This window comes from Streptomyces sp. NPDC090077, assembly GCF_044747545.1.
Lineage (GTDB): Bacteria > Actinomycetota > Actinomycetes > Streptomycetales > Streptomycetaceae > Streptomyces.
In genome coordinates this window covers 1-115,343 of record NZ_JBIVEG010000002.1, presented here as the reverse complement: position 1 = coordinate 115,343, position 115,343 = coordinate 1, and the positions used below count along the sequence as shown (strand labels likewise).

Sequence of the window (115,343 nt, the reverse complement as noted above, 5' to 3'; positions counted from 1 at the left end):
CCTCTTCTTCGACACCGCCGCCACGGCCTACCTGCCGGACCTCCTCGGCCGCGACCCCGCACTCCTGGAGCGCGCCAACTCCCGCCTGCGCGGCACCCAGGCCGCCGCCTCCGGCTTCGCCGGCCCGCCCGCCGGCAGCGCCCTGCTCGCGCTCGGCCGGGCGGTCCCGCTGCTTGCCGACGCGGTCTCCTTCCTGGTCAGCGCCCTGCTCGTACGCTCCCTGCCCGCCGCGGCGCCCCGGCCCGCACCGCAGGCCCGCGAGTCCCTGCTGCGCCAGGCGCGGGCCGGCGCCGCGTACGTGTTCCGGGACCGGCTGCTGCTCGGGCTCGCGCTGCGGCCGGCGGTCGGGAACATCGCCTTCGTGGCGGTGGAGACCGTACTCGCCCTCTTCGCGCACGACCGCCTCGGCATCGGCGCCTTCGGCTTCGGCCTGCTCCTCACGGCGGAGGCCGCCGGCGGGCTGCTGGGCGCGGGCTTCGCCTCCTTCCTCGGCCGCCGCCTCGGCACCGGCACCGCGCTGACCTGCACGGCCGCAGTGGAGGGGCTCGCCATCCTCGGCCTCGCCGCCGCCCCGAACGCGTACGCCGCCGGTCTCGCGCTCGCCGTCTGCGGCGCGGGCATGGGCGCCACGATGGTGCTCGCCCCCTCCCTTCGGCAGTCGATCGTCCCCGCCCACCTGATGGGCCGGGTCGCCTCCACCTCCCGCATGCTCGCCATGTGCGCAGCCCCGTTCGGCGCCTTCCTCGGCGGCTGGCTGGCCACCGCCCACGGCGTGCGCACCCCGCTGTACGCCGCCGCCGGCCTCCTCCTCACCATGACGGCGGTCACCGCGACCATGACCGGCAACCGCCGTGTGGAAGCCGCCCTCCGCGCCGCGGCCGCCACCCCCGCCGAGGCTCCGGAACACCCGGACTCCGGGGCCCCCGTCCGGGAACACGCCGCGTAAGGGCCCGCAGAAGCCTTTCCCCGGTACGACTGATCCACCCTCCCGGGTGGATCACCCTTCGACGACGGTCCGGCGGGTGTGCCCCGCGTCTATAAAGAGGGGGTTTCGCCCCTTCCTGATCGTCTGACTGATGGGTCGTCATCCGATGCTGAACGCCGCTCTGCGTCTCGCCGCCGCCACCGCCTTCCTGCTGTCCGCCGCCGTCGCCCCGTCCGCCGCGGCCGCACCCGCGGCGGACGGGGACACGAACGCCCCGTGCGGTCCGGTCGTGGAGTACCGGGCCTGGGACTGGTGGCGCACCACGACGAACTCGCAGATCGCCCGTCCGGTGGCGGCCACCGCGGTCAAGGAGCGCTGGCAGTGGCGCGAGGACGTCAACACCCTGTGGCGCGGCGACACGAGGGAGAACGTCGACGAGATCTTCCGGACCGGCTTCACCCCGCGCGGGGACCAGCTCATCCCGCTGGCCGAGTACATCGTCAAGGGCGGCGGCCAGCTCAGCGCGCACCTCAGCACCAGCTGCGACCAGAGCGTCGCCAAGCGGTTCGCGACGTACGGGGCGGAGCAGACCGGCTGGGTCTACGAGATCTACGCGCCGGGCGGCATCGACGTGAACGCGACGGCCGCGGTGAACAACTACCAGTCGCCGTACCTGTGGAACAAGGAGATCGACTTCCCCGGGGGCGTGCGGGGCAACTTCATCAAGGGCGCCTGCAAGTACCGCCTGACGGGCACCGACCCGGTCACCAACGAGAAGACCTGGCAGCAGCTCGGCTGCAAGGACAACACCGACTTCGCCCCCTACAAGGCGGACCCCGCCGCGTACAAGCTCGCCCACTGACACGGCCCGCCGCGAGCGGCGGAGCCCGCCCCGCCCCCGGAGCGCTACTTGGCGAAGCGCCAGGTGACGTCGATCTTGCCCTTGTCGAGGGGGGCGAGGGCCTTGAAGGTGCCGGGGGTGAGGTCGAGGCCGTGGCGGCCCGCGCCCGGGGCCTCGTCGAGGACGGTGGCCGTGACGGACTTGCCCTTGTACGTGATGACGACCTTCCGTCCGCAGCTGGCCGACGGGTACCCGTTCCCGAACATGGTGGGGTCGAGGGCGACGGCGTGGTCGGTGTCCTTGATCACCTTGCCGCAGGCGCCCAGGCCCGGGGAGTAGTGGGTCGCCGAGCCCTTGTAGGTCTCGCCCGGCTTGCCCGGCTGCGGAGAGGCCGTCGTGGTCTTGCCCGGCTTCGGGGTCGGGGGCGGGGTGGTGGTCCTGCCCGGCTGCGGGCTGCCCGAAGGGGCGTGCGACGTGCCGGGCTTGGGCGGCGGGGCCGTGGTCCTGCCGGGGTTGGGCGGCGGGGCCGTCGTCCCGCCGGGCGCCGGGGCGGCGGTCGTTCCGCCCGCCTGCGGAGCCAGGACGGCGGCCTGGGCGGAGGCGGCGGCGGTCTCCGACGCGGAGGCGGTGGCGCCGGTGATCACGGCACCGGTGCCGGCGGCGAGTACGGCAACTGCGGCGGCCGCTGTGGCGATTCTGGCTTTCATCGCTCTCTCTGTTCCTCGGGATGGCGCGTTCCGGGGCGGGTCCGCGCAAGGTCCTTGCCGGCCGCCGCCGGAGTCGGCCGGCGGTCACGGCCGACCCAGGATCACGAACACCGCTAACACGCCGCTAATGTCCGGCGGCGCTCCCGCGCGGCAGTTGTTTCCTCTTGGGAAAGAAGGTGGTAGTTTCCTGATGGGAAAGAACCCGTCCTCCATACGATCACGGATGCCGCACATGACTGCCTACGACGCCCAGACCGCCCTCGACGCCATACGGAACGGCCGGCAGCAGGCGCTCGCCGAGTACCTGCGCCACGCCTACTCCCGTCCCTACCTGGTCGTCGCGGCGCTGGGACTGTTCGCCGTGTTCGCCTCCTTCGATCTGCCGAACCCCCTGAACGTCGCCGCGGTCCTGGCGGGCAACGCCCTGGCCATGGGCGGGTCGTACGTGCACCAGCGCCGGGCCACGGTCCGCCGCAGGACCACGGGGCGGGAGGTCCTCGGGTACGCGGTGGCGAGCGTCGTGACCCTCGTGTTCTTCTGGGCGGTGGCGATCGCCGCGTACTTCGCCGGCCTGCCGGCCCGGCACACGGTCGCCGCCGCCGTCACCGCGCTGGCGGTCGTGGCCGCGTCGTACGCGTTCCGTCCGGCCTTCGTCGCCATGCTCCGCAGGGAGGGCGAGGGCTGATGGACCCCGACTTCGACGAGTTCCTGCACGTCCCGGCGCGGCTCTCGATCGTCGCGCTGCTGGCCCCGGCCGACTGGGTGGAGTTCGGCTTCGTCCGGGACGCCGTGGGCACCAGCGACTCGGCCCTGTCCAAGCAGGTCACCGCGCTGGCGGACGCCGGGTACGTCGAGGTCCGCAGGACGCGCAGCCGCACCGGCCGGCACGCGCACCTGCGCCTCACCCCGCACGGGCGGCAGGCGTTCCGGCGGCACGCCTCGGCGCTGGAACGGATCGTGGCGGCGGCGCGGAACCCCCCGGCGTAGCCGACCGCGGGTCAGCCCTTGCGGGAGATCTGGAGGAGCCAGGGGCTGGGGTTGGTGAGGGTGACGAGTTCCTTGTGCGTCGTGTCGCCGGGCAGGGGGACGATCAGCCACAGGCCGGGCGGGAAGAACCGGCCCTTCGTGTAGGCGAGTCCGCCGTAGACGGAGCGGAGGAAGGCGGGGACCGAGTCGCGCGGGACGTCGCGGAACTCGACGTGGTCCACCGTGATGTCCGCGTCGTCCTCGGGGTAGAGGCGGACGCTGACCGTGGGTGTGCCTTCGAGGTCGACGAGCGCCTCGTGCGGCAGGGAGCCGTCGGGGTCGAGGGTGGCGCCGATGTCCGCGGCCGTACGGCGTGAGGTCCGGTCCGCGCCGATGTCATCGGCGACGGTCATCGTCAGGCGGTGGTCCTGCGCGATCTCGCGTATCGCGCGGACGGCCGACTCGGTCGTCGGGAGGTGAGCGGGTTTCATGGGGGGATCATTCCTCATCGGAGCGGACGCCGGGGCCATCGGCTTCGGGTGAGCCCGCCCCGGCCGCCTCCCCGGCCGCCTCCCCGCCCGCCTGTACTCCCGCCGCCCGTAGGCCCGTTGCCTTGACGGGCGTCCGGGGCCCGGCCCACGATGGCGGCCCGTACACCGGAGGGGGCACCGTGGCCGAGATGCCGGAGCGTCGTCTGCTCGACCTGCACGCGGTGCGCGGGCTCTTCCCCAGGGGGACCTCGCGCGACGCCCTGGAGAAGGCGCTGCGTCCGCACCGGGTCACGGGCAAGGGCGGCTTCCAGGGCACCGAGGACGTGGACAAGTACCCGGCCGACGTGGTGCACGAGCTGGCCGCGCAGGTCCGGGCGGGCACCGCGGTCATCCCGCCGCTGACCCGTGCCGAGCGCCGCGAGCTCCGGGTCCGGGAAGGGCTCACCCTCCTGCGCCTCCTGCTGATGTGCGCCGTCCTGTTGGCCCTCGTGCTCCTCCTGGCCGTGGTCGTCCCGGACTGACGCGGGCGGCGGCCGGGCCCGGTGCCACCGCCGCCGGGCCGCCGGTCCGCGTCTGGCGACGGCGTGCAAACCTGGGCCGGTGAATGAAGCCCTCTCCGCCGCCCTCCAGCGCGCCTCCCGCCACCAGCACCGCTTCGAAGCCCGCTTCGCCGCCTACTTCGACTCCCTGACCGACCCCGCGGGCGGCACGTTCGAGATCCCGCCCCACGGAGCCTTCCCCGCCCGTGCGCTCGACCTCGTGCGCGACATGTCGCTGCGCGGCGGCAAACGGCTCCGCGTGGTCCTCCTGCACGAGGCGGCCTCGCTGGTGACCGAGGAGGACGTACCGGGTCTGGACGACGCGGCCATCAGCATCGAACTGCTGCAGACCCACGGCCTGATCCACGACGACATCATCGACGACGCGCCCGTCCGCCGCGGGGCCCCGTCCACCTACTACGCCTACCGCCGGACGTTCCCCGACCGGCCCGACACCGCCCTCGCCATGGCCCTCCTCGCCGGTGACCTCGCGGCCTTCCTGTCCCTGCGGGTGCTGCTCACCGGCGGCCTGCCCGCCGACCGCGCGCTGGCCCTGGCCGCCGTGCACGCCGACACGGCGGCCGCGACCGTCACCGGGCAGATGATCGACCTGGAACGCGACTTCCACCCCGACCCCGGCACCGAGTTCCTGCACGCGGTCACCGAGTTCAAGTCCACCCGCTACTCGGTGCTCGCCCCGCTGCGCATGGGCCTGCTCGCCGCCGGCACCGACCACGCCCCGTACGACGCCGAACTGCGGCGCTACGCGACCGCACTGGGGATCGCCAACCAGATCCACGACGACTGGCTCGACCTGTTCGGCGATCCGGCCGCCCTCGGCAAGCCGACCGGTTCCGACATCCGCTCGGGCCGCCGCAGCTACGCCGTCACCGCCCTCCGGTCCGTCTGCGACGACGCCGAGCGCACGCTGCTGGACGGGGCCTCGGGAGACCCGGGCTGCGACGAGGAGACCCTCGACCGCATACGGAGCATCGCGCGGGCGCACGGGGTCGACCGCCGGCTCCGCGACGACGCCCACGAACACGCCCGCCGGGCCGGGGCCCAGGCCGCCACCTGGCGGGAGCGCTGGCGCCCGGAGGCCGTGGCGTTCTTCGAGCACATGCCGGTCTGGAGCGTCACCCGGGACCGGTGACCCTCGGCGTCAGAGCCCAACGTCCCTGAGGCGCAGGGCCGTTCGGCCCTGTGCCCGGGGCGCCGGGGTTCGTACGCTCGGCGCATGGAAACGATCAAGAAGGTCCGGTTAGCCCCCGTCGTCTGCCTGGCCCTGGCCGGGGTGCTCGCCCCCGCGCCCACGGCCGCCTCGGCCGCCGCACCGGCGGGTACGTCGCTGGCGCCCGCCGGCCACCGCTTCGACGCCGTGGCCGGACAGCCCGTCACGTTCGACGCCGGGCCGATATCCGTCACCTGCGCCCGCTCCTCCTCCACGGGCAACACGCTCCCCGCCGGGTCCGCCGCCACCAACCCCTCGGGGCCGGTCTCGCTGCGGATCGAGCCGCCGGTCTTCCAGGACTGCACCACCGACGCGCCGGGCCTGCGGGTGTCGGTGGAGACCAACGAGGACCACGGACCCTGGGAACTGCGGCTCCAGTACGCCGCCTCGGGCACCACCGGGCGCCTGACGATGCCGGCCGGCGGCTTCGTCCTGCGGACCAGCGGGCTGCTGTCCTGCACCGCCACGGCCGCCCCAGGCGCCGCCGCCTCGCTCCCGGCCCGCTGGGACCCCGAGGCCCCCGCCCTGGGGCTGACCGCCGCACCCGTGCCGATCAGGCTGGAGGGCGGGTTCTTCTGCCCGAGCTCCATCGCGTCGGCCGCCATCTCGGCGGCGTACACGGTGCGCGACACCACCGACCCCGCCCGTCGGATCACGGCCGGCCCGGCCGGCTGAGCAGGGCCTCTCCCCGCGCCCGGACGCCCCGCGCCCGAACCACGAGGCGATCCTGCCGGGACACCAGGGCCACATCGCCGCACTCACCGGAACGCTCACACGTCGCGGCGCCTCACGACGAGCACCGCGAGTGCCACCGCGATCAGCGGCCAGAGCGCGTACACGGTCCAGGAGCCGGGGACCGTGGCGCCCTGGTCGGACGCGGCCTGTCGAACACCGAGATCGCCGAGCACCTCTTCATCACGGTGGCCACCGCCAAGTCGCACGTGTCACGGCTGCTCGCCAAACTGGGCGCCCGGGACCGCGTCCAGCTCGTCATCACCGCCTACGAGACGGGGCTCGTCACCCCGCCCCGCTGATGGGGACGGCGGACCGGCCGTCAAGGCGGTCCAGGTCCAGCTCAACCGGTACGGCGGTGGCTGACCGTCGACGGCGTCGTCGGCCCGGCCACCGGGCAGCCCCTGCTGACCGGTTCCGGGTCGGGTTCGGGCGGCCGCGACGGCGGCACCCTCCTGACGCACGCGCCGACGAGCAGCCTGTTCCGTGACGCCGGCGGCATCGGCTGGAGCTCGTCCGGCAACCGCTCCGACGGCAACAACTCCTCCCGCACCTCCTTCGACGGACTGCGCCGCGGCTCCGCGGAAGGCGCCGTGGCCCTGCGCGCGGCAAGTAACTGCGCGCTCACCGTCACCGGCGGCACGGAGCCCGGCCACGCCGCCGGGACGTACAGCCACGGCAACGGCAACGGTTACGAGCTCGACTTCAGCCCGTCCTCGTGCCTGAGCTCCTACATCACCGCGACCTTCGCCTCCGCCGGGCCGCGGGGCGACGGCGCCGCCCTCTACAAGGCCCCGAACGGCAACGTCTTCGCCCGTGAGGCCAGCCCACTGGACGTGACGTTCAGTGGGCTGAGCCCCCGCGACGACACTGCCGGGGTGCCGGGACCGAGGTCCCGGCACCCCGTTGGCGGTTCGTTGGCGGACTGTTCGACGCCGCTGAGAAGCTCCCCCGACACGGCCGGACGGGCCGAGATCGGGGGACACGGGATGAACACGGACACGCCGTCGAACAGTTCGCCGCCGAGGCCGTCAGGGAGCCGGCCTGCGGAGGACGCCCCTGCCCCGTCGAGGCCGCCGCAGCACCCACCTGCCAGCGGAGGCACGAGCGCACCGCCTGCGCCGAGGCCGACCCCGGACCAGCGGTCAAGGACGGCGCACACGTGCGGAAGGCTCCACCCGCCCGACGGCTCGACTGCGCCAGCTCCATGCCGCGTGCCCGATGAGGGTCAGGGCGGCGACGCATGCCGCGGCGCGAGTCACGTTCCAGGTGACAGCGAAGACCGCCCCTTCCGAGGCCGCCTCTACGTTCAATCGCTGGGTTGCCTCGAAAAAGGCAATGAACGGAACGAGTAGACGGAACAGAAGGCCACCGACTCCTGGCGTTCGCGCGACGTTTCCCATGAGCCCTAGAGGTGCACCAAATACGAAAGCCGCTATTCCCCAGATGAAAATCTGCCCTCCGTTGGAGGATTCGGATTCCATCTGCATTTCGGCCGGAATGGAGGTGGCCTGTTCCATTCCGGCCGGAATGGTAGGATTCATCTCCTTGAAGACGTAATACGTAACGACACCGATGGCTAATCCAAACGCTGCCAGCAGTGCCGATTCGATCTTGGATCGGCGACAATACCCCACCAGGAACGCGTAGCAAGCCCACGGCCAACCGCTGGAAAAGACAATACTCGCGGCGACGCAGGCTGGATTATGCCATTTTCCGACAACGGGACCCGCCAAGCCGAGTAGCAAACCCGTGACGAGGGCCACGGTCACCGGAACAATGCGAGCACGTGCAAAGCCTGTGATTGTTCTTCTCCCGTTCAGTGGGTAAGTCCGAGTTGGAGGCAGCGCTGCTCTCCGGGGCTGCACGGGCGGCCGTACAGCCCCGGAGCGGGCTACCAACTTACCGCACTTTAAACGGAGTTACTGTTCAGCGCGGGCGATCAGGAACTAATCGACGCTGTAGTAGCTGGAGCAGGTGTAGGCGAGACCCGCAGTGAGGTTCGCGTTGGAGGTGCCGCCGGCCGGCGCCCAGGCGCGACGCGTGTCGCCCGCGAGCTTCACCGTGGACGAATGCCCCTTCGATCCGTGAAGATAGTTCGAGTAGCAGTACTTGTTGACTACTCCAGGGCTGACCTCCCTCGCGGACCATCCGTAACACCACGTGCCGCCGCTGGACGGGCTGATGCATGCCTGCGACTGCGGGCCGAAAGAGGCAGTAGCCGCATCCATCCTGAACGTCACCACACCCCATTCGGAGGGATTGCCCAGCTCTGCAGGCGGCTGGGTGCCGTCCCCACGGTGGTGGACGGTGACACTTGCTCCGAAGGAGCTGGCGGTTGCGGGCGCATCCGCAGCGGCTGGCGTTGTGAGGCTTAAGGCTGCAAGGGCCGCGCTCGTGATGGCGAAAGCGGCAGATCTACCAACAGTCTTCATGATTCCCCTCCCCTGATTCCCCGTGTTGGGAACGAGGGAGATCCTCCATGGGTCGGCACCTGCCTACAATCGAAAATCGAGTTTACTGGCTCGAATTCAGCATGCCCCATTTGGGGTTATTGTGGCGATATTTGTGGATTTTTCATTAGTTGTTTTGGTTGGATTAAAGCGGAATTTCGCTACTTTTTGGCTGAGGTCGCCTTTTCGCTCGGTGATGATCGATGGCCGATACCAGTAGCCCAATCGGCGTGTCGCGTGGGTGGAGACCTGGGGCGCCCTCGACCCTTACGGCGGGCAAACGTGGCGACGCGGCCATGAGCCGCCAGGCCGCCTTTCCGGCACGGAACGCGTGGTCCACCGGCCCGTCGAGGCCGACACCAGGTCAAGCGGGCACGTGTTCCAGCTCTTCGGAGTCCGTGCACTCGATCTGTTCTGCGGGTCCCGGCCGTCGGAGCTGCCTATCGAGTACTTCGTCGCCAACGACGAGACCAGTGCGGTGGCCGTGGACCCGGGCGCACGGGCGCCGGTCGCCTCGCGCGTGCCCGTCGGTGACGTGGTCCACCTGGATCGAAGGCAATCCCGTGACGACGGTGCCGAGCAACTCCGTGCTGCGCTCCGGGATCGAGTCGGCCGATCCACGAGCCTGCTCCTCACCGGCCGCCGCACCGCGTCGCGCAACGGCGCGTCAGAGGAAGTTGTTGGGCCAGATCATGGTGCGCCACATGTGGGCCACGGGGGAGCCGTCGAAGCCCAGGCCCTGGGCGGGCTGGCGGAAGTGGCGGCCGACCACGTCCTCGAACTCGTCGAACTCGACCTGGACGTCGGGGTCGAAGGTGTACAGGTCGTTGATGGTCACCATGCGGGCCGACATGTACCAGCGGTGCCGCCGCGCCTCCAGGTAGGCCGCCCGGGTGTGGGACGGCGGCCGGTACTCCGCTCCGAAGAAGTCGCTGTACGCCTCGGGATAGCCGTAGCCCACGCTCTCGTCGGGGAAGTAGCGCAGGATCTCGTGCTGCCGCACGGCCCAGGCGACCTCGGCGTCCACGTACGGCTCCACCAGCTGGGCGCCCCAGTGCCCGTGATGGCTGCGCAGCAGGCCTGCGACCGAGATGTCGTGGAGCAGGCAGGCCAGCACCACCTTGTCGTCCGCCCCCTGCTGCCGCGCCTTCCGGGCGCTCTGCAGCATGTGGCGGGTGGTGAACGGGTCGAGGGCCAGGCGGAGCCGGAAGAAGTCGGCCAGGGTGGGCCGCTCGGGCATGGCGGGCAGGGTGTGGTTGTCACCCATCATGAACACCTGGCCCGGCTCCCGGTCGGACAGCCACCCGTCGCCGGAGCGGTGGACGGCCGTACCCAGGGTCGCGGCGGCCGGCGGGCAGATGACGCGGACACGCTCGTGCTGACCGTGAGACACGGACTTCCTTCCTGATGGGGCGCCATCACGCAGCGGGCGCCGGGGATTCGATCTCATCAGCGAGATCAACGGGCCGGGCTCCGCGTTCACCCGAACGGCGGAGCGCACGGCGAAAGATCCCCCGGAACAGTGAGCCAGGCGCACAACGGCTCGAACTTTTCGAACTTCTCGAACTCGTTGAGCCCCCTGTGACCTGTGTCACGACACCGGGCCTTGGAGTCGGGCGATCTCGGTGCGTTAGGTTCAAAGGGAACGAACCCGCCGGCCCGACCAGCCGGCGGGGATCGTCCACGACACCACGCGCAGGGGGAGACAGTGTCCGCGACGGCCACGCACGCACGAGGAGACCGGTCGGCGCGAATACGGGAGGTCGACGCCCTGCGCGGCTTCGCGCTGCTCGGCATCCTGCTGGTCAACGCACTGATGATGGCGGGACCGTACGGCCTGGGAGCCGTGCACCACCCCGACGCCTCCGTCCTCGACCGGACCGTCGAGGGCGTCGTCCAGACCTTCTTCGTCAGCAAGTTCTACCTGATGTTCTCGTTCCTCTTCGGCTACAGCTTCACCCTCCAGCTGGCCTCCGCCGAAGCGGACGGCGCGCGTCCCGTCCCCCGGCTGCTCCGCCGCTCCCTCGGGCTGCTCGCCCTGGGGGTCCTGCACGCCGTACTCCTGTACGTCGGCGACATCCTCATGACGTACGCGGTGCTCGGCCTGATCCTGATCGCCGCACGCAACTGCTCACCCCGAGCGGCACGGCGCGCCGCCTGGACCGTGTACGCCTGCTTCGGCTCCTTCCTGCTCCTCATCGGGCTGGGGTCCCTGCTCGTCCCGGACGCCGAGACGGCCGCCCTGGACGCCGAGCTCGCGGAGGGCCTCACCGGACTGACCGCCGGCTACCGCGGCGACGCCGCCTCCGTCATACGGGCCAACCTGGACCAGCTGCCCGACCAGCTCCTCGCCTCGCTGCTGATGGGCGGCTTCGTGGTGACGGCCTTCCTGGCCGGGCTGCACTGCGGCAAGCGGCGCCTCCTCGCCGACACCGGGGCCCACCGCGCCCGCCTGCGCCGCATCTGCCTGCTCGGCGCCGTCGTGGGACTGCCCGGCAGCCTCTTCATGGCCCTGGCCGCGAGCGGCCCGCTCGGCGCCCGGTGGACGGCCTTCGGCCAGGTGGTGGGAACGGCCACGGCCCCCGCGCTGACGGCCGCGTACGTCTGCGGGATGCTCCTGCTCCTGCAGAGCGGCCCCGGCGCGCGCCTCACCCCGCTCCTCGCCCCCGCCGGCCGGATGGCCCTGACCAACTACCTGACCCAGTCCCTGGTCATGGCCCTCGTCTTCACCGGCTACGGCCTCGCCCTGTACGACCGCCTCGGCCCGGCCTCCGTCGTCCTCGGCGCCCTCGCCCTGTACGCCGGACAACTCGCCCTCAGCCGCCACCTGATGGCCCGCCACCGCTACGGCCCGGTGGAATGGCTCCTGCGCGCCCTCACCCACGCCCGCCTCCCCCACCGCCGCACCCGCGCGACGTCCCCGAACTGACACCCGCGCGGCCGCCACCGCCGCCCGGGCCGCGGATAAATCGGCGGACTGCCTGCGGACCGCCGACTAGCCTCGCGGGGCCGTTCTTCGCGCATCCAGGAGGAGACCACCATGGCCGAGCCGTTCCCGTCCGTCGAACCGTACGCGCACGGCCTCCTGGACGTCGGCGACGGTCAGCGGATCTACTGGGAGACCAGCGGCAACCCCGACGGGAAGCCGGCCCTGTGCGTGCACGGCGGTCCCGGCAGCGGCGGGCGGCGCGGCAGCCGCCGGATGTTCGACCCCGAGGTCTACCGGATCGTCCTGTTCGACCAGCGCGGCTGCGGGGAGAGCCGCCCGCACGCCTCCGACCCGGCCGTCGGCCTCGACCACAACACCACCGCGCACCTGATCGCCGACATGGAGCGGCTGCGCGAGCACCTGGGCATCGAGCGCTGGCTGCTCTTCGGCGGCTCCTGGGGCTCGACGCTGATCCTCGCCTACGCCGAGACCCACCCGGAGCGGGTCTCCGAGGTCGTCATCGCCGGCGTCACCATGACCAGGCCCGAGGAGACCGACTGGCTCTACCGCGGCGCCGGGCGCCTGCTGCCCGGCCCGTGGGAGGCGTTCCGTGACGCCCTGCCGGAAGCGGACCGGGCCGGCGGTCTCGTGGCCGGCTACGGCCGGCTCGTGAACAGCCCGGACGAGGCCGTCCGGGCCAAAGCGGCGCGGGACTGGTGTGCCTGGGAGGACGCCGTCATCGCCCACGAGGCACTCGGCACCCCCGGTGCGTACGGCGAGAAGCCCGACGACGCGCTGATGGCCTTCGTCCGGATCTGCACGCACTACTTCGCGAACGACGCCTGGCTCGAAGACGGGCGGCTCCTGCGCGACGCGGCGCGCCTGGCCGGGATCCCGGCGGTGCTGATCCACGGCCGGCTCGACCTGGCGAGCCCGCTGAAGACCGCCTGGGAGCTGGCCGGGGCGTGGCCGGACGCGGAGCTGAAGGTGATCGACGACTCGGGCCACACGGGCAGCACCGCGATGCGGGACGCGATCCTGGAGGCCACCGGACGCTTCGGCCGGAACGGGCGCTGACCGGCCGGGGCGCGCCCCGGCCCCGTGGTCCCGGGGTGACGGGCCCTCACCCGGGAGTATGGCGGGCATGACCACCGAACACCCTGCCGAGCGGGACGGTCCCGGCCACGCCTGGTTCGCCGCGTTCTCGGACCGGGCGGCGAACGTGACCAGCTCGCCGCTGTTCTACCTCCTGTGCGTGCTCCTGGTCCTGGGCACGGTCGTGCTGCACTTCCTGCACGTGCCGCTGGCCTGGCTGATCTTCGCGGGGGACGCCATGACCTCGGTCAGCCTCCTGCTGCTCGCGCTGCTGAAGAACGCCGACCGGCGCGACGCGCACGCCGTGCAGCAGAAGCTGGACGCGATCGCCGCGGCACTGCTGGAACAGCGCGACGGCACGAGCCGGGAAGCGGCCGAGGCGCTGCGGCGCGCCATCGGTACGCCCGGGGAGCGGTGACGGCTCCGGGCCGGCTCAGCGCCGTCGGACCAGGACGGCCAGGACGAGTACGGAGACGGCGGCCGCGGCGGCCCAGGGACTCGGGCCGCCGTCCCACGTGGCGACGGCCACCGCGACGGTGAGAACCGCGTTGAAGCCCGCGATGCCGAGGGCCGGTCCTGTCGTGAGCCTGTCTTCCATTCGCCCCTCCTGCCATGGCCGTTCACCGGATGCAGTCGGAAATGATCATATGGGGGGAGGCGGGCGCCCTTCAACCGGGGTCGGCCGCCCGTACGTGGGTTTGAGTCGCCTCGGGGGTTGACGTACAGTTCATGAATTCTTCAATTCATTCGCCGGTACGCAGCTCAGGCATCTGATCGAGAATCATGGGAGAGCCCCGGACCGCGTTCCGCCCCGGTCGCCACCATGGCGAAATCGAACTCTTTACCGCAGCCCGCGCGACTGGAAAGCTGTGAGCCGTAAGTCCGGGGCCTATAACGCCCATAACGGCGGGCCTCCGGCCGGCTGCACCACCCCCGGAACACTGATCGCAATCGAGGGCCGGCAAGCGTCGGACCCATGAACAGTGCTGGTCAACGCGTTACAGGAAGGTCGAAAGGCAAGGTTCGCCACCCGCCGCACCCCACTGCGGCCCCGGAAATGGATGCCTCCAGGACCCGGGTTCCGCGGCGAATCCCTTTGGCCCCTCCAGTTTCAGTGCCGAACGGCCGGGCGGTGTAATGGCGCCGCGCGCACTTTCCCCGCACTTCTTTATGCGCCGGTTGACGTCATCAGAGCTCCGATAAACACCGTGCGCCCGCCGCACCGACTGACGCGGAACCGGCCCGGGCTGTACGTTTCTCCTTACCGAAGGCATATTCCAACCCGCGGTCCCCACCGACCGGGAGGGACGGGAACGATGAGCCACGCAACCGAAGTCGACCTCGAGGAACTCCTCCGCCTGGCCCTGGACTCCACGGGCGCCGACGGGCGGTGGAACACCGACACCGACGAGATGTGGTGCCGCCTCACGCCCCGCCCCGCGACCGTACAGGCACAGGCACAGGCACAGGCACAGGCGCTGGCCCGCGAGCAGCGCGAGCAGGGCTGGAAGCTGCACGTGTCGGCGACCTCCGCCTCCGCGCCGGCGGTCCTCGCCAAGGCCCTGGGCGTACTCCTGCGGGACGAGTCGGCGTTCAAGTTCGCCCGGTCCTTGGACCAGGTGGGCGCGCTCAACTCCCGTGCCACGCCCCGCGGAAGCTCCGGCAAGTTCATCACCGTCTACCCCCGCACCGACGCCGACGCGGCCCGCATCGCCCTGGAACTGCACCACGCCACGGCGGGACTGTCCGGCCCCCGGATCCTCTCCGACCAGCCGTACGCCGCGAACAGCCTGGTGCACTACCGCTACGGGGCCTTCGTCGGCCGGCGGCTGCTCTCCGCGGACGGGCTGCTGGTCTGGTACATCACCGACCCCGACGGCAACCCCGTCGAGGACGTGCGCACCGGCCAGTACGCGCCCCCGCCCTGGGCCGTCAGCCCCTTCCCCGCCTCCGTACCCCTCCCGCCGAAACCGCGCACGGAGCCTGCGGGACCCGTCCTGCTCGGCGGCCGCTTCTCGGTCCGGGAGGCCATCCGCCACACCAACAAGGGCGGCGTCTACCGCGGCACCGACGCCACCACCGGCGCACCCGTGGTCATCAAGGAGGCCCGCCCGCACGTGGAGGCCGACACGTCCGGCCGCGACGTACGCGACTGGCTGCGCGCCGAGGCGCGGACCCTGGAGGAACTGCGCGGCACCGGGCTGGCCCCCGAACCCCTCGCCCTGTTCGAGCATGCCGGGCACCTGTTCCTCGCCCAGGAGGAGATACCCGGCGTCCCCCTGCTCAACTGGGTGGCCGAGCACTTCCGCGACGCCGGCGCCGAACGCTACCGGGCCGACGCCCTCGCCCAGGCCCGCCGCCTGGTCGACCTGATAGCCGCCGCCCACGCACACGGCTGCGTCCTGCGGGACTTCACCCCCGGCAACATCATGGTCCGCCCGGACGGCGAGCTGCGCCTCATCGACCTGGAACTCGCCGTCCTGGAAGACTCCGACGCCCTCCCGACGACGGTGGGTACCCCCGGGTTCAGCGCGCCCGAACGCCTGACCGCCGCGGCGGTCTCCCCGACGGCCGACTACTACAGCCTCGGCGCCACCGTGTGCTTCGTCCTCGCCGGCAAGGTGCCCCACCTGCTGCCCGAGGAGCCGGCGGGCCGCCCGCCGGACGACCGGCTCGCCGAGTGGCTCACCGCCGCCGGGGCCGCGCTCCCCCTGCCGGACGGCCTGCCCGAGATGATCCTCGGGCTGATGAAGGAGGACCCGGCCGAGCGCTGGGACCCGGCCCGGGCCCGCGCGGTGCTGCACCCCGAGGCCGGACCGCCCGGCCGGCGCCCCGCGCCCCCGAGGCCCGAGGTCCCGGACGCGGTGGCCGGCATCGTCGGCCACCTCGTCGACTCGATGACCCCGAAGGACGCCCCGCGGCTGTGGCCGGTGTCCACCAAGGCGGGGGAGACCGACCCCTGTACGGTGCAGCAGGGCGCGGCCGGCGTACTGGCGGTCCTCACCCGGTACTTCGAACTCACCGGCGATCCGCGCCTGCCGGAGGTCCTGTCCACCGCCGGCCGCTGGATCGCCGACCGCACGGACCCCGGCTCCACCACCCGCCCCGGCCTGCACTTCGGCGGCCGCGGGACCGCCTGGGCCCTGTACGACGCCGCCCGTGCCGTCGACGACCGGGCGCTCGCGGACCACGCCGTCGCCCTGGCCCTGGCGGAGCAGGAGCCGACGCCCCACCACGACATCACCCACGGCCGGGCGGGCAGCGGACTGGCCGCCGCCCACCTGTGGCACCGCACCGGCGACCCCAGGCTGGCCGCACGCGTCGTCGCCGACGCCGACGGGCTGGCCGCCGCCGCCCGGGCCGAGCCGGACGGGGTGGGCTGGCCGGTCCCGGCGCAGGCCGCCTCCGCGGAACCCGCCAAACGCTACCTCGGGTTCGCCCACGGCACGGCCGGCATCGGCTCCTTCCTGCTCGCCGCCGCGGCCGTCGCCGGCCGCCGGGACTACCTGGAGCTGGCCGTGGCCGCCGGCGAGGAACTGGTGGCCTCCGCCGTACGGACCGGTGACGCGGTCCACTGGCCGGCGCAGGCCGGCGACGTGCCCACGGCCCCGTACTGGTGCCACGGCTCGGCGGGGATCGGGTCCTTCCTGATCAGGCTGTGGCGGACCACCGGCGACGGCCGCTACGCCGCACTCGCCCGCGGCGCCGCCCGGGCCGTCGTGGAACGCGCCTCCCGGGCCCCCCTCGGCCAGTGCCACGGCCTGGCCGGCAACGGTGACTTCCTCCTCGACATGGCCTCGGCCACCGGGGACCCCTACTACCGCGCGATGGCCCAGGACCTGGCCCGCCTCATCGCCGCCGAACGGGCCCACCGCGACGGCCACGTCGTCTTCCCCACCGAGTACGGGGACGTGTCGACGGGCTGGAGCGACGGATCCGCGGGGATCCTCGCGTTCCTCCTGCGGACCCGCCACACGGACTCCCGGCACTGGACCATCAGGCAGCCGGGCTGAGCGGCAGAGAACCTGCCGCCGACCTCAAAGAGAAGGAGAAAGCCATGGAGAACCGCGACCTCGAACTGCTGGCTCACCTGCACGCCCTTCCCGAGACCGACCCGATCGGCGTGGACGGGGCCCCGTTCGCCGCCACCTGCGAGTGTGTCGGCCTGCTGACGCTCCTCAACACGGTCTGCGTGGGCATCAGCTGCGCCTGACCCGGCACGGCCCCACCGGCGCCCCCGCGAGGTGACGCCGAGGGCCGCACGTCCTCCGGCCGGTGACCGCCCACCGAGGCGGCCGCCGGCCGGAGCACCAACCCGCTCCGCAGAGGAGCCGGGCACGGACCCCGCCGTGCCCGGCTCCCCGCCACCACCCGTCCCGCCGAACCACCCGTCCCGCCGAACCGCCGACCCGCCCCGCCCCGACTCCGCAGACCACGTACGGCAGACGAGGACCCGACCATGCAGCCACCCTCCGGTGACGACGCCCCCGCCCGGTCCGCCGTCCTGGCCGCCGCCCCCACCGACCCGGACAGCGCGCGGCCCGGCCACGGGACCGCGTACGCCGTCAGCACCCGCGGGCTGGTCAAGAGCTACCCGGGCCCCGACGGCACCGCCACCCACGCCGTACGCGGCCTCGACCTGGACGTGCCGCAGGGCGAGGCCTTCGGCTTCCTCGGCCCCAACGGCGCCGGCAAGTCCACCACCATCGCCCTGCTGTGCGCCCTGGCCCGCCCCACCTCCGGCACCGCCACCGTCGCCGGAGCCGACGTGCTCACCCAGCCCGACCGGGTACGGCGGCAGGTCGGCATGCTCTTCCAGCACAGCTCCCTGGACATGGAACTGACGGCCGAGCAGAACCTCCACATCCACGCCCGCCTCTACGGGATGGCCCGCCGCCACGCCCGCCGGCGCGCCACCGAGACCCTGGAGGCCGTCGGCCTCGCCGACCGGCGCCGTTCCCCCGTCCGCACCCTGTCCGGCGGCATGCGGCGGCGCCTCGAACTCGCCCGCGGCCTGCTGCACGAACCCCGGATCCTCTTCCTCGACGAGCCGACCACAGGCCTCGACCCGCACGCCCGCGCCCAGGTCTGGGAGCACCTGCGCGCCCTGCGCGACCGGCACGGCACCACGCTCTTCGTCACCACCCACTACCTCGGCGAGGCCGAGAACTGCGACCGCCTCGCCATCATCGACCGCGGCCGCCTCGTCGCCCGGGGCACCCCCGCCACCCTGAAGGCGGAGGTCGGGGACGACCGGGTGGTCCTGCGCACCGGCGACGACCCGGCGGCGCACGCGGCCGTACGCGCCACCGTGCCACCGGGCACCCCGACGTCGCTCGACGGCACGGGGATCACCCTGCGCCTGCCCGGGGGCAGCTCCTGGATCCCGCGCCTGTGCGGCACCCTGGCCACCCGCGGCATCCCCGTGCACGCCGCCTCGGCGACCCCGCCCACCCTCGACGACGTCTTCTTCCACCACACCGGGCGCAGCATCCACGGCGCACCCGACGCGGCGGCCGGGGAGGGGAAGTGACCACCTCCGCCGTACGTCCGCCCGCGACGACCCGCCTGCGCGGTGAACTGCGGGCCGTCCACGCCCTCGTCCACCGCGACCTGCTGCGCCTGGCGTCCCAGCACACCCACACCGCCCTGATGCTGATCCAGCCGGTGCTCTACCTCTTCGTCCTCGGGGGCGGGCTGGCGGCCCTGATCCCCGACGCGGCGCTGGGCGTCGGCTACCAGACCTACCTGTTCCCCGGCATGCTGATGATGACGGTCCAGACCCCGGCCATCATGGTGGGCATCCGGCTGATCACCGACCGGCAGAGCGGCTACCTGCGCGAACTGCTGATGGCCCCGGTACGCCGCTCCACCCTGCTCCTCGGCAGCTGCGCCGGCGGCACCGCCGTCGCCGCCGTCCAGGGCGGCCTGCTCCTCGCCTTCGCCGGGGCGGTCGGCCTGCCCTACGACCCGCTCCTGCTGGCCCTGCTGCTGGCCGGCATGGTGCTGGCCTCCTTCACCATCACCGCCCTGTCCCTGGCCCTGGCCGTCAGCCTGGCCCGCCCCGAGCTGTTCCACATGCTGCTCGGCCTCGTGATGATGCCGCTGCTCTTCCTCTCGGGCGGCTTCTTCCCGCTGGCGAACCTGCCGGGCTGGGCCCGGACCCTGGCGGCCTGCAACCCGCTCGCCTACGGCGTCGACCTGCTGCGCCGCTCCATCGCGATCCGGGAACCGCGGCAGACGGCGGTGGCGGGCATCGAATGGTTCGGCCGCCAGCCCCCGCTCGCCCTGGAGGCGGCCGGCCTCCTGGCGATCGGCGTCCTGGCGCTCCTGTGGGCCGCCCACCGCTTCGGCCGCCCCGAATGAGCGGCCGGCACCCCCTCAGGCGATCGCCTCCGCCGCGATGCGGAAGATCCCCTCGACCGCGGCGGCGTCGTACGGGGCGAACCCGGAGAACATCACGGATCCGCCCGGCTCCGGTCTGTGCTCCAGCAGGAAGTCCCGTACGGCCGAGCGCAGCCGGAGCGGAGCCCTCCGGTCGACGATGAACAGGGGGGTCGGCAGGTGGTCCCTCCGGGCGATCACACGGGTCTTCCCGGCACGGGCCGCGTCCTTGCGCCAGACGTCCTCCTGAACGAACGTCGCGTCCGCCGCGCCGGCCACCACGGCCTCCACCTGCCCCTCGTAGGGCGGTGTGACGACGAACTCGCCGAAGAACCCGTCGATGCGTCCGCCCAGTTCGTGGACCAGCAGCGCCGGAGCGAGGAAGCTCGTCGTGCAGAAGCGGTGCGCGATGGCGAGCCGCTTGCCGCGCAGCTGACCGGCCTCGGTGACCCCGCTGCCGGCGGGGACGACGAGCACGCTCGGGATGCCGGTGGTGCGGTCCGCCGCGTAGACGGCACTGGCGACCGGCTCGTACACGGGATCGTCGCGCAGGTGGAAGTAGTTGAGCACGGGAAGGTACGAGAACGTCGCCGCGTGCCGTTCGAGCTGCCCGGTCAGCGGAGCCATGTCACCGTGATACCCCGTGACGCGGATGTGGTGCTCCGTGAGGAAGGCGGACCACTCCGGGGAGCCGACGTCGAGCCCCAGGTTCGCGTCGTGCAGGAACGTCGCGTCCATCGGTCCTCCCGTGCAGCGCGAGACCCCCCTCCCTCCAGTCTTGCCCCTCCGGGCGGAGCACGCACGGAACGGAGCCGCGCCGGCGGCGCCCCTCAGCGCTCCAGGTAGGCGACGGACCCGGCGCGCCGCGCCTCGTCGGTGGCCTTGAGCCGGGCGAAGCCGGACGGCGTCATGATCCCCTCCCACTCCTCCAGGGTGTGCACCCGCAGCTCGGTGTGCTCGTCCGGATCGAGGACGATGGACGCGATCTGCTCCTCGGTGAGCCGGCCGCCGTCGAAGATGACGCCGAACTTGTTGAGCGGCCAGCCCTTCCCCTGGCTCACGAAGTGGACCGCGAGGAGTCTCTTCTCGCCCTCGAAGACGATGCCGGTCTCCTCGCGGCACTCCCTCACCGCGCACTCCCACGGTGTCTCGCCGGGGTCCATGTTGCCGCCGGGCCACTGCCAGGTCTCCGGGCTGATTGCGGAGCGGAGCTGGACCGGGCGGCCGGCGGTGTCGGTGCAGTAGAAGCCCGCGTACGACGTCGCGTTGGCGATCGTCCTGACGTATTCCTCGGGCGGGATCCAGGTGTTCGTCACGGCCGGCGTACCTCCTCCGAGCAGGGGGCAGCACCCTACCGCCTCCGGGAGCGCAACGCCCGGGCCGGGCGCGAGCCCGTCCGTACGGGGGCCGGGGCGTCCGCCGGGCGGATCCGGGGCGTCTTCGGGGTACGGATGGCGAAAACGCCCCCCGGAGGCTCCGGTTGGGGTTCACTTGGGGTCGGCACCCCGCCCGGCGCGCGGGCTCGGGGGCCGGGCCGTGACGGCGTTCGGGCACGCACGTCACCGTCGCCCGGCCTGCCTGCACACGCCTCCGCACACGTCCGTACCGCGGGGGACCGACCCGTCCGCACCCGTATCCGCTCCGTCACCGCGTCCGTACCTTCCGTACGGTCCGCGCCGCTGCCCGGACGCCTCCGCCCGATCCGTTCCGTACCACCGCGCCGCCCTCACGGAGGCCTCCGGCGCAAGGGGGACACCATGACCGACACCACTCCGAACACGCCGCCGCCGGGCAACCCCGGCGGCCCGTACGGGTACGGCTCCATACCCGGACAGCCGCCGCAGGGCTGGGGCGCGGGACAGCAGCCGCCGCAGGCCTGGGGAGCCGGACAGCAGCCGCCGCTGGGCTGGAGCGCCGGACAGCAGCCGCCGCAGGGCTGGGGATACCCGGCCCCCCAACCCGGATACGGCGGGGGCGTCCCCCCGCAGTACCCCGGGGGCTGGGGACCCGCTGCCTCACCGGAGGAACCGGACGGCTTCCGCGAGTGGTGGTCGGTGCGGGACCTGGCGGAGTCCGGGCCCGGCTGCGCCGTCCTGCTGGTGCCGGGAGCGATCCCGCTGCTCGCCGTCTACTCGCTGGTCCGGTCGGCACGCAGCCGCGCGCACCGCGTCTTCCGCCTGCACCACCAGCCGGTCGTCGACCCTCCGCTGTCGCGGGTCAAGAAGGCGCGCGCGGTGATCGCCGTACTGACCTCGTCCGTCTTCCTCCTCGCCTACGGGACGCAGAACGACATCGAGGACGCCCTGACGGACGGCGCCGTGCGCTTGATGGTCGCCCCGTGGCTGCTGGTGCTGACCGCTCCGCTGCTCGTCTACCTGCTGATGAGATGGGCGTCCGTCAGCGAGCACGCCCGGATGAAGGGCCGGCTGCGCGTCCCGCTCATCACCGTCGCCAAGTACGTGGGCGCGCTGACGTCCGTACCGCTGCTCATGCTGGCGACCTTCCCGGTGATGAACTCCCTGCTGGACGACCACCCGTACATCTCCTTCGCGGGCGCCTTGACGCTCCTCTGCCTGCTGGTGTGGGCCGTGGCGTTCACCCTGTTCTCCTCCAGCATCGTGGTGCGCGCCGGGTTCGGTACCGGCGAGATCCACAAGGCCCTGCCCGGCCTGCTGACCGCCCTGCTGGTGTGGGAGTTCGTGCCCGTCGGCCTCCTGACGGGCGGCATGCCGCCCGGACCGGTACCGCTCGCCCTGCTGTTCCTGCTCGGCGGCCCGCTCACGGTCACCGCCGTGACGTGGTGGGAGGTCCACCGGCTGACGACCCGCCACGGCGTGGTCCTGCGGCCCTGAACGGGGACGCCGCACCACAGCAGCAGCCACCCGCCCGCCCGCCCCACCAGGACGGGGCACCCCGAGGGGAACGCACGATGACCGGCTCCCGCCGCCCCGGCTTCGATCCCGCCCACCCGCTGCCGCCCCCGTGGGAGAGCAGCGCGTACGACGCCTCCCGCTGGAACCGCGACCTCCTCCTGGGGGAGGCGCGGCAGGCCGCCCCCGGAACCCCGGAGGCGGCCGGCACGTGGCTGCGGCTCGGCGTGCTCTGTGCCGAGCGGGTGGCGGCCGAAGGCGACCCCGAACAGGCCCCGTACGACCGGGAACTGGCCCGGGCCGCGCTGGAGCGGGGCCTGGCGGCGGACGGCGGACCCGCGGAACTCCGCGCCCGCGGGTACCTGCACCTGGCCGAGCTGCTCCTCGCGGAGGACGGCGAACGCCCGGCGCCGGCGGCCGTGGACCGCGCCGAGGCGCTGGTGGCCGCCGTCGTCGGCCTCCCGCCGGGCACCGCCGACGCCGAGGCCGCCCAGTGGGCGCGCCTGCGCCTGCCCGAGATCGCCGAGCTGCGCCGGTCGCTCACCGGCGCGGCCCCCGACCACGCCCGGGCCGTGGCGGGCTACACGGCGCTCCTGGACGGCGACCCCGCCCTGTCGCCGGCGGACCGCGCCGAGACGCAGGGGACCCTGGCCCGGCTGGTGTACGAACGGGCCTCGGCGGAGGGCGACGCGGCCGGACTCGCCGAGGGGGCCCGCCACTTCGCCGAAGCCCGGGCGGCCGCGGCCCGGGCCGCGGACCCGGACGCCGACGGCGACGGCCACGGCGATGCCGTCGACGTGTCGCTCCTCGCGGGCGGCCGGGGGCTCGCCCTCTTCCAGCAGGGGGTGATGGCCTCCGACGCCGGGCTGCTGCGCGCGGCGGACGCCGCCTTCACGGAGTCGGCCGAGGAGGCCAGGGCCCGGCAGGCCGCCTCCGCCACGGCCTCCGCGACGGCCACGCCCACGGCCTCCGAGCCCTCCGAAGAGGCGGCCTTCTGGGCCGACCGCGCGCAGCGGGCCGAGACCTTCGCCGCCTGCGCCGCGGTGGAGGCCTGGCGGATGGACGGAGCCACCGCCCCGACGGACGCCCTGGCCACCCGCGTACGGGCCGTCACCGGGTCCCCCGCGCACACCGGCACCGCCGGCCCGAACGTGCTCGTCAGCCTGGCCTGGTTCCTCCTCGACCTCCCCGCCGCCGGCACGGACCCGGCGGAGCGGGAGCGGGCCCTGCGGCTGATGGAGGAGGCCGCCGGCTCCTGGCAGCCGGAACACGGCCCCGCGCACGTCCCGTACCTGAAGCTGGCCTCGTACCGCCTGGACCTGTCCCGCCGCCGGCCGGCGGAGCTGCTGGCCGCCGCCCGGGCCGCCGCCGCCGTCCTCGACCGGACCGCAGACCCGAATCCGCTCCTGTCGGCGCTCCTGATCCGGGCCGTCGTCCGGGCGCAGCTGCTCGACGGCGGGGGGAACACCGCGGACCCGGACGCGGCCGGCTTCCGCGCGGCGACGGCCGCGGCGGCCGGCCCCGGCACGCCGACGGATCCGGAGCGCTGGACCGCCACCGTCGACCGGCTCGTCGGCCCCACCGAGCCCCTTGAGGAACTGCTGCGCCGCTGGCGGCAAGGGGCCGGCCGCGACGAGGACCACGTCGCCCACGCGATGGTCCTGCTGCGGCACACCCCCGAGCTCGACCCCGACCGGAAGCGGCTGACTCCCGAGCTCCTCCAGTCCCTGCTGGACGCCGTCGGCGGTGAGAACGCCGGCCGGACCGCGAGCATGGCCGCCGGCGTCGCGCTGGGACACTACGGGGCGCTGCGCGCCGGTCCGATCCTGACCCGCGCGGTCGAAGCGGCCGCGGTGGCGGCGGCCGGGGCCGGGGCACCCGGAACGGGCCCGGCGGCCGGCGGGCACCCGGACGTGATGACCGGCCTGGGAGCCGTCCTCACGATGCTGCACGGCCTGATGAACGGCGGCCACGACGACGTCGTGGCGGGCGAGGGGACGCTGCGGGACCTGATCCGGAGCATGGAGGCGATGACCGCGGCCGACCGCGAGGGCCTGCCCGACCTCGGCCTCCTCAAGACCACCCACCGCCTCCTCTCGGTCCTCCTGACCCCGGGACCCGCCGACCAGCGGGACCGGGCGCTCGCCGCCCTGCGCCCCGAGGACCTCGGTCTGGACCCCGGCCACCCGGTGTGGGCGGCCCTGCGGCCCGTGCTCGCCGGGACCGCCGCCGCAGCACCGGGTGCGGACGTCGCCGCGCACGAGCTCGTCCGCTCCACGGCCGGCCTCCCGTCCGTGCAACGCGCCGGGCTGCTGGCCATGACGGGCGCCGCCCGCCTGGCCCGCGCCCACGACCTCGGGGACCGCTCCGCCCTGCGCGACGCCGGCGTCCTGCTGGGCGCGGCCCGGGACACGGCCGTCCGCGGCGACGACCTGTGGCTCATGTCCGCCATGCTCCTCGGCTTCCTGGGCTGCGCCGAAGCGCTACGGGGCCGTCCCTGGTCGCGGCGCCGACGCCTCGACGAGGCCGTCGGGCTCCTGGAGGAGGCGTACCGGGAGACCGGGGGCCCCGAGCACCCGCTGCGCGCCCGGGCCGGATTCCTGCTCGCCAAGTCCCTGCGGCTGCGCGACGACCGGGCCGCGGGCGACCGGCGGGCCGCCCGGCGCACCGCCGCCGACGCGCTGCGGGCCACCGCCTACGGCGTGCTCCTCCAGTCCGGTACGGCCGATGCCGCGGCGGCCGCCGCCGGGGCGACCGCCACCGCCCTGACCGTGGCCCGCTGGTGCCTGGCCGACGGGGAGCCGGCCGAGGCCGCCGCCACGCTCGACGCCTGCCGCGGCCTCGTCCTGCACGCGGCGACGACGGCCCGGACCGTGGAACGGCGCCTGACCGACGCCGGGCACGGCGCGCTGGCGCAGCGCTGGGCACGGGTGCTCGCCTCCGGCGCGCCACCGGCGAGCGCCCTGCGCCGCGAGGTCCTGGACGTCCTGCTGGCCCTGGACGGTGGTGCGGCCGACCGGCTGCTCACCCCGCCGGACGTACCGCGCACCGCCGCCGCCCTGCGGACGCTCGGGCGCGACGCCCTGGTCTACCTGCTCCCCGCCGGACCGGCCGGCTCCGTCGGCGACGACGCGGGCGCCGCGCTCGTGGTGGCGGCCGACGGCCGGACCGGCGTCGTACCCCTGCCCCTGCTGCGCGAGGACGCGGAGCCGGTGCTCCAGTACCTCGGCCGGCCGGACACCGGGCCGGCCGGCCCCGCGGGCAGGACGGCCACCGCCCCGGAGCCGGGCGGGCCGGGGCCGGGCGCCGGCTTCGACCCGGTCGCCGCGTTCGACCGCCTCACGACGCCCACCGGACGATCCGCGGCGGACCGGCGGCGGGACATGGGCCCCGTGCCGGGCGCCCCCGTCCCGCCGCGCGTCCGGCCGCTGTCCCAGCGGCTCGACCGGCTGGGCGCCTGGGCCTGGCAGTCGGTGGCCGAACCCCTGGCGCGCGGACTGCGCCGGGACGTGAGGGTCGAGCCGTCCGGCCGGCCGCCCCGGCTGGTCCTCGTGCCCATGGGGGACCTGTCGGCCGTGCCGTGGCACGCCGCCTGGAGCGCCACGGCCGACGGCGGGCGCCGGTACGCGCTGGACACGGCGGAGTTCACCTACGCCGCCTCGGCCCGGCTGCTGTGCGAGGTGGCCGAGCGCCCGGCGCGGCCGCGCACGGACGCGGCGCTCATCGTCGGCGACCCGACCGGCGACCTGCCCTTCGCAGGCCGGGAGGCGGCCGCCGTGCGGGAGGCCTACTACCCGCAGGCCGTCTTCCTCGGGCGCGCCGGGCCGGGCGGCCTCCCCGAGCCCGCGGGGACGGGCCGCCCGGAGGAGGTCCTGGCCTGGCTGCGGTCCGGCGCCGGCCGGGGCGGCACGCTCCACCTGGCCTGCCACGCCACGGTGGTGGAGAACGTACGGCACAGTGCGGCACTGCTGCTGCACGGCGGGAACCTGGCGGCGGAGGAGCTGACGGAGGCCATCGACGGCGGAGACGGCACCGGCCATCCGGACCTGGTGGTGCTGGCGGCGTGCCGCAGCCACGTCTCCGGGCGCGGGACCAACGAGGCCTACACCCTCGCCACGGCCTTCCTCACGGCCGGGGCCCGGTCGGTGGTCGGCTCGCTGTGGCCGGTACCCGACGAGGCCACCTCGCTGCTGATGTTCATGACCCACCACTACCTGAGGGCCGAAGGGCGCGAGCCCGCCGAGGCCCTGCGGCTGGCGCAGCGCTGGATGGCGGACCCGGGCCGTTCGCTGCCGCCGCACGCGCCCGAGGGACTGGCGCGGCTGCTGCCGCGCATCGTGCCCGACGACCTGAGCGCCTGGGCGGGCTTCATCGCCACCGGACGCTGACCGAACACGACGAGAGGCCACCGATGGACATCAGACTCGCCAAGGGCGCCAACGCCCCGCTGCCGGCGCCCTCGTGCCGGGTCCGGCTCGCGTCGTCCGGCGCCGAGATCGACGTGTGCGCCGTGCTGCTCGGATCCGACGGCCGGGTGCGCGGGGACGACGACCTGGTCTTCTTCAACCATCCGGCGCAGAGCGGGGTGGAGTTGAAGGACGCGGTGATCACGGTGGACCTGGCCGCGGTCCCCGCGTCGGTCGAGTGCGTCGCGATCGTCGCCGCGCTCGACGCCGGGGCGGACGGCCCCGCGTCCTTCGACGCCGGCAGCACACCGAGGGCCGCCGTCGAATGCGGCGGGACCCGGATCGTGTTCGAGCCGCCGCCGCTGGGGGGCGGGGAGACGGCGGCCCTGATGGTCGAGCTGTACCGGCGGGCGGGGGCGTGGAAGGTGCGGGCCGTGGGACAGGGCTGGGCCACCGGCCTCGCCGGACTCGCGACGGACTTCGGCGTGGTCGTCGACGACCCCGGCCCGGCCCCGGCCGTCGCCCCGGCCCCGGCCACAGTCACAGCCCCGGCTCCGGCTCCGGCCACAGTCACAGCCCCGGCTCCGGCCACAGTCACCGCCCCGGCCCCGGCCCCGGCCCGTACGGCCGCCCCGCCCACCCCCACCCCACGCCACGTCGTCCTCACCAAAACCGGTACGGACGTACTGTCGCTGCGCAAGGACGACCCCCGCGTCGTCGTCACCGCCACGCTCGAATGGGACGGCGGGAGCGCGCGGCGCCGCCAGGCGGGCGCGGACCTCGACCTGTACGCCCTGTCCGTCCCGAGGCACCTCGTGACCGTGCGCGGGCAGCGGCCGAAGGCGACCGACCTCACCGTCTACTACCGCCGCCTCGGCACGCTCGCCGGCCCGCCGTTCATCGCCCTCGACGGCGACGCCCGGGAGCCGGGGCGCGAGACCGTCTCCATCGCCCGGCCCGACCTCCAGGGCTACGTCCTGCTGTGCGCCTACAGCGCGGTCGAGAACGGCGTCGGATCGTTCCGGTCGTACGGGGCACGGGTGGTCGTCACCGACAACTGCGGCTCCACGATCACCGTCCCCCTGTTCAGCACCCGCGCCCAGGCCTACTGGGTGGCCATCGCCATGGTCGACTTCACCGCCGAGGAGGGCGTCCGGATCGGGCACGTGGAGCAGTACAGCGCACGCGGCATCGAGGCGCGGCCGACGCTCTACTCGAACGGGAAGTTCCGCATGGGCACGGGCCCCGTCGAGTTCAAGACCGTGCCCGCCGGCGGCTGACGGACCACCGGGGGCGTGCCCTCGTCAGCGGGGGCAGGCCGCCTGGGTGACCTTGCCGGCCTTGGCCCCGGTCGTCGAGGGGTCCAGGGTCAGGCACCGGCCCGTCCACTGGTTGACGAAGTAGTAGCCGGTGCCGCGCCCGTCGAGGTTGACCGGGACGACGTTCCACAGCTGGCTGCCGGAGGACCAGCGGGTCTCACAGGGCCACCAGAACATCTGGGTGCCGTCGCCGGGCGGGGTGCCGTTGTTGTACGGGACGGTCAGGCAGGAGCCGTTGCCCGCCCTGATCCAGAAGTAGCCCTTGTGGTCGTACGGGGGCCTGGCGGCGGTCCACTGGTGGCTGCTGGGCGCCGGCTCGGCACAGGCGCGCTGGGTGACCACGCCGCCCCCGCCCGTCTCGAACTCCTCGCCGCGGACCATGCACCGGTTCGGGGCGTACGCACTGACGTACTGCTTCGCCGGGGTGACCGTCCACACGGCCGGGTGCACCGGGGCGATCCAGGCGTTGCGGTTGAGCTCGGCGACCACCTCCAGCGGGGTGAGGCCCGGGTTCGCGCTCTCCTGGTAGAAGTTCACCGCGACGTAGTTCGGGTTCCGTCCGGCGGCGGGCCGGCACTCCTTCTCGATGCGGCTCTTGAGCTGCGCGTTCTCGTTGGGCGCGACCCTGTTGGGCTCGAACTGGTCCGAGTTGAAGTGGTTCATGGTGAACAGCGGCGTCAGCTTGCCCATGTTCGGCATCGTCTTCGTGTTCAAGGCGTTGTCGTTGCGCGGCGCGCAGCCCGTCGGCGGGTTGCCGCTCCCGTAGCCGTACTTGTTCTCGACCGTGTGCGACCAGGTGTACATCAGGCTGCCGGACCCGACGGGGACGTCCTCCTGCCAGCTGTCCTGGAACACCACCAGGCGCCGGTTGTCGGCGTCCATGGTGCGCAGCAGCGGCCAGTTGTTCTCGGTGATCCGGTAGGCGTCCGGGGAGAAGAGCAGGCCTTCCGCGTTCTTGGACCTGAGCACGTCGCCCATCGCCTTGGTGAGCGTCTCCCGGGCGGCGTAGTTCTCCAGGAAGATCGTGACGACCTCGTGCCGGTTGGACTGGAGGAAGTCCACGATCCGGGCGAACTCGCTCTGGAAGAAGTCGTAGCACATGAACTTCGAGTGGCAGAGCATGACGGCGTCCCCCGGGTACGGCGGGGAGACGGTCTTGTCGTAGGTGTCGAGCATCAGACCGCGCACGCCGTCGTCGAGCTGCTGGGCGATGCTGCGCGACTGGTTGCGCGGCGGCAGCAGCTTCACCGGGTCGTGGGCGTAGGAGTTGTGCGTGGTCGTCCACGTCCACTGGTCCAGGCGGGCGTTGCCGTACTTGCCGCCGTCGGCCGCGGCCGACGGCGGCGTCGGCAGCGCCGCGACCAGGAAGAGGAGCGAGAGGAGCGGCACGGTCAGGGCCCGCAGCAGCCGGGACGGGCTTGTCGTCATGGGTGTTCCACAGGTGAGGTCGGGCAGGGGATCGCCCCCAGCCAATCCGCCGGACGCACGGCGGACCAGGCAGTTCCACCGGCAGAAGTACCGGCGTGCCCAGTTCTGCGGGTGGCGCCCCGCCACCTCGCCCGCACAGTGGAGTACCCAGGCAGATGGTCCGGTTTCGGTCACTTCTCAAGGAGCGGGTGGCCCAATGCCATCGATTCCTCAATATCCGGTTCCTTGAGTGGTTCATGCATGTGCTTTACTTCTGAGAATTACCTGGGGTGCCATTATCCGGAGCCCCTAATTCCTGTTCTTGAAGGAAAGCAGTGGCAATGCCCCGCGCCCGTGAGGCGCCGACCGTCGCCCTCGTCGGCGCGACCTCCGCCGACGAGTCCGCCTGCCCGAACGCCGTGGGGCCGATGCCGGGACCTGCGGATTCGGCCGGGGCGCCGGGGGGCGCCCCGGCCGAATCCCCGATGCCTGCCGGACGGGCGGCCCGCGGGGCGGCCGACGGTTCCGACGTGCCCCGGTCCTGACCATTCCGTTGCACTGACCCAGTTCACAGAGAGTATTCAGGGGGGAAGGCCGGACGGATGGATTCCGGACGGCAAACGTATGCGCGAGTCGAACAGCACACGACGCGGGGGACGCAGTTCCGCCCGCCGGGCCCGGGCCCGCAGCCAGCGCCGCAGGCACCTCCGCCGCACCGTCCTCGGCCTGATGTGCGCGGCCGGCGGAGCCGGGGTCGCGGTGGTCCTGCTCCGGGCGGACCCGCCCGCGGACGAGTCCGGGGCCCGGGCGGCCCTGAACCCCGGGCCGTCCTCCCCGGCCCCGGCCCCGCCCTCCGCCTCACCGTCGGCGCAGCCCACGCCCTCACCGAGCCCGAGCTCCCACGGCAGCGTGCCCCACTCGGGGCAGGGCACCTTCACCGCCGCCAAGGTCTCGGCCGCCAAGCACGGCAACGGGCCCGTGCGCCGCTACCGGGTGGAGGTCGAGGACGGCTCCGGCCTGAACGCCGACCAGGCCGCGCGGGAGGTGAACACGATCCTCGGGGACCGGCGCGGATGGATCCGCGACGACCGGTACGGCTTCCAGCTGACCGCCCAGGGCACCGTCGACTTCACCGTACGGATCGCCACGCCGCAGACCACGAACCGGCTGTGCGACATCACCACTCCCGAGCTGATCGGCGAGACCAACTGCAGCGCCAACCACACCGTCGTGGTCAACCTCAAGCGGTGGCAGCAGGGCTCGCCCCAGTTCGACGGACCGGTCTCCGAGTACCGGGCCCTGATCATCAACCACGAGGTCGGCCACGAAATAGGCCGCGGCCACGAAACCTGCCCGGCCCCGGGCAAGCCGGCCCCCGCGATGATGCAGCAGCTCAAGGGCCTGGCCGGCTGCAAGTCCAACGCCTGGCCCCACACCCGCAACGGCACGTACCTGTCGGGCCCGGCAGTTCCCTAGCCGGTCCCTTCGCGGCCCGGGACGGGAGGTCCGTATCGTGGGCGGGAAGGCTGTTCAGGTGTTCGGGGGTTGAGTGCGCGTCGCAGATCATGCGCGGTGGGACCGGGGCTTCCCGGTGAAGTACCTGCTGGTCCGGGAGGACGACGAGGGCGTGGAGCGGCTCTGGGGGAGGTGCGCGGGGGCCGAGGGGCTGTTCGTGGACCCGGTGCCGCCGCCGCGGGAGGTCCTCACCCTCCGCGGATGCAGCCCCGACGGCCCGCTGGCCGAGGTCCTGGCCGAGCCCGGCGGCTCGCTGCGGGGGCTGGGCGATCTGTGCGTCGAGGTCTGGGACGGCGAGGAGCCCGTGCAGTGGTGGACCCTCGTCGACGCGGTCGTGGTGGCCCACCAGCCCCACCCCGGCGACCCGGAACGGTACGACGTCGTGGTCGGGGCCGGCGTCAGGCACGAGGAGAGCTTCTCCGAACTGCCCGCGGCACCCCGCTTCGAGCTCCTCGCGGGAACGACGGTCGCCGCCCCGAGCGCGGGCCGGTGCTCCGCCGTGGACGGCCTGTTCGAGCCGCGGGCGGAGCCGGACCCCGTCCCGCTGGAGCTGATCGGCTGCGAGCCCGCGGAGCCGCTGCTCGCGGCGCTGCGGCGGCCCGGACGGTCGGAGCAGGACTGGGCCCACCTCCTGGTGCTGGACCGTCACGGCGACGTGATGGCCTCCTGCCCCGTCGGCCTGGCCGTAGACGGCGCGCGACCGTCCGTGCTCGGCGGCGCCCTCGTCGACATCACGCTCACCGACGGCGGCGACGACCGGCCTCCGTCGGCGGCCCGCCCGGTCTGGGCGCAGTGGTACCAGGGCCCGCCGACGGCACCCAACGGGTGGGCACCGTACGACTCCCGGGGCAGGGCCTTGTGGATCGACCTCACCACCCGGGCCTTCCGGGAGTACGGGTCCCGGCCGGACCGCTCCGGCGGCGAGTACCACCTCGACGGCCGGTTCGTCACGGACGTCCCCGGGCTGCACTGCGCGATCGCCGAGGCCCTGCTCGGCCCCGGCCGCTACTTCGGCCGGGAGTGGAACGCCTTCAAGGACTGCCTGTCCGGCGGCTTCGGAGTGGTGCCGCCGTTCACCCTGACCTGGCACGACGCCCAGGTCGCACGCCGTGCGCTGGCGGACGTCGTCGAGGACCCGGGGGGCCGGCTCTCGTACTTCGAGGAGGTCGTACAGCTCCTCGAACGGTGCGGTGTCACCGTCGTGCTCCGGTAGTCCGCAGGCCCCGGAGGTCAGTCCGGCGGGCTGCCGAGGAGGACGCCGCGGCCCGCGTAGTAGCGGCGCAGCACCGGCCAGGGGACCTCCACGAACTCCTGCGAGGTGCCGTGCCAGCCCGACGGGTTGTGGATCGTGACCGTGTCCCGGCCGGCGCCCACGGCCAGCACCAGGTGCCCGCCGCGGTGCGGCGGCTCGGTGTCCCCGCTGCGCACGCCCGGGTGGACGGACAGCATGACGAGACGGCCCGCGTGCAGCTGCCGCGCGACCTCCTCCGGCGGGAGCTCGGGACGGGATTCGGCGTGGAGGCCGAAGCGGTCCCGGGTGTGGCGGGCGAAGGGCTCGTAGATCAGCCCGTGCAGGCCGCCCTCCCTCGGCACGTACGCGCCCGCCTCCAGGTACTCCTTGCCGAGGGCGACGCTCGGGGGCGCCTCCAGACCCCAGTGGGCCAGCGCCATCCGCAGGCAGGCCATGCCGCACACCCGCCAGGACCAGAAGGCGTACTCCTCGGGGGAGTCGGCGCCGGAGGCCCGCCAGCGGGGGTCGTCGGCGGCGTCCAGGCGGCCCGTGACGATGTCCGAGACCAGCTCGGGCGACTCCCACTGCGCGAAGTACGGCACCTCGTGGCGGACCGGCAGCGGAGTCACCGGGCGCTCCCCTCAGTGCGGTGGACCGGCCCGTACAGGGCGGCGGTACGGCCCGTGCCCAGGGCCCAGTAGCGGTCCCCGTACGACCAGTGCCACCACTCGGTGGGGTAGTTGACGAAGCCGGCCGCGGTGAGGACGCCGCCGAGCAGGTCCCGGTTCGCGCGGCTCTCCGCGTCGATGTCCGGGGCCTCCGTGTAGCAGCGCAGGGCGCTGTCCTCGGGGGAGGCGTTGACGCTCGTGCCCATGGGCAGTTCGCGGCCGTCCTCGGTGCACAGGGTCAGGTCGATGGCGGATCCGGCCGAGTGGGGCGCTGTCTCCGGGGGCGACACGTACCGGCTGGCGGCGAGGTGCCGGCCGGCTTCGTCCAGGTCGGGCCGCAGGTCGCGCAGCCGCTCGCGGTACGAGGTGAAGTAGTGCCGCTGGAGGTCGGGCGGCCGGTAGCCCTCGACGAAGAGGAAGGTGATCCCGGCGGGCAGCAGGGCGGAGGCGCGTGCGAGGCGGTCGGCGACGCCCTGCCGTACGTGGGCGTAGTGTCCGGCCGGGTCGGCCTTGCGGTCGTCCATGCGCAGGCCGGAGCGGGTGCGCAGGTCGACGAGCGGCTCGTCGGAGCCGGTGACCGGGATGGCCGTGACGCGGGGGTCGGCCATCAGGATGGGGGCGGGCGCGGGGTCCGTCATGCGGGTCTCCTCGGTGGGCGGGTGGTGCGGGTGGTGCAGGTGGTGCGGGTAGTGCGGGTGGGGCGGGTGTTCGGCTTCAAGTGTCGTTCCATCGTCGGTTCCGCTCACTCCGTCAGCTGCCGGACGTCCCTCACGAGCAGCGGGACGACCATGGCGAGCAGGGAGAGCACGGCGGCGCCGACGAGGGTGAGGGGCACTCCGCAGGCGGCGGCGACCGGGCCGGCCAGGGCCGTGCCGACGGGGCGCAGGCCCATCGACCCGAAGCGGTTGACGGCGTCCACGCGCGAGAGGAGGTCGCGGGGCACCTCCTTGGCTATCGCCGACGACTCCACGGCGGTGAACACCGCGATGGCCATGCCCGAGACGAACTCGGAGACGGCGAGGACGTACACGGGCGCGGGCAGGGCGAGGAGGAGCAGGGTCGGGCCGGCGCCCGCGAGCATGACGACGTACCCGGTCAGCAGGGGACGTCGCATGCGCAGCCGGAGGGACAGGGCGGTGCCGCACAGCCCGCCGGCGCCCAGCGCGCCGACGATGAGGGCCCAGGCGGAGGCGCCGCCGAGGTGGTCCTCGGCGACGACCGGGCCGAGGACGTTCAGGGCGGACAGCAGACACAGCTGGAAGACGGCGGCGCTGGCGATGAGGGCGGTCAGCCAGCGGCGTTCGGCCACGCAGCGCAGGCCCTCGCGGATGTCCCCGGCCATCGAGCGCCGGGTGCCGGCGGCGGCCGGGCTGCCGAGGGGGCCGACGGCGGAGACGAGCACCGCGCTGATCAGGAACGTGGCCCCGTCCGCCACCAGCAGCCAGCCGGGATCGGTCCAGGCCAGGAGCACGGCGGCGAGGAACGGTCCGGCGACCTCCGCGGCATTGCCCACGAGGGAGAAGAGGCTGTAGGTCTGCCGCAGGTTCCCTTCCGGGGCGACTTCCGCGATGGCGCCGGTGGAGGCCGGGTTGAAGAACGCGCCCGACGCCCCGCGGGTGGCCGCCAGCAGGGCGATGCACCACAGCGGGGCGTGCTGGAGGAGGATGAGGACGCCGGTGAGCGTCTGGCTCGCGAAGCCCGCGAGGTTCGACCACACCATGACGGACCGGCGCGGGTAGCGGTCGCCGACGACCCCCCCGATCAGGACGAGCGCCACGCTCGGCAGCGCCCGGGCCGCCAGCACGATCCCGACGCCGGACGCGCCGCCGCCCAGGGCGAGGACGGCGAAGACCAGGGCGACGGGGGTGACCATGTCGCCCAGCACCGAGGTGCCGCGGGCCAGGAAGAGCAGCCGCAGCGGTCTGCGGCGCAGCAGCTCGCGGGGGGTGAGCGCGGTGCCGGGTTCCGGCGGGGGCGTGGCGGTGTTCGCTTGGGCGTTGATGGCGGCATCCTCAAGGGCAGGGGGAGGGAGGGCGGGGGCGGGGCGGTCGGAGCGTCCGTCAGCGGCCGGCCACGGCGTCGGCGAACTCGGCCCGCTCCCAGGCCCGTACGGCCAGGTAGTCGCGTTCGAGCTGCGCGGGGTCCTCGTGGCAGAGGTAGAGGCCGCCGGGCTTGCTGTGCAGGCCGGTCGTACGGGGGAGTTCGGATCCGGCGCGGACGGTCAGCCGGATCCCGTGGAACGACGGGAGCGAGGTGACCGGGTCCAGGCGGAGCGGCCGCAGCAGGACGCCGGCGGCCGGGGAGATCAGGCTGACGCCCAGCGCGTGGCGGCGCAGCGGGCGCACCGGACCGCGGCCGGCGACCACGTCGGGCGCGAGGTAGGAGTCGACAACCTCGTCCAGGTGGCTGGTGCCCAGGGCCTTGAGGCTGAGCGAGGGGTCGTGGCCGCCGGGCAGCCGGGTGCCCGTCTCCAGCAGCAGGGGCCCCCGCTCGGTGAGGATCACCTCGGTGTGGGTGGCGCCCCAGCGCACGCCCAGCGCGGTGAGGACCTCGCGGACGTAGGCCAGGAGGGCCGGCATGCCGGGGGCGTCGGGGCTCTGCAGCTCCTGCCGGTCGTAGACGGGCGCGTCGTCGACGAGCTTCTTGTCGGAGCGCCAGATCTCCACGGCCATGTGGGAGCCGTCCACGGACACGGTGTTGACCATGTACTCGGGGCCGGTGAGGAGTTCCTGGACCACGACCCCGTCGTTCGGCTGGCCGAACAGGTTGGGGGCGCCCAGCAGGCCGCGGACGGCGGCGTCGCGGTCCGCCGCGGTGGGCGCAGACGTGCACGCCGTCCGTCCCGGCGCTGGCGGGCGGCTTGACCACGGTCGGCTGCCCCGGTGCGAGCGGACCGGTCTGCCAGTGGACCCGCCCGTCGCCGTCCAGGTGCTGCTGGGCCGGTACGGGGACCCCGGCCTCGTGCAGGATCCGGTGCATCGTGCGCTTGTCCCGGCGGGCCGCGGCGAAACCGGGGGCGTTCGCCGTGGGCAGGTCCAGCTCGGTGGCGAGGAGGTCGGCGGTGTCGCTGCCGCTCTCGGTGCCCGCGATGACGTGCCGGACGCCCAGTCCGCGCAGCTGCCGCGCGGTGGCCGCCGGGTCGCCGGTGAAGTCGAGGGCGGCGGTGAAGTCCGGGGCGTGGAAGGTGTGGAGCTGCCGTTCGAACGCCGCGGTGTGGTTGCGCACGTGGACGACGTGGACGCCGCGGGAGCGGAGCGCGGGGCCGAGGAGGTGACCGGTGCCGAGCGCGTCGACCACGGCCACGGTGGTGGTGTTGTAGCCGTCGTGGAGCATGGGTGGGTGTCCGTTCTGTGCGGTGGGAGGGGTGGGTGCGGCCGCTCAGGCCAGGTCGGCCCGCTCCCGCCGCCACGGCGCGAGCTTCGCGGTGTTCGAGGCGCTGGCCAGGACCACGCCCAGCAGCTCGGGGTACGTGATGCCGGCCGCGGCGGCGGCGAGCACGAGGTTGCTGCCGTGCTGGACGCCGGGGATGGTGTTGAGCTCCAGGAGCACCGGGTCGCCCTCCGGCGTCAGGATGAAGTCCACCCGGATCGCCCCCTCGAAGTCGATGACCTCCAGGACCTCCCGGGTGGCCCGGTGCAGGACGTGCAGCCGCGGGTCGCCGGCGTCGGTCAGGGCCTGGTAGGTCACCGTGCCCGCCCGCTCGCCGTGCAGCTTGCTGTACTCGTCGTAGTACTCCCGCTCGGCGGCGCAGGTGACCGGCGGCAGCAGGACCACGTCCCCGTCGATGCGCAGCGCGGCGACCGTCACGGTGGTGCCGTCGACGAAGGGTTCGGCGATGACGTCGGTGAAGCCGGCCTCCCCGAGGCCGCGCAGGGCGGGGACGACCTCGTCCGGCTCGGTGACGAGGACCATGCCGACGCTGCTGCCGCCGTTGACGGCCTTCAGCATGACCGGGCAGGGCAGGCCGGCCTCGGGCACCTCGGCCGGGCGGAGCCGCCGGTGGGCGGGGACGGTGACGCCCGTGGAGGCCAGGACCAGCTTCGTCAGGCGCTTGTCGGCGCCGATGACGCCCGTCGCGACCGGGCTGCCGGTGTAGGGGACGCCGAGGTAGGCGAGCGTGCCCTGGAGGTGGCCGTCCTCGCCGAAGTCCCCGTGCACGTTGAGGAACGCGGCGTCGTAGGCGGTGATCTCGGACGGGAAGGCGGGGGAGGTCGGGTCGATCCAGTCGGCCTCGGTCCCCAGCTGCCGCAGGCCGTCGAGGACGTCGTGCACCGACCAGTCGGCGGCGGGCTTGCTCTCCATGTAGAGCCGGTCCTCGGCGGAGGTCCCGCCGTAGAGCACGGCCACCCGCCAGGGGGCGGTACGGGCCGCGGCGCCGCGGACGAGGTCGCGCAGCCGGTGGGGTTCGTGGTCGAGCCAGCTGGTGATGTGCATGGGGCGCTCCGGTGTCCGGTCGATGGGGGAAGACGGGGATGGGGGAGAGGGGGATGGGGAAGAAGGAGGCGGGGGCGGGAGGGGCCGCCGCGCGGCCCCGTGCGCCTCAGGCCCGGTGGACGAACGGCAGCAGGGCCTCCGCCGTCAGCGGCTCCGCGGCCGGCGGCGTCAGCAGCGGCTCCGGGCACGGCGCGGGGCTGCCGGCCCGGGCCCGCGCCAGGTCAGGCGCGCCCTCGAAGCCCAGCTGGGCCCAGATCTCACCGGCGAGGCCGGGCACCAGCGGTGCACCCAGCAGGGCGAGGCCGAGCAGCCACGCGCGGTCCCCGTCCGCGGCGCCCGGGCCCCGGTGCATCCAGTCGGCGAGCGCGGTGACCGCAGCGGTGAGGTCCGTACCGGAGGGGCCGAGCCCGGTGTACTGGGCGTCGACGGCGTCGAGCACGGCGGGCGTGCACACCACGGCGGCGCCCGCCGACCGCACCCGGTCGGCCGCGGGCAGCAGCACGTTGCGCCGCCAGTCGCGCAGCCGCACCACGTCGTCGACCAGGCCGTCCAGGGTGACGTCGGCGGTGCCGCGGTCCAGCGGGGCGTGGAGCAGGTGGAAGCGCAGCTCGTCCGCCGTGACGAGGCCGCTGCCGAGCAGCTCGCCGAGCCAGATGCCGTGGCCCTTGCTGGTGGAGCACTTCTGCCCCTCGAAGTGCAGCATGCCGGTGACGACAGCCGCGTCGAACGGCTTGAGGGCGCCGCCCGATCCCTGGGCGATGACGTGCGGGGACACGAAGCCCGGACGGGAGTTGTCGCTGCCGAACACGCCGATCGTGGTGACGCCGCTGGCGGCGGCGAACGGGTTGGCGGCGGCGCCGGTCAGCCGCCGGTGCACCTCGCCGCAGTACACGCTGTACAGGTAGTAGCTGTTCGCGATGACCTTGCCCGGCGGGAGCGTGCGGCTCCCGATGCCCCAGGTGCCCTGGCCGGTCAGGTTGACCCGCCCCGCACTGGCGTCGAGGTAGCGGCGCACGGTGTCGAGGAACTGCGGGCGCACCCCGGCCCGTTCGTGGTGCCCGGTGATGGCGTCCGGATCGGCCGGGTACGCGAACCAGTTCTCCTCGTCCCGCCACTCCAGCGTGGAGTCGTCGAGCCGCGAGCGCGGGTTGACGACCTCCTCGGGCTGGAAGAACTGGCCGCAGAAGGTGCAGGTCGCGCCGCCGCACGGCTTGCCGCAGTGCGGGCAGTCGCCGGCGATCCAGGTGCCGACGACGGCCCGCCCGGTCTGTTCGGAGAACGGGATCCGCTCGCTCTCGGCGCGTGCCGCGCCGGTGGAGCGGAGCAGTTCCACGGTGTCCTCGTGGACGGCCAGGTAGCCGTCGCGGTGCTCGGCCGAGGTCGGGTCGATCCACGCGTCGAGGCCGATGGACAGGGCGTCCAGGTCCTGCTTGATGCCGGCGTGGAAGCGGGCGACGGTCTCCTCGGCGGTGCGGCCGTCCGCCCGGGCCGCGGCGGTGACCCAGTCCTCGAACGCGTCGCTGCCGCTGATGACGGACACGTCGTGGCCGCGGCTGCGCAGCGCACGGGCGAGGACGTCGGCGCGCAGATACGTTCCGGCACCGTGGCCGATGTGCATGCGGCCGTTGGGGGTGGGCTGCATCGGCACGATGAGGACGGTCTGACTGACGTGCACGGGGGGCCTTTCGACGTACGGGAGGGAAGCGGGGAGCGGGCGGGTGGGCGGTCAGGGAGCGGGGTCGGGCTCGGGCTCCGGCTCCGGCGGCGTGATCGCGCAGGCCGCCCGGAACCAGCCGACGGCCTCGGCGAGGACCGCCTCCGCCGCGGCCCGGTCCGCGCCGCCGACGACCACCGACGCGATCCGCGCGCTGCTGTGTTCGGCGACGCCGAGGAACGTGCCCACCGGCACGTTCAGCCGGTACTGGTCCACCCCGGCCACCTCGCAGGTGCCCTCGGCGGGAGCCGCCGCCAGGGTTCCCGGGCTGCCGGGGAACAGGGCGAAGCCGGCCGTCCGTTCGGGCCGGTCCACCGGCGGGCGGTGGACGGTGTCGTCGCCGACCGCCTGGACGTACTCGCGGACCAGGTCCACGCCCGTCGCGAGCCGGACCGCCTCGTAGATCTTGCCGCCGCCGACCCGGGAGGCGATCTCGTTGAGCAGCAGCGTGCCGTCCGCCGTGCGGAAGACCTCCGCGTGGAACGTGAGCGTGGGCCACGCCGACAGGGCGCGCACCGCGCGGAGGGTCAGCTCGCGCAGCGGCTCGGTCAGCGGGTCCTGCGCGTCGAGCGTCGTGCTGGTGAACACGGTGCCCTCGCGGTAGGTGAGGGCGGAGGTGCAGGCGGACGGCCAGACCAGGACCGTGGTGCCCGCCACGATCAGCCCGTCGATGTGGAACAGCTCGTGCCCGACGTACGCCTCCGCCAGCAGCGCGGCCCCGTCGTCGTCCCCCAGCGCGGGGTGGGCCTCGGCGTAGGCCGCCAGGGCGTCCGCGTCGCGCAGCACCTCCACGCCCGTCGAACCGGCGCCGCGCCGCGGCTTCACCACGAACGGGTAGCCGTGGTCGGCGGCGAACGCGTACAGGTCGGTGACGTGCGCGACGGGCGCGAACGGTGCCGTGCGGACGCCGGCCGCGGTGAGGAGCTCCTTCATGCGGAGCTTGTCGCGGAAGGCCTCCGCCTCGGCCGTGCCCTGGCCGTCGATGCCCATCGCCTCCCGCAGGCGGGCCGCCCGCAGCAGGTCGTACTCGTTCATGGCGATGACCGCGTCGAAGCCGTGGCGCCGGTGCAGGTCCAGGGCGGTGGTCTCGACGGCCGCGTTCGTGTGGAAGCGGTCGAAGGTGACCACCTCCCGGTAGCCGGACAGCTCCGCCCGCGCACGGTCGGGGTCGGTGCTGATCGCGCCGGTGGAGGTGACGAGCACGACCTCGTGCGCGGGGCCGAGCCACTGGGCGTAGGGGGTGGTGGCGAGGTTGGAGCGGTTCAGGACGAGGATCCTCACGCGGCCGCCCCTTCGGGGCCCGCGGTCTCCATGCGGAACGCCGCCTCCACGTCCCGGACGAGAGCGGCCACGTCGCGGCCGGCCGAAGTCCGCCCGAAGACCAGGCCGCTGACCGTCGAGGAGTCCATCAGCCCGCCGACCGTGTCGCCCGCCTTCAGCCGCATGTCGACCTCGATGACGCCGGGGATCGCGGTGAAGTCCTCCGCCGCGCTGATCGCCGTCACGGTGCCGCGCACCGCCGGGAACAGCATCTCGACGAGCAGGCCCGGGTCCGCGGCACCGGAGTCCGCGGCACCCGCCGCGGCCGGGACCTCGTACGCCTCCCCGAAGCTGCTCGCGATGTACGCGCCCCAGCTGTCGAAGCCGCTGTCGAGCTGGAGCATGCGGCGGATGCCGCCGCCGCCCGGACGGCACGCGATCTCCCCGGCGAGGATCCCGTCGGCGGTCTCCAGCGCCTCGAAGTGGGTCACCCCGTCGCGCAGGCCCACCGCGCGGACGGCCCGCTCGTGCAGCTCGCGGACCGCGGCCGCCTCCGCCGAGTCCTGGTCCAGCAGGTGGGAGCCGAAGACCCCGCCCTCCCCGTACGCGAGGACGGGCTTGAGGTAGCGCGACACCCGTACGTACGCCACCTCGCCGTCGGTGACGAGCCCGTCGCAGTGGTACTCGTTCAGGACGTCCAGGTACTGCTCGACCACGACCGGGAAGGCCTTCTCGGAGGTGGTGGCCGGGCTGGCCAGCCGGTCGAGGTACGCCTGCACGGCGGGCGTCGCGAACTCGGCGGCGGAGCGGATGACCTCGGTCGCGTCCGCGCCTGCGCCGATGACCGGCTTGACGATGGCCGGGTAGCCGGTCTCCCGGAGCGCGGCGGCGAGCCCGGCCGGGTCGGCGGCGACGGCGTGCCGGGCGGTGGGCAGCCCGGCCTCCCGGAACCGCTGCTTCATGACCTGCTTGTCGGTGCAGTTGACCACCGTCTCGAACGACGGCCCCGGCAGCCCGAGCCGGCTGCGCAGGTGGGCGGCGGCCTGGGAGGCGCGCTCCGAGAGCGCCAGCACGTGGGTGAACTCCCCGAGCTGCCGCGACGCCGTGACGGCGGCGGTCACGGCCTCGGGGTCGTTGAGGTCGTCCACCAGGGCGAGTTCGGTGCCCTCCGGGTACTGGTCGACGAACCGGGGCTCGGTGACGAACAGGATCCGCAGGTCGCCCCGTTCGGCGAGCTGCCGGGCCTGCCTGGTGTTGCCGGTGTTGGTGATGATGACGTGCTTCATGGTGTTCACGAGCTCCTGTCGGAACGGGAAAGGGGGGTGCCGCCCCAGGCGGCGTCGGGTGCGCGCCCGCCGTGCCCGGCGAGCGCCAGGACCTCCGGCAGCGCGCCGATCCGGGGGCCGGCCCACGGGTGGTCCTCGCCGAGGTCGAGCAGCACCGCGCTCATCCCGGCCACCGACGCGCCGTCCAGTTCGTCGTCGTGGCCGTCCCCGACGTAGAGGCACGCACCGGCGTCCACGCCCAGCCGGCGGGCGGCGAGCAGGAAGACCTCCGGATCCGGCTTCATGAGCCCGGCCTCCGCAGAGAGCACGGACACGTCGATCAGCGGCCCCAGCTCCGAGCCGTCGAGCATGTCCCGGACGTCGGAGCTGCAGTTCGACACCAGGCCGACCGGGACGCCCAGGGCGTTCAGCGCGCTCAGCGTCTCGACGGCGCCGTCGGCGGGACGGGCGAAGCCCCGGCCGTGGACGGTGCGGCGCACCCGCACGGCCTCGGCCTGCTGCGCCGCGTCCCACCGGCCGCCGAGTTCCTCGCGCAGACCGTCGAGGTAGGCGTCCAGGGGGCCGGTCTCGCGCCGGACCCGGGTCCGCGCCCAGGGTTCGGCGAGCTCCTCCGGCCGCAGGCCCAGGGCCTCCGCCGTCTCGGTGAAGGCCTGCCGCTTCACCTCGTCGGGCAGCGGGACGAGCGTCTTCCACAGGTCGAAGACGACCGCGCGCACGGGACCCCGGCGGGGGGCCGCGGCGCTCATCGCCCGCCGTCCTCTGCGCGGGCCGCGACCGCGTCCGCGTCCTTGTCCGCCGGCCACACCCGTACGAGCGGAGCCGACCAGTCCGAGTTGTCGACGATCACCTCCGCGTACGCGGCCGGCGGGTGTTCGGCCAGGTAGGCCCGCTGCGCCGGCAGGTACTTCGTGTGGTACTTGCCCATGACCTCCTCGCCCTGCGAGGGGACGTCCCGCGACCGGCCGCGGGCCAGTACGACGTCCTCGGCGACGTCGAGGTACACGAACAGGTCGATCAGGTCCCGGATCTCGTCGCGGAACAGGAACACCCCCTCGACCAGCACGATCGTCTCCGGCCCGACCTCGTACGCCCGGGTCAGCGTGTACGTGTCGGTGGGCAGGTCCAGCAGGGTCAGCTCCGCCGACAGCCGGCCCTCCTCCCGTACGGGCCGCAGCAGTTCCCCGGCGGCCCGGCCGAAGTCGATGCTGTGGTGGTAGTACGCCTCGGCCTCCGGCAGGTCGGAGCGGTAGCGGACGGCGCGCGGCCGGTGGAAGTCGTCGATCCGGACGAGCTGGTGCGAGGTCCCCCGGCGCCCGAACTCGGCGGCCAGCGCGGTGGCCAGCTGCGACTTGCCGGAGGTGTCCATGCCGGTCAGCCCGGCCACCAGCGGCCGGCCCGGCTGCTTGCGGCCCTGGAGCAGGCCGGCCAGCTCCTCGACGAGCTGCCGGTGGTCGCGGACGCGGGGCACGGCGGCCCCCGTCGTGGTCTCGGTGGTCATACGGCGCTCTCCTGGGGAACGGACGGGAACGGGGGAGAAGGCACGGCCATGGGGTCGGCCGCGGCGAGCGGGCCGGCGTCCGCTTCGAGCCGGGCGAGGAGCCGGCCCGCGAGCCTGCCGTAGAGCCCGCTGCCGTAGACCGCGTGGTCGCGCAGCGCGGCCGGCGTCGGCTCGACCCGCAGCACCGACAGCGCCGGAACGGGCCGCCCGGCGATCAGCGCCGTGCCGTCGTCCGTGTGCGCGAACCGCTCCGGCGAGCCGCTGGGGCGGGCGGGCCGGCCGTCGATCAGCACGTCGGGCGCGTGGCCGTGGTAGCCGAGGGCCTGGACCACCAGGGCGGCCTCGTCGAGCAGGTCGGCGGCCTCCGCGAGCCGGTCCGTGCGGATCAGCCGGGCGCCCGGGATCCGGCCGTCCCACAGCGCGCAGTACAGGTCCCGCGACTCGTGCCGCAGCCCCGAGTCGCGGAAGACGATCCCCGTCGCCGGGCACACGTCGGTGGCCGGATCGGCGGCCCGTTCGCGGCCCTCGACGTGGTCCCGGCGGGCCTCGGCGAGGCCGGGGTGGACCAGCCGCGCCGCACTGCGCCGGAGCACGTCGACGGCGGGGGGCCGGTAGCCGGGGTCGGCGGCGCGGATCTCGTCGAACAGCTCCAGCAGGACGCGGAGCACGGACATGGCACTGTGCGAGGCGCCCGCGATGACGATCCGGCGGCGCGGCCCGTCCGGCCCGTCCCCGCCCGGCCGTCCGAGTGCGGCCAGCTCCCGGCGCAGCCCGTCCCGCCCGCTCCGGCTGATGATCTGCGCGGACCGGCGCACCTTGGCCCGCCAGGGCGCGAGTTCGGCGTGCGGCCGCTCGGTGCGCCCGGTGGCGACGACCGCGTTCCGGGTCCGTACGGTCCGCCCGTCCGCGAGGCGGACCAGTACGGCCGAGCCCTCCTCGACGACGTCGAGGGCGGTCACCTCCGTGCCCAGGGCGAGCCGGCCGGGCCCCAGGGCCGCGGCCACCGCCGAGCCCACCCGGCCCAGTGCCGCGGCCAGCTGAGCCATCGGAACCGGTGCGTCGGCGCCGGCGACCCGGGCGACCAGCGGATCGTCCCGGAGCGCGGCGAAGGGGCCGGTGGCGGAGAGCTCCTTGAGGAAGCGGGAGCCGATCGAGGTGCTGGTGATGGCGTAGTCCGCGAAGCCGCCGGGGCCGAGGACCGCGCCGCGTTCGAACACGGCGACCCGGTGGGCGAGGAGTTCGGGGGCGGAGGCGAGGAAGGTGGTGGTGCGGAACCCGCCGCCCACCAGGACGAGGCCGGGTTCCATCACGCGTGCTCCGTCAGCAGCGCGTCGAAGCGGTCGCAGATCAGCTCGGCCTCGGCCAGGGTGAGTGTGAGCGGCGGCCGGATCTTGAGCACGTTGCCGTTGCCGTAGCGCGAGGTGCGCAGGATCAGGCCGTGCTCCATCGCCTTGTCCGCGAGGTGGTTGGTCAGGGCGGTGTCGGGGGTGCCGTGCGCGTCGGTGATCTCGATGCCGATCATCAGGCCCACGCCGCGGACGTCGGAGATCACGCGGTGGCGCTTCTTCATCTCCTCCAGCCGGCCCATGATCAGGTCGCCGGTGGCGCGGACGTTCGCCAGGAACAGCGGGTCGTCGATCACGTCGAGGGTCGCCAGGGCGGCGGAGGCGGCCAGCAGGTTGGAGCCGTAGGTGAAGGAGTGGTCGTTGGTGGGCAGGCCCGCCATCTCGTCGCTCGCGATGATCGCGGCCACCTGCGCGCCGGAACCGCCGAGGCCCTTGGCGACCGTCATCGCGTCCGGTTCGACGCCGAAGTGCTCCGCGGCGAACATGCGCCCGGTGCGGCCGATGCCGGTCTGGATCTCGTCGAAGATCAGCTTGATGCCGTGGGCGTCGCACAGCTCGCGCAGCTTGGTGAAGTAGCCGTCCGGCGGCACGATGTTGCCGCCGTTGCCGGAGATGGGCTCCACGAGGACGGCGGCGACGCTGCCGCTGCTCGCGAACTCCAGGAAGTCGTTGATGCGGTCCACGCACATCATGCGGCAGCTGCCGGCCTGCTGGCCGTAGAAGCAGCGGTGGCAGTACGGGTCCGGCACCTGCATGCCGCCCGGGTACAGCTGGGCGAAGGGCGCCCGGCGGAAGGCGTTCCCGGACAGGCTGGCCATCATCATGGTCTGGCCGACGTGGCTGCGGAACAGCGTCACGACGTCGCGCTTGCCGGTGGCCCGCTGCGCCATCTTGATCGCGCCCTCGTTGGCGACCGACCCGCCGGACACCTTCAGGTGGGTCTTGGTGAGGCGCTTGGGGGCGAGGTCGGCCAGGCGCTTGGAGAGCCGGTTGATCGGCTCCGTCTGGAAGCTAGACGTGACGTGGATCAGCTCGTCGGCCTGGTCCTTGATGGCCTTGATGACGGCCGGGTGGCGGTAGCCGAGGCTGAGGTTGAAGGTCGCGGAGGCGCAGTCGATGTATCCGCGGCCCTCGGAGTCGTACAGGTAGACCCCTTCACCGGTGACCATGCGCTGGTCGCTGACGGGGTAGTAGACGGCCTCGGGCGAGGTCTCGCCGGAGACGACGGCCGCCATGACGGGGTCCGGGACGGAGCCGGACACGAGGTCACCGGGGGAAGCGAGGATGGACATGGGTGTGCCCTTCTGGGAGGTTGCGGGGTGGGGCGCGCCTGGGGCGCGCCGGCGATGAGGGCGTGCGGACTCCTGGAGTCCGGCACGGGTACGGGTACTGGTCCTGGTACGGGGCGCGCGCGGGCACCGCGGACCGGCCCGGGGCGCCGCGGATGCGGGCGGCGGGCCAACAGCGGACGGTGTCGGGAAGAGCAGGAAGGGGCGGGCGGGAGGCCGGGGTTACGGCCTCAGAACACGCCCTGGACGTCGCCGGTGGCCGGCAGGACGCGGGCGCCGGCCATCATGCGCCGTGCCCAGCCCGGTACGGCACCGTGGGAGTAGAAGCGGCGCAGCCAGCGGTCCTGCCCGTCGTAGCGGGGGGTGAAGGCGGAGCGGCCGTGGGCGGCGGTGTGGTTGTCGACGAGGAGCAGGTCACCGGGTTCCAGGACGACTTCGGTGCACACGGCTTCCAGTGCCTCGGCCAGGGCCCGCAGGGCCCGGGCGGCTTCGGGGTCCGCCGCCCCGGTGTTGAAGGAGTCGTAGCGGAAGGACTCCCTGCCCGGGGCGCCGAAGAGGACCCGGTGCCGGCCCGTGGCGGGACGTTCGCCGCAGGAGCCCCGGGTGAACGAGGTGGGGAACAGGCTCTCGAACCGCAGTTCCCGCAGGGTGGCGGCCTCGGCCTGCGTCAGGTGCGGCAGGGCCCGGCGGACGGAGGCCACCCGGGTGGCCGTGGTCCGCTCGTGCCCCCGGCGCAGGCTCAGCAGCCCGAGGTGGTCGGGGCGCAGCGGATGGTGGACGTTCTCGGTGTGGAAGTCGAAGGCCACCGAGCCGCTGTTCTCCATCCGGTGCTCCTCGCCCCGCACCGGGTGGACGTCGTGGAAGAGGTCGCCGCCCTTCTCGTCGGCGTACCCGATGAGGCCGCCGAGGAGCTCGGCCGCGAGGGCGAGGGTTCCGTTGGTGGGGTGTCCGGCCAGGGCCCGTGACCCGTACTCCTGCGGCGTGTCCGGGAGTTGCCCCGTGGACACCCCCTTGACCAGCAGGTATCCGCTGTCCGACGCGCCGTCGCGGAAGTCCGTCAGCGCGGTGCGCAGGGCGTGGGGGACGTCCGGGACGAAGTCCGAGAGGTCGAAGGACGGGGAGCGCTCCACGAGGGGGGCCACCTCCCGCGACAGGTCCCACAGCCCCGCGCTCTCGGCCCGGGTGAGGTGGACGACCGCCCCTGTCAGGTGTCGTTCTGCTACGGCGATGGGCACTCCTGCTCCTTGGATCACGGGGGTTCCGTCCGGCGGGGAAGGGGTGCGCCGGCGGAAGGCGATGGGCTGGGCTGGTACTGCTGCGGGCCGGTGCTCCGCTGCCCGAGGTGGGCGGCGAGCGCCTCCCAGAGCCGGGCGTGCGACTGCGCGAGCCGTGCGACGGCGTCCAGCCGGTGCGGCGGAACGTGCGCGGCGATGCCCTCGATCCCGTCCGCGAGCACGCAGGAGACGTCGAGGGCGCGCAGCAGCGCGCGGCCGCTCTCGGTGAGCCGGAGGGAGGGGTCCCGGGTCAGGGACGCCAGTACGGGGCGCAGCGCGGAGGCGGCCGCCGGCGGCAGGGGTGTCCCACCGGTCCGCTGCGTCGGCACCAGGCCGGGCGGCCGTCCGGTGCGGGCCCCGGTGCCCCGGGAGGGTACGGGATCCTCGCCGCGGAGCCTGCGTTCGCGTACGTCGGCCACGGTGGCCGGCGACAGTCCGGCCGCGCGGGCCACCTGGCGCAGGGAGGCGTGCGGGTCGTCGTCCAGCAGGCCGTCGGCGAGCCGCCGCCGGACGGCGGAGTCGAGGGGGCGGGTCCGGCCGTCGAGGCCGAGCCGTCGTCCGTGCGGTGCGGTGGCGGCTCCGCTCTCCCGCCGGAGCGCTGCGACGCGCTTTCCCGGCAGTCCGGTGAGGGCGGCCAGCGCCCGGTCGGACCAGTCGGGCTGCACGCGGAGCGCGTGCCGGGCGGCGGCGGTGCGTTCCGTTACCGGCGGAATCATGCCGTGTGCGACGTCGACCAGCACCGACAGCATCTCGCCATCTTCCTCCGTGCCGTCGAAGAGGCGGGCCCGGATGTGGGTGTGGCCGCGGAGCGCGGCGGCGCGGGCCCGGCACACGCCGTCGATGACGAGCATCGTCGCGCGGTGCACGAGGACCGGTACGAGGTCCTCCCGGGAGGCGGCGAGCGCCCGTGCGTACTGCTCCTCCTCCTCGGCACTGCGCGGCGCGTGCGCCGTGTGGAGGTCCCGCAGCGGGACGGGCTCCACGGTCGAGGTGGGGGACAGCCGGTCGAGGAACGCCGTGAGCCGGCGGGTCCCGGCGTGCCGGTGCGGGGCGCGGGCGCCCGCCCCGGGCTGCGTCACTGGGCGGCGGGCGGCTTGATCTCCTGCCAGCCGGAGTCGCGCGGGCAGCCGAAGCCGGGGGAGGAGCAGCCCGAGCCGGGGTGCAGGGTGAATATCGGGGTGCGGGGGTTCTCGGGGGTGACCGTGCCCGCGCTCGCGGTGCCGGCACCGAGCAGCACGGTGGTCGCCGCGATCAGCGACAGGGCCAGGGCCTTGGTCTGCTTCATGTTCATGTTCCGTTCCTCGTTCGTTTTCCTTGACGACCACGAGTCTGCCCCGGTGCAAGATCGAGGAGAAGGGAGACCGGGAGGGTCAAAATGGCCATGTCCGCCCTAGGCCACGGGCGGTTCGTGAAGCGGAACGTCCTCCCAGGCGGCCGTCCACCCCGCCAGCTCCGGTCGGGCGGCGACCGCGGCCCGCCACGCCTGCTCGCAAGCGGAAGCGGCGGCCTGCCGCGTGGTGGCGACGACGTACACGCCGAGGACGGGCCGCGCTCCCGGTCTGGCGCGCTGGACCACGTGTTCGACGCCCCGGACCCCGGCCGCGGCGGAGGCGGCCGCGACGGCGGCCGCGGTGTCTCCGGGAAAGGGGCCGCTGCTGCTGCCGGGGCGCGGGGTCAGGGATGCGCAGATCAGGAACATGGTTTAGACCATGCGTGATCCGGGGCCCCAGTACCAGGGGTTGCAGTTGGCCATTTCCGGACGCGCCGCCCGGGCCGGACCGCTCCGGGCGGGCCCGGAGCCATAGAATGCGGCGTCGATCGTCCGCATACCGGACCGGATCGCCGCAGGCCACGGACGCCGGCGCCGCCCCCCTGGCGCGGATCCCCCGCCCGCACGACCCGCCCGCACCACCTCCTCGCACCACCCGCACCACTAGCACCACAAGGGAACGTTCATGCTTGGTCCACTCGGCCTCAGCGCCGCAGCCGAAGCGGTCTACCGGGAGTTGCTGGCCCACCCGCTGTCCGGAGTGGCCGGGCTCTCGGCACAACTGCAGCTGTCCGAGGAGGCCGTGCGCGACGCCCTCGACCAGCTCTTCGAGCTGGCCCTGATCCGCACCTCCTCGGCGGACGAGTCCCCGATGCGCGCCATCAGCCCCGACCTCGGCCTCATGAAGCTCCTCGCACGCCGCCAGGCCGAGCTGGCCGAGCAGCAGCAGCACGTCGAGCAGAGCCGCGCGGCGACGGCCGAGCTGATCGCCCAGTACGCACAGCACAACACCATGTCGATGGGCGTCGGCATCCGCTACCTCCGCGGCATCGACGCCATCCGCGACCACCTGGAGGCCCTCAACGACAGCGTCCGGGAGGAGTTCCTCACCTTCGCCCCCGGCGGACCCCAGACGCCCGCCAACATGGAGGCCTCGCGCCCGCTCAACCGCCGCCTCCTCGCCCGCGGCATCACGATGCGCACGGTCTACCTGGACAGCATCCGCCGCGACGCCCCCACCGCCGGCTACGCGGCCTGGCTCGCCGAGCAGGGGGCGCACATCCGCACCGTGCCGACCCTGCCCAACCGCATGATCATCATCGACCGGTGTTCGGCCCTGATCGCCTCCGACTCCGACAGCACCGCCGACGGCGCCCTCGCCATCACGGACCCCGGGGTGATCGCCCTGATGTGCCGCCTGTTCGACCTCGTGTGGGACTCGGCCGAACCCATCGGCGCCGCGACCCCGCGGTCATCCGGCGAACTGACCCGCCAGCAGACCGAGGTCGTCCGCCTGATGGCCGAGGGCCGCACCGACGAGTCCATCGCCAACAGCATGGGCATCTCCACCCGCACCGCCCGCCGGCTGACCACCGGCCTGCTCACCCACCTCGGCGCCCGCAGCCGCTTCCAGGCGGGCGTCCGTGCCGTACAGCTCGGGTACCTGCCGTCCCACCCCTGACGGGGTCAGATCGTGACCGGGCCCTTGGCGGTGGCGAACTCGACCGCGACCAGCCCCGGCTCCTCGTCCTCCACCCAGGTGACGTCGACCTGGTCGAGGGGGTGGTCGGCCGGCTCGCCCAGGAACTCGGCGATGGAGGCGGCGTCGCCGGCGATGGAGACCCCGTGGATGGTGGTGGAGGTGCGCGGACCGGCGCACGGGCGCTCCTCGTCGGGGACCAGCCACTGGAGGAAGTAGGGCAGCTGCGGGTCCTCCATCAGTTCCAGCAGGCCGATCTGCTTCCACCGCAGGTCGAACCCGTCGGGGCGGACCCGGTGGCCCTCGGCGGAGGTGCGGCCGAGGCGGGCCTCGACCGGGGCCATGTCGTCGACGGAGACCACCCAGCCGAGCCAGCCGCCGCCCTCGGCGGCGCGCCGCGCGACCGCCTGGCCGAAGGGCGCGCGGTCGGCGGCGGGGTGGTCGAGGGTGGTGACGACCTCGACGTAGGTGCCGCCGCTCAGCGGGAGGATGAAGTTGCGGGTGCCGAACCGCGGGTGCACGCCCCCGTCGACGAACCCGGCGCCGAGGGCCGACCCGATCCACTGGACGGTCGAGACGAAGCTGTCGCGGGCCACCGCATAGGACACGTGATCAAGTCGCACGGCGCCATCATCACCCGGCGACCCGCGCACATCACGGCGCCACGCCCATCGCCCCGCCCGTCACCCGGCCCCGCCCCGGTCCCGCCCCGGTCCGCCCCCACGGGCCTCAGTGTTCGCAGAGGGAGAACTCCCGTTCGTAGAGCTGTTCGTTGTGCTCGGCCACGAAGAACTTCCGTTCCTGCATGAGCTGCTCGCGGTACTCCACGGCCTGCGCCGCCGTCATCGTGGACGTGGCCGCCCACGGCTGCTGCGGCGGGACGTCGGAGGTCGAGACGATCGTCGTCGACGGGTCGACCAGGAAGAACGCGAGGATCTTCCGGTGCCCCGGGCGGGCGGGGTCCGCGAGGCGGAAGGAGCCGACGCGGTGCTGCAGCACGTTCGGGAACGCCAGGCAGCGCCCCGCCGGAGTCGCCGCCGATCCCAGCACCTGGTTGAGGGCGTCCTCGTTCTCCAGGCCGTAGACCTCGCGCACCCCCTCGTCGTCGTTCTGCTCGTAGTCCGGGTCGTCGAGCGCCGCGCGGAAGCCCAGGCTGCTGTCGGTGATGTTCTCGCTGTCCCAGTAGTAGATGCCGGTCGAGACGATCCGCTCGTTCAGCATCCCCTCGACGTGCCAGGAGCCGCCCGCGTACTCGGGGCTGTCCGGCGTGAGGTGGATGGTGGCCAGCTTGACGATCACCTGGAGGCGGCGTCCGCGCAGGTCGACCCGGTCGGCTTCGCCGGGCGGCGCGGGCGGGGTGAAGTCCGGCGCGTCCGGGACGACCGGGCTGCGGGTCTCCGCCCAGAGGTCGTAGGCGTCCCCCCACGCGTTACGGGCCTCCGCGTAGGCCGCGTCGTCCTCGAAGGAGGCCCTGACCGGGTACGCCGGCTTCGAGTCGTACCACCCGTAGGGATCGGCCTCGATCCGCGGCGGCCGCGGGTGGCGCAGGTCGGTGAGGACGTTCTCCCACAGCGGCAGCATGCGCGCGAAGACGTCCGGCAGCACGGCCGCGAGCTCGTGATGGGTCTCGGGGTGGACGTTGTTGACGTACGAACGGAAGGCGACCCCGCCCTCGTCGTCGACCTCGACGTCCGTGGGCAGCCACTGGAACTTCTCCGAGAACTCGTGCTTCGAGAAGCGGTCCGTGGGGTTGCGCCAAGCCTCCTCGGGGCCCCCGCTCACCCCCCGCACCAGGCAGAACAGCGAGGGGTGCACCAGGTCCAGCACCTGCCCGTCCGAGCCCGGATGCCAGTCCCGCTCCGCCTCGGGGACCTCCTCCAGGGGCCGGACCGCCGCGCGCAGCCGGGACCGGAGCCCCTCGTCGACCAGCATGTCCGACTGCCACACCCCGTCGACGGCGGACACCTCGATGCCCGTCCGCCCGTCCCGCAGCGCGGCGTAGTGCCCGAGCTCCGCGAGCACGTACCGGACCTGTGCCTCCGTGAGCCCCTGCGCGACCGCCTCCTGCCGCCACCGCGCGACGATGCCGGCATCGTGCATCTTGTCGGACCACCCGGGCTTCGCCCGGATGTGCGCGCTGCACTCCGTCATCTGGAGCTCCCGCAGCGTCCGGGGTTGCGCGAACGCCACGGAACGCGTCGCTTCAAAGGGCAGCGGAAAGGCAGGCAGGCCGGTCAACTCTGATAATCCCAACGGTCGTGCGAGCGGTGCCGGAAGGATAGCCCAGCGCACCGACACCCCGGCCGCCCGCGAGGGCGCGGTCGGGAACGGCTCCCGGGCAGGGACTCCCGCTCACCGGTCCTCCCGCTCCACCGGCAGCCACAGCTCCGCGTCCGCCGTCCTGCCGTCCGCCGACATCCGCGTACGGAGGATCTCCGGCCCGGGCCGGCCCCGGTACGGGTTCGACGGGAACCACTCCGTGAACACGTCCCGCCACAACCCCTGGATCGCCTCCGGCGCCGGCCCCGAGACGGTGAAGACCGCCCACGCGCCGGCCGGCACGGGCAGTGCGGCCATGCCCTCCGGCGCGGGCCCCGAGGTGGCCACACCGTGGTAGTAGTCGAGGAGGCTGCCCTCCGCCCGGCCGGGATCGAGGTCGTCGCAGACCGCGAGGATGCCGTGCGGTTCCTGGTCCGACAGCCGCTCCAGCAGCTCCTTCGCCCGGTCGCCGGTCCCCCGGACGTGATCGATGATCGCCTGGTTCGGCCCCGAGTACACGAGCGGCACCCTGGCCTTCGCCCCGACGACGCTGAACTCCGGCTTGTGCACGACGCGGTAGCGCATGCTGCTGCTCCCGTCCACGACGAGGCGGAAGGACATCCGGGGCTGGGAGCTGAGCACCGCTCCGGTCCGCCGCGCCTCGCCGGGCCCGACGCCGTGCACCGCGCGGAACGCCCTGGCGAACGCCTCGCCCGAGCCGTATCCGTACCGCACCGCGATCTCCAGCAGCGTCCGTTCCCCGGCCAGCACCTCCGCACCCGCGACGGTCAGCCGGCGCCGCCGGACGTACTCCGACAGCGGCATCCCCGCGAGCGCCGAGAACATCCGCCGCAGGTGGTACTCCGAGGTGGCGGCGATCCGCGCCAGCTCGCCCACGTCGACGGAACCGTCGAGCTGCCGCTCGATGTGCTCCATGGCCTGATTGAACCGCTCCAGCACCGCTCGCCTCCAGGATCCCGACCGTCGATTCAACCAGGGCGGCCCGCCCGCCGCACCCGACCGAAGCGGTGCGGCAGATGTCGGGTGACGGGGACCGCCCACGCAGCACGATCAACCCATGAACCCGCACACCGACCCGGCCCCTGCCCCGGCCCCGGCCCTGGACGACATGACCCTGACCTCCCGCTTCCTCCGCGACGGCTTCGTCAAGCTGGAGGGCGCGGTCGCACCCCGCGTGGCCGAGAGCTGCGCACGCTTGCTGTGGCGGGAGACGGGCTGCGACCCGGACGACCCGCGGACGTGGACGCGGCCCGTCCACTGGGTCGGCGGGATGGCGCAGGGACCGTTCGCCGCCGCACCCAACTCCCCGGCCCTGCACCGGGCCTACGACCTGCTGGCCGGCGCCGGGCGCTGGGAGCCGCGCTACTCCCTGGGCACCTTCCCGCTGCGCTTCCCGCACCCGCAGGAGCCCGACGACGCGGGCTGGCACATCGAGGGCAGCTACGCGGTGGACGGCGAGACCTGGCCCTTCACCAACCTCCGCTCCCGCGGCCGGGCCCTGCTGATGCTGTTCCTGTTCAGCGAGGTCGGCGAGGAGGACGCCCCGACCCGGATCCGGGTCGGCTCCCACCTCGACGTCCCGAAGGTGCTGGAGCCGTACGGGGAGGAGGGCGCGAGCGGCCTGGCCATCGCACCGGACCTCGTCGCGGCGTCAGCCCACCGCCCGCTCGCCCTCGCCACCGGTTCACCGGGGGACGTCTACCTGTGCCACCCGTTCCTGGTCCACGCGGCCCAGCCGCACCACGGGCGGCGGCCCCGCTTCATGGCCCAGCCGCCCCTGCTGCCGGCCGCGCCGTACGAACTGGAGCGGGCCGACGGCGCGTACTCCCCCGTGGAGACCGCGATCCGCCACGGCCTGGGCTACGGCACCGGCCCCTGACGGCGGCCCGCCGCGTTGCGGACGCGGCGGGTGCGTCCGTGCTCGGCCAGCAGCCCGAGGGCGGCGGGCGACGTGACCACCTCGGCCGCGGCGGCCGTGCGCTGGAACCAGTCCGACGCGGCGAGCAGTTCCTCACCGGTCCACGGCTCGCCCAGCGCGACGGACCTGAGCAGGGTCCATTCGCGCAGCCGGCGGGCGAGGAACGCCCTGTCACCGATGACCGGGGCCATCATCGCGGCCCAGGCGGGGAACCGGGGCCCGGTCAGCAGCTCGGCCGCCCGCCGTTCGAGGTGGCGGTTCACGGCACTCTCCGCCATGACCGCGTCCTCGTCCCGCAGGACGGCAGCCACCAGCTCGGCTTCCTCCGCCTCCCCGACGCCCTCCAGGGCCCGCAGGTACCGGGCGTACCGCCGGTGCTCCGGAGGCCCCTCGCTTTCGCCTTCGTCGCCTTCGTCGCCTTCGCGGCCTTCCTGAGAGCCGATCATCCCCCCATCACACCATCCGCCCGACCGGCTGTCAGGACAGTTCGCGCAGCCGCTGTACCTGACGGGCCATCATTTCGGCCGGGAACTCCATGCCTTCCACCGAGGGGGACGGCTCCAGCCGGAACTCGGCGATCACGGAGCCGACCCGCACCACCGTGGTCCTGCGGACGCTGCGGACCTCCTGCACCTCGGGGTTGATGTCGCTGACGTCCGTCCGGAACGTCAGGGTGTAGGCCACGGCCCCGTCGGATGCCGCTCGGCCCCCACCACCCGCCGAACGCCCGCACCTCCCGCCTCACGGGGCCCGTCCGACCGTGCGTCACCAGCCCGTCCCCGTCGCCGGATCTGGCCGCTGCTGCGCCGCCACGCCCACCGTCCTGCTCGACCCGCTGCCGCCGCCGGACCGGCTCCGAAGAAGTAACCCCCGGCGCGCCTGTGTGCCTCGGGCGGCGGGCTCCTCTTCGATGGGTTGCCCACCCCGTCCCCACCGGAACAGGCGGCTCCATGACCTCCCACCCCTTGCGGCCCTCCCGCCGCAGCGTGTTCTCCGCCGCGCTCGCGCTCGGAGCCGCCACCGTCCTGCCCGCCGCCGCCTCGGGCGCGGCCCGCGCCGCCACCGGTTACGGGCGGCCCCGGGCGGTGCCCCAGATCACGGGCTGCGAGGGCTGGACTGCGCGCGAGCCCTCCGAGGACGTGGTGGTCCTCGACTCGCGGCCCCAGCGGATCATCGTGCACCACACGGCCTCGCCCAACGTGACCGACTACTCGCTGCAGCGGGCCCACGCACTGGCCCGGGCGATCCAGACGTACCACATGGACGTGCAGGGCTGGATCGACACCGGCCAGCACTTCACCGTCAGCCGGGGCGCCTTCGTCCTGGAGGGCCGTCACCACAGCCTGGCTGCACTCGGATCCGGGGACCGGATGGTGCGGGGCGCCCACTGCGTGGGCCAGAACAGCGCGGCCATCGGCATCGAGAACGAGGGCACGTACACGACCCAGGAGCCCCCCGCGGTCCAGTTCTCCGCCCTCGCCGACCTGTGCGCCCACGTCTGCCGCCAGTACGACGTCTCCCCGTCCGAGATCTACGGTCACCGGGACTTCAACAGCACCGCCTGCCCCGGCGACCGGCTCTACGCGATGCTGCCGCGGCTGCGCCAGGACGTGGCCCGGAGACTGGGGAGCACCCAGCCGGTGGAGCAGCCGCGCTGGCCCGTGAACCTGCCCCTCGACTGGTCCGCCGACCCGGAGGCCGCCGCCCGCTCCCTCACGGAGTACCTCCCCCCGGACCTCCTCGACCGCATCGGTTCCCACTGACGCCCCGTCCGGCCCCGGAGACAGAAAGGCCGACGGGCGCCCGCCCTCCTCCAGGGCTCGGGGCCGGTTGCCGGCGTCCTCGAAGCCGGAGCGAAGTCATCAAGGGCCTGCCCGGAACCGGGGCTGCACGGGACGCGGGACGCCGCCGGCGGTGAGGGCGCGTGAGCGGCGGTCGGCAGCCGTGGCAGGGAGCCGTCGCCGGTGCGAGAGTCGACGCGACGGGCTGCACACAGAGAGCACGGGCAGGTGTCCATGTCGGAGCGTCGCGCACTGCTGTTCACCACGGACGGGCGCGGGCGGGTGGCGGGCTGGAGCGAGGAGGCCGAGCGGCTGTTCGGCCGTTCGGCCGGGCGCGCGCAGGGGCGGGACGTGGCGGAGGTGCTCGCCGACGGCGGGGCGGACCGGTGCTGGCTGCTGGAGCCCGCCCCTGACGACGGCGCCGGCGAAGTCCGCTGGGAGGTCCGGCAGGCGGTTGCCGAGGGTCCCGAGGGGCTGGACGCGGCCATTCTGGACGCGGTGTTCACCCAGTCCGATGTCGGGGTCCACGTCGTGGACCGGGACCTCCGGGTGGTCCGCGTCAACCCGGTCACGATCGGCGGGCGCGACATCGCACGGCACCCCGTCCTCGGACGTCCCGCCGTCGAGGCGTACGCCGCGCTGGGCGCGCCCGGAGTGGGGGAGAAGCTGCAGGAGGTCCTCGTCACCGGGCGGCCGGCCCACGACGTGCTGGTACGGGCGCACTCCGCCGCCGGCCCGCCGCACGACCTGGTCCTCTCGGCCTCCGTCTACCGGCTCCAGGATCCGGCGGGCCGCCCCCTCGGGCTCGTCGCCACCGTCGTGGACGTCACGGACCGGGAGCGGGCCCAGGCGCGGCTGCGGCTGCTGCACCGGGCCCGCACGGAGGTCGGCAGCAGCCTGGACGTGGAGCGCACGGCCCGGGAACTGGTCGACGTGGCCGTTCCGGCCTTCGCCGACTCCGCCTTCGTCGCCCTCACGGACGCCGTCCTGCGCGGCAGGTTCCCCGACCCGGGGCCCCGGGACGTGGCGCCCGTCATGCGGTGCGCGGCCGTCGGAGGGGCCGGGCCGCCGGTCCCCGCGGTCGGCTCGGTCCTGCTGCCCGGTCTCTTCGGGGAGGACCTGCCCACCGGTCCCGTCCTGCGGCGGGGCGGGGCCGTCGGCCACCCGGAGGGGAACCGGCTCATCACGCCCCTGGCCGTCCGCGGGCAGGTCTTCGGCATGGTCGTCTTCCAGCGGTCGGGCGGGTCCGAACCCTACGCGGACGAGGACCTCGCCCCGGCCGACGCCATCGTCAGCCGCACCGCGAACTGCCTGGAGAACGCCCTGCGCTTCACGCGCGAGCACGTGATCATGACCGCGCTGCAGGGCTGGACCCTCCGCCAGGAGGAGCCGACGTACCGGGCGGTGGAGGTCGCCCAGCGCCACCGGCCCGGCGGCAGCGGCGGGGGATCCTGGTTCGACGTGATCGCGCTGCCCGGGGCGCGGGTCGCGCTCGTCGTGGGCCAGGTCGAGCAGCCCGGCCTGAGCGCCGTCGCCTCGATGAGCCGGCTGCGGACCGCCGTGCACAGCCTCACCACGCTCGACCTCGACCCCCACGAACTGCTGGCCCGCCTGCACGCCACCACCCGGCGGCTCGCGAGCGAGCAGCGGGACATCCCCGGCGTGGACGCACCGACCGCGAGCTGCACCTTCGTCGTCCACGACCCCGTCGACGGGCGGATCGACGTGGCCCGCGCGGGAAGGTCGCTCTTCGCCGTGGTCCGCCCCGACGGATCCGTCGACACCGCCCCGGTCGGCGAGGGACCCCTGCTCGGCAGCGGGGGACCGCCCTTCCCCAGCGCCACGTTCCGCCTGCCCGAAGCGAGCACCGTCTGCCTCGCGTCCGCACCGCCCTCCCGGGGCGCCGAACCCCCGGCCGAGCGGCTCCTGGGCGCGCTCTCCCACCCGGAACGCAGCCCGGGAGAGATGGCCGACGCCGTGGAGGAGCTCCTGGACGCCGACCGCGTCCTCCTCGTCGCCCGGACGCGGCACCTGACGCCGGACGAGCTCGCACGGTGGCCCGTGGAGCCCGACCCCTCGGCCGTACGGGCGGCACGCCGGAAGGTGGACGAACAGCTGGAGGCGTGGGGCCTCCCGGTCGACCGGTTCGCCGTGTCGATCGTCGTCAGCGAGCTCGTCACCAACGCCGTCCGGTACGGAACCCCGCCCGTCGTCCTGCGTCTGGTGAAAGGGGAACGGACCCTGACCTGCGAGGTCGACGACCAGGCACCCACCGCCCCGCACCTGCGCCACGCCAAGGCGGTCGACGAGGGCGGCCGGGGGCTGCACATCTGCGCCTCCCTCGCGGAGAACTGGGGGGTGCGCTACTCGGACGAGGGGAAGACGGTCTGGGCGGAGATGGCCGTCGAGCCGGCCACGACGAACCACGATGAACCATGACTGACCATGACTAGCTAGGGTGCGTCCGGCGGATCTTGGTTGAGAGCCGCCAAGAGGCGTGGGACCAGAGGGTTTGAATCATTCTTGCGCCAAGCGACGGCGACTCGTGTGTGCGCGGTGCCGGGCTGGATCTTGCGGAAAGCGACGCCTTCGAGGCGGATGCGGCGGATGCTCTCCGGGGCCAGTGACACGCCCAAGCCGGTCTCCACCAGGGCGCAGACGGTCTGCCATTCCACGGCGTGCTGGGTCACTTGGGGTGTGAAGCCTGCTGTGATGCACAAGTTGGTGATCTGGTCGTACAACGGCGGGCCGACGACGCGAGGCAGGAGCACGAAGGGGTAGTCCGCCAGCTGCTCGACTCGGACGGTTCGTTGTGCCGCGAGCGGATGCGAGGAGGGCAAGACGGCCACGAACGGCTCGGTCAGCACGGTCTCGAACCCGAGGTCCGCATCATGGGCAGGCGGCTCGCGCAACAGGCCGACGTCGATCGTTCCTTCGCGCAGAGCGGCCAGTTGCGGCGCGGTGGTCATCTCCTGGATGTCCACGTCCACGGCGGGGAAATGTTGCCGGAAGGTTCGCAGCAGGCCGGGCAGGACGGTGAGGGCGAGGGAGGCGGCGAAGCCGATCCGCAGGCGGCCGGCCTTGCCGCTGCCGACTTCTCGGGCGGCTGTCAGGCCGTCCGCGAGGTCGGTGAGGGCATGCCGGGCGGCAGGGAGGAGTTCCCGGCCCGCTGGGGTGAGGCCGATGTGCCCGGGTGCGCGGCTGAAGAGCGCGTATCCGACCTTGTCCTCCAGGCGGCGGATCTGCTGGCTCAGCGGCGGCTGGGCAATGCCCAAGCGGGCGGCGGCGCGGCCGAAGTGGAGTTCCTCGGCGAGCACGACGAAGGCGTACAACTGCGGAAGGGGTAGTTCAGGGCGCTCCATACGCATAGAGATATCAGGTCGTGCCTTGCGACGTATTAGACGTATCAGTGCTGGTCACTTAGCGTTCGGCGCATGACAGAGCGACGTTTCATCCTCAGCGGCTCGACGTTCGAGGAGCAGATCGGCTATGCCCGTGCCGTGGTCGACGGCGACTGGGTGCATGTGTCCGGGACGACCGGGTTCGACTACACCACCATGACGATTTCCGACGATGTCGTGGAGCAGGCCGAGCAGTGCCTGCGCAACATCGAGGCTGCCCTGACCGAAGCGAAGTGCACCTTCGCCGACGTGGTGCGGGTGCGCTATCTGCTGCCCGACCGAGCGGACTTCGAGCCCTGCTGGCCAGTACTGCGTCGCGCCTTCGGGAACGTCCGGCCGGCCGCCACCATGCTCATGTGTGGCCTCGCCGATTCCCGCATGAAGATCGAGATCGAGGTGTACGCCCGGCGGATCACCGCGTAACCGCCCACGTCGTCCGGCTCACCACCGGCCGCCCTCGTACCCGCCCCGACCATCTCAGCGGAGACAAGGCGTACAGCTCGCGCCGCAACGAGGTCGAACGCACCATCAACGCGCTCAAGAACTTCCGGGCCGTGGCCATGCGTTACGACAAGCGTGCCTACGTTCTTCATGGCACCGTCACCCTCGCCACGATCCGCTCATGGCTCCGCCCATGATCCGCCGGACAAGCCCTAGCCATGACGAACCGCAGGGGACCGCGTCGACGGACGCGGTCCCCTGCGGGCAACGGTTCAGTGGGCGGCCGGTGTGCCCGGTGCGGCCGGTGTGCCCGGTACCGGCTCGGCGCCGGCCGTCGGCCCCCCGGACGGGGCCCCCACCGGCGGGATGTGCCGCAGCAGCGTCGCCACCAGCACCGCCGTCACCAGGGCGACCACCGCGCTGGCCGCCGATGCCACCTGGAGCCCGGTCGTGAAGGCGTCCCGAGCCGTCTCCAGCAGCGCCGCCCCGTCCGGGAGCCGTTCGGCGGCCGCGACGGCCGCGCCGAGGGTGTCGCGGGCCCCGGCGGGGGCGTCGGCGGGGATCCCGGACCGGTAGACCGCGACCGCGAGGCTGCCGGTGACGGCGATGCCGAGGGCCAGGCCGAGGTCGTACGCCGTCTGGCCGGTCGCCGCCGCCGCGCCCGCCTTCTGCGGGGGTGCCGAGCCGACCGCCAGGGCCGTGCCGAGCACGCTGATCGGAGCCGCACCGAACATGATCACGGTCAGGGCGGCGGAGGCGGTCACGACGCCCTCCGCGAGGGCGATGGCCGCGTAACCGCCGACCGAGACCAGGATGCCGCCGATCAGGACGTACGCGGGACGGATCCGGCGGGCGAGCACCGGCGTCAGCTGGGAGCCCAGGACCAGGCCCGCCGCACCCGGCAGCAGCCACAGCCCGGCCTCCAGCGGCGACCGGCCGGCCACCGCCTGGAGGTACTGCGGGACCAGGTACTCCACCCCGTTGAGCGCGGTCATGCCGAGCAGCAGGGTCAGCAGCGCCCCGGTGAAGGCACGGTCCCGGAAGAGCCGCAGGTCCAGCAGCGGGGTGGCCAGCCGGTTCTGGCGGCGTACGAAGAGGGCGGTGAAGGCCGCCCCCGCCGCGAACGCCGCACCCGGCTCCCAGCCGGGGGCGCCCGAGGCCAGGGACTTGACCCCGTACACCAGCGGCAGGACCGCCAGCAGGAACAGCACGACGCTCACCAGGTCCAGCCGGCCGGGCTCCGGGTCCCGGTACTCGGGGAGCAGCACGGGCGCCGCCAGCAGCGCGAGCAGCATCACCGGCACGCCGATCAGGAACACCGAGCCCCACCACCAGTGCGCCAGCAGCACCCCGCCGACGACCGGGCCGACGGCCAGGCCCACGGACAGCGCCGTCACCCACATCGCGATCGCGGTGGCCCGGCGGCGCGGGTCGGTGAACATGTGGCTGATCAGGGAGAGCGTGGAGGGCAGTACGGCCGCGCCGGCGATCCCGAGCAGCGCGCGGGCCGTGATCAGCACGGCCGGGTCCGGGGCGTACGCGGCGAGCAGCGAGGCCACGACGAACCCGGCCGAGCCCGCCATCAGCAGCTTGCGGCGGCCGATGCGGTCGCCGAGCGTGCCCATGATGACGAGGGTGCCGGCGGTGAGGAAGCCGTAGATGTCGGTGGTCCACAGCAGTTCGGCGCCGGTGGGGTGGAGATCGGCGGCGAGGTAGGGGGTGGCCAGCCACAGCACACCCAGGTCGGCGGTCATCAGGGTCACGGGCAGGAGGAGGACCGCGAGGCCGAGCCACTGCCGGGCCGTCCCCCGCGTCCGCGGCGAGGAGTGTGCGGTGGTGGAGACGCTCATCGGTCTCCTCCTTCCGTGAGTGCGGTGGGTGCGGTGAGTGCGGTGAGCGCGGCGCCGGCCTCCGCCAGCACCTTCCGGACGTGGTCGGGGCGCAGGGCGTGCGGGATGCCGGACAGCTCGGTGCCGTGCAGCAGCCGTACCCGCGCGTCCTCGATCCCGCAGAACTCCGACACCCCGACGCGCAGTTGGACGTCGATGGCCGCGCCGAGCCCGGTCTCCCCGTACGAGGACGGCGTACCGCCCGCCAGCCCGAGCCAGAGCATCCGCTTCCCGGCGAGGCGGGGCCTGCTGCGGCCGTACGCGAAGCCGTAGTTCCACACCCGGTCGATCCAGCCCTTGAGTACGGCGGGCGGGGCGAACCACCACACCGGGAAGACGACGACGATCTCGTCGGCGGCCGCGATCCGGTCCATGTGGGCGTGGACCTCGGGGGAGTAGCGCTTCTCCCGGTCCTCCCAGTCCGGCTCGTCGGCCGGGGTCAGCCGGGGGTCGAAGCCCTCGGCGTAGAGGTCGAGCACGTCGGCCGTCCCGCCGCCGTCCTCGATGCGCGTGTGCAGATGGGCGGCCACCTGGGCGGTGAGCGAGTCGGGCCGGGGGTGGGCCACGACCAGGAGGGTGTGCCGTGCTGTCGTCATCGTGTCTGCTCCTCGGATTCCGGATGTTCCGTAGGTCCTTCGGCCTCAGATGCCGAGGCCGGAGCCGCCGCTGACGTCGATGTTCTGGCCGGTCACCCAGCGCCCGTCGGGCGAGGCGAGGAAGCCCACCACGTCGGCCACGTCGGCCGGCTGCCCCACCCGGTCGAAGACGGAGAAGCCCGCGGCGTGCGCCCTGGCGGCCGGGTCGGCCAGCCACGGGTGGATGTCGGTCTCGATCGTGCCGGGGGAGACCGCGTTGACCGTGATGCCGCGGGAGCCGAGGGTCTGCGCGAGGGTGAGGGTCAGGACCTCGACCGCGCCCTTCGAGGCGGCGTACGAGGTCATGCCGGGGAAGGCGACCTTGGTGACGCCGGAGGAGACGTTGATGATGCGGCCCCCGTCGCGCAGCCGGTCCAGGCCCTGCTTGATGATGAAGAACGGCGCCTTGGCGTTGACCGCGAAGACCTTGTCGTAGTCGGCCTCGGACACCTCGTGGATCAGTCCGGGGCCGGCGATGCCCGCGTTGTTGACGAGGACGTCGACGCCGTCCGCGTGCTCGTCGAAGGCCCGCCACAGGGCCTCCGCGTCCCCGGGCACGCCCAGTTCGGCGCGGATCGCGAAGGCGCTGCCGCCCGCCGCCTCGATCGCGGCGACAGTCTCCTTCGCGGCGCCCTCGTTGGAGGCGTAGTGGACGGCGACCCGGGCGCCGTCGGCGGCCAGGCGCTGGGCGATGGCCCGGCCGATGCCGCGGCTGGCGCCGGTGACGAGGGCGGTGCGGCCGGCGAGCTTGGCGTCGAGGGCGTTGATGCTGTTCATGGCGTGTTTCTCCCGGTGTCGGGGGTGTTCTCTTCGGACGGGGAACACCATCCGGCGCGGCGGTTCGGGTCCGGTTCGGGTCCGGTTCGGGCAGCCCGGGGGGCACGGGCTAACGTGGCGTCATGCGATTCGGGGTGCTGGGCGAGACGGCCGTGTGGACCGACGACGGGCAGCCCGTACGGGTCCCCGAGCTCAAGGTGCGCGCCCTGCTCGCCTCGCTCCTCGTCGCCCCCGGACGGCCCGTCGCCGCGCACCGGCTGATCGACGACCTGTGGGGCGAGGAACCGCCCGGCAACCCGGCCAAGGCCCTCCAGGCCAAGGTCTCCCAGCTGCGCCGCGTCCTGGAGGAGGCGGAGCCGGGCGGGCGCGGGCTGGTCGTCTCCCGCGCCCCGGGCTACCAGCTGGAGGCCGGGCAGGGCGCGCTGGACGCCGACCGGTTCGCGGAGCTGGCGGCGCGGGCGAAGACCGCCGGGGATCCGCGCGTACGGGCCGCGCTGCTGACCGAGGCGCTGGAGGTGTGGCGGGGGCCCGCGTTCGCCGACTTCGCCGAGGAAACGTTCACTCGGGCCGCCGCGACCCGGCTGGAAGAGGACCGGCTCGTCGTCCTGGAGGAGCGGGCCGAGGCCCGGCTCGACGGCGGCGAACACGCCCGGCTGGTGGGCGAGCTGGCCGCCCTGGTCGAGCGCCACCCGCTGCGCGAGCGGCTGCGCGCCGTCCAGCTGCGGGCGCTGTACCGGTCCGGACGGCAGAGCGAGGCGCTCGCCGGGTACGAGGACCTGCGGAGCAGGCTCGCCGGCGAACTCGGCCTCGACCCGAGCCCCGAACTGGCCGCCCTGCACGCGGCGATGCTCCGGCAGGCCCCCGAGCTGGCCGGTCCCCCCGTGCACCCGCGGACGAACCTCCCGACCCCGCTCACCGGCCTGATCGGCCGCGCGGTCGAGGTCGTCGACGTACGCGGGCTCCTCGCCACCCGCCGCCTGGTCACGCTCACCGGACCCGGCGGCGTCGGCAAGACCCGGCTCGCGCTCGCCGTCGCCGAGCAGCTGAAGGGCACCTTCCCGGACGGGGAATGGCTGGTCGAACTCGCCGGTACGGGCGGCGCCCCGGCCGAGGTCGTCGCGGCGGCGATGGAACTGCGGGACGACGGCGCGTGGGGCCTGCGGCCCGAGGGCGAACCGGTGCCCGACGCGGCGGAGCGGCTCGCACGGGTGCTGGGCCCCAAGCGGCTGCTGCTCGTCCTCGACAACTGCGAGCACGTGATCGACGAGGCGGCGGCGCTGGTGGAGCGGCTGCTGCGGTCCGCGCCCGGTCTCGTCGTCATGACCACCAGCCAGGAGCCGCTGGCACTGGCCGGGGAGACCCTGTGGGCCGTCCCGCCGCTCGCCCCGGACGACGCCGTCGGGCTGTTCGCCGCACGGGCCGCGGCCGCCGCACCCGGCTTCGTCGTCGACGCCTCCAACTCCGCCGCCGTGGAGGCGGTCTGCCGCCGCCTGGACGGCATCCCGCTCGCCCTGGAACTCGCCGCGACCCGGGTGCGGGCGCTCGGCGTGCACCGGCTGCTGGAGCGGCTGGACGACCGGTTCCGGCTGCTCGGCGCCGGACAGCGGGGCGTCCCGGCCCGCCAGCAGACCCTGCGCGCGATGATCGACTGGAGCTGGGAGCTGCTGGGCGAGCCCGAACGGACGGTGCTGCGACGGCTCGCCGTGCACGCCGAGGGGTGCACGCTGGAGGCGGCGGAGGAGGTGTGCGCCGGGGACGGGGTCGACGCCGAGGACGTACTGGACCTGCTGGTACGGCTGGTGGACCGGTCGCTGGTGGTGGCCGCCGACGGACCGCGCTACCGGCTGCTGGAATCCGTGTCCGCGTACTGCGCCGAACGGATGCGGGAGGCCGGCGAGCTGGAACCCGTACGCCGCCGGCACCTCGCCCACTACACCGCCCTGGCCGTCGCCGCGGCCCCCGGGCTGCGCGGCCGGGACCAGGGCGCCCGGCTGGCGCGGCTGGACGCCGAGAGCGCGAACCTGCGCGCGGCACTGGACGGCGCCGCCGCACACGGCACGCCCGCCGACGCGCAGGAAGCGCTCCGCCTCGTCGACGCGCTCGCCTGGTACTGGATCCTGCGCGGCCGGCTCGGCGAGGGGCTCCGCTCGGTGACGGCGGCCCTGGCCCTGCCCGGCGGCGACCCCGCGCTGCGGGCCCGCGCCGGCGTCTGGCGGGCGGGCCTCGCCGTGCTCACCGGCGACGGCACGGACCGGACGGCCCGCTTCGAGGAGGCCCTCGCCCGGTGCGCGGAGGAGGGCGACCCGGCACTGCTCGCGTGGGCGCGGTGGTTCCTGTCGCACGCGCTGTGCGGGACCGGGGACTTCCTTGCCGGCGAGCAGCTCACCGCGGCGTCGCTGCACGGCTTCCGGGAACTCGGCGACCCGTGGGGCGAGGCCGCCGCGCTCGCCGACCGGTCGGTGCAGCGGCTGCTGCGCGGCGACCTCGCGGGGGCGGAGGGCGACGCGGAGCGGAGCGCCGCACTGTTCGGGGAGCTCGGCGACGCGTGCGGGCAGCTGTGGTCGGTGTACCCGCTGGCGGCGGTCGCCGAGATCCACGGAGACCACCGGCGCGCGGCCCGCCGTTGGCAGGCCGGCCTGGACACCGCGGAAGCCTTCGGCCTGCACACCCAGGCGGCGGACCTGCTGTCCGGACTCGGGCGCACCGCCCTGCTGACGGGGGACCTCGCCGGGGCGCGCGAGCACCACGAACGCTCCCGCCGCCGCGCCGCCGGACTCGGCTTCCGCGCGGGCGAGATCAACGCGGAGGTCGGACTCGCGCTCGGCGCGCGCCGCGAGGGGCTCCTGGACGAGGCCGAGACCCGGATGCGCACGGTGCTGCACTGGCACCGGCAGGTCGGGCTCGACGGCGCGAACGCGCTGATGCTGGCGGAGCTGGGCTTCCTGGCGGAGCTGCGGGGCGAGCCGGAGGCGGCGCTCGCCCTCCACGAGGAGGGCTACGCCACCGCGTCCGCGACCGGCGACCCGCGCGCCGTCGCCCTCGCCCTGGAGGGCCTGGCGGCCGCGCACGCCCTGGCCGGCCGCCCCGCCGCGACGGCCCTCCTCCTGGGCGCGGCCACGGCCGCCCGGGCCGCCTCGGGCGCCCCGCTGCCCCCGGCGGAACGCCCCGACGTCGACCGGGCCACGGCCGCGGCGACGGCGGCCCTGGGGGAGCCGGCCTTCACGGCGGCCTTCACCCGCGGCGCACGCCTCACCCTGCAGGCGGCACACGCTGCGTCGGCGGGCTCGGTGCCTGCGGGGGGCCGGGGGCCGGACCGCAGCTGAGCGGCGGCCGAAGGCCGGGGGCCGGTCCGTGCGCGAGCGGCGCCCCGCCACGGCCGTGAACGCGCGGGATGCCCCCGGCGGTGCTTCGCTGGATGCGGCCCAGCGTCGCTTCCCGCTCCGAGGAGACCGTCTTGTCCAAGCCCCTGATCGTCATCACCGGCGCCGGTTCCGGCATCGGGGCGGCCACCGCCCGCCTCCTGTCCGACCGGGGGCACCCCCTGCTCCTGCTGGCCCGCCGGCTGGAGAAGCTGGAGGAGCTGGGCCTGCCGCGCACCCTGTGCCGCAAGGTCGACGTCACCGACCGGGAGGCCGTCGCGAGCGCGGTCCGCGAGGCCGAGGAGGCGTACGGGCCGGTGGACGCCGTCGTCAACAACGCCGGGGCGATGCTGCTGGGCCGGATCGGGGACCAGGAGCCGGACGAGTGGGACCGGATGATCGACGTGAACGTGAAGGGCGTCCTCAACGGCATCCGGGCGGTCCTGCCCGGCATGCTCGCCCGGGGCACCGGCACGGTCGTCAACATCAGCTCCGTCGCCGGACGCAAGACCTTCCCGAACCACGCGGCCTACGTGGGCACCAAGTTCGCCGTGCACGCCATGTCGGAGAACCTGCGCGAGGAGGTCGCCGCGAGCGGCGTACGGGTGATCGTCATCGCACCCGGCGCCGTGGAGACCGAGCTCCTCTCGCACACCAGCGACGAGCAGATCAAGCGGGACTACCAGGCGTGGAAGGAGTCCGCGGGCGGCGCCCTCGACCCCCGGGTGGTGGCGGAGGCGATCGGCTGGGCGTACGCCCAGCCGCAGAACGTCACCATCCGCGAGATCGTCCTGGCCGGCACCGGCCAGGAGGCGTGACCGCCGGCCCGTCAGAAGGCGTAGCGGATCCGCAGCCAGGGAGCGTGCGCCGCCACGAGGCTGCGGACGGCATCGACGGCCCCGGCCTTGACGCCGTTGCGGTAGCGGACGTTGCGGGCGCCGTTCTCCGAGAGCTTGGGCTGCTGGAGACCGGGCCGCCACAGCACCTCTTCGGCCCGGGGGTGCCAGGTGAGGTTCAGCTCGTGCAGCGCCTCGTTGTGCGTCAGCATGATGACCTCGGCCGCCGCCTGGTCCTTCACGGCGCGCGGCAGGACGTCGTCCATCTGCCGCAGCAGGTGGGCCCAGTCCTCCTCCCAGCCGGGCCGGATCACCACGGGCGACAGGTTGAAGTGCACCTCGTACCCCGCCTCCACGAAGTCGGCGGCCGCCGCGATGCGCTGCTCCACCGGGCTGGTCCGCAGGTCCAGCAGCCGGGAGTCCCGGGGCGGCATCACCGAGAAGCGCACCCGGGTACGGCCGCGCGGGTCGAGCAGCAGCAGATCGGGGTTGACGAACTTCGTAGCGAAGGAGGCCTTGGCCGTGGGCCAGGACGCGAACGCCCGCACCAGGTCGGCCGTGTTGTCGCTGACGAGGGCGTCCACCGAGCAGTCGCCGTTCTCGCCGATGTCGTAGACCCAGGCGGCCGGATCGCACTGGTTCGGCTCCGCCTTCGGCCCCTGCCGGGCGACGTGCCGGCCGAGGTGGGCGATGATCTGCCCGATGTTGGTGAAGACGGTGATCGGATTGGCGTAGCCCTTGCGGCGCGGTACGTAGCAGTACGCGCACGCCATCGCGCAGCCGTTCGACGCGCCGGGGGCGATCCAGTCCGCCGACCGTCCGTTGGGCCGCGTGACGAGGGTCTTCTTCTCGCCCAGGACGAGGACCTCGCTCTTGACGCGCACCCAGCGTTCGGCGTTGCCCTCGTTGCCGTGCAGCTCCGGGATCCGCCAGTGCGAGTCCACGTCGACGATCCGGGCGTCGGGGAAGCGGGCCAGGACCTCCCGCCCGCGCGGCGAGGCCGCGGCCGCGGGCTCGGCGTGGATCTCCCGTACGCAGAGCAGCCGGCGGGCGGCGGGGGAGTCGCGGAAGGAGGGCCCCACGGGCGGCCCCGGCCGCAGCTCCTCCAGCCCGAACAGCGCGTCGGCGCCGCCGTCGTCGGCGGAGGGCCTGCGGCGGGACCGGTCCACGCGTGCCCTCCCGGATCTCGAACCCGACGACCGGGTCCGCGCTCCGGTGTCCGCCCGGCGGCTGCCGGCAGCGCACCACCGTAGTCCCCGCCGGGCGGGGCCGGGCCCGGGTCCCGGCCCCGTCGGCCTCAGCGGCCCTGGAGGGACCTGACGTTGTCGCCGAAGCCCCAGCCCTTCGAGCCGTCCCAGTTGACCGACCAGGTCATCAGTCCCTTGAGTGAACCCCCGAAGGCGTTCCACGACTGGGACACCAGGCCCGGCGCCATGTGCCCCCCGCCGGCGCCCGGCTGGGCGGGCAGGCCGGGCACCTGCTTGTCGTACGGGACCTTGATCGTGGTGCCCTGGATGACGAGGCCGTTGTTCAGGCAGGTGGTCTGGGCGGTGAAGCCCTGCACGGTGCCGGCCTGGTACGAGTCACCGGAGCAGCCGTACATGCTGCCGTTGTAGTACTGCATGTTCAGCCACCACAGGCGCCCGTTGTCGGCGTACTTCTTGATGATCGGCAGGTAGGAGCCCCAGATCGACCCGTAGGTGACGCTCCCGCCGGTGACGTACGCGGTCTCGGGCGCCATGGTCAGCCCGAAGCCGGCGGGCATCTGGGCCAGTACCCCGTCGATGATGCGGATCAGGTTGGCCTGGGAGGCGGACAGCGTGTTGATGTTGCCGCTCCCGGACAGGCCGGTCTCGATGTCGATGTCGATCCCGTCGAAGTTGTACTTCTTGAGGATCGGGACGACCGTCGCCACGAAGCGGTCGGCCACGGCACTGGAGCTCAGGTCGATCCCGGCGGCGGCGCCGCCGATGGACATGAGGATGGTCGCCCCGGCGTCCTTGGCCCGGCACATCTCGGCGGGGGTGGCGACCTTGACGCCGCTGTCCATGCCGTCCTGCCACAGGACGGTGCCGTCGGAGAGGATGACCGGGAAGGCCGCGTTGATGACGTTGTAGCCGTGCGCGGCGATCCGGCTGTCCGTGATGGGGATCCAGCCCATGCCGGGGTGGACCCCGTTCGCGGCGCCGTCCCAGTTCTCCCAGTACCCCTGGAGCACCTTGCCCGAGGGCCTGGGCTTCGTCGGGCAGGTCTCGCCGGGCGGCGGGGTGGTCGGCGGGGTGGTCGGCGGGGGAGTCGTCGGCGGGGGAGTGGTCGGGGGCGGGGTCGTGGGCGGCGGGGTGGTGGGGGGCGGCGTCGTCGGGGGCGGTGTGGTGCCGCCGGGGCCGATGAGGGAGACGTCGTCGGCGTGGTAGGCGGGCTGGCCGTACCAGCCGTGCAGGTAGACCGTCACCGAGGTGGTGGACGGCCCGGTGGTGAACCCGACGCTGAGCGTCCCGTACGAGGGGCTGTTCGGCGTCCAGGTCGACGGGGTGCCGGTGATCCCGGTCCCGGTGGCGCCGAGGTAGACGTAACTGCCCTGCACGTAGGCGCTCAGCGTGTACGAGGAGTTGGGCCGGACGCTGACGGTCTGGGAGCACTGGGCGGTGTCCTGGCCGGTGGGCGCGGCCCTGAGCGCGGAGCTGCCGGAGCGGACCGGGGAGCCGACGGCCGTCCCGGAGCCGCCCGAACAGGTCCAGCCGGAGAGCCCGTTCTCGAAGCCGGGGTTGGCCACCAGGTTGTCGACGGCGTCGTCCGCGGTGGCGGCGCCCGCCGTGACGGCCCCGGCCACCGCCAGGCCCGCGGCGACGACGGCGGCGGCACTGACCCCGGCGAGGAACCGCCGCCCGGCGGCCGGCCGCCGGACTGCGCGGCCGGGGGCGTGCCCCCGGCCGGGATCCGGCGACGGCGGACGGGGGGTGCGCGGTGTGCGACGGAACATGCGGTGCTCCCTTCCCGCCGGAACGCCGCAGAAAGTAGCCATGGCCATGCCAGGCCGGTGGGGGGCGCGGCGCCCGGCTCCGGGTGAGGTGGGGACAGGTGGGGCTGTGCCGGTCCGGATCGTAGGAGCGCCGGGAGCGCCGGTCAATAGGTCTGGACCAATAACGTGAGCGGCCCTGGTGTCCGGTCCGCGGGCGTGACGGGCTCCCCGCGTACCGAGCGTCTGCGATCGGCGCCGTGCCCCGCGGTACGACGGCTCGTTCGCCCGTGAGAGGGTTGCCGTCATGACGGTTGGCGCGCCGCACAGCGAGGTCCTGCTCGAGACGAGTCGGCTGCTGCTCAGGCCTTGGCGGGTGGACGAGGCGGTCGTCCAGCGGGAACTGTGGACCGAACGTGATCCACGAGTGCCGCCGCACCGCCGCATCGACGCGGACGGACATCCCACGGTCGCGGAGCTCGAGGATTCGATCCGCACCCACACGGTGTGGTCGACCGGGTTGCTGGCGGTCGAGCGGAAGGCGTCCCGTGACGTCATCGGCTATTGCGGACTGGTCGACAGCGGGCGAGGGCCGGCAGGGGAACCGGAACTGGCATTCGAGCTGCTGCGCCGAACGTGGCGTCAGGGATACGCGACCGAGGCCTCGTCGGCGGTTCTGGACTGGGCGCGAGCGTCCGGGTACGAACGCCTGTGGGCCACCGTCTGGGACTGGAACACCGCTTCTCGCAGAGTGCTGGCCAAGGTCGGGTTCACGGAGACCGATCGGAAGGAAGTCGACGCGGTGCACGGGACCACCCTGTTCACCACGAGACGGCTCTGACGCGCCCGACGTCCGGCCGTGCGGCTCAGGAGCAGCCGCTCAGGCCAGCCGGAAGACCGGCCCCCTCGGCGTGAACGGGAGACCGGCGCCCTCGGGGAGCAGATAGGCGTGCTCCCGGCGGATGCGCAGGGTGTCGCACCAGCCGTCGGTGATCACCAGCAGCGGCGCCGCCGGCGGGAAGTCCTCGGCGCGCTGGAGCAGGTCGACGCCCGGCTGGAGCTCCGTGCCGCCCCGGCCGCGGACCCGCACCCGGCCCGCGATCTCGGCCGGCGGGAGGTAGCCCGCGTCGTACGCGGCCGCGTCGCAGAACACCACCCGCGCCGCCGGCACGTCCCGGGCCTCCGCGTACGAGGCGATCGCGCCCAGCGCCTTGCCGAGCAGCGCCGCGTTCATCGAACCGGAGGTGTCGAGCACCACCCCGAAGGTGCAGCGGGCGGCCTCCTCGGGCGGGAAGTACCGTCCCGCCCGCGGGATGTCCGGCGTCGAGGCCTGGCGGCGCGCCGGACGCGCGTAGGACCGTACGGCCTGCGGCCTCGGCACGTACGCGTCGAACCAGCGGGCGAGCCGGGCGTCCCACGGCACCGGCGGGTGGGCCAGGGCCCGGATCTCCTGGACGAGTCCCGCCGGCAGCAGGCCCCGCCCGCCCTGGACGTGCAGGTCGAAGCCCTGGACCAGACCCCGCCGGTAGAACTCGTCGAGATCCGCGTACGGACGCCCCGCGCCGTGCGCCAGGGGCTCGCCCAGGATGTCCCCGGCGCCCTTGCCGCGCAGGGTGGCCAGCCGCCGCATCCGGCGCAGGTCGGCCGCGATCCGGTCGTACACCTCCTCGACCGAGAGCCCGCGCAGCGCCGGGTCGTGCAGCAGCCCCTCGGGCATGCTGCCGATCCGCATCTCCACCAGCCAGTCGTTCACGACGAAGTCCGCCGCGACGTTGTGCAGGTACGGGTCGCGGCCGCCGCGGCGCTCACCGTGGCGCAGGGCGGCGTGCAGCATCTCGTGGGCCAGGATGAACCGCCACTCCTCGTCCTCGAAGGAGCGCAGCGGATTGACGTAGATCTCGCCGGCGGTGGCGCTGACGGCGGCGACCGCGATGTCCTGGGCACGGGCCAGTTCGGCGTCGGCGACGACGGTCAGGCCGGCGGCGAGCCCGCCGAGCAGCGAGTACGAGGACACGAACCAGTTCAGGGCCCGGTCCCAGGGGCGCTGCCGCACCCGCTCCCCGGTGGTCCGGTCGCGACGGCCGCCGGCCACGTCCATGGCTGCGGAGACGCTGCGGGTCAGGGCCGCGGCGAAGGCGGTCTGCCAGTCGGGGACGGCGGCGCCGTTCCAGGCCCGCCAGGGGGTCAGGACCTGGTCGGGGCCGCGCCCGGCGGTGCCGCAGTGCTCGTAGGCGGGCGGGATGCCGTCGCGGCGCCAGCGGGCGGCGAGTTCCTCCTCGTCGCCGCCCGGGTACTCGGCCGGCAGGTGGTCGGGGGCGCGGCCGATGGGGAAGGTCAGCAGGAAGCGGTTGACGACCACGCAGCGGGCGGCCAGATCGAAGGCGTCCGGCTGGGCCCGGTCCTCGTCCCCGGAGGCCGGGACGTGGCCGAAGCCGAGGTGCAGCAGGGCGTGCGCGATCGTCCAGGCCCACGCGCGGGGTTCGGCCCGCCGGGTGGGGTGGACGTGTACGACGCCGTTGGAGGTGACGGCGGCCAGGCCCCCGTCCGGGGCCTGCGGGCATCCGGTTTCGCGGCAGACCTTCCCGTCGAGGGCGCCGAGGGCCGGGTTCTGCTTGACCAGGGCCAGGCCCTCGGCGAAGGCCTGGGTGGCCGGGTCGGGCTTGCCGGCGGCCTGGGCGGCGGCCTTCGACCGGGCCCTTCCGCTCCGGCTCACCGGCGCGCCTCGACCAGCCGGGGCATGTCGCGGGCGGCCTCGATCAGGAACCACCCGGGCAGCACGGGCAGACCGTCGGCGTCGTCGGCGATGACGGTCTGGGCGACCTCGACGGAGATCTCGGCGAGCTGGACGAGCAGCGACTTGAAGCGGTACGCGTGCTGCCGCAGGGCGGGCGAGACGTGCTCCTTCTGCGCGGGCAGCTCCTTGAGCAGGCGGCCCCGGAAGGCGTCCGCGAGGTAGTAGAGCAGGTCGCGGTCCTGGACCCGGGCGGGCCAGGAGGCGTCGCCCTTCAGGATGGCCTCGATCCCGAAGGTGTGCCGGACGATCTTCGCGTAGCCGCAGAAGGAGACGGCGTGCGCCGGGGTGAGGGTGCCGTGCGCCACCACCTTGAGGGTCTGCTCGTCCAGCTCCGCGCCGAAGGAGTGCAGGGCGTCGGAGAGCATGTGCCAGGAGCGCGGGGTGGAGAAGGGCTCCTCGGTCTTGGGCGGCTGCGACCACAGGTGGTCGGGGCGCTCGGTGAGGTAGTCGGTGACCCACGGGTGGATCCCGTGCTCCCCGGCCCACACCAGCCAGTCCTGCGCGGACGCCTGGAGGTGGACGTGGGTGAGGCGGTTGACCAGGGCGGAGGCGATGGGCCGCGCGAGGGCGTTGTCCGTGGCCCGGTTGCCCGCGCCGATGACGATGGAGCCCGCGGGCAGTTCGTAGGAGCCGATCCGGCGGTCGAGGATCAGGGAGTAGAACGCCTTCTGGACGTCCGGGCCGGCGGCGTTGAGCTCGTCGAGGAACAGGCAGTACGGCTCGTCGCGGGCGATGGCCTCGGGCGGGCAGAACACCGAGCGGCCGTCGCGGATCTGGGGCACGCCGATCAGGTCCTCGGGGGCGAGCTGCGTGCCGAGGAGGCTCACGCACTCCAGGCCCAGCGAGTCGGCGAACTTCCTGACGAGCGAGGACTTCCCGATGCCGGGCGCCCCCCAGAGGAAGACGGGCCGCACGGTGGCGAGGCCGAGCAGCAGTTCGGGGATCTGGGCGGGAGTGACGGTGACGGCAGCCTGCACGGGCGCGGAGGTCCTTCGGGGCGGGGCGGTATGTGTCCGGCCAGTGTGGCCACACCGGACACCGCCCGGCATCCGGTTTTCCCCGCGGGCCGCGAACGCACCCCCGGCCCGGCACCCCCGGCCCCGCACCGCCCACCCCACGGCCCGGCAGAACGAAGGGAGTTGAAGTCCCACCACCATCCGCACTAACCTGGGCGACCGGCAACTTAGGTAAACCTAACCTAATCTAACTCTCATGGTGGTGATCGCATGACCAAGGAGAACGTGCGGCTGGGCACCGTGCAGGAAACCCTGCTCATCCCCCTCTACGGGCGCGCCCTCGACGCCCGGGCCCGCCGCCCGGTCCTGGGCGACACCGAGGCGGCGAGGATGGTCGAGCGCATCGACTACGACTTCGCGAAGTTCCGCGGCCCCTCGCTCGGCGGCTCCGTACTGCGCAGCGCGATCTTCGACGGATGGGTGCGCCGCTTCCTCACCGAACACCCCGACGGCACGGTCGTCGAACTCGGTGCCGGACTCGGCACCCGTTCGCACCGCCTCGACAACGGGCGGGCGCGCTGGTTCGACCTCGACCTGCCGGACACGGTGGAGCTCCGGCAACGGCTCCTGCCCGACGCCGGACCACGGACCACGACCCTCGCGGCCTCGGTCCTGGACACCGACTGGTTCGACCGGATCGCCGAGACCGGCGGCCCGTACCTCTTCGTCAGCGAGGCCGTCCTCCTCTACTTCGACGACGCACGGGTCCGCTCCGTCGTCCGCTCCCTGGCGGACCGCTTCCCCCGAGCCGCCCTCAGCTTCGACACCGCCGGCGCCGCCATGATGCGCAACCAGGACCGCAACCCGGTGTTCAAGGCCGTCGACGCCCGCATGACCTGGACCTGCGACGACCCCAAATCCCTGGAGGACTGGGGGCTGAGACTGCGCGAGAGCAGGACCTTCGCGACCCCGCAGCCGGAAGTGGCCCGGACCTGGCCGCGCCGCCACCGCCACGGCATGCCCCTGCTGGCACGCCTGCTCCCGCCCCTCGTCAACGCCTACCGGATGAACCTCTTCGACCTGGAGGCACCCCGATGACCACCCCGGCCCGCACCCTCGAATGGGTACCGCTCCCAGACGGCCGGCGGCTCTTCGCCACGGTCCTGCCCGGACCACGACCGGACGGCCCCACCGTCGTCTTCGAGGCCGGAGCCGGAGCCGGTCGCTCCTCCTGGGCCCTGGTCCAGCCGGCCGTCGCCCCCCACGCCAGGGCCGTCGCCTACGACCGCTCCGGCCTCGGGCGCAGCGCCCCCGACCCGGCCGACCGCACCCTGACCCACATGGCCGACGACCTCGGCGCCCTCCTCGACCACTTCGGCCCCGGCCCCTTCGTCCTCGTCGGACACAGCGCGGGAGGCCCCCTGGTCCGGCTCGCCGCCGCACGCCGCCCCGAACGCATCGCTGGCCTGGTCCTGGTGGACCCCACCGACGAAGCCGCCGACGTACTCTTCACCCGCCGCTTCCGCCGGACGGAACGCACGGCCCTCCTCCTCGGCACCGCCCTCGCCGCCCTCGGCCTCCTCCGCCCGCTGTTCCGCAGCCACCTCGCCCGCCTCCCCGACGAAGCCCGCCGGGACACGTCCCGCGAAGGCTTCACGACCACGGTCCTGCGCACCCAGCGCCACCAGGCCCGCACCTACCTCGACGAACTGGCCGCCTGGCGCGACGCACCCCCGGACACGGGCGACATCCCGGTCACCGTCATCTCCGGCGCCCTCCCCGGAGACGGCATGAACACCACCCTGCGCGCCAAGGCGAACACCTCCCACGCCCACCGCGCCGGCCAGTCCCCGAACGGCAGACACGTCACGGCAGCCGGATCCGGCCACTACGTCCCCCTGACCGAACCCGAAGTCGTCGTCCGCGAGGTCCTGACCCTCCTGCCCCCTCCACCGGCAGCGGCAGACACGGCGTGAACCGGACGGCCCCGTCTCGCCGCTCCCGCCCGCCGGGCAGGATGTGCGGATGGCGAAGAACGAGACGGAACTGCTGGCCCTGCTGCGCGAGCTCGACGACCCGGAGCGGCTGGAACGGCCGCTCCACTACGACCGGGAGGCGACCGGCCTCACGTTCAACGGCCTGGTGCGCCGACTCGAAGCGGACTTCGGTGCCTCGTGCGAGTCCCAGCGGGACACCGGGGACTCCAGCGAGTACGGGCGCGTCCACATACCCGCGGACGCGACGGTCTGCGGGACGCGGATCGTGGTCTGCGTGAGCAAGTTCGGCTCCCTCGCCGAGGTCTGCGCCGACAACCCGGGGGCCTTCCTCGGCACGGACGAGGCCCACGAGGAAGGGGCGCTTGACCTCGGCGACCTCGCCACCGTGGAACGGGCACTGGCCGACCTCGGCTACGTCAGCGTCCCCGAAGAACTCCTGGAGAGCGACTACGACGGTCCCAGCAGGCTGGAGCACTTCTCGGCCCAGCCCAGTTGGTGGACGCGGTTCTTCGGCACGGTCTGGTGATCCACCGCCCACGGCCCTCGACCGACCCCGGCGGGCCGGTCGGGGCCCAGGGGCGAACCCGCGGCAGGATCCCGAATGGCCGCCTGCGGGCGGTGCCGCCGAAGCGGCTCGCTGCGACCCGCGCCATCGGGCTCAGCGGCCGGGAACCGGGGTGCGCCACCGCAGACGCTCCCCCTGCGGCCCGAACATGATCAGGTACTCGACCGGTCCGCCGGGTCCGGCGTTCGCGACCCCGTGGGGGGTGTGGGTGTCGAACTCGGCCACCTCCCCGGCGCCCAGCAGGAGGTCCTGGTCGCCGAGCGCCAGCCACAGCCGCCCGTACAGGACGCACAGCCATTCGTACCCTTCATGGGCGACCTGCCGCGGTCGCGCCGGCGGCGCGTCGACGGCGGGCAGGACGTGCTTGTGGGCGTGCAGGCCCCCCACGTACCGGGTCAGCGGCAGCACGGCCTTGCCGTCGCCCGAAGGCTGCGGCACCGGTGTGCGCCGTCCGGCCGCCGCGGCGGGTGCGGTGCCGGCCAGCTCGTCCAGGGAGACGCCGTACGCCTTCGCGAGCTGCAGCAGCACCTCCAGGGTCGGCTTGCGCCTGCCGGTCTCGATCCGCGACAGCGTGCTCGGCGAGATGCCGGTCGCGCGGCTGACGCCGGTGAGCGTGGCGCCGTGCCGCTCGCGCGCGGTCCGCAGCCGGGGCCCCATGGCCGCCATCGTGTCGGCCATGGAGTCGTCCGCCACCGTCACCGTCGCCCGCTCCCTCCGTCCGTGCCGCCTTCACCGCCCATCCTGGCCAGTTTGCCAGGATGGCAAGACCGCTCGCGCCCCACGGACGCCGCACCACATGATCAGCGGGCAACCGCGGCCGCCCCTGAACAGAGGAGCAGAAATGCACCAGCCCGCGCCGTCCGCAGACCTGCGCCACCGCACCGTCGAGGCACCCGCCGGGCGCCTGCACCTGGTCGAACAGGGCACCGGACCGCTGGTCCTGCTCGTCCACGGATTCCCCGAGTCCTGGTACTCCTGGCGCCGCCAGCTCCCGGCCCTCGCGGCGGCGGGCTACCGGGCCGCGGCGCTCGACGTACGCGGCTACGGCCGCTCCTCCAAGCCCGACGCGACGGACGCCTACCGGATGCTCGACCTGGTGGAGGACAACGTCGCCCTGGTGCGCGCCCTGGGCGAGGAGAGGGCGGTGGTCGTCGGACACGACTGGGGCTCCGGCATCGCGGCGGCCTCCGCCCTGCTCCACCCCGAGGTGTTCCGCGCCGTCGGACTGCTGAGCGTCCCCTACACGCCGCCCGGCGGCCCCCGCCCCACCGACGTCTTCCGGCAGATGGGCGGCGACCAGGAGTTCTACGTCTCCTACTTCCAGGAGCCCGGCCGGGCCGAAGCGGAGATGGAGCCCGACATCCGGGGCTGGCTCGCAGGCTTCTACGCGGCCATGTCCGCCGACACCATGCCCGCCCGGGGCGAGCCCGACCCGCACTTCGTCGCCCGCGCCGGCGGCAGGCTGCGCGACCGTTTTCCCAGCGGCAAGCTGCCCGCCTGGCTGACCGAGGACGACCTCGACGTGTACGCCGGGGAGTTCGAGCGCACCGGCATGACCGGGCCCCTCAACCGCTACCGCAGCATGGACCGCGACTGGGAGGACCTCGCCCCGTACGGCGGAGCCCCGATCGAGCAGCCGTCCCTGTTCATCGGCGGAGCCCTGGACGCTTCCACCACCTGGATGGCCGACGCGATCGCCGCCCACCCGGCCACGCTCCCCGCCCTGGCCTCCACCCACATCCTCGACGGCTGCGGGCACTGGATCCAGCAGGAGCGCCCCGAGGAGGTCAACCGCCTGCTGACCGCCTGGCTCGACTCCCTCCCGGGCTGAGCCGGAGGCCGCCGGCCCCCCCCTGCTCGCCCACCCCGGAGAGGGGGACTTCACCCGGGCAGGCGCGGCGGAGTCCAGTCCGCGTGGCGCAGGACGGCCCGGACCGTCGCCTTCGAGGGGGCCAGCCGCAGGGCGGTGTTCCGTGCGGCGAGGGCCAGGGGGTGAGTGAGCTGCTGGCCCATCCGGCCGGCCTGCCGGGCCGCGCGCGAGACGGCCTGGGCGCGCGGCCGCCGGGCGGAGTCGTACCGGGCCAGCGCCGCCGGGAGGTCCGGCCCGGCGGCCAGCTCCGCGGCGAGGACGACCGCGTCCTCCAGGGCCTGGCAGGCGCCCTGCCCCAGGTGAGGGGTCATGGCATGGGCGGCGTCGCCGAGCAGCGCCGTCCGCCCCGCCACGAACGACGGCAGGGGCACGGCCAGTTCGTGGACGTCGTGGTGGAGCACGTCCTCGGGGCGGGTCGCGGCCAGCAGCTGGGGAACGGGCCGGTGCCAGGAGGCGAAGCGGCGCCGGAGCACGGCCAGCGGGTCGGCGTGCCGCAGTCCGGCCGGCGCGTTGAGGACGGCGTGCCACTCCGCCCGTCCGTCGGCGAGGCGGATGTGCCCGAACTCGCTCCCCGGTCCCCAGGTCAGCGCGAAGTCGGTTCCGGGGTCCACCGGTTCGGCGGTGACGGCGCGCAGCGCGGTCGAGCCGCTGTACGCCGTCCCGGGGTGGCCGGGGAAGAGCGCGGTCCGGATCCGGCTGTGCAGGCCGTCGGCGGCCACGACCAGGTCGGCGTCCAGCCCGCCCGTCCGGTCCCGGGCGTGGAGCTCCTCGAAGGTCACCTCCTTGCCGTGCACCAGCCGGTCCGCGGGCAGGGCCGCCCGCAGCAGGCGGTGCAGTGCGGACCGGTGGATGCCGGTCACCGGGTCGCCCAGGGCCCGTTCCAGTGCGGCACCGTCCATCCGGGAGAGCCACCGCCCGTCAGGGGTGCGGGTGCCGCCCGTGTACTGGGGCCGCGCGGCCCCCCGTACCGCCTCGCCCACCCCCAGCGCGTCCAGGGCCCGAAGGCCGTTGGCCGCCAGCGAGATCGCCGCTACCGCGTCCTCGTGGACGGCGGCCCGCTCGTGGACGGTGACGTCCCAGCCCGTGCGGTGCAGCGCGATCGCCGCCGCGAGCCCGCCGATGCCCCCGCCGACCACCAAGACCCTCCCGGCCGGCAGGCCCCCCATCTCCGTCCCTTGCGAACTCACACCCATCCCCCTTCTACAGCTGTAGAAAAACCTGGGGCGCAGCATACGCCTGACTCTCTACAGGTGTAGAAAGAGGGGGTGAGGGAAGAACGACGAACCGTCCTGGCCGACGCGGCCATCGAGGTGCTCGCCGACGCCGGAATGCGAGGCCTGACCCACCGCGCCGTGGACCGCGCGGCCGCGCTCCCGGACGGCACCACCTCCGCGTACTTCCGGACCCGTGCCGCCCTGCTGACGGCGCTCGTCCGCCGCCTCGTCGCCCGCGACCAGGCGGAACTCCAGGCCGCGGGGGAGGCGACACCCGCACCGCTCACCCCCGCCGAACTGGTCGAGGGACTCGACGCCCTGAACCGGCGCCGGCTGACCGGCGAGGGGCGGCGCCGCTCCCTCGCCCGATACGCCTGCGCGGTGGAGAGCGTCCGGGACCCGGAACTGCGCGAGATCCTCGTCCCCCGGGACAACGCCGGCAGCGAGGCGGTACGGGCCTTCCTGGCCTCCCACGGCGTCACCGACCCCGACGCCCGCACCAGGACCCTGCTGGCCTGCGTGGACGGCCTCCTCCTGGACCACCTGCTGAACGGCACCACCCCTTCCCGGGACGCCCTGGAGGGCCTGGTGGCCGCCGCCCTCCGCTGAGCAGGCGGCGGTGCCCGGCAGGCGCCGGGACCTTCCCGCCCCGGTGGACCGGCACGTATCCGTCGGCGCGCGTCAGCGGTCCCGGCGGTTGCGGCGTCCGGCGCCGGGGAATCATCGTCGCCGGGCGGCACGCGATGTCGCGCCACGGGCGACGCACAGGGGGGCCACGTGCGACTGCAGATATCGATCGACGAGGAACCGGACGGCGCGACGGCGTCCCTCTACCGCGAACTCAAGGAAGCGGAGGACCTGCCCGACGACGCCAAGCTCGCCCTGCTGCCGGCCAAGGGGCAACCCGGCGACATGGGAGCCGACGTCATCATCGAGCTCGTATCCGCCGCCGCCGGCACCGCGTCCTTCGTCGTACAGGGTGTGACGGCCTGGCGCGGGCGGCGCCGCAGGGCGCCCGGGGTCCGGATCGAGGCCGACGGTGTCACCGTGGTCATCGACGACCGGAACGCCGACCCCGCCCGTATCGCCGACCTGACCGCCAGACTGCGACGAGCTGAACCGGAACCGGACCCGGACCCGGACGGCGGCGGGCAGGAGCCCGCCTGATGCCACTGCGACTGTCGGATCCGCAGCGGTCCCGCGCCGTCCTGATCGGCGTCGACACGTTCGAACACCTCGACCACATCCCCGCCGTCAGGAACAACCTGGTCGGCATGCGGGACGCCCTGGCAGACCCACACACCTGGGGGCTGCCGCAGGAGCACATCACCACGGTCGCGCAGCCCATGGAAGCCCGCACCGTGGTGGATGCCGTCGAAGACGCGTACGCCCGTGCCGAAGACACCCTCCTGCTCTACTACGCCGGACACGGACTCACCGACGGAGAGTTCTCGGACGATCTCCTCCTCGCTCTCCCCCACACCCGCGAGAACCGGCCGGACACGGCCCTGCGCTACGAGGACATCCGCCGGGCGCTCAAGAGGGACAGGACCGCGAAGGAGACGAAGCGCCTGGTGGTCGTCCTCGACTGCTGCTACGCCGCACGGGCGCTGCGCGGTGCCATGTCCGCCGGCCAGGAACTGGCCGACCTGGCGGACACCGTGCTCGACGAACACTCGGCGAACGGCCAGGGGCGTTGTGTCCTGGCGGCAGCGGCGCGTACGGCGCTCGCCCCCGTGGACGCCACCTTCACCCTGTTCACCGGGGAACTGCTGGAGGTGCTCACCCGGGGGATCCCGCACGCACCCGCCCTCCTGGACATGGGGCGGGTCTACCGCGAGCTGCGCAGACGGCTGGCCGCCCGTTCCGGGCCCCTGCCCGAACTCGGGAGCAGGGGCGATCCCGCCTCGATCTGCATCGTCGGGAACCGCTCCGCCGACAAGATCCCGGCCGAACCGGTCGTCCGGGCAGAGCCCTCACCTTCACCCGAGACCACGCCTTCGCCGGAGGCATCGGGGACGCACGGGGTGCCCGCCTCGATCGCCGCGCTCGTACGGGCCTACCTGTACGAGCAGCCGAAGGAGGGGGGCCTCTACGTGGCGCGGGAAGGCCACTTCGAAGACCGCCCCGTGCAGCAGGCCAGAAGACTGTTCCGGTTCGCGCCGTTCGAGACCCTCCTGGCCGTCTGGCAGTACGGCACGGTCATCCCCGTCCTGACCAGGTCGCCCAAGGCGCTGGCGATCACGAGCCACGGCATCCGGATGCCGTGGGACGGCAGCGAGCAGTTCTTCGTCCCCTACGAGGAGTTCAAGGACTGCAGGTTCTCCTCCTCGTCGTACGAGGCATGGGTCGAAGCGGACGGCTTCCACCGCCGGGAGACCTTCCACTGGCTCCAGGTCGCGACGCCGCAACGCCGGTGGTCCTCGCCGGAGCTGATGTCGAGCTCGCCGAAGGCGATGGCCGCCCGCCTCAACCACATCAAGCACCTGGCCACCTCATAGGGACCGGTGCACGCGCCCGCCGACGAGCTCGGAAAGCATCAGGCCAGACCCCCGGCCCCAGCACCACGCTCCCTCGCCCGGCCCGAAGCCACACGGCTCCACGCCGTCCCGGGCCCGACGCGCGACCGTCCCGGCGGCACACGACATCACCGGACGGGCCGGGCCGGTCCTACCGGTCACCGCCATGGGCGGCCCAGCCACCTTGCCGCACACCTGGCCCGCCTGGGCGGGAACACCGTCTGGAAGGACGCCCCGGCCGCGGGTCAGTCCCACCAGAGCACGACGAGCAGGTGGCGCTCGGCCGCTTCCGTGTAGAAATCGCGCAACGCGTTGAAGTGCCCCAGCAAGTAGGGCCTCAGCCCGCCGGTGATGGAGCCGCCCGCCAGGCCGATCGAGGACTCGGCCTCACGCTCGTCCGCCGGCAGGGCGGCGAGGAGGAGGGGCATGTCGATCTGGCCGAGGAGTGCGGAGACGCGTGCCACCCCAGAGACACCCAGGCCGGTGGGGGCGGACCCGAAGGGGGCTATGGAGTGCGGGTAAGCGTAGAGGAAGCCCAGGTCAAGACAACGGTCACCGTCGGTCGCCCGGTGCAGGGCATCGAGATGGAGGCCGTCCAGTCCGGCCACCTCGCCGACACGCTCCAGCAACGCCGGCGCCCAGTCCAGGTCCAGCACATCGCACGCCGGCGGATCCCAGCGGGGATCGCCGTCCGGTGATGCGGCGGCGGACTGACGGCAGGCGGCGAGATATTCCTCGGGAATGCGGGCGAGCTGTTGGGTAACGGCCATGACGCCAGTATCCGAGCCGCGTCCACCGGTTTTCGGGCTGCGACTCGGAGGCGCCCACGGTACGTACCACCCGGCCGGCCCCTGGTGGACCAACACCCGTCAAACGGCTTCCCGGCCGGGACCTCACCACAACCCGGCGGACGATCAACCGAGCCCCGTCAGCGGCACGAGCACCGGTCGAACGAAGCATCGCGCGACTCACGTCCCGGCAGATCCTTCGCAGGCATCCGGTCGGGAACCGTCTCACGACCAGACGAGCCGGCCTTCGGTGAACCGGCAGACCGGCGAGCTTCCCTCGGCGATCCTCGTCAGCGTCTCCGCCACGGAGTCGAAGTACTGGGCCATCGACTCGTACTCGCCCGTGACCGTGATCTCCCCCACGAACCACCTGCCGACGCGCCCGTCCCGCACATCGATGAACTTTCCCCTCCAGCCGTCCTGGTCCGACAGGAACGGGATCCACTCGTTGCGCCAGAACGGGTGGTCCGGCTGGTCCGGAGGGTCGAAACCGCAGGACGTGGAGCGGTTCGCGTGAAGCCTCTCCATCGCCCGGATACCCAGGAAGAAGCTTCCCTCGTCGGGGAACCCGTCGAAGCCGCAGCACGTCACGTCGTCGTCGAGATCTTCCTCCGGCAGATCCAGATTGTTCTGCAGCAGCCAGGTCCGCAGGTCCTCGTGCAGGGAGGTCCCCATCCGCTCTTCGGCTGCCGCGAGCATCTGCTCCGTAGCGGGCCCCGGCAGATCCGCGTGATCGGCCGGCGCGTGCTCCCGAAGAAGACTCATCACACGCGACCAACTCTCAGCCACACCCATCGCCCTCTGCCCTCTGCCCTCTCTGCAGGGATGGCTCCTTCCGGCCGCGCCACTGCGGAGGTTGGGAAACACCGGCCGGAGAACCTTGCGGGGATGGTACTTCGAGCATGCGTTCCATCCCTCCCCGCGTTCGTCTCCCGCCCCGAGGCACAGGGTCGGCCCCTCAGCGAAGTGCCCACCCACGATCACAGCCGCTCCCGGCGTCCCCAGTACGACCGCTACTCCACCAACCACCAGGTCGGCATCGACGCGGACCCCCGCCGGTCGTAGCCGTCTGCCGACTGCTGCCCGGAAGCAGCAACGACCACAAGGCCCCGGGGAGTCCGGCGCGAGGGCCGCTGGAAAGGCGACGGCCTCCACCACGCCGTCTGCTCGACGATGCGCGCGGAGCGTTCCTCGTACGTCGGCCGGTGTCCTCAGCCGCCGGACAGCCGAAGGGTCCACGCGCCGAGTGCCGTGACGTCGAGGTAGTACGGGCCGGGCCCGTGCAGGCGGCTGGTGGCGGTGGAGCGGTGGTCGCCGACCGCGTTGAAGGGCAGGTCCACCAGGCCGCCGTCGGCGTCGAGGACATGCACGACGAAGTGGCCCGCACCGGTGTGGGAGCCCTCGGCGCGCAGGGTCCCGGTGGCGGTGAACGGCCCTGCGAGCCGGTCCCCGCGCCCTGCGTACGCCTGCGGCAGGGCGGCGGGGGCGCCGCCGGGCGGCGGACCGAGCCGTACGGTCCACGCGGAGTCGGCGTCCACCTTCAGGTAGTGGGCCCCCGGCGGGAGCGTGGCGGCGCGGGTGCCCTCGTACGGGCCGAAGGCGATCACGGGAACCGCCTTGGCGCGGCCCCCGGCGTCGAGGACGGTGACGGTGAAGGCGAGGCGGCAGGCGGGGCAGGAGGCGGTGACGAGGGCGAGGCCCCCGGGCGTGGTGAAGTTCCCGGTGGACTGGTGCCCGGTCCCGGAGAACTCGGCCGCCACGGCCCCCGGGGTCCGGCCGGGTGCCTGCGGGGTGCCGGTGGCCGGGGTCGGCGGCGGTGCGGGGGAGCGGCCCGCCGTGGCGGGCGTGGCGGCTCCGGGAGGGTCGGGGGAGGCAGCCCGGTCCGGGCCCCCGCCCGTACGCGACAGCAGCAGGCCAGTCACGGCCAGCGCGGACAGCACGGCGAGGGCTCCCAGGAGCAGGGCCCACGGACGTCCGCGGAGCCCGCCCCGCTGCGGTGGGCGGTCCGGGTCCGGGCCGGGGCCGGGCTCCCGGTCCGGGTGCTGCAAGGGTCCCCGCGGGGGGCCGGAGGGGCGGTCCATGAACCCACGATGCGCCGTCCCGCGCCGCCCGCAACCGGGGCGGCGGTGCCACGGCCGGCCCCGGACGCGCGGAAGGGCCCCGGACACGGCAACAAGGGGGAAGCCGCGCCGGATACGGGCAGACCCGGCACCGACACCACGGGCCACCCCGCACGCTCAACGGCTGCCCGGCCCTCGGCGGCCCCGGGGCCAGACCGCGGGACCGTGGCCGTGGCCGTGGCCAAAAGCGCAGGGGCCTCGCGGCCGGAGTGTTGCACGGATGTGAAGTCGTCACCGCTGAACGGACGCGAATGTGTCAAGTGCGGGGATCGTGTCGTGATTTCTCCATGGAAAAGGTGCGTAATGAAGCGCGAATAAGACCGGAGTTGCTCATTCCGTGAGATTCCTTTGAGTCATTCCCTGGCGACAAACCTGCTGGCACGGCCCAGATTGCGAACCGTAACTTGGCGCACTGTTCCCCCTGCGGAACCCGATCAAGGGATGCGGAGTAGAGCAATGGCTGGGAAAACCCTGCGGCAGATGAAGAACCTCTCCCTCGGACGCTCGGACGCCGACGCACTGGCCGACCGGATCAACGCGACGGACAAGGCATTCCCGCAGGCCGACGAGACCCTGCACGGCCTGTTCCTCGCCCGGGCGGCCAGGAACCCGGCCCGCACCGCCGTCGTCTACGACGGCGGCGAGATCGACTACGCCGGACTGGCCGCACGGGCCACCGTCCTCGCCGCCCGTCTCCGAGCGCGCGGACTGGAGCCCGGCGAGCCGGTCGCCATCGCGATGGAGAAGAGCTGGCGCCAGGTCGTCGCCGTCCTCGCCGTCCTCCAGGCCGGCGGTGTCTTCGTGCCCGTCGACCCCTCGGTGCCCGCCGACCGGCTGCGGCACATCCTCGGCCACGCCACCGCACGCCGGGCGCTGACCCGGCCCGGGCTGGAGGACGCCGGACACGGCGGCCTGGCCTGGCCCGAGGACGTGGAGGTGCTGACCGTCGACGAAGAGGCTCCGGAGCCCGGGGACCTGCCCGCCGCCGAGGCCGCCGCCCCCAGCGTGACCCGGCAGCCGGACGACCTCGCCTACGTCATCTACACCTCGGGCTCCACCGGCGAGCCCAAGGGCGTGATGATCAGCCACCGCGGCGCCGTCAACACGGTCCTCGACATCAACGACCGGTTCGGGATCGGTCCGGAGGACCGCGTCCTGGCGCTCTCCTCCCTCAGCTTCGACCTCGCCGTCTACGACGTCTTCGGTGCCCTGGCCGTCGGCGCGGCCGTCGTGATGCCCGAGCACACCCCCGTGCCCGACCCGGACCACTGGGCCCGGGTCGTCCGCGACCGGCACGTGACCGTCTGGAACTCCGTGCCCGCCCTGATGGAACTGGTCACCGCCGCGGCGGCCCCGGGCGACCTGGCCTCCCTGCGCCTGGTCCTGCTCAGCGGGGACTGGATCCGGGTGGGCCTGCCCGCCGACCTCGCCGAAACCTGCCCGAAGGCCCGGGTCATCAGCCTCGGAGGCGCCACCGAGGCGTCCATCTGGTCGATCCTGCACCCGATCGAGCAGGTCGACACCTCCCGCCCGAGCATCCCCTACGGCCGCCCCATGGCCAACCAGCGCTTCCACGTGCTCGACGCGGCCATGGAACGCTGCCCCCTCGGCGTCGCGGGCAGCCTGTGGATCGCCGGCACCGGCGTGGCCCTCGGCTACTGGCGCGATGCGGAACGGACCGCCCACAGCTTCGTCGTCCACCCCCGCACCGGCGAACGCCTCTACCGCACCGGCGACCGGGGCCGCCTCCTGCCCGACGGCGACATCGAGTTCCTCGGCCGCGACGACTTCCAGGTCAAGGTCCAGGGCTTCCGCATCGAACTCGGCGAGATCGAGGCCGTGCTGCGCCGGTTCCCCGGCGTCGAGGACGCCGTGGCCGTGGCCGACAAGGACGCCACCGGCGCCGCCCGCCTGGTTGCCTTCGTACGCACGGACGGCGAGCCGGACCTCGGCGCCCTGCGCACCTTCGCGGCCGGCCGGCTGCCCGCCTACATGCTGCCCGCGGACCTGGTCCGGCTGGAGTCCTGGCCGCTCACCGCCAACGGCAAGGTGGACCGGACGGCCCTGCCGATACCCCGGCCGGCCGGTCGGACCGAGGACTCCCCGGAGCCCGAGGGCGCCCTCCAACTGCTCCTGGTCGAACTGTGGGCGGAGATCCTGGAGACCGACGCGGTCGGGGTGCGGGACGACTTCTTCCAGCTGGGCGGGCACTCGCTGCGGGCCACCCGCCTCGTCACCGCCTTCAACAGCCTCTTCGGCACCGAGGTCCCGGTGCGCGCCGTCTTCGAGGCGGGCACCGTCGAGGCGTTCTGCGCGTGGCTGGAGCAGGCGCCGGACATCGACCGGGCCGCCCTCGAACGCGAGGCGGAGGCCGTACTGGCCGCAGACCCCGATGCCGATGCCGGTGCCGGTGCCGAGCCCGGCAGTGGCGTCGACGCGGCCGTCGACGGCGTACACGCGTGAGCCGCCCGGACATGAGCGAGACCGCCCCCGCCCCGGCTGCGGACACCCCCGCCCCGGCCGCCGGTGCCCGTCGTTCCCTGCTGCGCGCCGCGCTGCGCCGGACGCAGGCCACTCGGGCCCAGGCCCCCCAGGGCCCGGGCCGGCCTGCCGCCGACCGGTCCGTACCCTCACCCGGCCAGCGCCGGCTGTGGTTCCTGGAGCAGTTGGTCCCCGGCAACACCGCCTACAACGCGCCCTTCGCCTACCGGCTGCACGGCCCCCTCGACCTCCCCGCCCTCGGCACGGCCTTCGGCGAGCTCCTGCGCCGCCACGAGGTACTGCGCAGCAACTTCACCGAAGCCGACGGGGTTCCCCGTACGGTGGTGCGCCCCTTAGAGCCGCTGCTGCTGGAAGCGGAGGAGCTCGCCGGGCCCGCCGCCGGTGCCGCCCCCGGACCGGGGGCCGAGGCCCGCTGGCTGGAGGAGTGCGTCCGGCAGCCCTTCGACCTCGCCCGCGACCCGCTGCTGCGGGTCCGGGTGGCCCGTACCGGGCCCGCGGAGCACCTCCTCTCCCTCGTCGTCCACCACACCGTCTTCGACGGCTGGTCCCAGGATGTGCTGCTGAGGGAGATTCGTGCCGGGTACGGGGCGGCCGTGGCCGGTGAGCGCCCGGACCTGCCCGAACTGCCCCTCCAGTACGCCGATGTGGCGGTCCGCACCGACCCGGCCGCCGAAGCGCGGGACCTCGCCCACTGGCGGGGCGTACTGGCCGGCGTCCCCGGCCCGCTGGAGCTGCCCACCGACTTCCCCCGGCCCACCGCCCCTTCGCTGCGCGGCGGCAGCGTCCGCTTCGCCGTGGCCGCCGACACCGCCCGCCGGCTGCGCGCCCTCGCCGAGGAACGGCACGCCACCCTGTTCATGACCCTGGTGGGAGCCTTCCAGACGCTGCTCGGCCGGTACGCCGGGCGCCGCGACGTGGTCATCGGCACCCCCATGGCCGGGCGGAGCGGCCCGGCCGCCGAGTCCCTCGTGGGCTTCTTCGTCAACACCGTGCCGCTCCGCGCCGACGTGGGCGGTGACCTGCCCTTCCGGGCCCTGGTCGACCGCTGCCGGGACATGACCCTGGCCGCCTACGAACACCAGCACCTTCCCTACGAGCGGCTGGTGGAGGACCTGTCCGGCGGCAGCCGCAGCGGCGGGCACGACGCCCTGGTGCGGGCCATGTTCCAGATCGACACGCCTGCCGGACCCTTCCACTGCGGGGGCGTGCGCTGGGAGGCCCTCGACGTCATCAACGGCTCGGCCGCCTTCGACCTCGCCCTGTCCGTGGAGGACCGGCCCGACGGCGGCCTCGGCGGCGAACTCCGCTACGCTGCTGAGCTGTTCAGCCGTGAGACCGCCGAACGGATGGCCGCCCACCTGTGCGTGCTGCTGGACGCGGTGGCCGCCGACCCGGACCGGCCCGCCTGGCGGGTACCCCTGTGGACCCCCGCCGAGCACGCCTTGGTGGCCGCCGCGAACGCCACCGCCGTTCCCCTCGCCGGGGCACCCGCCACCCTCCACGAGGCCGTCGCCGCGCAGGCCGCCCGTACCCCGGAGGCCGTCGCCGTCGAGGACTCCGGCAGTCGGCTCTCCTACCGCCTGCTGGACACCCGCGCCAACGCCCTGGCCCACCGGCTGCGCGCGCACGGCGCCACGCCCGAAACCCTGGTCGGCGTGTGCCTGGAGCGGTCCGCGGACCTGGTGGTCGCCCTGCTCGCGGTACTCAAGGCCGGTGCGGCCTTCGTGCCGCTGGACCCCGACTACCCGGCCGAACGGCTGCGCCACATGGCCTCCGACGCCGCTCCCGCAGTCGTGCTGACCAGCCGCGACCTCGCCGACGGGCCGCTGGGTGCGGCCCTGTCCGGCGCGGCCTGCCGGCCGGCCCTGTGCCTGGTCGACGCCGTCACCGCGGACGCCCCAGCCGTTACGGACGCCCCGCCCGCGACGGGAGTCGGCCCCGACCACCTCGCGTACGTCATGTACACCTCGGGCTCCACGGGACGGCCCAAGGGCGCGATGAACACCCACCGGGCCGCCCTCAACCACACGCTCTGGATGGCGGACGCGCTGGGCGCCGAGGCCACCGCCTCCGTCCTGCACAAGACCCCGCTGGGCTTCGACCCCTGCCTGTGGGAGATCTTCGTCCCCCTGGTCACCGGCGCCCGCTGTGTGATCGCCCGCCCCGGCGGCCACCGGGACCCCCGCTACCTCGCCGGGCTGATCAGCTCCGCCGAGGTCACCTCCGCCGACTTCGTCCCCTCCATGCTCCAGGCGTTCCTCGACAGCGAGGGCCCCGAGGCCCTGGCCGGGCTCCGCGCCGTGGTCTGCGGCGGCGAGGCCCTGCCGGCCGCCCTCCAGGACCGGCTGCTCGGCTCCTTCGACGGCGCGCTGTTCAACATGTACGGCCCGACCGAGGCCGCCGTCACCAGCACCTGGTCCCGCTGCCGCGCGGGGGAGGCCCCGCACATCGGCCGGCCCGTGTGGAACACCACCGCCCATGTCCTCTCCCCGGACGGCGACCCCGTCGGCTTCGGCCTGCCCGGCGAACTCTGTCTCGGCGGCACGGCCGTCGGCCGCGGCTACCTCGGCCGGCCGGCGCTCACCGCCGACCGGTTCCAGCCCGATCCCGGCGACCCCGCCTCCCGGCTCTACCGCACCGGCGACCTGGTCCGCTGGGCCGCCGACGGACGGCTGGAATACCTCGGGCGCACCGACCACCAGGTGAAGATCGGCGGCCAACGCATCGAACCCGGAGAGATCGAGGCGGCCCTGCTGGAACACCCGTCCGTACGCGAGGCCGTGGTCGGCACCTTCACCGACCCCTCGGGCACCGTCAAGCTCGTAGCCCACCTCACCACCGCCGGTGCTCCGGCCGGTGCCCCCCTCGGCACCGGCGACGACGCCGCCACCGCCGTGCTCCGTGACCACCTCGGCCGACGCCTCCCGCACGGCTGGATACCGCACCACTTCCTCGTACTGGACGCCCTGCCGCTCACTCCCAGCGGCAAGCTGGACCGCAAGGCACTGCCCGTCCCCCTCCCCGGGGACCGGCCCGCCGCCGGCCCGGCCGGCCCCGCCCCCGGCACCCCGGCCGAGCGCCGGATGGCCGAGATCTGGTCGGAGGTGCTCGGCGTCGCCGAACCCGGCGTCCACGACGACTTCTTCGCCCTGGGCGGCCACTCGCTCCAGATCATCCGGCTGATGGTCCGGATCGAGCAGGCCACCGGCGTACGGCTCTCCGTGCAGAGCCTCTTCGACCACCCCACCATCGCCCGGCTCACCGAACGCGTGGCCGAAGCCGGCGCCGCGGACGCCGGCGCGGCCCGCTCCCGGCCCGCCCCCGCCCCCCGTCCCGCCGACGACGGTCACGGCCCCGTCCCGCTCTCCCACGGACAGCGCCAGCTGTGGTTCGTCGACCGGATGAAGCCCGGCGGCACCGCGTACAACGTGCAGGAGGTGCTGGCCCTGCCGGGGGACGTGGACGCCGGACGGCTGGCCGGCGCCCTCTCCGCGCTGGTGCGCCGGCACCAGGTGCTGCGCACCGTCTTCGAGGAGGAACTCGGCGAGCCGGTCCTGCGGGTGCTGCCCGCCGCGCCCGTCCCGCTGCCGGTCACCGAAGCCGCCCGGCACGCGGGAACGGACCCCACGGGGCTGCTGCGCGCCGTCGCCGACGACGAGGCCCGCATTCCCTTCGACCTATCCACCGGCCCGCTGCTGAGGGCCCGGCTGCTGCGCCTGACCCCCGAGAGGTCCGCCCTCGTCCTCACCCTCCACCACATCGTCACCGACGGCTGGTCGATGGACCTGATGGTGGACGAGCTCACCGAACTCCACCACGGCACCGAACTGCCCGAACCCCCGCTCCAGTACCCCGACTACGCGGCCTGGCAGCGGGAGCTGCTCGCCGGACCGCTGCGGGAGGAGCAACTGGCCTTCTGGCGCCGGACCCTGGCCGGCGCCCCGCCCACCCTCGACCTGCCCACCGACCTCGTCCGGCCCGCCGTGCCCAGCGGAGCGGGCGGCGTCCTCCGCTTCACCGTGGACGCCGCGCTGACCGACCGGCTCCGCGAGACCGGCCGGCAGCACGGAGCCACCCTGCACATGGTGCTGCTCGCCGCGTTCGCCCAGCTCCTCGCCCGGCACAGCGGCCGCACCGACATCGTGGTCGGTACCCCCGTCGGGGGCCGCACCGCCCCGGGACTGGAGCGGATACCCGGCTACTTCGTCAACACCGTCGCCCTGCGCACCGACCTGTCCGGCGACCCCGACTTCCCCGAGGCGCTCCGGCGGGTACGGGCCACGGCCCTGGCCGCCTACGCACACCAGGACGTCCCCTTCGAACAGGTGGTCGCCGACCTCCACCCGGTCCGCGACCCCGCCCACCACCCCGTCTACCAGGTGGTGTTCGAGCTCAACAGCGCCCGTCCGGCCGCCTCCCGGCCCTGGGCGCGTCCCCTCCCGGTCGGCGTGTCCAACGACACCGCCAAGTTCGACCTCACCCTCTTCGCCACCGAGTCCGGCGACGCCCTGGACTGCGGGCTGCGTTACTCCACCGACGTGTTCTCGGCGGAGGCCGCCGCCCTGCTGCGCGACCACTGGAACGCGCTGCTGACCGCGGCGGCCACCGCGCCGGCCACTCCCACCGGCGCCGTCCCCCTGGACGGCGCGGCCCGACGCGCCCTGCTGGCCGCCGTCAACGACACCGCCGTGAACGACCCCGCCGTCAACGGCACCGCCGTGAACGACCCCGCCGCCGACGACCCCGCCGTGAACGACACGGCCACCGACACCGTCGTCAAGGAGACCCAGGACCTGCCCGCCCACCTGCTGGTACGCCGCCGAGCCCGGACCCACCCGGACGCCGTCGCCGTCGAGTGCGCCGGCGAGACCCTCACCTACGCCCGCCTCGACGAGCGCGTCAACCGCCTCGCCCACCGGCTGGCCGCGGCCGGAGCCGGCCCCGAGAACCTCGTCGGCGTCATGCTGCCGCGCGGGCTCGACCTCGTGGTGACCCTGCTCGCCGTGTGGAACACCGGCGCCGGATTCGTCCCCCTCGACCCGGAACTCCCCGCCGCCCGCCTGGACGCCGCCGTCACCGGCTGCCGGCCCGTGCTGCTGGTCACCGCCGCGGGGACCACCGCCCCGGCCGGCCCGCCGGCCCTGCGGCTCGTACCCGACGGGCACGGGGACGCGGCGGGGCCCGACACCCCGCTCGACGTCACCGTCGCCCCCGACAACCGCGCCTACGTGGTGCACACCTCCGGCTCCACCGGCACCCCCAAGGGCATCGAGGGCACTCACCGCGGGGTCGCCAACTACTTCGCCGACCTCACCGGACGGGGCTGCACCGCCCCCGGCGACCGGGTCGCCGCACTGACCACCATCTCCTTCGACGCCTTCCTGCGCGACCTGCTCCACCCGCTCACCGCCGGCGCCCACGTGGTGATCGTGCCCGACGGCGGCAGCGACCTGCGCGCCCTCGCCCGGATCCTCCAGGAGCGGCGGATCCAGGTACTGCCCGCCCTTGTCCCCTCCCTGCTGCGGGCGCTGACCGACGAGCTCACCGAGAGCGGACGGACCCTCCCGCACCTGCGGACCGTCCAGGTGAGCGGCGAACCCCTGCACCCGGAGGACGCCGCCCGGCTGGCCGCGGCCGCCCCCGCCGCCCGGCTGGTCAACATGTACGGCCCCAGCGAGACCACCATGACCGCCACCCGCCATCCGCTGCCCCCGGCCCCGCTGCCCCCGCAGCGGCGCATCCCCGTAGGCACGCCCATCCGCAACACGGTGATCGAGGTGCTCGACGAACGGATGCGACCGGTACCCACCGGCGTACCGGGCCGCGTCCACATCGGCGGCGCCGGCCTGGCCCGCGGCTACCTGGGCAACCCCGCCCTCACCGCCTCCGTGTTCGTCCCCGACCCGGCCCGCCCCGGACGCAGGCTGTACGACACCGGAGACCTCGGCCGGTTCCTCCCGGACGGCACCCTGCAGTACCTCGGCCGCACCGACCACCAGCTCAAGATCAACGGAGTGCGGATCGACCCCTCCGAAGTGGCCGTCTGCATCGCCGGCCACCCGGGGGTCGCCGAGGCCGCCGTCACCGGCCACCGGTCCGGCGGCACCCGGCAGGTCCTCGTCGGCTACCTGGTCACCGTGGAAGGGCAGCCCGCCCCGACCGCCAAGGAGCTCCGCGCCCACCTCGCCGGACTGCTGCCCGCCTCCCACGTCCCGGGCCTCTTCGTCACCCTCGACGCGCTGCCCCGCACCGCCACCGGAAAGATCGACCGCAACCGGCTGCCCGCACCCCCGTCCGGGGCGCAGACCGCCGGCCGGGCCGCCCGCACCACCGCCGAGGAACTGATCGCCGGCATCTGGTGCGAGGTGCTCGGCACCTCCGGAGTCGCCGCGACCGACGACTTCTTCGCACTCGGCGGGCACTCCCTGCTCGCCGCCCGGATGGCCGCCCGCACCGGGGAGGCCCTCGGCATCGAGGTCCCCCTGCGCACCGTCTTCGAGCACCCCACCGTCGAGGCGCTCGCCGCCTGGGCCGACGGCCACCGGTCCGACCCCGCCGCCCGGCCCGTCCCGGGCGCCGGCCGCCCCGCCGACCTGGCCGCCAGCCAGCGCCGGCTGTGGAACCTGGAACAGCGCACCGGCAGGTACGCCATCTACAACGTCCCCGTCTTCCGCCGGCTCCGGGGCGACCTCGACACCGACGCCCTCGGCGCCGCGCTCACCGAAGTGGTACGCCGACACGACGCCCTGCGCACCGTCTTCCCCGCCGCGGACGGCGCACCCGCCCCGCGGATCCAGCCGCCCGCACCCGTCCCCCTGCCCGTCACCGCACTCGGTGCGGCCACCCCGGACGCGGAACTCCACGAGCGGCTGTCCGAGATCGCCCGCACCCCCTTCGACCTCGCCCGGGGCCCGCTGCTGCGGGCCGGGCTGCTCAGGCTCGGGCCGCGCGACCACATCCTGCACGTGGTCGTCCACCACCTCGTCGCCGACGGCTGGTCGGTCGGCGTGTTCCTGCGCGAGCTCACCACCCTCTACCGGGCCTTCGCCGCAGGCGAGCCCTCGCCGCTGGCGGAACTCCCGCTCCAGTACGCCGACTTCGCCACCTGGCAGCAGCGGATCCTGGAGCGCGGCGACCTCCGGGCGGGCATGGACCACTGGCGGTCCGAACTCGCCGGCCTGACGTCCCTGTTCCCGCTGCCCGACACCTACCCGGTGCTGGAGGGTGCGGAGAGGCCGCCCCGCGGCCGTACCCTGCGCACCCTGCCGCCCGCCCTCCAGGACCGGGTCGCCTCCCTCGGCCGGCAGCTGCGGGCCACCACCTTCATGGTGCTCGTCTCCGCCTACCAGGCCGTGCTCGGCCACCGGTTCGGCGGCGAGGACCTCGCCGTCGCGGTGCCCATGGCCAACCGGGACCGGGCCGCACTCGACCCCCTCATCGGGTTCGTCGCCAACATGGCCGCCCTGCGCGCCCGCCCCCGCCCGGACCTGCCCTTCGCCGACCTCGTACGCGCCACCCGGGAACGCGCCCTGGACGCCTACGCCCACCGCGACCTGCCCTTCGAGCTGCTGCTCGAAGAGCTCGTGCCCGAGCAGCGGGACAGCCACGCACCGCTCGTCCAGGCCCTGTTCAACATGCAGGACTTCCCGCACACGGCCGTGCTCGTGCCCGGCCTGGACATCGAGCACACCGGCCTCAACGAGGTCTGGGTCCGCTACCCGGTCACCCTGTTCGCCCACAACCGGCCGGACGGCATCCTCCTCGACCTCGTCCACGACCGGGAGCTGTTCGCCCCCGCCTGGGCCGAGGACTTCCTGACCGACATGGAACGGCTGCTCACCGCCGCCGCCACCGACCCCGGCACCACCCTCGGTGCCGCCCTGCACCGGGAGGAGCAGCCGTGAGCCTGCTGCGCAACAGGCCCTTCGTCCGGCTGTGGACCGGCCAGACCATCGCCGAGTTCGGCTACAACCTCTCGCTCGTCGCCCTGCCGCTGGTCGCCGTCATGCAGCTCGGCGCGGACTCCGTCCAGATGGGCCTGTTCGTCGGTGCCGGCATGGCCCCGATGGCCTTCGCCTGGCCCCTCTTCGGCGTCCTCGTCGACCGGGTCGACCGCCGCAGGATCCTGCTCGCCACGTACGTGGGCCGCGGACTGCTGCTGAGCTGGGTGCCCATCGGGGCCGCCCTGGGGGTGCTCGACATGCTCCAGCTGGTCGCCGTGTACTTCCTGGTCAGCCTGCTCCAAGTGGCCTTCGAGGTGGCGGCGCCCTCCCTGCTGCCGCAGCTGGTCGAGGAATCCGACCTGGTACAGGCCAACAGCCGGATGGAGATGACCCGCTCCGGCGCGGTCATCGTCGGACCCGCCCTCGCGGGCTTCCTGGTCGAGGCGATCACCCCGGCGAACACCGTGGCCATGGACGCCGTCTGCTACCTGCTGGCCTCGGGGCTGATCCTCACCCTGCCCCTGGCCGGCCGACAGGCACACACCGCCCGTGCGGCAGCGCCGACCGCCGGGGAGCCGGCGGCCCGGCCCGGCCACTCGGCCCCCGACGAGGCGCCGGCCGAGGCGCCGGCCGACCCCGCGGCCCCGGCAGCCGCCCGCCCGGAGTCCTTCCGCCGGCAACTCACCGAAGGCTGGTCCTTCGTCTTCGGCCACGCCCTGCTGCGCGTCCTGGCCTTCTCCTCCAGTCTGATGAACAGCTTCTTCTACATCCGCACCCCCCTGCTCGCCCTGTTCGTCGTCCAGGAACTCCGCTTCTCCGGCGCCCAGCTCGGCCTGGTCCTCGCCTCGGCCGGGCCCGGAGCCCTGCTCGGCGCCGTGGCGGCCGGACGCCTCAGCCGCCGCTTCGGACTGTCCCGGACCCTCACGGCCTCGGCGTTCCTGGCCGGCGGGCCGGTCCTCGTCGTCCCGTTCGTGCCGGCCGAGAGCATTCCCGGCCTCGCCGTGCTGATGGCCAGCACCTTCGCCGTCAGCTGCGGCGTCCAGATCTACGGCATCAACCTGGTCAGCTTCCGGCAGCTGATCACCTCCGACCGGCTGCTCGGCCGGGTCAACGCGACCTTCCGCTGGGCGGCCTGGGCCATGGCCCCGTTCGCCGCCGTACTCAGCGGCTTCCTCGCCGACCTCCTCGGCCTGCGCGGTGCCATCGCCGTCGCGGGCGCCGGTCTCCTCCTGCCCGGACTGCTCCTTCTCGTCTCCCGGCTGCACCGCGCGGACCCCGCGCCCGGGCCCGCGACCACAGAATCGGGGATAGCGGCATGACCCTCCAGCGAGAGTTCCCGTACACCCACCAGGCGTACCACCGGCCCCTGCCGACGGACGAGTGGACCGAGTACGACCTGCCCCTGCACCGAGCCGCCATCGACGCTGCCGCAGCCCGGATCTCCCGGCACATCCGCCCCACCGGGCCGGTCCGCTACCGGCCGGACGTCTGGCTCAAGCCGGAATCCCGCCAGATGGCCGGATCCTTCAAGATGCGCGGCGCCCTCAACGCCCTGCTGCGGTACGCCGGCCGCAGCACCGGCGTGGTCGCCGCCAGCTCCGGCAACCACGCCCGGGCCGTCGCCCTCGCCGGGCGCCTGCTGGACCTTCCGGTGACGGTGGTCCTGCCCGCCAACGCACTGCCCGCCAAGGTGGCCGCCGTACGCGCCCTCGGCGCCGACGTGGTCACCGAGGGCGTCACCTTCCACAACCGTGACGGCCTCGCCCGCACGATCGCCGCCGACCTCGGCCGGCCCTTCGTGCACTCCTCCGACGACTGGGACGTCATCCACGGCCAGGGCACCGTCGCCGCCGAGGTCCTCGCCGACCTGCCCGAAGTGAGCACCGTCGTCGTGCCCGTCGGCGGCGGCGGCCTGCTGGCCGGCACCGCGCTCGCCGTGAAGTCCCTCCGGCCGGACGTCACCGTGATCGGAGTGGAGCCGGAGCGCGCGGACGACGCCCACCGCAGCCTCGCCACCGGCGTACTGCAGCGCCTGGAGGCGCCCGCGGACACCGTCGCCGACGGGGCGAGGGTGGTTTCCCTCGGTGTACGGCCCTTCGAGATCGCCGTCACCCGGGGCCTGGTCGACGACATCGTCACCGTCGGCGAAGAAGCCATCCTCACCGCCCTGCACCGCATCCGGCAGGACACCCCGGTACCCGCCGAGCCGACCGCCGCCCTGCCGATGGCGGCCCTCCTCGAAGGCAGGCTCCCGGCCGCCGGCCCCACCGTCCTCGTCGTCAGCGGGGGCAACGTCCCCCCGGCCGGGCAGCCGGATGACCACAGCAACCCGCAGGAACACCAGGGAGGCATACGCCGTGACACCGCCTGAGCCGCCCGTCCGCGAGCCCGCGGAACCGGTGCCCGCACTGCTGGAACGGCAGCGCGGCCTCACCCCCGACGCCGTCGCCCTGTGCACCGACGACGAGGAGCTGACGTACGCCGCGCTCCACGAGCGCGCCGACCGGCTCGCCGCCGTACTGCGCGGGGCCGGAACCGGCCCCGAGACCCTCGTCGGCGTGCTGCTGCCGCGCGGCACGGACCTGGTGGTGACCCTGCTCGCGGTCTGGAAGGCGGGCGGCGCCTGGCTGCCGCTGGACCCGGACTACCCGGCCGAGCGGCTGCGGTACATGCTCGCCGACGCCGCGCCGGCCGTGCTCGTCACCGACCGGGCCGACGCCCCGGACGGCCCGCACACCGTCGTCCGGCCCACCCGGGCCGCCACGGACGACCCCGCGCACGGGACCCCGCCCCCGCCCCCCGCCGCCGCCACGCGGCCCGGGCAACTCGCGTACGTGCTCCACACCTCCGGCTCGACCGGCCGCCCCAAGGGCGTCGCGATCGGCCACGGCTCCCTCGCCGCCCAGCTGGCCTGGCTCCGCCGGGAGTTCGCCCCGCACGCCGGCGAGGCCGTCCTCTACAAGACGCCGTTCAGCTTCGACGCCTCCGTGTGGGAGCTGCTGCTGCCCCTGACCACCGGGGCCCGCCTGGTCGTGGCCCGCCCCGGCGGCCACCGGGACCCCGACTACCTGGCCCAGCTGATCGAACACCGCCGGGTCACCACCGCGCAGTTCGTCCCCTCCATGCTGCGGCTCTTCCTCGACACCGCCGCCACCGCCCGCCCCGACGCCCTGCGCAGTCTGCGCCGGTTGTGCTGCGGCGGCGAGGCCCTGCCCACGGCACTGGCCGAACGCGTCACCCGGCTGCTCGACGTCGAGGTGGTCAACCTCTACGGGCCGACCGAGGCCACCGTCCAGGCCACGTTCGCCCGCCACCGCACGGCGGAGCAGCGCCCCGGCGACGCGGAGGCAGCGGCCACGGTTCCCATCGGCCGGCCCGTCACCGGGGCCACCGTCCACCTGCTCGACCCGGCGGGGCGGCCGGTGCCCCCGGGCGAACCCGGCGAGCTGCACATCGGCGGCACCGCCGTCGGCCGCGGCTACCTCGGCCGCCCGGAGCTGACCGCCGACCGGTTCGTGCCCGACCCCGGCACCCCCGGCGGCCGCCTGTACCGCACCGGGGACCTGGCCCGCCTCGATGCCGACGGCGAACTCCACTACCTGGGCCGCCTCGACCAACAGATCAAGGTCAACGGGATACGCGTCGAGGCCGGCGAGATCGAGGCCGCCCTCGCCGCCCACCCGCAGGTCACCGGTGCCGTCGTCGCCGTCCGGCCAGGCCCGGACGGCACCGGCCGGCTGACCGCCTGGCTGGTCCCGGCCGCGGACCGCACCGCCCCGCCCGCCGACGCGCCGTCCGCGGAGCCGGCCGCCGTGTCCGCCGCGTCCGCCCCGTCCGGCCGGGACCTGCGCGACCACCTGGCACGCACCCTGCCCGCGGCCCTGATCCCGCAGCACTTCGTCGTCCTCGACCGGTTCCCCCTCAGCCCCTCGGGGAAGACCGACCGCGCCGCGCTGCCCGACCCCGATCCGGCCACCGCCACCGATACGCAGCCGTACGCCGCACCCGAGAGCGGCACCGAGCACCGCGTCGCCGAGATCTGGGCCACCGTCCTCGGCCGCCCCCGGGTGGGCCGCCACGACCGGTTCGTCGACCTCGGGGGCAGCTCCCTCCAGGCCACGCGGGCCGCCGTGCTCCTCGCCCGGGCCACCGGCACCTCCGTGAACATGTCGGAGGTGCTGTCCGCCGGCAGCGTCGCGGAACACGCCGCCGCCCTCGACCGCCGCCCCGCCGCCGGCCGGCCGTACGAGCCGCCGCGCGCCCTGCCCCGCGACGGCGGCCCGCTGCCGTTCTCGCCGGCCCAGGAGCAGCTGTGGTTCATGGACCAGCTGGAGAGCGGAACCGCCGCCTTCCACGTGCCGGCAGCCCTGCGGCTGCGCGGCCCCCTCGACACCGGGTCGCTCCGCGCCGCCTACGCCGGTCTGCTCGCCCGCCACGAATCGCTGCGCACCACCTTCCACACCGTCGACGGCCGCCCGGCAGCCCGCGTCCACGCACCGGCCGTACCGCCACCGCCGCTGCCCGTCGACGACCCGGAGCCCGCCCACGGGAGCGGCCCGGCCACCGACCCGGCCGCCACCGGGGAAGCGGACGGCGTACGGCGCTGGCTCACCGCGCACACCACCGCCCCCTTCGACCTGGCCACCGGGCCGCTGTTCCGGGCCCGCCTGCTCCGCCTCGCCGACCAGGACCACGTCCTGCTGCTGGTCGGGCACCACATCGTCTGCGACGGCCTCTCCCTCGGCGTGGCCGCCCGCGAACTGTCCGCGCACTACCGCGCCCTGACGACCCCCCGGCCGGACTCCGGGCCCCTCCCCGAGGACACCGCCGCGCCGCTGCCCACCCCCGCCCTCCAGTACGCCGACTACGCCGCCTGGCAGCGCCGCACCCTGGCCGGACAGCACGCCGAGGACCGGCTCGCCTACTGGCGCACGACCCTCGACGGAGCCCCGCAGGTCCTCGAACTGCCCTCCGAGCGGATCCGGCCCGCCGTCCAGCGGATGCGCGCCGGAACCGTTCGCTTCCGGATCGACGCCCGCACCGTGGAACGCCTGACCGCCCTCGCGCGCGCCGAGAACACCACCCTCTTCACCGCCCTGCTGGCCGGCTACCAGGCCCTGCTGGCCCGCCACTCGGGCCGCACCGACATCCTGGTGGGCACCCCCGTGGCCGGCCGCACCGACCCCGCCCTGGAACCCCTCGTCGGCCTGTTCGTCAACACCGTCGTGCTGCGCACCCGGCTCGACGGCGCCCCCGCGTTCCGGGAGCTGCTCGGCCGGGTCCGGGACACCTGCCTCGGCGCGTACGCACACGCGGACGTTCCCTTCGAACGCGTGGTGGAGGCCCTGGCACCGGACCGCGACCTGACCCGCCAGCCGCTGGTCCAGGCCCACTTCGTCCACGAGACCAGCCCCGCCGCGGACTTCCGCGTCCCCGGCCTGGCCTGCGAGCCCGTCCCGGTCACCACCGGACAGGTCAAGGGCGACCTCCGGCTCGCCGTCACCGGCCGCGGCGACGAACTGGAAGCCGTCCTCGACTACGACGCCGACGCCTGCACCCACGACTGGGCCGAGGAGTTCGCCGAGCAGCTGCGCCTGCTGCTCACCGGCGCCACCGCGCACCCCGACACTCCCGTCGACCGGATCGGCCTGCTCTCCGAGGCCGGCCGGCGGCTGCTCGCCGCGACCGGGACGGGCCCGTCGGCGCCCCCGCCCGCCGCCGTCAGCGCCGTGGACCTGTTCGACGCCCAGGCCGCCCGCACCCCCGACCGCACCGCGGTGCTCTCCGGCGACACCCGCACCACCTACGGGGAACTCGCCACGCGGACCCGCCTGCTGGCCCGGAGGCTGGCCAGGGCCGGGGCCGGCCCGGAACGGCTGGTGGCCGTCTGCCTGCCCCGTGGAGCGGACCTGACGGCCGCGCTCCTCGCGGTGTGGCGGGCCGGCGCGGCCTTCGTCCCCCTCGACCCGGAGCAGCCGCCCGCCGCGCTGCACGCGGTGCTCGACAGCGCCCGCCCCGCGCTGCTGCTCACCACCGCGGCACTGGCCGACCGGCTGCCCCGCTCCGCGTACCCCGCCGGCCCGCCGATCCTCCTGGAGGACGTGCACGCCGGGGCGGACGCGGACACGGACCCGCACGACGGACCGGACCCGGCCGGGCCGCCCGGACCCGACGGCCTCGCCTACGTGGTCCACACCTCCGGCTCCACCGGAGTGCCCAAGGGGATCGCCGGCACCCACCGCGGCGTCCTCAACTACTTCGCCGACCTGGACCGCAACGGCCACGTCCAGGCCGAGGACACCGTCCTCGCCCTGACCACGGTCTCCTTCGACGCTTCCCTGCGCGACCTGCTCCACCCGCTCACCACCGGCGCCCGCACCGTGGTCATGCCGGACGGCGCCGCGGACCTGGTCGCCGTACGCGAGGCGCTCACCGCCCACCGGGTGACCGCCCTGCCCGCCGTCGTCCCCTCGGTGCTGCGCATGCTCACCGCCCACCTCGCCGAGACCGGCACGGTCCTGCCCGCGCTGCGGACCGTCCTGGTGAGCGGGGAGCCGCTGCGGGCCGCCGACGCGGCCGCCCTGGCCCGGGTGGCCCCGCAGGCGGCGCTCACCAACATGTACGGCCCCAGCGAGACCACCATGACGGCCACCGCCCACCGGGTCTCCCCGCCGGTCCCGCCCGCCGACCGGCACGTCCCCGTCGGCACCCCGATCCTCAACACCCGGGCCGAACTCCTCGACGAGCGCCTGGAGCCGGTGGCGACCGGAGTCCCCGGTGACGTCCATCTGTCCGGCGCCGGCCTCACCCGCGGCTACCACCGCAACCCGGCCCTCACCGCGGACCGGTTCGTCCCGCACCCGACCCGGCCGGGCGAGCGGATGTACCGCACCGGCGACCGCGCCCGCCGGCTCCCCGACGGCAGCCTCCAGTACCTGGGCCGCTCCGACGACCAGATGAAGGTCAACGGCGTCCGCGTCGACCCCGCGGACATCGAGGCGGCGCTCACCGCGCACCCCGACGTACGCCGGGCCGCCGTCGCCCTCCACCGGCCCGCGGACGGCCGGCCGGTCCTCGTCGCCCACCTGGTACCGCGGCCCGGCGGCACCCTCCCCGAAGCCGGCCGGCTCCGCGCCCACCTGGCGGGACTGCTGCCCCAGGCCCTCGTCCCGGCCGTCTACCTCGCGGCGGAAACGCTGCCCAGCACCGCGAGCGGGAAGACCGACCGCCGTGCACTGCCCGCGCCGCCCGCGGACGCGACGCGTGCGCAAGGGCCGGGGACCGGCCGCCCCCCGGCCCCGGGACCGGAGCAGGTCCTGGCGGGCATCTGGGCCGAGGTCCTCGACGTGGACCCCGTCGGCGCCGACGACAACTACTTCGCCCTCGGCGGCGATTCCATCCGCAGCATCCAGATCGTGGCCCGGGCCGCGGCCGCCGGCCTCCGCCTCACCCCGCGCCAGTTCTTCCAGCACCAGACCGTCGCCGAACTCGCCCGTGCGGCGGCCCGGACGGAGCCCGGGACACCGGCCCGCACCGCGCCGCCGGCCGGCCGGCCCTCCACCGGCGCGACCGGCACCCCGCAGGACTCCGCCCGCCGGGCCCGTCGGGCGGAACTCCTGGCCGCCGACCCGGAGGCACAGGACGCCCACCCGCTCACCCCCACCCAGTCGGGCATGCACTTCCACGTGCTGCACGAGCCGGGCAGCGGCCTCTACATCGGCCAGACCGGCTGGATGTCCAAGGACCTCGACCCGGACGCCTTCACCCGGGCCTGGGCCGTACTCACCGCCCGCCACCCGGCGCTGCGCACCCGCATCCACACCGCTGCCGACCACGAGCCCTGGCAGGTCGTCGCCCGGACGGCGCAGCCGCCCCTGCACACGGTGGACGGCACCTCCTGGCCCGCGCACGAACGCACCGCGCGACTCTCCGCCCTGCTGGAGGACGACCGGCGGGCCGCCTTCGAACTCACCCGGGCGCCGCTGTTCCGGCTCACCCTCGTCGACCTCGGCGCGGGGGAGACCTTCGCCGCCGTGACCAGCCACCACCTGATCCTGGACGGCTGGAGCGTGGTACGGCTGGTGGACGAGTTCCTGGAGGCGTACGAGGAACTCCGGGCCGGCCGCTGCCCGGCCCCGGGAACCGACCCGGGCTGGCCCGAGTACCTCGCATGGCTCGCGGGACAGGACACGGCGGAACCGGAACGGTTCTGGCGCGCCTACCTGGCCGGCTTCACCGAGCCGAGCCGGCTTCCCGCGGGCGCCGCCGGCCCCGCGGCCGCCGGGCCGGACGCGGGCCACGCCCAGCGGGAGCGCCTCTTCGCCCCCGAACTCGGCGAACGGATCACCGCCTTCGCCCGCGCCCACCGGCTCACCGTCTCCACGGTCCTCCAGGCAGCTTGGGGACTCCTCCTCGGCCAGTACGCCGGCACCTCTGACGTGGTCTTCGGCGCCACCGTCTCCGGGCGGTCCGGACGGCCCGGCATGACCGGCACCGTGGGCATGTTCATCAACACCCTCCCGGTGCGCGTGACCATTCCCGAGGACACCGAGATCGTCCCCTGGATGCGCGACCACCAGCAGCGCTGGGCCGCCCTCCCGGCGGAGCACACCCCGCTGGTCGACGTGCAGGGCTGGAGCGGGGTCCCCCGCGGCGTACCGCTCTTCGACACCATCCTCGTCGTCGAGAACTACCCGATGCGGGCCGGGCTGCGCGCACACCTGGACGGCGCGGAGGCGGGCGCCGTGTCCGCCAAGACGTGGACCAACTACCCGTTCACGCTGGTGGTGACCCCCGGCCCGCCGTTCCGCGCCGAAGCCGTCTTCGGCCTGGGCCACCACACCCCGCAGACCGTCGACCGGATCCTCGAACACCTCGAATCCGTCCTGGCCGAACTGGTCGAGGACGAGGCGTGAACCGCTCGGAAGGAGCAGCACAGATGCAGGACACCGCACAGGAGGACACCGCCGTGTACCGGGTCGTCGTCAACGAAGAGGAGCAGTACTCGGTCTGGCCCGCGGACCGGGAGGACCCGCCCGGCTGGCGACGGGAGGGCTTCACCGGCCCGCGCGGCGCCTGCCTCGACCACATCGGCACCGTGTGGACCGACATGCGCCCGGCGAGCCTGCGCCGGGCCATGGACGGAACCGACGCGTAGGCGGCACCCGTGACCGACCACCAGCCGCGCCCCCGCGCGCGCGACCTCGGCCTCGTGATCGGGCGGCTCCCGACCGGCCCGCACAACGCGATCACCGACGTACCCGGGGTCCGGGTGGGGCACACCACGCTCCGCCGGCCGCCCCGGGTCCACAGCGGGGTGACCGCAGTGCTGCCGGGGGCGGTGGGGCCGGACCGGCCCCTGTCCGCCGGGGTGTTCACCGGCAACGGCTACGGCAAGCTGATCGGCACCACCCAGCTGGCCGAACTCGGCACGCTGGAAACCCCGTTGGTCCTCACCTCCACCCTCTCGGCCTTCCGGGCGGCGGACGCGGTGGTCAGCTGGATGCTGGACCGCCCGGAGGGCCGCCGGGCCCAGAGCCTGAACCCGGTGGTGGGGGAGTGCAACGACGGCTGGCTCTCCGACATCCGCACCCGCCCGGTCCGGGAGGAGCACGTACGGGCCGCCCTGGACGGCGCGACGGACGGCCCGGTGGCCGAGGGCTGCGTCGGCGCCGGTACCGGCATGGGCGCGCTCGGCTTCAAGGCGGGCATCGGCACGGCCTCCCGCACGCCGGTGACCGCCGGCCGCCCGGTCACCGTCGGCGTACTGGTGCAGGCCAACTTCGGCGGCACCTTGCGGGTCCTCGGCCACGACGTCACCCCCGACACGCTGGGTCTGCCGGGCACCCGGCCGGCCGAACCGGTCCCCGAGACCGGCTCCTGCATGATCCTGGTCGCCACGGACGCCCCGCTCGACGCCCGTCAGCTCACCCGGCTCGCCCGGCGCGCGGTGTTCGCGCTGGCCCGCACGGGAGCGGCGTACGGCCACGGCAGCGGGGACTACGCCGTCGCCTTCGGCACCGCCCGCCCGGGCAGCGGCTCCGTACCGGACTCCGCCCTCGGGCCGGTGTTCGAGGCCGTCCTGGACGCGGTGGAGGAGTCCGTCCTCAACTCCCTCCTGGCGGCAGAGACCACCACCGGCCTCCACGGCCACACCCTGCACGCCCTCCCCGCCGACTTCCTGCACCGCCTACCACCCACCCCCACACCGACCGCACCCTCACCCTGCGCCTCGCCCCAGCCGGACTGATCCGACCCCAAGACGTCCGAGGGACGCTTCCCACCCCCTAGGCTGTGCGGCACTTCTGTTTGAATCCGACGACCTGGGGGGCGCCGTGTCGGAGTTACCGGTCGTGAAGTGGATCGGCGGCGGCCGGTACGGCCTGATGCGGGAACTCGGCTCCGGCGGTTTCGGCCGGGTCTGGATGGCGCACGACACCCACCTCGGCCGCACCGTCGCGGTCAAGGAGGTGTTCACCGACCGGATACCGCCCGCCGACCTCCCCGGCTTCATCGAGCGCGCCCGTCGTGAAGCGTCCAACTCGGCGGCGCTGTCCGACCACCCCAACATCGTCTCGGTCCACGACATCGTCACCGAGAACGGCATCCCCTGGATCGTGATGCAGCTGGTTCGGGGCACTTCTCTGGCCGGATACCTCAACCAGCACCCCGGCGGTGCGACGCAACGGTTCACCGCCGACCTGGCCGAGCAGACGCTGCTTGCCCTGAGCGCAGCACACGCCATCGGCCTGGTCCACCGGGACGTCAAACCGCAGAACATCCTGATCATGGTCGACGACCGGGGAGCCTTCGTCCGGTGCGTGCTGGCGGACTTCGGGCTCGCCAAGAGCTTCACATCCGCCGGCACGGTCCTGACGAGGTCGGGCGAGCTCTTCGGCTCCTGGGCCTACGCCGCTCCCGAGCGCAGCAGGACGAGCACGGGTGACCTCCCCTCCGGGGACCTGTTCTCTCTCGGGGTGGTCCTGTTCGAAGCGGTGGAGGGCTACTCGCCTTTCCGGCGCGACGAGCCGGTGGACTCGATCATGGCAGTGGTCAACGAGCCGCTTCCCGCGATGCGCAGAGCCGGACCTCTGGCGCCCCTGATCAGCGCGCTGACCGCGAAGGAACCGGCCGAGCGTCCGAGCATCGACGAGGCGCTGGAGATGCTGGCGGCGGCCCGGAAACAACGGGCCACGCCCACGGCACCGGTAAGGGCAACCGCCACGAGGGTCGTGCCGCCGCCCCCGCCGCCGGGACCGTTGCCGGCGGCCCGCCGGGGGAGTCTGGCCAGCCGTGTCGGCTGTGGCGCCCTGCTGCTGATGATGCTGCTGCTGGCTACGACGGTCGCCGCCCTCTGGGCGCGCTCGGTCACCTTCGCCGAACAGGGTGACTGCGTCAACCTGCTGGACGGAGATTGGAGCTACAACGCGTCGTGCTCGATACCGGCGCCGTGGGCCTCGAACTACCGGGTCCTGTACACGACGGAAGCCCCTGTCGGTGCCGACACCTGCCGTTCCCGCGTACCGGACTGGACACCCTCCACGGACGTGCAGGTCTCCGGATTCAAGGCGAGCAACGGCCATACGGTCTCCATGTGCCTCAGACCGCTGACCTGACGGCTCACCGCTTCGCCTGGCGGGGCGACGTCCCGTAGCCGCGGACGGGGCGTCGGCCGGCGCCACAGGTCACGTCCCTCGTCCGGGGCGGCACCGGCCTGGAGAGGGCTCCCAGCGGCTGGGGACCGCATGCGGACAGGTCATCGGCCGATGGGGAACGCCGCCTGGAAGGCCAGTCGACGGTCGGCGTCCGCGCCGAGACGGGTGAGGAGGTCGTCGAGGGCGAGGTACTCCTCCCAGAGCTCCCGCCCCGTCGCCGCGCTCAGCACCCGTACGAGCCTGTCCTCCAGCTCGGGGACGCGTTTGTCCTTCCAGACCTTGTCGGCCGTGCTGACGAGGAGGTCCTCGATCGTTACGTCGGGGCCGTCCCAGGTCGCGTGGGTGGCGGCGAACCTGGCCAGGCCGGGCGCGAAGCCGTGCTCCAGAAGGAGATCCCGGCCGGTTGCCTCGTGAGCTGATCCCGGCCCGGAGAGCTCGCCAGGGTGCAAGGTCTTGCCCACGTCATGGGTTGCCGCACCGATGAGGACGGCGTCGCGGTCCATTGCCAGGCCTGGATACCGGGACGCCACCCAGTCGGCCAGTTCGACCGCGACGTCGTGGACCGCGCGCAGGTGCGCCGCCAGCCGGGGCGGGGCCTCCAGCGAGCGCAGCAGCTCTGCGACCACGGGTGGCAGCGGCCTCAGGTGCGGCTCCGTCGGGGCTTCAAGGGCGCGGGACAGGAGGTCGGAGCGTATCGAAGTCATCCAGGTGACGGTACTGGTCCCTGGTGTGCAGGTGGGCAAGGTCCGAAGACAGGCCCTCGGCCGCGGCTGCTCGACTGCCGCATCGGGAAGCAGTACCCCACGGCCGCCCTCCACTCCCACCACGCGTTCCAGGGCAGCGCGTACGACGTTGCCGGGCGTCGGGGCGTCGGGGCGTCGGCGGGGCCGGGCTCCCACTCCTTCACCAGCCCGCGGTGCTCCAGCCTGGCGAGCAGCCCCGGAGCCAGTGCGAGCGCTGGCGAGGGGCGGTGCAGCCCGGACTCCTGCCGCCTGTGACGGCTGGCACGGATCCCGGGCCTGCGGTGTACGACGACGGCGTTGGTCGGAGGGCCACCGTCCGAGAGGGTAGGGGCCTTTCGCCACTGCCACGGAAGGAGTGCTTCTCAGCGAGGGCTACCACGCCGTGCAGTCAACCTCCGCGGCCGCGACCCCCCGCCACCCGTGGCCGGAAGACCCGGCTGCGGCCGCGAGCCGACCCGGCGGCTCAGCACGCCCGACCGGGGAGGGCCACGGGCAGCCCGGGGTCAGCCGCCCCCCCCGAGCCGGCCGAAGCCGAACCGCCGGAAATCCAGACGGAGTGGGGTCGTGGCCGATCGCGCCTGCTGCGCTCGGTGCGCAGCTCCACCACGGCCCCGGCCGGGCCGAGCACCGTCTTCAGCTCGTCGGCGAGTCGCTGCGGGTCACCGCCGAACGGGAGCGTGAGCCGCTCCCGGACGCCCCGCAGGACGAGTTCCAGCGTGAGCGTGGAGACGGCCGGCTTGTAGCCCCCCGGTACGGTTCCGCCACCTTGGCGGAGATGATCTGGCACCCGACCTACCGCGAGGAAACCCGTTGTCTGTCGGTGTTCCCTGCTGGAACGATCCCGGGATGACCGACCACCGCGACGCCGTCCTCCGCCTGTGGGGCCGCCAGCTCTACGAGCGTCAGGGCGAGCCACTCGCCTGGGTTGAGGTGGTCCTGGAGGCCACCGGTCGCCCGTCGGCCGCCGTCACCGCGGCGATGTCCGGCCGACTCGACGCCCTCGCTGATTCCCCATCGGACCCGGCATGGCTCCTATTCCGTACGGTTGCCAAGCTGGCCGCCAACCTGCGGGGCGACGGCCACTACGACGCGGACGTCGGCACCCGCATCGGCCCCCTGGCCCTGCAGCTGGTTGAGCTCGAACCACCACTCGCCGGCCCGCTCGAGGACGCACTCGGCCACCTGCCGGACGGGCCGACATCCCTCGTCACCGTCCACGCCGCCGAGCTGAGCAGCAACCGCACCATCCGGCTGCGGGCGATCGACGCCCTGCTGGAGTGGGCCGAGCTCGGCCATCCGCAGGCCCGGACGGCCCTGTCCGAGGTCGCCTCCGACCACCGGACGCAGGATGTCACCGTCTGGACCAAGGCACTCGACCGGATCGCCCTGTTCGGCGACGCGAGCGTCGAACCGGGCCTGCTGCGCGCGCTCGCCGACACCGGACACCGCGGGGTGCGGTGGTCGGCGCTCGCCTGTGCCGAACTCGGCTTCCACCGGGCCGTTCCGCTGATCACCGCCCTGCTGGAGCATCCCGATCCGATGGTCCGCGAGGGTGCCTGCGAGGCACTCGGCCTCCTTGAGGAACACGCCGCCGTGCCCGCGCTGGCAGCCCGGCTGCACGACGAGACCAACTGGGTACGCAGCAGAGCCGCCATGGCCCTCGGCCAAATCGGCGGCGACCGGGCTCTCGCTGCGCTCTGGCAGACCATGATCGAACGCCGGAACCCGAAGGCCGGCCATCTCACCTCAGCGATCGCCGCCTTCGGCCCGCCGGTGGTGGACGACCTGATCGCCCTCACCACCGATCCCGACCCGGACCTCAGAGCACTGGCCTGCCGCGCCCTCGGCTCCACCGCCGACGACCGGGCCCTGCCAGCACTGGAACACCTCGCCGCCCACGACCTCGCCAGAACCACCCTCGGCGGCCTCGTGGCAACCGCCGCCAAGCAGGGACTGCGGACCGCGCACCGGATGCGCGCGCACCGCATCGACCTGAGCTCGACGCTCTGAGAGCGTTGCGGTTCGGCGGACGGGCCCTGACCCCGGATGCCGGATACCGGAGAGACTTGGATCTTGCCGGTCTCGGTGGGCAGCGGAACGCTGTTGCGCGTGCGCGGCGGTCGTCAGCCGTTCGCCGCGCTCGCCCGCACCGGCCGCGCATCGTGGTGGACGCGATGTGTCCGAGGGGAGTGTTGAACATCGTCAGGTCGTACGGCGAGATCCCGCGCCGCAGGGTGTCGTGCGGCGAGCGCGCGCACAGCGCGAGGAACGAGTCGTCTGCGACGTCACCGATACACGCGGGACTTCAAGGCACGCCGAGGAGGGAAGGGACGTCCGCGAGGCGGGGGACCGAGCCGTTCGCGACGACCGCCCGAGCCGGGGCGTCACCAGGTCCGGTTGCCGGTGAAGGTGGACTCGGCGATCCGGGTGAGGCCGTGGTCGAGGCGGCGGAAGTACGTCGCCCGGCTCAGGTGCAGGCGGTGTGCGACGCCCACGTGGTCGGACCGGCGGCGCACGTAGTAGGCGTCCAGGATCCGGCCGGCCTGGGCGGTGCGCGGATCGTCGGAGGCGCTCAGGGCTCCGATGGCGTCGAGCAGCACGCGGCGCAGCGACGTGGGGGTCGGGGCGGCCGTCGAGGCCAGCAGGGGGCTCCGGGCGAGGCGTACGGGGTCGTCGAGGTGTTCCAGGGCCCTGCGGACCTCCGCCACGTACCAGCGCAGGGTCGGCGAGGGCGACGTGGTCAGGCCGGTGGCCGCGATCCGGCCCAGCCACGCGGTCAGGCTGTCGGGGGTGGGAAACGCCAGTTCGTGGATCTCCGCGGCGCGTCCCCCGTCGCACGTGTCCCCGCGCGGAGTGCCGACGAAACCGAAGCCGAGGCGACGTACCAGTCCTTGGTATGCGGGCGAGGGCGTGGCCACGACCATCCGCCGCCGGGCGATGCCGTCCGCGAGGATCTGGCGCAGCAGCGCCGCGTGCGCTTCCGGTCGTCCGTCCTCGTACGCCGCCATGCCGATGAAGGAACCGCCGGCGCCAAGGGCCAGTCGGTCGGTGTGCTGTCGGGTCACCGGTTCGATGACGGCCATCGAGGCATCGTCGAGCAGCGGGGTGTAGCTCATGCCCACGGCTTCGTCGGCGTGGTCGCACACCACGTGGAAGCCGTCGGGGGTGTGCCGGAGCCAGGCGTCGAGCAGCCGTCCGGTACGGACGGTGCTGTGGCCGAGACTTCGTGCCCACTGGTCCGCCAGGGCGAGGATGCGGTCGTGATCGCCCGACCGGGCCGGGCGTACGGCGGGCAGGCGGGGAGCGGGCGGGAACAGTGCCTGACGGATGACGGGGTCGTCCGTCAGGTGAAGCGCGTGCTCCGCCAGAGCCTGCCTGCGGGATTCGTCGGTGGTCGCGTCCAGCAGGCGCAGGTTGCGGGAGGCGGCCCGGGTGATGGCGGCCCGGTGCGCGACCGGGCGACGCCAGCGGTAGCGGAGGTCGAGGAGGGAACGGTACGGCTCGACCACGGCCGGCCCGCACTCGGTGACCGTGATCAGGGCGAGGTCGGTGAGCGAGGCGAACCAGTCCGGGGCTCCGGCCGGCTCGACCAGCTCGGAGAGCAGTTCCTCGTCCGCGCGCCCGATGGCGGCCAGTACGTCCACCACGTCCGACAGGGGCCGGTCCAGGGGGACTTCGGCCAGGAGTTCGCGCAGCGCGCGGTCGGCGACGGCGCCCGGGACCTCGGGCGGTGTCGGCGCGAGCAGTGCCCGGCTCAGGGCGGCCGCGACGAGGGGCAGCCCACCGGCCAGTGCCACCACGAGGTCGAGGCCGGCCGTCACGCCGAGCGAGGCCGCCAGCTCGCGGACCTGCGGGCCCGTCCAGGACGGGACCCGTACGGTGGTCGTGCCGGGCAGGGGATGCCTGCTCGCCAGGACCACGTTCACCTCGCGCCCGTCGGAGCCGCGAAGTCGCTCGCGCGGCATCCCGCCGAGGCCGGGCCCGTCGGCGTCGTCGACGTACACGACCGGGTGCGCGCTGTCGGAGGCCTCGCGCAGGGCGGCGTCCAGATCGTCCTGACGGGCACCGAGGACCCTTCGGCCGGCGGCGAGCCCGTTCAGGATGGTGCTCTTCCCTGACCCGAGGGGGCCGACGATCGCGATGACCGCGGGTGGATCCGATGTCGTGAGGAGGTTCGTCACCCGTTCCCGGACGTCGTCCTGCCCGGGGTTGGGCAACGCGTGGGGTAACGCGGGCTCGGATGTTCCTCGTTCCATGGCGGACCTCCCGGCCGTCGGACGCCGTAGCGGGCGGACCACGGAGCGTGCGGTCCGCTTCCGGTGATGCTACGGGTCGGACGGGGCCGAAGAGGGCATTCCGATGGCTCCGGGAGGCCTGGGGCCTCCCGGAGCCGGTCGTCAACGGAGCTCGTCAGTCATCGCAGATGATGACGTGCACCACCCGGCCGTTCGAGTAGATGATGTAGCCCCCGTAGCGGCAGCCGGCGGCTGCCGCCGTCGCCTGAGCGGTGGCCCCGTCGGCCACCAGGCGGACCTTCCCCGGCGAGTCGGCCGAAACGGGCGCCGCCGAAGCCGGAACGGCCGCGAGCAGCATCGCGCCCAGGCCCAGCGCTCCCCCGAGCAGGCCGATCCGCATCCGTCGCATCATGATTTCCCCTCACGATCCTTGACACCCCAGCGGGGTGGGCCTCTGCCCCCTGACGTCAGAGGCGGACACCAGCGACACTACGGGCGGCGACACCGCCCGGAGTCTCACGAGCGTCTCAACCCCTGCGGGCGACCCACGGCGCCCGCCTGTGCGGAGGTGTGCTCGACGTAGCGCTGGCGCCGGTCGCGAGCGCGTAGCAGTAGCCGCGGACGGTGGTGGAGGCCCGCGACGCGGAGCCGGTCCGCGCGACGCTGCTCGGTCCGATGGGCGCGGGGTGGTGAGCGGAGCGGCTGACCGAGGCCGTTTCCTTCGGATCACCTCACTGACCAGTTGAAGACGACGGCGACGTGGAGCCGATCGAGGTAGATGGGGGCGGTCGGGGCCTGACCGTCAAGATCCGACAGAGACGGCCTAGTGACCTGAGTCGGAGATTCTCTGCTAGATACGACGTTCGAACCGGGTGGCTCCGGGCTGTTGGCAGACGGGCCCGCCCGGACGGGGCAGCCGGGAGATCTACCAGAAGATCTCTGACTCGGGTCACTAGAAGGGGGGTGCCGGATCCGCCGTCAGGGCAGTGAGCCAGGCCGTATATGCGGCCCGGCGGGGGCAGTCGGCGGTGGAGCGGGGGGTGGCCGGGCAGCCGTCCGGCCGGCAGTCGTCCGGCCGGTGGTCGCGGTGGGGGACGGCTCGGCAGTCAGTGAGGGCCGCGGAGATCTGGGCAAGACGGCAGTCGGGCAGGGCGTCCCGGTTGGCCGGGTTGCGGAAGGAGTGGCCGCCGTCGTCGGTGCGGACGCCGCGGGCGTCGGTGCTCCACCGGGACGGGCCGGCCATGCCCTGGCGGCGCAGTACGGCCGCGGCCAGCCGGCCGGGTTCGGGGACGCCGAGGCGGTCGCGTAGACAGGCCGCGAGCCGTGCGCCCGCGCGGGACGGTGGCTCGTGGTCGCCGAGCGCGGGCAGCAGCAGAAGCATCCGGAGACCGGGGTCGGTGGTGGTGCCGCCGGGCAGGCCGTTGTCGGCCGCGCCGGCCAGCTCGTCCCAGGACAGCCCCGGCCCCCGCCAGTGCCCGGCGTCCCGCGCGAGGGGTTCGGCTTGCGCCCAGGCGGGGTGGTGGACCAGGTAGTCGACGGCGGCGTCCTCGTCGTCGTTCCGGTAGACCACGTGCAGGCGGAGGCCGCCGGCGAGTGGAACGGTGAACACCGGCCGGTCGGCCCCAGCCCACAGCCCACGCGAGAACGCCCGGGCGGCGCGGGGGTCGCGGGGCCCCAGCCAGGACCGGGGTATCCCTTCGCGGAGGCAGGCGCTCAGGTGCTGCCACCAGAACAGCGGCTCGTCCAGGAGATCGGGGCGGTGGGCGAAGCCCCCGGCGTCATGGCGGAACAGGCGGATCGGATGCAGAGCGGGCGGCACGGACACAGGACCATGGTCGTACATCTGCGAGTTCCCGAGCCGCCCGGGTCTCCGGGACGGCGGCCTGCGCGGGCAGCCCTGAACGAGCGCCGGCGGCCGCCGGCCCTACGCAGCCCGGGCCAGGCCGGCCTCGGAGGGCCCCAGCCTGGCGAGCCGGTCACCCGCTCGACGAACCGCGACATCCGCTCGGCCACGTCGGCGTCGCGAACCCCTGATGCCTGCGGCCCCGGAGTCCTAGGCCGTTTCCCTCGGATCACCTTGCGGACCAGATGAAGATGGCGGCGAGGTGGAGTCCGGCAAGGTAGATGGTGGCGGTCTTGTCGTAGCGGGTGGCCAGGCCGCGCCACTGCTTCAGTTTGTTGAGGCACCGCTCGACGGTGTTCCGCTGCTTGTAGGGCTCGCGGTCGAAGGCCGGCGGGCGGCCACCGCGACTGCCGAGCCGCTTGCGGTTGCCGGCCTGGTCGGCAGGCTGCGGGATCACCGCCCGGATCCCGCGCCGGCGAAGATGGCGGCGGATTGCCCGGATGAATAGGCCTTGTCGGCCAGGACCGCATCCGGCGTGGCTCTGGGACGACCGATCCGTCGGGGTATCCGTAATCGGGCCATGACCTGCTCGAATGCGAGTGCGTCACCGGCCTGCCCGGGCGTGAGGACGAACGCCAGCGGCCTGCAGCGGCCGTCAGCGGCAAGGTGGACCTTCGTCGTCAGTCCGCCGCGGGACCGTCCGAGGGCATGGTCGGCCGGCTCGCCGGCCGGAGCCCCTTTTGACGGGCCCCGGCGGCGTGCTGGTGGGCGCGGACGATCGTGGAGTCGACCGCGACGACCCAGTCCAGGTCGCCCTCGGTGTCGGCCTGGGCGAGTAGGGCGGTGAAGACCTTCTCCCACGTCCCGTCCGCGGCCCACATGCGTAGCCGGTTGTGGGCGCCCTTCCACGAGCCGAAATGCTTGGGCAGGTCCATCCACGGCGTCCCGGTCCGGTACTTGAACGCGATCGCGTCGATCACCTGCCGGTGATCACGCCACCGACCGCCCCGCCTCGGGGCCCGGTCCGGCAACAACGGCTCAATGCGGGCCCACTAAACATCAGTCAACGACACACATCAACCAACGATCCGATGATCTGAAGGAAACGGCCTAGGCCCCCGGGCCGCGCCGCGTCCCATTCGCCGCCGCTGCCGGAACCGGCCCCCTGCGCCCGCTGAGCGTGGCCGAGGCCGACTTCACGCGCCAGGGCGGCGTGACCGGGCTCCCCCTCTTCGAGGCCGAGGGAGCCGCGCTGCTGCCGAGGACGCGTCCGGAAGCCGGCTGCCGGTCCGCCGTCCTGCTCCCGGCTTCGGTACCCTCCCACCGGCCTCGGCCGACTCCTCCAGGTGCCGGCCGCGGAGCACGCCCGCACACGGCGGCGAAACGGCGAACGGCCCTTGCCAGCCCCGCTGGCGGTGTCCTCACCATGATGAGCTTGACTCTGAAGCTTCTATAGATCGTCAAGTTGTAGGAGACGGCCCGGGTGTGCCGCTGAATGCACTGGTCAGGTGGTGGTAGACCTCGCGCGCGACAAAGCGCTTGAGGCAC

The 115,343-nt window shown here is 74.0% G+C and carries 92 protein-coding genes and 5 pseudogenes (1 of these 97 running past the window's edge); 46 read left to right on the top strand and 51 right to left on the bottom strand.

What is annotated here, in order from left to right; translation table 11 throughout:
- On the top strand, positions 1–946 hold the 3' portion of the coding sequence (locus tag ACIPW5_RS04690; RefSeq protein WP_401240334.1) for an MFS transporter. It extends 350 nt beyond the left edge of the window; 946 of the gene's 1,296 nt are visible here — the last part of the coding sequence; the start codon falls outside the window, past its left edge; the stop codon is at positions 944–946.
- 130 nt (positions 947–1,076) lie between these two features.
- Complete coding sequence (locus ACIPW5_RS04685) at positions 1,077–1,787, top strand: hypothetical protein (RefSeq protein ID WP_401240331.1); 711 nt, start codon at positions 1,077–1,079, stop codon at positions 1,785–1,787.
- 44 nt (positions 1,788–1,831) lie between these two features.
- Here ACIPW5_RS04685 and ACIPW5_RS04680 read toward each other — a convergent pair whose 3' ends face one another.
- Positions 1,832–2,473: an RlpA-like double-psi beta-barrel domain-containing protein gene (locus tag ACIPW5_RS04680; RefSeq protein WP_401240329.1), complete on the bottom strand. Its 642-nt coding sequence runs from the start codon at positions 2,471–2,473 to the stop codon at positions 1,832–1,834.
- Positions 2,474–2,705: 232 nt separating this feature from the next.
- Between ACIPW5_RS04680 and ACIPW5_RS04675 the strand changes: the two genes are divergently transcribed.
- Positions 2,706–3,158, top strand: coding sequence for a hypothetical protein (locus ACIPW5_RS04675; RefSeq protein WP_401240327.1), 453 nt, complete (start codon positions 2,706–2,708; stop codon positions 3,156–3,158).
- Positions 3,158–3,460: a transcriptional regulator gene (locus ACIPW5_RS04670; protein WP_401240324.1), complete on the top strand. Its 303-nt coding sequence runs from the start codon at positions 3,158–3,160 to the stop codon at positions 3,458–3,460. The genes ACIPW5_RS04675 and ACIPW5_RS04670 overlap by 1 nt, the downstream gene beginning before the upstream one ends.
- Positions 3,461–3,471: 11 nt before the next feature.
- On the opposite strand, the gene ACIPW5_RS04665 is transcribed toward ACIPW5_RS04670, so the two are convergent.
- Complete coding sequence (locus tag ACIPW5_RS04665) at positions 3,472–3,930, bottom strand: hypothetical protein (RefSeq protein WP_401240322.1); 459 nt, start codon at positions 3,928–3,930, stop codon at positions 3,472–3,474.
- 179 nt (positions 3,931–4,109) lie between these two features.
- Between ACIPW5_RS04665 and ACIPW5_RS04660 the strand changes: the two genes are divergently transcribed.
- From ACIPW5_RS04660 to ACIPW5_RS04650, 3 genes are all read left to right on the top strand, one after another.
- The gene (locus ACIPW5_RS04660; RefSeq protein ID WP_401240319.1) at positions 4,110–4,451 is read left to right on the top strand and encodes a hypothetical protein; all 342 of its coding nucleotides are present in this window, start codon (positions 4,110–4,112) and stop codon (positions 4,449–4,451) included.
- Between the two features lie 79 nt (positions 4,452–4,530).
- On the top strand, positions 4,531–5,622 hold the full coding sequence (locus ACIPW5_RS04655) for a polyprenyl synthetase family protein (protein WP_401240317.1): 1,092 nt from the start codon (positions 4,531–4,533) through the stop codon (positions 5,620–5,622).
- Positions 5,623–5,706: 84 nt separating this feature from the next.
- Complete coding sequence (locus tag ACIPW5_RS04650; protein ID WP_401240314.1) at positions 5,707–6,375, top strand: hypothetical protein; 669 nt, start codon at positions 5,707–5,709, stop codon at positions 6,373–6,375.
- Positions 6,376–6,470: 95 nt separating this feature from the next.
- On the opposite strand, the gene ACIPW5_RS04645 is transcribed toward ACIPW5_RS04650, so the two are convergent.
- Complete coding sequence (locus tag ACIPW5_RS04645; protein ID WP_401240313.1) at positions 6,471–6,608, bottom strand: hypothetical protein; 138 nt, start codon at positions 6,606–6,608, stop codon at positions 6,471–6,473.
- Between ACIPW5_RS04645 and ACIPW5_RS04640 the strand changes: the two are divergent.
- Positions 6,564–6,734, top strand: a pseudogene (locus ACIPW5_RS04640) (response regulator transcription factor); the annotation flags it as partial. The gene ACIPW5_RS04645 and the pseudogene ACIPW5_RS04640 sit on opposite strands and share 45 nt — an antisense overlap.
- Positions 6,735–7,577: 843 nt before the next feature.
- Here the strand turns inward: ACIPW5_RS04640 and ACIPW5_RS04635 are convergent.
- The 3 genes from ACIPW5_RS04635 to ACIPW5_RS04625 all read right to left on the bottom strand — a co-directional run bounded on the left by ACIPW5_RS04635 (position 7,578) and on the right by ACIPW5_RS04625 (position 10,278).
- Positions 7,578–8,204, bottom strand: a complete 627-nt coding sequence (locus ACIPW5_RS04635; RefSeq protein WP_401240312.1) for a hypothetical protein — start codon at positions 8,202–8,204, stop codon at positions 7,578–7,580.
- 177 nt (positions 8,205–8,381) lie between these two features.
- Positions 8,382–8,867: a lactococcin 972 family bacteriocin gene (locus ACIPW5_RS04630; protein ID WP_401240309.1), complete on the bottom strand. Its 486-nt coding sequence runs from the start codon at positions 8,865–8,867 to the stop codon at positions 8,382–8,384.
- Positions 8,868–9,552: 685 nt separating this feature from the next.
- Complete coding sequence (locus ACIPW5_RS04625) at positions 9,553–10,278, bottom strand: hypothetical protein (RefSeq protein WP_401240307.1); 726 nt, start codon at positions 10,276–10,278, stop codon at positions 9,553–9,555.
- Between the two features lie 315 nt (positions 10,279–10,593).
- Between ACIPW5_RS04625 and ACIPW5_RS04620 the strand changes: the two genes are divergently transcribed.
- The 3 genes from ACIPW5_RS04620 to ACIPW5_RS04610 all read left to right on the top strand — a co-directional run bounded on the left by ACIPW5_RS04620 (position 10,594) and on the right by ACIPW5_RS04610 (position 13,327).
- Entirely contained in the window at positions 10,594–11,814 is a 1,221-nt protein-coding gene (locus ACIPW5_RS04620) for a DUF418 domain-containing protein (RefSeq protein ID WP_401240305.1), read from the top strand.
- A 111-nt stretch (positions 11,815–11,925) separates the two neighbouring features.
- Positions 11,926–12,891, top strand: a complete 966-nt coding sequence (pip, locus tag ACIPW5_RS04615) for a prolyl aminopeptidase (protein ID WP_401240303.1) — start codon at positions 11,926–11,928, stop codon at positions 12,889–12,891.
- Between the two features lie 67 nt (positions 12,892–12,958).
- Positions 12,959–13,327 carry a hypothetical protein gene (locus ACIPW5_RS04610; protein WP_401240301.1) on the top strand — a complete coding sequence of 123 codons (369 nt, stop codon included), beginning with the start codon at positions 12,959–12,961 and terminating at the stop codon, positions 13,325–13,327.
- A gap of 15 nt (positions 13,328–13,342) precedes the next feature.
- On the opposite strand, the gene ACIPW5_RS04605 is transcribed toward ACIPW5_RS04610, so the two are convergent.
- Complete coding sequence (locus tag ACIPW5_RS04605; RefSeq protein ID WP_401240298.1) at positions 13,343–13,507, bottom strand: hypothetical protein; 165 nt, start codon at positions 13,505–13,507, stop codon at positions 13,343–13,345.
- Positions 13,508–14,225: 718 nt separating this feature from the next.
- On the opposite strand from ACIPW5_RS04605, the gene lanL reads away from it, so the two are divergent.
- From lanL to ACIPW5_RS04585, 4 genes are all read left to right on the top strand, one after another.
- Entirely contained in the window at positions 14,226–16,922 is a 2,697-nt protein-coding gene (gene lanL / locus ACIPW5_RS04600) for a class IV lanthionine synthetase LanL (RefSeq protein ID WP_401240295.1), read from the top strand.
- A 44-nt stretch (positions 16,923–16,966) separates the two neighbouring features.
- A complete protein-coding gene (locus ACIPW5_RS04595) occupies positions 16,967–17,122 on the top strand; it encodes a VenA family class IV lanthipeptide (RefSeq protein ID WP_401240294.1) in 156 nt (51 codons plus the stop codon).
- A gap of 246 nt (positions 17,123–17,368) precedes the next feature.
- On the top strand, positions 17,369–18,442 hold the full coding sequence (locus ACIPW5_RS04590) for an ATP-binding cassette domain-containing protein (protein ID WP_401240292.1): 1,074 nt from the start codon (positions 17,369–17,371) through the stop codon (positions 18,440–18,442).
- Positions 18,439–19,275, top strand: coding sequence for an ABC transporter permease (locus ACIPW5_RS04585; RefSeq protein ID WP_401240290.1), 837 nt, complete (start codon positions 18,439–18,441; stop codon positions 19,273–19,275). Before ACIPW5_RS04590 ends, ACIPW5_RS04585 begins: the two co-directional genes overlap by 4 nt.
- Before the next feature lie 15 nt (positions 19,276–19,290).
- Here ACIPW5_RS04585 and ACIPW5_RS04580 read toward each other — a convergent pair whose 3' ends face one another.
- Positions 19,291–20,031, bottom strand: coding sequence for a phosphate/phosphite/phosphonate ABC transporter substrate-binding protein (locus tag ACIPW5_RS04580; protein WP_401240287.1), 741 nt, complete (start codon positions 20,029–20,031; stop codon positions 19,291–19,293).
- A gap of 92 nt (positions 20,032–20,123) precedes the next feature.
- On the bottom strand, positions 20,124–20,609 hold the full coding sequence (locus ACIPW5_RS04575) for an NUDIX domain-containing protein (protein WP_401240284.1): 486 nt from the start codon (positions 20,607–20,609) through the stop codon (positions 20,124–20,126).
- A 441-nt stretch (positions 20,610–21,050) separates the two neighbouring features.
- On the opposite strand from ACIPW5_RS04575, the gene ACIPW5_RS04570 reads away from it, so the two are divergent.
- From ACIPW5_RS04570 to ACIPW5_RS04560, 3 genes are all read left to right on the top strand, one after another.
- On the top strand, positions 21,051–22,145 hold the full coding sequence (locus tag ACIPW5_RS04570; RefSeq protein ID WP_401240281.1) for a hypothetical protein: 1,095 nt from the start codon (positions 21,051–21,053) through the stop codon (positions 22,143–22,145).
- A gap of 77 nt (positions 22,146–22,222) precedes the next feature.
- Entirely contained in the window at positions 22,223–26,551 is a 4,329-nt protein-coding gene (locus tag ACIPW5_RS04565) for a CHAT domain-containing protein (protein ID WP_401240279.1), read from the top strand.
- Between the two features lie 23 nt (positions 26,552–26,574).
- Entirely contained in the window at positions 26,575–27,849 is a 1,275-nt protein-coding gene (locus ACIPW5_RS04560; RefSeq protein WP_401240276.1) for a TerD family protein, read from the top strand.
- 24 nt (positions 27,850–27,873) lie between these two features.
- Here ACIPW5_RS04560 and ACIPW5_RS04555 read toward each other — a convergent pair whose 3' ends face one another.
- Positions 27,874–29,316 carry an RICIN domain-containing protein gene (locus ACIPW5_RS04555; protein WP_401240273.1) on the bottom strand — a complete coding sequence of 481 codons (1,443 nt, stop codon included), beginning with the start codon at positions 29,314–29,316 and terminating at the stop codon, positions 27,874–27,876.
- A gap of 320 nt (positions 29,317–29,636) precedes the next feature.
- Between ACIPW5_RS04555 and ACIPW5_RS04550 the strand changes: the two genes are divergently transcribed.
- From ACIPW5_RS04550 to ACIPW5_RS04540, 3 genes are all read left to right on the top strand, one after another.
- Complete coding sequence (locus tag ACIPW5_RS04550; protein ID WP_401240270.1) at positions 29,637–29,840, top strand: hypothetical protein; 204 nt, start codon at positions 29,637–29,639, stop codon at positions 29,838–29,840.
- 79 nt (positions 29,841–29,919) lie between these two features.
- Positions 29,920–30,771, top strand: coding sequence for a DUF3152 domain-containing protein (locus ACIPW5_RS04545; RefSeq protein WP_401240267.1), 852 nt, complete (start codon positions 29,920–29,922; stop codon positions 30,769–30,771).
- A gap of 73 nt (positions 30,772–30,844) precedes the next feature.
- Positions 30,845–32,023, top strand: coding sequence for a barstar family protein (locus ACIPW5_RS04540; RefSeq protein WP_401240264.1), 1,179 nt, complete (start codon positions 30,845–30,847; stop codon positions 32,021–32,023).
- Between the two features lie 17 nt (positions 32,024–32,040).
- Here the strand turns inward: ACIPW5_RS04540 and ACIPW5_RS04535 are convergent, their stop codons facing one another.
- The 16 genes from ACIPW5_RS04535 to ACIPW5_RS04460 form a co-directional block, all read right to left on the bottom strand.
- Entirely contained in the window at positions 32,041–32,670 is a 630-nt protein-coding gene (locus tag ACIPW5_RS04535) for a C39 family peptidase (RefSeq protein ID WP_401240261.1), read from the bottom strand.
- Positions 32,667–33,347 (bottom strand): M15 family metallopeptidase, encoded by a 681-nt coding sequence (locus ACIPW5_RS04530; protein WP_401240258.1) that lies wholly within the window; start codon positions 33,345–33,347, stop codon positions 32,667–32,669. Before ACIPW5_RS04530 ends, ACIPW5_RS04535 begins: the two co-directional genes overlap by 4 nt.
- Positions 33,348–33,451: 104 nt before the next feature.
- Positions 33,452–34,642: an MFS transporter gene (locus tag ACIPW5_RS04525; RefSeq protein WP_401241412.1), complete on the bottom strand. Its 1,191-nt coding sequence runs from the start codon at positions 34,640–34,642 to the stop codon at positions 33,452–33,454.
- A 127-nt stretch (positions 34,643–34,769) separates the two neighbouring features.
- Positions 34,770–35,447: a hypothetical protein gene (locus tag ACIPW5_RS04520; RefSeq protein ID WP_401240256.1), complete on the bottom strand. Its 678-nt coding sequence runs from the start codon at positions 35,445–35,447 to the stop codon at positions 34,770–34,772.
- A gap of 640 nt (positions 35,448–36,087) precedes the next feature.
- Complete coding sequence (locus ACIPW5_RS04515; protein WP_401240253.1) at positions 36,088–37,143, bottom strand: ATP-grasp domain-containing protein; 1,056 nt, start codon at positions 37,141–37,143, stop codon at positions 36,088–36,090.
- 106 nt (positions 37,144–37,249) lie between these two features.
- On the bottom strand, positions 37,250–38,818 hold the full coding sequence (locus ACIPW5_RS04510; RefSeq protein WP_401240251.1) for a class I tRNA ligase family protein: 1,569 nt from the start codon (positions 38,816–38,818) through the stop codon (positions 37,250–37,252).
- A gap of 51 nt (positions 38,819–38,869) precedes the next feature.
- A complete protein-coding gene (locus ACIPW5_RS04505) occupies positions 38,870–40,138 on the bottom strand; it encodes an acetyl-CoA carboxylase biotin carboxylase subunit family protein (RefSeq protein ID WP_401240249.1) in 1,269 nt (422 codons plus the stop codon).
- On the bottom strand, positions 40,135–41,403 hold the full coding sequence (locus ACIPW5_RS04500; protein ID WP_401241411.1) for a hypothetical protein: 1,269 nt from the start codon (positions 41,401–41,403) through the stop codon (positions 40,135–40,137). Before ACIPW5_RS04500 ends, ACIPW5_RS04505 begins: the two co-directional genes overlap by 4 nt.
- A 5-nt stretch (positions 41,404–41,408) precedes the next feature.
- Positions 41,409–42,149, bottom strand: coding sequence for an HAD family hydrolase (locus ACIPW5_RS04495; protein WP_401240247.1), 741 nt, complete (start codon positions 42,147–42,149; stop codon positions 41,409–41,411).
- Entirely contained in the window at positions 42,146–42,901 is a 756-nt protein-coding gene (locus tag ACIPW5_RS04490) for a hypothetical protein (RefSeq protein WP_401240245.1), read from the bottom strand. Before ACIPW5_RS04490 ends, ACIPW5_RS04495 begins: the two co-directional genes overlap by 4 nt.
- Entirely contained in the window at positions 42,898–44,208 is a 1,311-nt protein-coding gene (locus ACIPW5_RS04485) for a hypothetical protein (protein WP_401240243.1), read from the bottom strand. Before ACIPW5_RS04485 ends, ACIPW5_RS04490 begins: the two co-directional genes overlap by 4 nt.
- Positions 44,208–45,539: an aspartate aminotransferase family protein gene (locus tag ACIPW5_RS04480; protein ID WP_401240240.1), complete on the bottom strand. Its 1,332-nt coding sequence runs from the start codon at positions 45,537–45,539 to the stop codon at positions 44,208–44,210. Before ACIPW5_RS04480 ends, ACIPW5_RS04485 begins: the two co-directional genes overlap by 1 nt.
- Positions 45,540–45,766: 227 nt before the next feature.
- Positions 45,767–46,771 (bottom strand): TauD/TfdA family dioxygenase, encoded by a 1,005-nt coding sequence (locus ACIPW5_RS04475; RefSeq protein WP_401240239.1) that lies wholly within the window; start codon positions 46,769–46,771, stop codon positions 45,767–45,769.
- A 14-nt stretch (positions 46,772–46,785) separates the two neighbouring features.
- Positions 46,786–47,889, bottom strand: a complete 1,104-nt coding sequence (locus tag ACIPW5_RS04470; protein ID WP_401240237.1) for a hypothetical protein — start codon at positions 47,887–47,889, stop codon at positions 46,786–46,788.
- Positions 47,886–48,101, bottom strand: a complete 216-nt coding sequence (locus tag ACIPW5_RS04465) for a hypothetical protein (RefSeq protein ID WP_401240235.1) — start codon at positions 48,099–48,101, stop codon at positions 47,886–47,888. Before ACIPW5_RS04465 ends, ACIPW5_RS04470 begins: the two co-directional genes overlap by 4 nt.
- Positions 48,102–48,200: 99 nt before the next feature.
- A complete protein-coding gene (locus ACIPW5_RS04460; protein WP_401240232.1) occupies positions 48,201–48,509 on the bottom strand; it encodes a hypothetical protein in 309 nt (102 codons plus the stop codon).
- A gap of 256 nt (positions 48,510–48,765) precedes the next feature.
- Between ACIPW5_RS04460 and ACIPW5_RS04455 the strand changes: the two genes are divergently transcribed.
- Positions 48,766–49,761 carry a LuxR C-terminal-related transcriptional regulator gene (locus ACIPW5_RS04455; protein WP_401240229.1) on the top strand — a complete coding sequence of 332 codons (996 nt, stop codon included), beginning with the start codon at positions 48,766–48,768 and terminating at the stop codon, positions 49,759–49,761.
- A 5-nt stretch (positions 49,762–49,766) separates the two neighbouring features.
- Here the strand turns inward: ACIPW5_RS04455 and ACIPW5_RS04450 are convergent, their stop codons facing one another.
- The 3 genes from ACIPW5_RS04450 to ACIPW5_RS04440 form a co-directional block, all read right to left on the bottom strand.
- On the bottom strand, positions 49,767–50,402 hold the full coding sequence (locus ACIPW5_RS04450) for a VOC family protein (protein ID WP_401240227.1): 636 nt from the start codon (positions 50,400–50,402) through the stop codon (positions 49,767–49,769).
- A gap of 106 nt (positions 50,403–50,508) precedes the next feature.
- Complete coding sequence (locus tag ACIPW5_RS04445; protein WP_401240224.1) at positions 50,509–52,017, bottom strand: DUF4246 domain-containing protein; 1,509 nt, start codon at positions 52,015–52,017, stop codon at positions 50,509–50,511.
- Positions 52,018–52,131: 114 nt separating this feature from the next.
- Positions 52,132–52,998, bottom strand: a complete 867-nt coding sequence (locus ACIPW5_RS04440) for a GyrI-like domain-containing protein (RefSeq protein WP_401240221.1) — start codon at positions 52,996–52,998, stop codon at positions 52,132–52,134.
- Between the two features lie 160 nt (positions 52,999–53,158).
- On the opposite strand from ACIPW5_RS04440, the gene ACIPW5_RS04435 reads away from it, so the two are divergent.
- The gene (locus tag ACIPW5_RS04435; protein WP_401241408.1) at positions 53,159–53,938 is read left to right on the top strand and encodes a phytanoyl-CoA dioxygenase family protein; all 780 of its coding nucleotides are present in this window, start codon (positions 53,159–53,161) and stop codon (positions 53,936–53,938) included.
- Here the strand turns inward: ACIPW5_RS04435 and ACIPW5_RS04430 are convergent.
- Together ACIPW5_RS04430 and ACIPW5_RS04425 are read right to left on the bottom strand one after the other, a co-directional pair.
- The gene (locus ACIPW5_RS04430) at positions 53,920–54,423 is read right to left on the bottom strand and encodes a hypothetical protein (protein WP_401240218.1); all 504 of its coding nucleotides are present in this window, start codon (positions 54,421–54,423) and stop codon (positions 53,920–53,922) included. The genes ACIPW5_RS04435 and ACIPW5_RS04430 overlap by 19 nt on opposite strands.
- A 31-nt stretch (positions 54,424–54,454) precedes the next feature.
- Complete coding sequence (locus ACIPW5_RS04425) at positions 54,455–54,661, bottom strand: hypothetical protein (protein ID WP_401240216.1); 207 nt, start codon at positions 54,659–54,661, stop codon at positions 54,455–54,457.
- A 266-nt stretch (positions 54,662–54,927) separates the two neighbouring features.
- Between ACIPW5_RS04425 and ACIPW5_RS04420 the strand changes: the two genes are divergently transcribed.
- Positions 54,928–55,740, top strand: a complete 813-nt coding sequence (locus ACIPW5_RS04420; RefSeq protein WP_401240213.1) for a peptidoglycan recognition family protein — start codon at positions 54,928–54,930, stop codon at positions 55,738–55,740.
- A 252-nt stretch (positions 55,741–55,992) separates the two neighbouring features.
- The gene (locus ACIPW5_RS04415) at positions 55,993–58,197 is read left to right on the top strand and encodes a SpoIIE family protein phosphatase (protein ID WP_401240212.1); all 2,205 of its coding nucleotides are present in this window, start codon (positions 55,993–55,995) and stop codon (positions 58,195–58,197) included.
- Positions 58,198–58,211: 14 nt separating this feature from the next.
- Here the strand turns inward: ACIPW5_RS04415 and ACIPW5_RS04410 are convergent, their stop codons facing one another.
- On the bottom strand, positions 58,212–59,120 hold the full coding sequence (locus ACIPW5_RS04410; RefSeq protein ID WP_401241406.1) for a LysR family transcriptional regulator: 909 nt from the start codon (positions 59,118–59,120) through the stop codon (positions 58,212–58,214).
- Positions 59,121–59,192: 72 nt separating this feature from the next.
- Between ACIPW5_RS04410 and ACIPW5_RS04405 the strand changes: the two genes are divergently transcribed.
- Positions 59,193–59,582, top strand: a complete 390-nt coding sequence (locus ACIPW5_RS04405; protein WP_401240209.1) for a RidA family protein — start codon at positions 59,193–59,195, stop codon at positions 59,580–59,582.
- A gap of 8 nt (positions 59,583–59,590) precedes the next feature.
- Positions 59,591–59,797, top strand: a pseudogene (locus tag ACIPW5_RS04400) (IS5/IS1182 family transposase); the annotation flags it as partial.
- 75 nt (positions 59,798–59,872) lie between these two features.
- Here the strand turns inward: ACIPW5_RS04400 and ACIPW5_RS04395 are convergent.
- From ACIPW5_RS04395 to ACIPW5_RS04385, 3 genes are read right to left on the bottom strand one after another with little or no spacing between them, the layout of a single operon-like run.
- Complete coding sequence (locus tag ACIPW5_RS04395) at positions 59,873–61,450, bottom strand: MFS transporter (RefSeq protein WP_401240206.1); 1,578 nt, start codon at positions 61,448–61,450, stop codon at positions 59,873–59,875.
- Positions 61,447–62,085, bottom strand: a complete 639-nt coding sequence (locus ACIPW5_RS04390) for an NAD(P)H oxidoreductase (protein ID WP_401240204.1) — start codon at positions 62,083–62,085, stop codon at positions 61,447–61,449. The genes ACIPW5_RS04395 and ACIPW5_RS04390 overlap by 4 nt, the downstream gene beginning before the upstream one ends.
- A 45-nt stretch (positions 62,086–62,130) precedes the next feature.
- The gene (locus ACIPW5_RS04385; protein WP_401240202.1) at positions 62,131–62,901 is read right to left on the bottom strand and encodes an SDR family oxidoreductase; all 771 of its coding nucleotides are present in this window, start codon (positions 62,899–62,901) and stop codon (positions 62,131–62,133) included.
- 122 nt (positions 62,902–63,023) lie between these two features.
- On the opposite strand from ACIPW5_RS04385, the gene ACIPW5_RS04380 reads away from it, so the two are divergent.
- Entirely contained in the window at positions 63,024–66,224 is a 3,201-nt protein-coding gene (locus ACIPW5_RS04380; RefSeq protein WP_401240200.1) for a BTAD domain-containing putative transcriptional regulator, read from the top strand.
- Positions 66,225–66,355: 131 nt separating this feature from the next.
- On the top strand, positions 66,356–67,078 hold the full coding sequence (locus ACIPW5_RS04375) for an SDR family oxidoreductase (RefSeq protein ID WP_401240197.1): 723 nt from the start codon (positions 66,356–66,358) through the stop codon (positions 67,076–67,078).
- 11 nt (positions 67,079–67,089) lie between these two features.
- Here the strand turns inward: ACIPW5_RS04375 and ACIPW5_RS04370 are convergent, their stop codons facing one another.
- The 3 genes and pseudogenes from ACIPW5_RS04370 to ACIPW5_RS04360 all read right to left on the bottom strand — a co-directional run.
- A complete protein-coding gene (locus ACIPW5_RS04370; protein ID WP_401240195.1) occupies positions 67,090–68,265 on the bottom strand; it encodes a spore photoproduct lyase family protein in 1,176 nt (391 codons plus the stop codon).
- Positions 68,266–68,393: 128 nt separating this feature from the next.
- A pseudogene (locus ACIPW5_RS04365) lies at positions 68,394–69,353 on the bottom strand (chitinase); the annotation flags it as partial.
- Between the two features lie 183 nt (positions 69,354–69,536).
- Positions 69,537–70,076, bottom strand: a pseudogene (locus tag ACIPW5_RS04360) (carbohydrate binding domain-containing protein); the annotation flags it as partial.
- A gap of 283 nt (positions 70,077–70,359) precedes the next feature.
- Here ACIPW5_RS04360 and ACIPW5_RS04355 point away from each other — a divergent pair.
- Positions 70,360–70,893, top strand: a complete 534-nt coding sequence (locus tag ACIPW5_RS04355; protein ID WP_401240193.1) for a GNAT family N-acetyltransferase — start codon at positions 70,360–70,362, stop codon at positions 70,891–70,893.
- Between the two features lie 39 nt (positions 70,894–70,932).
- Here the strand turns inward: ACIPW5_RS04355 and ACIPW5_RS04350 are convergent, their stop codons facing one another.
- Both ACIPW5_RS04350 and ACIPW5_RS04345 read right to left on the bottom strand, forming a co-directional pair.
- Positions 70,933–72,765 carry a hypothetical protein gene (locus tag ACIPW5_RS04350; RefSeq protein WP_401240190.1) on the bottom strand — a complete coding sequence of 611 codons (1,833 nt, stop codon included), beginning with the start codon at positions 72,763–72,765 and terminating at the stop codon, positions 70,933–70,935.
- The gene (locus ACIPW5_RS04345; protein ID WP_401240187.1) at positions 72,762–73,823 is read right to left on the bottom strand and encodes an ATP-binding protein; all 1,062 of its coding nucleotides are present in this window, start codon (positions 73,821–73,823) and stop codon (positions 72,762–72,764) included. Before ACIPW5_RS04345 ends, ACIPW5_RS04350 begins: the two co-directional genes overlap by 4 nt.
- Before the next feature lie 249 nt (positions 73,824–74,072).
- Between ACIPW5_RS04345 and ACIPW5_RS04340 the strand changes: the two genes are divergently transcribed.
- From ACIPW5_RS04340 to ACIPW5_RS04330, 3 genes are read left to right on the top strand one after another with little or no spacing between them, the layout of a single operon-like run.
- Positions 74,073–74,900: a class I SAM-dependent methyltransferase gene (locus ACIPW5_RS04340; protein ID WP_401240185.1), complete on the top strand. Its 828-nt coding sequence runs from the start codon at positions 74,073–74,075 to the stop codon at positions 74,898–74,900.
- A complete protein-coding gene (locus ACIPW5_RS04335; RefSeq protein ID WP_401240182.1) occupies positions 74,897–75,778 on the top strand; it encodes an alpha/beta fold hydrolase in 882 nt (293 codons plus the stop codon). Before ACIPW5_RS04340 ends, ACIPW5_RS04335 begins: the two co-directional genes overlap by 4 nt.
- 49 nt (positions 75,779–75,827) lie before the next feature.
- Positions 75,828–76,325 carry a hypothetical protein gene (locus ACIPW5_RS04330; RefSeq protein WP_401240181.1) on the top strand — a complete coding sequence of 166 codons (498 nt, stop codon included), beginning with the start codon at positions 75,828–75,830 and terminating at the stop codon, positions 76,323–76,325.
- A 132-nt stretch (positions 76,326–76,457) separates the two neighbouring features.
- Here ACIPW5_RS04330 and ACIPW5_RS04325 read toward each other — a convergent pair whose 3' ends face one another.
- Complete coding sequence (locus ACIPW5_RS04325; RefSeq protein WP_401241403.1) at positions 76,458–77,042, bottom strand: helix-turn-helix domain-containing protein; 585 nt, start codon at positions 77,040–77,042, stop codon at positions 76,458–76,460.
- 163 nt (positions 77,043–77,205) lie between these two features.
- On the opposite strand from ACIPW5_RS04325, the gene ACIPW5_RS04320 reads away from it, so the two are divergent.
- Entirely contained in the window at positions 77,206–78,195 is a 990-nt protein-coding gene (locus ACIPW5_RS04320; RefSeq protein WP_401240178.1) for an alpha/beta fold hydrolase, read from the top strand.
- A gap of 50 nt (positions 78,196–78,245) precedes the next feature.
- On the opposite strand, the gene ACIPW5_RS04315 is transcribed toward ACIPW5_RS04320, so the two are convergent.
- Positions 78,246–79,400, bottom strand: coding sequence for an FAD-dependent monooxygenase (locus tag ACIPW5_RS04315; RefSeq protein ID WP_401241400.1), 1,155 nt, complete (start codon positions 79,398–79,400; stop codon positions 78,246–78,248).
- A 99-nt stretch (positions 79,401–79,499) separates the two neighbouring features.
- Here ACIPW5_RS04315 and ACIPW5_RS04310 point away from each other — a divergent pair, with 99 nt between their 5' ends.
- The 3 genes from ACIPW5_RS04310 (at position 79,500) to ACIPW5_RS04300 (ending at position 81,949) form a co-directional block, all read left to right on the top strand.
- Positions 79,500–80,057 (top strand): TetR/AcrR family transcriptional regulator, encoded by a 558-nt coding sequence (locus ACIPW5_RS04310; RefSeq protein WP_401240176.1) that lies wholly within the window; start codon positions 79,500–79,502, stop codon positions 80,055–80,057.
- 168 nt (positions 80,058–80,225) lie between these two features.
- Complete coding sequence (locus tag ACIPW5_RS04305) at positions 80,226–80,615, top strand: hypothetical protein (RefSeq protein WP_401240174.1); 390 nt, start codon at positions 80,226–80,228, stop codon at positions 80,613–80,615.
- Positions 80,615–81,949 (top strand): caspase family protein, encoded by a 1,335-nt coding sequence (locus tag ACIPW5_RS04300; protein WP_401240172.1) that lies wholly within the window; start codon positions 80,615–80,617, stop codon positions 81,947–81,949. Before ACIPW5_RS04305 ends, ACIPW5_RS04300 begins: the two co-directional genes overlap by 1 nt.
- A gap of 263 nt (positions 81,950–82,212) precedes the next feature.
- On the opposite strand, the gene ACIPW5_RS04295 is transcribed toward ACIPW5_RS04300, so the two are convergent.
- From ACIPW5_RS04295 to ACIPW5_RS04285, 3 genes are all read right to left on the bottom strand, one after another.
- Positions 82,213–82,737, bottom strand: coding sequence for a DUF1877 domain-containing protein (locus tag ACIPW5_RS04295; RefSeq protein ID WP_401240170.1), 525 nt, complete (start codon positions 82,735–82,737; stop codon positions 82,213–82,215).
- Positions 82,738–82,980: 243 nt separating this feature from the next.
- Positions 82,981–83,520 (bottom strand): SMI1/KNR4 family protein, encoded by a 540-nt coding sequence (locus ACIPW5_RS04290; protein WP_401241398.1) that lies wholly within the window; start codon positions 83,518–83,520, stop codon positions 82,981–82,983.
- Positions 83,521–83,966: 446 nt separating this feature from the next.
- Entirely contained in the window at positions 83,967–84,836 is an 870-nt protein-coding gene (locus ACIPW5_RS04285; protein ID WP_401240168.1) for a hypothetical protein, read from the bottom strand.
- Positions 84,837–85,331: 495 nt separating this feature from the next.
- Here ACIPW5_RS04285 and ACIPW5_RS04280 point away from each other — a divergent pair, with 495 nt between their 5' ends.
- The 8 genes from ACIPW5_RS04280 (at position 85,332) to ACIPW5_RS04245 (ending at position 106,935) form a co-directional block, all read left to right on the top strand.
- Entirely contained in the window at positions 85,332–87,338 is a 2,007-nt protein-coding gene (locus ACIPW5_RS04280; protein ID WP_401240166.1) for an amino acid adenylation domain-containing protein, read from the top strand.
- Positions 87,339–87,349: 11 nt separating this feature from the next.
- Positions 87,350–95,281 (top strand): amino acid adenylation domain-containing protein, encoded by a 7,932-nt coding sequence (locus tag ACIPW5_RS04275; protein WP_401240164.1) that lies wholly within the window; start codon positions 87,350–87,352, stop codon positions 95,279–95,281.
- Complete coding sequence (locus ACIPW5_RS04270; protein ID WP_401240163.1) at positions 95,278–96,639, top strand: MFS transporter; 1,362 nt, start codon at positions 95,278–95,280, stop codon at positions 96,637–96,639. Before ACIPW5_RS04275 ends, ACIPW5_RS04270 begins: the two co-directional genes overlap by 4 nt.
- Positions 96,636–97,691: a threonine/serine dehydratase gene (locus ACIPW5_RS04265; protein WP_401240160.1), complete on the top strand. Its 1,056-nt coding sequence runs from the start codon at positions 96,636–96,638 to the stop codon at positions 97,689–97,691. Before ACIPW5_RS04270 ends, ACIPW5_RS04265 begins: the two co-directional genes overlap by 4 nt.
- Positions 97,678–104,235 (top strand): amino acid adenylation domain-containing protein, encoded by a 6,558-nt coding sequence (locus tag ACIPW5_RS04260; protein WP_401240158.1) that lies wholly within the window; start codon positions 97,678–97,680, stop codon positions 104,233–104,235. Before ACIPW5_RS04265 ends, ACIPW5_RS04260 begins: the two co-directional genes overlap by 14 nt.
- Before the next feature lie 23 nt (positions 104,236–104,258).
- Positions 104,259–104,477 carry an MbtH family protein gene (locus tag ACIPW5_RS04255; protein WP_401240155.1) on the top strand — a complete coding sequence of 73 codons (219 nt, stop codon included), beginning with the start codon at positions 104,259–104,261 and terminating at the stop codon, positions 104,475–104,477.
- A 9-nt stretch (positions 104,478–104,486) separates the two neighbouring features.
- Entirely contained in the window at positions 104,487–105,569 is a 1,083-nt protein-coding gene (locus tag ACIPW5_RS04250) for a P1 family peptidase (protein ID WP_401240152.1), read from the top strand.
- A gap of 85 nt (positions 105,570–105,654) precedes the next feature.
- Positions 105,655–106,935: a serine/threonine-protein kinase gene (locus ACIPW5_RS04245; protein ID WP_401240149.1), complete on the top strand. Its 1,281-nt coding sequence runs from the start codon at positions 105,655–105,657 to the stop codon at positions 106,933–106,935.
- A gap of 140 nt (positions 106,936–107,075) precedes the next feature.
- On the opposite strand, the gene ACIPW5_RS04240 is transcribed toward ACIPW5_RS04245, so the two are convergent.
- Both ACIPW5_RS04240 and ACIPW5_RS04235 read right to left on the bottom strand, forming a co-directional pair.
- Positions 107,076–107,678, bottom strand: a complete 603-nt coding sequence (locus ACIPW5_RS04240; RefSeq protein WP_401240146.1) for an HD domain-containing protein — start codon at positions 107,676–107,678, stop codon at positions 107,076–107,078.
- Between the two features lie 502 nt (positions 107,679–108,180).
- On the bottom strand, positions 108,181–108,504 hold the full coding sequence (locus ACIPW5_RS04235; RefSeq protein WP_401240144.1) for a hypothetical protein: 324 nt from the start codon (positions 108,502–108,504) through the stop codon (positions 108,181–108,183).
- Between the two features lie 59 nt (positions 108,505–108,563).
- Here ACIPW5_RS04235 and ACIPW5_RS04230 point away from each other — a divergent pair, with 59 nt between their 5' ends.
- Positions 108,564–109,727: a HEAT repeat domain-containing protein gene (locus ACIPW5_RS04230; protein ID WP_401240142.1), complete on the top strand. Its 1,164-nt coding sequence runs from the start codon at positions 108,564–108,566 to the stop codon at positions 109,725–109,727.
- Positions 109,728–110,101: 374 nt separating this feature from the next.
- On the opposite strand, the gene ACIPW5_RS04225 is transcribed toward ACIPW5_RS04230, so the two are convergent.
- The 4 genes and pseudogenes from ACIPW5_RS04225 to ACIPW5_RS04210 all read right to left on the bottom strand — a co-directional run bounded on the left by ACIPW5_RS04225 (position 110,102) and on the right by ACIPW5_RS04210 (position 114,838).
- Entirely contained in the window at positions 110,102–111,973 is a 1,872-nt protein-coding gene (locus tag ACIPW5_RS04225) for a hypothetical protein (protein WP_401240140.1), read from the bottom strand.
- 154 nt (positions 111,974–112,127) lie between these two features.
- On the bottom strand, positions 112,128–112,352 hold the full coding sequence (locus ACIPW5_RS04220; RefSeq protein ID WP_401240137.1) for a hypothetical protein: 225 nt from the start codon (positions 112,350–112,352) through the stop codon (positions 112,128–112,130).
- A 552-nt stretch (positions 112,353–112,904) separates the two neighbouring features.
- Positions 112,905–113,777: a hypothetical protein gene (locus tag ACIPW5_RS04215; RefSeq protein ID WP_401240134.1), complete on the bottom strand. Its 873-nt coding sequence runs from the start codon at positions 113,775–113,777 to the stop codon at positions 112,905–112,907.
- A gap of 247 nt (positions 113,778–114,024) precedes the next feature.
- Positions 114,025–114,838 (bottom strand): annotated as a pseudogene (locus ACIPW5_RS04210) (IS5 family transposase).
- Positions 114,839–115,343 lie beyond the last annotated feature (505 nt).

Excerpts from the sequence above, each read along its gene's own strand:
- ACIPW5_RS04680 (WP_401240329.1), bottom strand. The coding sequence starts at position 2,473 with ATGAAAGCCAGAATCGCCACAGCGGCCGCCGCAGTTGCCGTACTCGCC.
- ACIPW5_RS04385 (WP_401240202.1), bottom strand. The coding sequence starts at position 62,901 with ATGAACAGCATCAACGCCCTCGACGCCAAGCTCGCCGGCCGCACCGCC.
- ACIPW5_RS04485 (WP_401240243.1), bottom strand. The coding sequence starts at position 44,208 with ATGGAACCCGGCCTCGTCCTGGTGGGCGGCGGGTTCCGCACCACCACC.
- ACIPW5_RS04315 (WP_401241400.1), bottom strand. The coding sequence starts at position 79,400 with ATGGGGGGCCTGCCGGCCGGGAGGGTCTTGGTGGTCGGCGGGGGCATC.
- ACIPW5_RS04490 (WP_401240245.1), bottom strand. The coding sequence starts at position 42,901 with ATGACCACCGAGACCACGACGGGGGCCGCCGTGCCCCGCGTCCGCGAC.
- ACIPW5_RS04430 (WP_401240218.1), bottom strand. The coding sequence starts at position 54,423 with ATGATCGGCTCTCAGGAAGGCCGCGAAGGCGACGAAGGCGACGAAGGC.
- ACIPW5_RS04405 (WP_401240209.1), top strand. The coding sequence starts at position 59,193 with ATGACAGAGCGACGTTTCATCCTCAGCGGCTCGACGTTCGAGGAGCAG.
- ACIPW5_RS04565 (WP_401240279.1), top strand. The coding sequence starts at position 22,223 with ATGACCGGCTCCCGCCGCCCCGGCTTCGATCCCGCCCACCCGCTGCCG.
- ACIPW5_RS04415 (WP_401240212.1), top strand. The coding sequence starts at position 55,993 with ATGTCGGAGCGTCGCGCACTGCTGTTCACCACGGACGGGCGCGGGCGG.
- ACIPW5_RS04500 (WP_401241411.1), bottom strand. The coding sequence starts at position 41,403 with ATGAAGCACGTCATCATCACCAACACCGGCAACACCAGGCAGGCCCGG.
- ACIPW5_RS04480 (WP_401240240.1), bottom strand. The coding sequence starts at position 45,539 with ATGTCCATCCTCGCTTCCCCCGGTGACCTCGTGTCCGGCTCCGTCCCG.
- ACIPW5_RS04255 (WP_401240155.1), top strand. The coding sequence starts at position 104,259 with ATGCAGGACACCGCACAGGAGGACACCGCCGTGTACCGGGTCGTCGTC.
- ACIPW5_RS04685 (WP_401240331.1), top strand. The coding sequence starts at position 1,077 with ATGGGTCGTCATCCGATGCTGAACGCCGCTCTGCGTCTCGCCGCCGCC.
- ACIPW5_RS04580 (WP_401240287.1), bottom strand. The coding sequence starts at position 20,031 with ATGGACGCGACGTTCCTGCACGACGCGAACCTGGGGCTCGACGTCGGC.
- ACIPW5_RS04410 (WP_401241406.1), bottom strand. The coding sequence starts at position 59,120 with ATGGAGCGCCCTGAACTACCCCTTCCGCAGTTGTACGCCTTCGTCGTG.
- ACIPW5_RS04355 (WP_401240193.1), top strand. The coding sequence starts at position 70,360 with ATGACGGTTGGCGCGCCGCACAGCGAGGTCCTGCTCGAGACGAGTCGG.
- ACIPW5_RS04675 (WP_401240327.1), top strand. The coding sequence starts at position 2,706 with ATGACTGCCTACGACGCCCAGACCGCCCTCGACGCCATACGGAACGGC.
- ACIPW5_RS04330 (WP_401240181.1), top strand. The coding sequence starts at position 75,828 with ATGGCGAAGAACGAGACGGAACTGCTGGCCCTGCTGCGCGAGCTCGAC.
- ACIPW5_RS04670 (WP_401240324.1), top strand. The coding sequence starts at position 3,158 with ATGGACCCCGACTTCGACGAGTTCCTGCACGTCCCGGCGCGGCTCTCG.
- ACIPW5_RS04465 (WP_401240235.1), bottom strand. The coding sequence starts at position 48,101 with ATGAACATGAAGCAGACCAAGGCCCTGGCCCTGTCGCTGATCGCGGCG.
- ACIPW5_RS04595 (WP_401240294.1), top strand. The coding sequence starts at position 16,967 with ATGGAGAACCGCGACCTCGAACTGCTGGCTCACCTGCACGCCCTTCCC.
- ACIPW5_RS04335 (WP_401240182.1), top strand. The coding sequence starts at position 74,897 with ATGACCACCCCGGCCCGCACCCTCGAATGGGTACCGCTCCCAGACGGC.
- ACIPW5_RS04240 (WP_401240146.1), bottom strand. The coding sequence starts at position 107,678 with ATGACTTCGATACGCTCCGACCTCCTGTCCCGCGCCCTTGAAGCCCCG.
- ACIPW5_RS04515 (WP_401240253.1), bottom strand. The coding sequence starts at position 37,143 with ATGCACATCACCAGCTGGCTCGACCACGAACCCCACCGGCTGCGCGAC.
- ACIPW5_RS04265 (WP_401240160.1), top strand. The coding sequence starts at position 96,636 with ATGACCCTCCAGCGAGAGTTCCCGTACACCCACCAGGCGTACCACCGG.
- ACIPW5_RS04590 (WP_401240292.1), top strand. The coding sequence starts at position 17,369 with ATGCAGCCACCCTCCGGTGACGACGCCCCCGCCCGGTCCGCCGTCCTG.
- ACIPW5_RS04555 (WP_401240273.1), bottom strand. The coding sequence starts at position 29,316 with ATGACGACAAGCCCGTCCCGGCTGCTGCGGGCCCTGACCGTGCCGCTC.
- ACIPW5_RS04545 (WP_401240267.1), top strand. The coding sequence starts at position 29,920 with ATGCGCGAGTCGAACAGCACACGACGCGGGGGACGCAGTTCCGCCCGC.
- ACIPW5_RS04295 (WP_401240170.1), bottom strand. The coding sequence starts at position 82,737 with ATGGCCGTTACCCAACAGCTCGCCCGCATTCCCGAGGAATATCTCGCC.
- ACIPW5_RS04665 (WP_401240322.1), bottom strand. The coding sequence starts at position 3,930 with ATGAAACCCGCTCACCTCCCGACGACCGAGTCGGCCGTCCGCGCGATA.
- ACIPW5_RS04220 (WP_401240137.1), bottom strand. The coding sequence starts at position 112,352 with ATGCGGATCGGCCTGCTCGGGGGAGCGCTGGGCCTGGGCGCGATGCTG.
- ACIPW5_RS04455 (WP_401240229.1), top strand. The coding sequence starts at position 48,766 with ATGCTTGGTCCACTCGGCCTCAGCGCCGCAGCCGAAGCGGTCTACCGG.
- ACIPW5_RS04560 (WP_401240276.1), top strand. The coding sequence starts at position 26,575 with ATGGACATCAGACTCGCCAAGGGCGCCAACGCCCCGCTGCCGGCGCCC.
- ACIPW5_RS04605 (WP_401240298.1), bottom strand. The coding sequence starts at position 13,507 with ATGGAAGACAGGCTCACGACAGGACCGGCCCTCGGCATCGCGGGCTTC.
- ACIPW5_RS04610 (WP_401240301.1), top strand. The coding sequence starts at position 12,959 with ATGACCACCGAACACCCTGCCGAGCGGGACGGTCCCGGCCACGCCTGG.
- lanL (WP_401240295.1), top strand. The coding sequence starts at position 14,226 with ATGAGCCACGCAACCGAAGTCGACCTCGAGGAACTCCTCCGCCTGGCC.
- ACIPW5_RS04300 (WP_401240172.1), top strand. The coding sequence starts at position 80,615 with ATGCCACTGCGACTGTCGGATCCGCAGCGGTCCCGCGCCGTCCTGATC.
- ACIPW5_RS04460 (WP_401240232.1), bottom strand. The coding sequence starts at position 48,509 with ATGTTCCTGATCTGCGCATCCCTGACCCCGCGCCCCGGCAGCAGCAGC.
- ACIPW5_RS04495 (WP_401240247.1), bottom strand. The coding sequence starts at position 42,149 with ATGAGCGCCGCGGCCCCCCGCCGGGGTCCCGTGCGCGCGGTCGTCTTC.
- ACIPW5_RS04225 (WP_401240140.1), bottom strand. The coding sequence starts at position 111,973 with ATGGAACGAGGAACATCCGAGCCCGCGTTACCCCACGCGTTGCCCAAC.
- ACIPW5_RS04290 (WP_401241398.1), bottom strand. The coding sequence starts at position 83,520 with ATGAGTCTTCTTCGGGAGCACGCGCCGGCCGATCACGCGGATCTGCCG.
- ACIPW5_RS04650 (WP_401240314.1), top strand. The coding sequence starts at position 5,707 with ATGGAAACGATCAAGAAGGTCCGGTTAGCCCCCGTCGTCTGCCTGGCC.
- ACIPW5_RS04325 (WP_401241403.1), bottom strand. The coding sequence starts at position 77,042 with ATGGCCGACACGATGGCGGCCATGGGGCCCCGGCTGCGGACCGCGCGC.
- ACIPW5_RS04285 (WP_401240168.1), bottom strand. The coding sequence starts at position 84,836 with ATGGACCGCCCCTCCGGCCCCCCGCGGGGACCCTTGCAGCACCCGGAC.
- ACIPW5_RS04275 (WP_401240164.1), top strand. The coding sequence starts at position 87,350 with ATGAGCGAGACCGCCCCCGCCCCGGCTGCGGACACCCCCGCCCCGGCC.
- ACIPW5_RS04550 (WP_401240270.1), top strand. The coding sequence starts at position 29,637 with ATGCCCCGCGCCCGTGAGGCGCCGACCGTCGCCCTCGTCGGCGCGACC.
- ACIPW5_RS04230 (WP_401240142.1), top strand. The coding sequence starts at position 108,564 with ATGACCGACCACCGCGACGCCGTCCTCCGCCTGTGGGGCCGCCAGCTC.
- ACIPW5_RS04395 (WP_401240206.1), bottom strand. The coding sequence starts at position 61,450 with ATGAGCGTCTCCACCACCGCACACTCCTCGCCGCGGACGCGGGGGACG.
- ACIPW5_RS04420 (WP_401240213.1), top strand. The coding sequence starts at position 54,928 with ATGACCTCCCACCCCTTGCGGCCCTCCCGCCGCAGCGTGTTCTCCGCC.
- ACIPW5_RS04320 (WP_401240178.1), top strand. The coding sequence starts at position 77,206 with ATGCACCAGCCCGCGCCGTCCGCAGACCTGCGCCACCGCACCGTCGAG.
- ACIPW5_RS04630 (WP_401240309.1), bottom strand. The coding sequence starts at position 8,867 with ATGAAGACTGTTGGTAGATCTGCCGCTTTCGCCATCACGAGCGCGGCC.
- pip (WP_401240303.1), top strand. The coding sequence starts at position 11,926 with ATGGCCGAGCCGTTCCCGTCCGTCGAACCGTACGCGCACGGCCTCCTG.
- ACIPW5_RS04530 (WP_401240258.1), bottom strand. The coding sequence starts at position 33,347 with ATGACGGACCCCGCGCCCGCCCCCATCCTGATGGCCGACCCCCGCGTC.
- ACIPW5_RS04570 (WP_401240281.1), top strand. The coding sequence starts at position 21,051 with ATGACCGACACCACTCCGAACACGCCGCCGCCGGGCAACCCCGGCGGC.
- ACIPW5_RS04280 (WP_401240166.1), top strand. The coding sequence starts at position 85,332 with ATGGCTGGGAAAACCCTGCGGCAGATGAAGAACCTCTCCCTCGGACGC.
- ACIPW5_RS04390 (WP_401240204.1), bottom strand. The coding sequence starts at position 62,085 with ATGACGACAGCACGGCACACCCTCCTGGTCGTGGCCCACCCCCGGCCC.
- ACIPW5_RS04380 (WP_401240200.1), top strand. The coding sequence starts at position 63,024 with ATGCGATTCGGGGTGCTGGGCGAGACGGCCGTGTGGACCGACGACGGG.
- ACIPW5_RS04340 (WP_401240185.1), top strand. The coding sequence starts at position 74,073 with ATGACCAAGGAGAACGTGCGGCTGGGCACCGTGCAGGAAACCCTGCTC.